This is a genomic window from Alcaligenes sp. SMD-FA (assembly GCF_025960365.1).
Classification (GTDB): Bacteria; Pseudomonadota; Gammaproteobacteria; order Burkholderiales; family Burkholderiaceae_B; genus Alcaligenes; species Alcaligenes aquatilis.
In genome coordinates, this window is the sequence record NZ_CP110108.1 from 1,879,315 (window position 1) to 1,994,657 (window position 115,343).

At 55.0% G+C, this 115,343-nt stretch carries 103 protein-coding genes, 1 tRNA gene and 3 riboswitches (2 of these 107 only partly in view); of the genes, 62 read left to right on the plus strand and 42 right to left on the minus strand.

The window, feature by feature from the left end:
* From OKX01_RS08700 to OKX01_RS08785, 18 genes are all read left to right on the plus strand, one after another.
* Window positions 1–1,072, plus strand: the 3' portion of a protein-coding gene (locus OKX01_RS08700; RefSeq protein ID WP_264672786.1) for a diaminopropionate ammonia-lyase. It extends 176 nt beyond the left edge of the window; the window shows 1,072 of its 1,248 coding nt (coding positions 177–1,248); its start codon lies beyond the left edge, outside the window; its stop codon occupies window positions 1,070–1,072.
* A complete protein-coding gene (locus OKX01_RS08705) occupies window positions 1,069–2,313 on the plus strand; it encodes a Zn-dependent hydrolase (RefSeq protein ID WP_264672787.1) in 1,245 nt (414 codons plus the stop codon). Before OKX01_RS08700 ends, OKX01_RS08705 begins: the two co-directional genes overlap by 4 nt.
* Window positions 2,314–2,392: 79 nt before the next feature.
* Entirely contained in the window at window positions 2,393–3,991 is a 1,599-nt protein-coding gene (locus tag OKX01_RS08710; protein ID WP_249462332.1) for an ABC transporter substrate-binding protein, read from the plus strand.
* The gene (locus OKX01_RS08715) at window positions 3,988–4,929 is read left to right on the plus strand and encodes an ABC transporter permease (RefSeq protein WP_264672788.1); all 942 of its coding nucleotides are present in this window, start codon (window positions 3,988–3,990) and stop codon (window positions 4,927–4,929) included. The genes OKX01_RS08710 and OKX01_RS08715 overlap by 4 nt, the downstream gene beginning before the upstream one ends.
* Before the next feature lie 27 nt (window positions 4,930–4,956).
* On the plus strand, window positions 4,957–5,796 hold the full coding sequence (locus tag OKX01_RS08720) for an ABC transporter permease (protein WP_094196612.1): 840 nt from the start codon (window positions 4,957–4,959) through the stop codon (window positions 5,794–5,796).
* Window positions 5,797–5,820: 24 nt separating this feature from the next.
* On the plus strand, window positions 5,821–7,464 hold the full coding sequence (locus OKX01_RS08725; RefSeq protein ID WP_264672789.1) for a dipeptide ABC transporter ATP-binding protein: 1,644 nt from the start codon (window positions 5,821–5,823) through the stop codon (window positions 7,462–7,464).
* A 119-nt stretch (window positions 7,465–7,583) separates the two neighbouring features.
* Entirely contained in the window at window positions 7,584–8,519 is a 936-nt protein-coding gene (locus OKX01_RS08730; RefSeq protein WP_264672790.1) for an N-carbamoyl-D-amino-acid hydrolase, read from the plus strand.
* Window positions 8,510–9,691 (plus strand): YgeY family selenium metabolism-linked hydrolase, encoded by a 1,182-nt coding sequence (locus OKX01_RS08735; protein ID WP_094196615.1) that lies wholly within the window; start codon window positions 8,510–8,512, stop codon window positions 9,689–9,691. The genes OKX01_RS08730 and OKX01_RS08735 overlap by 10 nt, the downstream gene beginning before the upstream one ends.
* 19 nt (window positions 9,692–9,710) lie before the next feature.
* Window positions 9,711–11,243, plus strand: coding sequence for a M81 family metallopeptidase (locus tag OKX01_RS08740; protein WP_264672791.1), 1,533 nt, complete (start codon window positions 9,711–9,713; stop codon window positions 11,241–11,243).
* A gap of 213 nt (window positions 11,244–11,456) precedes the next feature.
* Window positions 11,457–11,533, plus strand: a tRNA-Pro gene (locus OKX01_RS08745).
* Window positions 11,534–12,155: 622 nt separating this feature from the next.
* Window positions 12,156–12,389: a transcriptional regulator gene (locus OKX01_RS08750; protein WP_264672792.1), complete on the plus strand. Its 234-nt coding sequence runs from the start codon at window positions 12,156–12,158 to the stop codon at window positions 12,387–12,389.
* Between the two features lie 61 nt (window positions 12,390–12,450).
* On the plus strand, window positions 12,451–13,875 hold the full coding sequence (locus tag OKX01_RS08755; protein WP_264672793.1) for an AAA family ATPase: 1,425 nt from the start codon (window positions 12,451–12,453) through the stop codon (window positions 13,873–13,875).
* The gene (locus OKX01_RS08760; protein ID WP_264672794.1) at window positions 13,875–14,465 is read left to right on the plus strand and encodes a hypothetical protein; all 591 of its coding nucleotides are present in this window, start codon (window positions 13,875–13,877) and stop codon (window positions 14,463–14,465) included. The genes OKX01_RS08755 and OKX01_RS08760 overlap by 1 nt, the downstream gene beginning before the upstream one ends.
* A 1,141-nt stretch (window positions 14,466–15,606) precedes the next feature.
* A complete protein-coding gene (locus OKX01_RS08765; protein ID WP_264672795.1) occupies window positions 15,607–17,532 on the plus strand; it encodes a ParB/RepB/Spo0J family partition protein in 1,926 nt (641 codons plus the stop codon).
* A 185-nt stretch (window positions 17,533–17,717) separates the two neighbouring features.
* Window positions 17,718–18,056 (plus strand): type II toxin-antitoxin system RelE/ParE family toxin, encoded by a 339-nt coding sequence (locus OKX01_RS08770; RefSeq protein ID WP_264672796.1) that lies wholly within the window; start codon window positions 17,718–17,720, stop codon window positions 18,054–18,056.
* The gene (locus tag OKX01_RS08775) at window positions 18,053–18,334 is read left to right on the plus strand and encodes a helix-turn-helix domain-containing protein (protein WP_003802962.1); all 282 of its coding nucleotides are present in this window, start codon (window positions 18,053–18,055) and stop codon (window positions 18,332–18,334) included. The genes OKX01_RS08770 and OKX01_RS08775 overlap by 4 nt, the downstream gene beginning before the upstream one ends.
* 173 nt (window positions 18,335–18,507) lie before the next feature.
* Complete coding sequence (locus OKX01_RS08780) at window positions 18,508–19,056, plus strand: DUF1643 domain-containing protein (RefSeq protein WP_264672797.1); 549 nt, start codon at window positions 18,508–18,510, stop codon at window positions 19,054–19,056.
* A 430-nt stretch (window positions 19,057–19,486) separates the two neighbouring features.
* Window positions 19,487–19,663 (plus strand): hypothetical protein, encoded by a 177-nt coding sequence (locus OKX01_RS08785; protein WP_264672798.1) that lies wholly within the window; start codon window positions 19,487–19,489, stop codon window positions 19,661–19,663.
* Window positions 19,664–19,851: 188 nt separating this feature from the next.
* On the opposite strand, the gene OKX01_RS08790 is transcribed toward OKX01_RS08785, so the two are convergent.
* The 4 genes from OKX01_RS08790 to OKX01_RS08805 form a co-directional block, all read right to left on the minus strand.
* A complete protein-coding gene (locus OKX01_RS08790) occupies window positions 19,852–20,448 on the minus strand; it encodes a hypothetical protein (RefSeq protein WP_264672799.1) in 597 nt (198 codons plus the stop codon).
* A 551-nt stretch (window positions 20,449–20,999) separates the two neighbouring features.
* Window positions 21,000–23,672, minus strand: a complete 2,673-nt coding sequence (gene mobF / locus OKX01_RS08795; protein WP_264672800.1) for a MobF family relaxase — start codon at window positions 23,670–23,672, stop codon at window positions 21,000–21,002.
* The gene (locus OKX01_RS08800; protein WP_264672801.1) at window positions 23,617–23,925 is read right to left on the minus strand and encodes a relaxase domain-containing protein; all 309 of its coding nucleotides are present in this window, start codon (window positions 23,923–23,925) and stop codon (window positions 23,617–23,619) included. The genes mobF and OKX01_RS08800 overlap by 56 nt, the downstream gene beginning before the upstream one ends.
* A 62-nt stretch (window positions 23,926–23,987) precedes the next feature.
* On the minus strand, window positions 23,988–24,572 hold the full coding sequence (locus tag OKX01_RS08805; protein WP_395029548.1) for a type IV secretion system DNA-binding domain-containing protein: 585 nt from the start codon (window positions 24,570–24,572) through the stop codon (window positions 23,988–23,990).
* A gap of 65 nt (window positions 24,573–24,637) precedes the next feature.
* Here OKX01_RS08805 and OKX01_RS08810 point away from each other — a divergent pair, with 65 nt between their 5' ends.
* The gene (locus tag OKX01_RS08810) at window positions 24,638–24,886 is read left to right on the plus strand and encodes a hypothetical protein (protein WP_264672802.1); all 249 of its coding nucleotides are present in this window, start codon (window positions 24,638–24,640) and stop codon (window positions 24,884–24,886) included.
* A gap of 81 nt (window positions 24,887–24,967) precedes the next feature.
* On the opposite strand, the gene OKX01_RS08815 is transcribed toward OKX01_RS08810, so the two are convergent.
* The 3 genes from OKX01_RS08815 to OKX01_RS08825 all read right to left on the minus strand — a co-directional run bounded on the left by OKX01_RS08815 (window position 24,968) and on the right by OKX01_RS08825 (window position 27,358).
* Window positions 24,968–25,297, minus strand: coding sequence for a hypothetical protein (locus OKX01_RS08815; RefSeq protein WP_249462378.1), 330 nt, complete (start codon window positions 25,295–25,297; stop codon window positions 24,968–24,970).
* A 174-nt stretch (window positions 25,298–25,471) separates the two neighbouring features.
* Window positions 25,472–25,846 carry a hypothetical protein gene (locus OKX01_RS08820; RefSeq protein ID WP_249462381.1) on the minus strand — a complete coding sequence of 125 codons (375 nt, stop codon included), beginning with the start codon at window positions 25,844–25,846 and terminating at the stop codon, window positions 25,472–25,474.
* A 201-nt stretch (window positions 25,847–26,047) separates the two neighbouring features.
* The gene (locus OKX01_RS08825; protein WP_264672803.1) at window positions 26,048–27,358 is read right to left on the minus strand and encodes a ParB/Srx family N-terminal domain-containing protein; all 1,311 of its coding nucleotides are present in this window, start codon (window positions 27,356–27,358) and stop codon (window positions 26,048–26,050) included.
* A 243-nt stretch (window positions 27,359–27,601) separates the two neighbouring features.
* Here OKX01_RS08825 and OKX01_RS08830 point away from each other — a divergent pair, with 243 nt between their 5' ends.
* Window positions 27,602–27,886, plus strand: coding sequence for a hypothetical protein (locus OKX01_RS08830; protein ID WP_264672804.1), 285 nt, complete (start codon window positions 27,602–27,604; stop codon window positions 27,884–27,886).
* A 78-nt stretch (window positions 27,887–27,964) separates the two neighbouring features.
* Here OKX01_RS08830 and OKX01_RS08835 read toward each other — a convergent pair whose 3' ends face one another.
* The 3 genes from OKX01_RS08835 to OKX01_RS08845 all read right to left on the minus strand — a co-directional run bounded on the left by OKX01_RS08835 (window position 27,965) and on the right by OKX01_RS08845 (window position 31,249).
* Window positions 27,965–28,441, minus strand: coding sequence for a copper uptake system-associated protein (locus OKX01_RS08835; protein WP_264672805.1), 477 nt, complete (start codon window positions 28,439–28,441; stop codon window positions 27,965–27,967).
* Between the two features lie 169 nt (window positions 28,442–28,610).
* On the minus strand, window positions 28,611–30,758 hold the full coding sequence (locus tag OKX01_RS08840) for a TonB-dependent receptor family protein (protein WP_264672806.1): 2,148 nt from the start codon (window positions 30,756–30,758) through the stop codon (window positions 28,611–28,613).
* 62 nt (window positions 30,759–30,820) lie between these two features.
* On the minus strand, window positions 30,821–31,249 hold the full coding sequence (locus OKX01_RS08845) for a DUF2946 family protein (protein ID WP_335641799.1): 429 nt from the start codon (window positions 31,247–31,249) through the stop codon (window positions 30,821–30,823).
* A 276-nt stretch (window positions 31,250–31,525) separates the two neighbouring features.
* Here OKX01_RS08845 and OKX01_RS08850 point away from each other — a divergent pair, with 276 nt between their 5' ends.
* The 3 genes from OKX01_RS08850 to OKX01_RS08860 are packed head-to-tail and all read left to right on the plus strand — an operon-like array spanning window position 31,526 to window position 34,369.
* Complete coding sequence (locus OKX01_RS08850) at window positions 31,526–32,656, plus strand: NAD(P)/FAD-dependent oxidoreductase (protein WP_108727448.1); 1,131 nt, start codon at window positions 31,526–31,528, stop codon at window positions 32,654–32,656.
* 35 nt (window positions 32,657–32,691) lie between these two features.
* A complete protein-coding gene (locus OKX01_RS08855; protein ID WP_108727449.1) occupies window positions 32,692–33,765 on the plus strand; it encodes a hypothetical protein in 1,074 nt (357 codons plus the stop codon).
* Window positions 33,755–34,369: a helix-turn-helix domain-containing protein gene (locus OKX01_RS08860; RefSeq protein WP_094196627.1), complete on the plus strand. Its 615-nt coding sequence runs from the start codon at window positions 33,755–33,757 to the stop codon at window positions 34,367–34,369. The genes OKX01_RS08855 and OKX01_RS08860 overlap by 11 nt, the downstream gene beginning before the upstream one ends.
* Here OKX01_RS08860 and OKX01_RS08865 read toward each other — a convergent pair.
* The 5 genes from OKX01_RS08865 to OKX01_RS08885 all read right to left on the minus strand — a co-directional run bounded on the left by OKX01_RS08865 (window position 34,366) and on the right by OKX01_RS08885 (window position 38,494).
* Entirely contained in the window at window positions 34,366–35,295 is a 930-nt protein-coding gene (locus OKX01_RS08865; protein ID WP_264672807.1) for a formylglycine-generating enzyme family protein, read from the minus strand. The two genes, OKX01_RS08860 and OKX01_RS08865, sit on opposite strands and share 4 nt — an antisense overlap.
* A 153-nt stretch (window positions 35,296–35,448) precedes the next feature.
* Entirely contained in the window at window positions 35,449–35,892 is a 444-nt protein-coding gene (locus OKX01_RS08870) for a hypothetical protein (protein ID WP_230018246.1), read from the minus strand.
* Window positions 35,893–36,136: 244 nt separating this feature from the next.
* Complete coding sequence (locus OKX01_RS08875) at window positions 36,137–36,337, minus strand: hypothetical protein (RefSeq protein ID WP_223254031.1); 201 nt, start codon at window positions 36,335–36,337, stop codon at window positions 36,137–36,139.
* A 132-nt stretch (window positions 36,338–36,469) separates the two neighbouring features.
* Complete coding sequence (locus OKX01_RS08880; protein WP_230018244.1) at window positions 36,470–37,837, minus strand: TrkH family potassium uptake protein; 1,368 nt, start codon at window positions 37,835–37,837, stop codon at window positions 36,470–36,472.
* A gap of 3 nt (window positions 37,838–37,840) precedes the next feature.
* A complete protein-coding gene (locus OKX01_RS08885) occupies window positions 37,841–38,494 on the minus strand; it encodes a potassium channel family protein (protein WP_108727453.1) in 654 nt (217 codons plus the stop codon).
* Window positions 38,495–38,650: 156 nt separating this feature from the next.
* Here OKX01_RS08885 and OKX01_RS08890 point away from each other — a divergent pair, with 156 nt between their 5' ends.
* Window positions 38,651–39,751 (plus strand): alkene reductase, encoded by a 1,101-nt coding sequence (locus tag OKX01_RS08890; RefSeq protein WP_125276871.1) that lies wholly within the window; start codon window positions 38,651–38,653, stop codon window positions 39,749–39,751.
* Window positions 39,752–39,931: 180 nt separating this feature from the next.
* Here OKX01_RS08890 and OKX01_RS08895 read toward each other — a convergent pair whose 3' ends face one another.
* From OKX01_RS08895 to imuA, 5 genes are all read right to left on the minus strand, one after another.
* Complete coding sequence (locus OKX01_RS08895; RefSeq protein WP_264672808.1) at window positions 39,932–40,351, minus strand: PaaI family thioesterase; 420 nt, start codon at window positions 40,349–40,351, stop codon at window positions 39,932–39,934.
* Window positions 40,348–40,809: a GatB/YqeY domain-containing protein gene (locus OKX01_RS08900; RefSeq protein WP_094196634.1), complete on the minus strand. Its 462-nt coding sequence runs from the start codon at window positions 40,807–40,809 to the stop codon at window positions 40,348–40,350. Before OKX01_RS08900 ends, OKX01_RS08895 begins: the two co-directional genes overlap by 4 nt.
* A 64-nt stretch (window positions 40,810–40,873) precedes the next feature.
* Window positions 40,874–44,071 carry an error-prone DNA polymerase gene (locus OKX01_RS08905; protein WP_264672809.1) on the minus strand — a complete coding sequence of 1,066 codons (3,198 nt, stop codon included), beginning with the start codon at window positions 44,069–44,071 and terminating at the stop codon, window positions 40,874–40,876.
* Window positions 44,068–45,351 carry a Y-family DNA polymerase gene (locus tag OKX01_RS08910; protein WP_264672810.1) on the minus strand — a complete coding sequence of 428 codons (1,284 nt, stop codon included), beginning with the start codon at window positions 45,349–45,351 and terminating at the stop codon, window positions 44,068–44,070. Before OKX01_RS08910 ends, OKX01_RS08905 begins: the two co-directional genes overlap by 4 nt.
* Window positions 45,308–46,045 carry a translesion DNA synthesis-associated protein ImuA gene (gene imuA / locus OKX01_RS08915; protein WP_264672811.1) on the minus strand — a complete coding sequence of 246 codons (738 nt, stop codon included), beginning with the start codon at window positions 46,043–46,045 and terminating at the stop codon, window positions 45,308–45,310. The genes OKX01_RS08910 and imuA overlap by 44 nt, the downstream gene beginning before the upstream one ends.
* A gap of 114 nt (window positions 46,046–46,159) precedes the next feature.
* On the opposite strand from imuA, the gene OKX01_RS08920 reads away from it, so the two are divergent.
* Entirely contained in the window at window positions 46,160–46,774 is a 615-nt protein-coding gene (locus tag OKX01_RS08920; protein WP_094196638.1) for a tRNA-uridine aminocarboxypropyltransferase, read from the plus strand.
* Here OKX01_RS08920 and OKX01_RS08925 read toward each other — a convergent pair.
* The 6 genes from OKX01_RS08925 to pbpG form a co-directional block, all read right to left on the minus strand.
* Window positions 46,761–47,180 carry a carboxypeptidase-like regulatory domain-containing protein gene (locus OKX01_RS08925; RefSeq protein ID WP_108727457.1) on the minus strand — a complete coding sequence of 140 codons (420 nt, stop codon included), beginning with the start codon at window positions 47,178–47,180 and terminating at the stop codon, window positions 46,761–46,763. The genes OKX01_RS08920 and OKX01_RS08925 overlap by 14 nt on opposite strands.
* Window positions 47,177–48,070 carry an NRDE family protein gene (locus OKX01_RS08930; RefSeq protein WP_108727458.1) on the minus strand — a complete coding sequence of 298 codons (894 nt, stop codon included), beginning with the start codon at window positions 48,068–48,070 and terminating at the stop codon, window positions 47,177–47,179. Before OKX01_RS08930 ends, OKX01_RS08925 begins: the two co-directional genes overlap by 4 nt.
* 85 nt (window positions 48,071–48,155) lie before the next feature.
* A complete protein-coding gene (locus tag OKX01_RS08935; protein WP_264672812.1) occupies window positions 48,156–49,103 on the minus strand; it encodes a succinylglutamate desuccinylase/aspartoacylase family protein in 948 nt (315 codons plus the stop codon).
* Between the two features lie 45 nt (window positions 49,104–49,148).
* Window positions 49,149–50,138, minus strand: a complete 990-nt coding sequence (locus OKX01_RS08940; protein ID WP_094196642.1) for a Bug family tripartite tricarboxylate transporter substrate binding protein — start codon at window positions 50,136–50,138, stop codon at window positions 49,149–49,151.
* 157 nt (window positions 50,139–50,295) lie between these two features.
* Window positions 50,296–51,210: a LysR family transcriptional regulator gene (locus OKX01_RS08945; RefSeq protein WP_264672813.1), complete on the minus strand. Its 915-nt coding sequence runs from the start codon at window positions 51,208–51,210 to the stop codon at window positions 50,296–50,298.
* An 11-nt stretch (window positions 51,211–51,221) separates the two neighbouring features.
* Complete coding sequence (gene pbpG / locus OKX01_RS08950) at window positions 51,222–52,226, minus strand: D-alanyl-D-alanine endopeptidase (protein ID WP_230018230.1); 1,005 nt, start codon at window positions 52,224–52,226, stop codon at window positions 51,222–51,224.
* A gap of 270 nt (window positions 52,227–52,496) precedes the next feature.
* Between pbpG and OKX01_RS08955 the strand changes: the two genes are divergently transcribed.
* The 3 genes from OKX01_RS08955 to OKX01_RS08965 all read left to right on the plus strand — a co-directional run bounded on the left by OKX01_RS08955 (window position 52,497) and on the right by OKX01_RS08965 (window position 54,660).
* Window positions 52,497–52,853: a flagellar protein FlhE gene (locus tag OKX01_RS08955; RefSeq protein ID WP_230018228.1), complete on the plus strand. Its 357-nt coding sequence runs from the start codon at window positions 52,497–52,499 to the stop codon at window positions 52,851–52,853.
* Between the two features lie 141 nt (window positions 52,854–52,994).
* A complete protein-coding gene (locus OKX01_RS08960; RefSeq protein ID WP_009454185.1) occupies window positions 52,995–53,810 on the plus strand; it encodes a motility protein A in 816 nt (271 codons plus the stop codon).
* 4 nt (window positions 53,811–53,814) lie between these two features.
* On the plus strand, window positions 53,815–54,660 hold the full coding sequence (locus tag OKX01_RS08965) for a flagellar motor protein MotB (protein WP_264672814.1): 846 nt from the start codon (window positions 53,815–53,817) through the stop codon (window positions 54,658–54,660).
* Between the two features lie 77 nt (window positions 54,661–54,737).
* On the opposite strand, the gene OKX01_RS08970 is transcribed toward OKX01_RS08965, so the two are convergent.
* Window positions 54,738–56,177, minus strand: a complete 1,440-nt coding sequence (locus OKX01_RS08970; RefSeq protein ID WP_108728706.1) for a sodium:solute symporter family protein — start codon at window positions 56,175–56,177, stop codon at window positions 54,738–54,740.
* 141 nt (window positions 56,178–56,318) lie between these two features.
* A riboswitch (TPP riboswitch) is annotated at window positions 56,319–56,426 on the minus strand.
* A gap of 66 nt (window positions 56,427–56,492) precedes the next feature.
* Window positions 56,493–56,590, plus strand: a riboswitch (TPP riboswitch).
* Between the two features lie 50 nt (window positions 56,591–56,640).
* Between OKX01_RS08970 and OKX01_RS08975 the strand changes: the two genes are divergently transcribed.
* The 4 genes from OKX01_RS08975 (at window position 56,641) to OKX01_RS08990 (ending at window position 60,614) form a co-directional block, all read left to right on the plus strand.
* Window positions 56,641–57,423, plus strand: a complete 783-nt coding sequence (locus OKX01_RS08975; protein WP_121738899.1) for a 3-oxoacyl-ACP reductase — start codon at window positions 56,641–56,643, stop codon at window positions 57,421–57,423.
* Entirely contained in the window at window positions 57,420–58,712 is a 1,293-nt protein-coding gene (locus OKX01_RS08980) for an LLM class flavin-dependent oxidoreductase (RefSeq protein ID WP_264672815.1), read from the plus strand. The genes OKX01_RS08975 and OKX01_RS08980 overlap by 4 nt, the downstream gene beginning before the upstream one ends.
* Window positions 58,713–58,864: 152 nt before the next feature.
* Window positions 58,865–59,614, plus strand: a complete 750-nt coding sequence (locus OKX01_RS08985; RefSeq protein ID WP_121738901.1) for an SDR family NAD(P)-dependent oxidoreductase — start codon at window positions 58,865–58,867, stop codon at window positions 59,612–59,614.
* 58 nt (window positions 59,615–59,672) lie between these two features.
* A riboswitch (FMN riboswitch) is annotated at window positions 59,673–59,817 on the plus strand.
* A 161-nt stretch (window positions 59,818–59,978) separates the two neighbouring features.
* Window positions 59,979–60,614 carry a riboflavin synthase subunit alpha gene (locus tag OKX01_RS08990; protein ID WP_094196649.1) on the plus strand — a complete coding sequence of 212 codons (636 nt, stop codon included), beginning with the start codon at window positions 59,979–59,981 and terminating at the stop codon, window positions 60,612–60,614.
* Window positions 60,615–60,659: 45 nt separating this feature from the next.
* On the opposite strand, the gene OKX01_RS08995 is transcribed toward OKX01_RS08990, so the two are convergent.
* Complete coding sequence (locus OKX01_RS08995; RefSeq protein WP_094196650.1) at window positions 60,660–61,238, minus strand: AAA family ATPase; 579 nt, start codon at window positions 61,236–61,238, stop codon at window positions 60,660–60,662.
* A gap of 562 nt (window positions 61,239–61,800) precedes the next feature.
* Between OKX01_RS08995 and OKX01_RS09000 the strand changes: the two genes are divergently transcribed.
* From OKX01_RS09000 to OKX01_RS09035, 8 genes are all read left to right on the plus strand, one after another.
* Window positions 61,801–63,240 carry an aspartate ammonia-lyase gene (locus tag OKX01_RS09000; protein ID WP_264672816.1) on the plus strand — a complete coding sequence of 480 codons (1,440 nt, stop codon included), beginning with the start codon at window positions 61,801–61,803 and terminating at the stop codon, window positions 63,238–63,240.
* Window positions 63,241–63,290: 50 nt separating this feature from the next.
* Window positions 63,291–64,613: a dicarboxylate/amino acid:cation symporter gene (locus tag OKX01_RS09005; protein WP_264672817.1), complete on the plus strand. Its 1,323-nt coding sequence runs from the start codon at window positions 63,291–63,293 to the stop codon at window positions 64,611–64,613.
* Window positions 64,614–64,712: 99 nt separating this feature from the next.
* The gene (locus tag OKX01_RS09010; RefSeq protein WP_264672818.1) at window positions 64,713–66,494 is read left to right on the plus strand and encodes an ATP-binding protein; all 1,782 of its coding nucleotides are present in this window, start codon (window positions 64,713–64,715) and stop codon (window positions 66,492–66,494) included.
* Window positions 66,479–67,813 carry a sigma-54-dependent transcriptional regulator gene (locus OKX01_RS09015; protein ID WP_108727467.1) on the plus strand — a complete coding sequence of 445 codons (1,335 nt, stop codon included), beginning with the start codon at window positions 66,479–66,481 and terminating at the stop codon, window positions 67,811–67,813. Before OKX01_RS09010 ends, OKX01_RS09015 begins: the two co-directional genes overlap by 16 nt.
* Window positions 67,814–67,933: 120 nt before the next feature.
* The gene (locus tag OKX01_RS09020) at window positions 67,934–68,857 is read left to right on the plus strand and encodes a LysR family transcriptional regulator (protein ID WP_264672819.1); all 924 of its coding nucleotides are present in this window, start codon (window positions 67,934–67,936) and stop codon (window positions 68,855–68,857) included.
* 266 nt (window positions 68,858–69,123) lie between these two features.
* On the plus strand, window positions 69,124–70,509 hold the full coding sequence (gene tcuA / locus OKX01_RS09025) for an FAD-dependent tricarballylate dehydrogenase TcuA (RefSeq protein WP_264672820.1): 1,386 nt from the start codon (window positions 69,124–69,126) through the stop codon (window positions 70,507–70,509).
* A 32-nt stretch (window positions 70,510–70,541) separates the two neighbouring features.
* Window positions 70,542–71,732, plus strand: coding sequence for a tricarballylate utilization 4Fe-4S protein TcuB (gene tcuB / locus OKX01_RS09030; protein WP_264672821.1), 1,191 nt, complete (start codon window positions 70,542–70,544; stop codon window positions 71,730–71,732).
* Between the two features lie 67 nt (window positions 71,733–71,799).
* Entirely contained in the window at window positions 71,800–72,777 is a 978-nt protein-coding gene (locus OKX01_RS09035) for a Bug family tripartite tricarboxylate transporter substrate binding protein (RefSeq protein WP_264672822.1), read from the plus strand.
* 240 nt (window positions 72,778–73,017) lie between these two features.
* Here OKX01_RS09035 and OKX01_RS09040 read toward each other — a convergent pair whose 3' ends face one another.
* The 6 genes from OKX01_RS09040 to fmdA form a co-directional block, all read right to left on the minus strand.
* Window positions 73,018–76,143 (minus strand): tetrathionate reductase subunit A, encoded by a 3,126-nt coding sequence (locus tag OKX01_RS09040; RefSeq protein ID WP_264672823.1) that lies wholly within the window; start codon window positions 76,141–76,143, stop codon window positions 73,018–73,020.
* A gap of 37 nt (window positions 76,144–76,180) precedes the next feature.
* Entirely contained in the window at window positions 76,181–77,212 is a 1,032-nt protein-coding gene (nrfD, locus tag OKX01_RS09045) for an NrfD/PsrC family molybdoenzyme membrane anchor subunit (RefSeq protein WP_094196659.1), read from the minus strand.
* Window positions 77,213–77,221: 9 nt separating this feature from the next.
* On the minus strand, window positions 77,222–77,980 hold the full coding sequence (dsrO, locus tag OKX01_RS09050) for a sulfate reduction electron transfer complex DsrMKJOP subunit DsrO (RefSeq protein WP_108727470.1): 759 nt from the start codon (window positions 77,978–77,980) through the stop codon (window positions 77,222–77,224).
* 206 nt (window positions 77,981–78,186) lie between these two features.
* Entirely contained in the window at window positions 78,187–80,424 is a 2,238-nt protein-coding gene (locus OKX01_RS09055) for a TonB-dependent siderophore receptor (protein ID WP_319802201.1), read from the minus strand.
* Window positions 80,425–80,666: 242 nt separating this feature from the next.
* Complete coding sequence (locus OKX01_RS09060; protein WP_009453884.1) at window positions 80,667–80,954, minus strand: FmdB family zinc ribbon protein; 288 nt, start codon at window positions 80,952–80,954, stop codon at window positions 80,667–80,669.
* Window positions 80,955–81,011: 57 nt separating this feature from the next.
* On the minus strand, window positions 81,012–82,211 hold the full coding sequence (fmdA, locus tag OKX01_RS09065) for a formamidase (RefSeq protein ID WP_094196662.1): 1,200 nt from the start codon (window positions 82,209–82,211) through the stop codon (window positions 81,012–81,014).
* Between the two features lie 451 nt (window positions 82,212–82,662).
* On the opposite strand from fmdA, the gene OKX01_RS09070 reads away from it, so the two are divergent.
* From OKX01_RS09070 to OKX01_RS09080, 3 genes are all read left to right on the plus strand, one after another.
* Complete coding sequence (locus OKX01_RS09070) at window positions 82,663–84,039, plus strand: 8-oxoguanine deaminase (RefSeq protein WP_249494374.1); 1,377 nt, start codon at window positions 82,663–82,665, stop codon at window positions 84,037–84,039.
* A gap of 55 nt (window positions 84,040–84,094) precedes the next feature.
* Complete coding sequence (locus tag OKX01_RS09075) at window positions 84,095–85,618, plus strand: nucleobase:cation symporter-2 family protein (protein ID WP_108727471.1); 1,524 nt, start codon at window positions 84,095–84,097, stop codon at window positions 85,616–85,618.
* Between the two features lie 191 nt (window positions 85,619–85,809).
* Window positions 85,810–86,259, plus strand: coding sequence for an Hsp20/alpha crystallin family protein (locus OKX01_RS09080; RefSeq protein ID WP_108727472.1), 450 nt, complete (start codon window positions 85,810–85,812; stop codon window positions 86,257–86,259).
* Between the two features lie 76 nt (window positions 86,260–86,335).
* Here the strand turns inward: OKX01_RS09080 and OKX01_RS09085 are convergent, their stop codons facing one another.
* The gene (locus tag OKX01_RS09085) at window positions 86,336–87,649 is read right to left on the minus strand and encodes a M20 metallopeptidase family protein (protein WP_108727473.1); all 1,314 of its coding nucleotides are present in this window, start codon (window positions 87,647–87,649) and stop codon (window positions 86,336–86,338) included.
* 124 nt (window positions 87,650–87,773) lie between these two features.
* Window positions 87,774–88,547 (minus strand): AraC family transcriptional regulator, encoded by a 774-nt coding sequence (locus OKX01_RS09090; RefSeq protein WP_094196667.1) that lies wholly within the window; start codon window positions 88,545–88,547, stop codon window positions 87,774–87,776.
* A gap of 97 nt (window positions 88,548–88,644) precedes the next feature.
* Between OKX01_RS09090 and OKX01_RS09095 the strand changes: the two genes are divergently transcribed.
* The 6 genes from OKX01_RS09095 to OKX01_RS09120 all read left to right on the plus strand — a co-directional run bounded on the left by OKX01_RS09095 (window position 88,645) and on the right by OKX01_RS09120 (window position 94,730).
* Window positions 88,645–89,769: an MFS transporter gene (locus OKX01_RS09095; RefSeq protein WP_264672825.1), complete on the plus strand. Its 1,125-nt coding sequence runs from the start codon at window positions 88,645–88,647 to the stop codon at window positions 89,767–89,769.
* Between the two features lie 170 nt (window positions 89,770–89,939).
* Window positions 89,940–91,178: an MFS transporter gene (locus OKX01_RS09100; protein ID WP_264672826.1), complete on the plus strand. Its 1,239-nt coding sequence runs from the start codon at window positions 89,940–89,942 to the stop codon at window positions 91,176–91,178.
* A 4-nt stretch (window positions 91,179–91,182) separates the two neighbouring features.
* Entirely contained in the window at window positions 91,183–92,046 is an 864-nt protein-coding gene (locus tag OKX01_RS09105; RefSeq protein ID WP_264672827.1) for an alpha/beta hydrolase, read from the plus strand.
* A complete protein-coding gene (locus OKX01_RS09110) occupies window positions 92,043–93,035 on the plus strand; it encodes a VOC family protein (RefSeq protein WP_264672828.1) in 993 nt (330 codons plus the stop codon). Before OKX01_RS09105 ends, OKX01_RS09110 begins: the two co-directional genes overlap by 4 nt.
* A 10-nt stretch (window positions 93,036–93,045) precedes the next feature.
* On the plus strand, window positions 93,046–94,203 hold the full coding sequence (locus OKX01_RS09115; RefSeq protein ID WP_264672829.1) for an FAD-dependent monooxygenase: 1,158 nt from the start codon (window positions 93,046–93,048) through the stop codon (window positions 94,201–94,203).
* 71 nt (window positions 94,204–94,274) lie between these two features.
* On the plus strand, window positions 94,275–94,730 hold the full coding sequence (locus OKX01_RS09120) for a MarR family winged helix-turn-helix transcriptional regulator (RefSeq protein WP_094196673.1): 456 nt from the start codon (window positions 94,275–94,277) through the stop codon (window positions 94,728–94,730).
* Between the two features lie 8 nt (window positions 94,731–94,738).
* Here OKX01_RS09120 and nudC read toward each other — a convergent pair whose 3' ends face one another.
* Together nudC and OKX01_RS09130 are read right to left on the minus strand one after the other, a co-directional pair.
* Entirely contained in the window at window positions 94,739–95,500 is a 762-nt protein-coding gene (gene nudC, locus OKX01_RS09125) for an NAD(+) diphosphatase (RefSeq protein WP_094196674.1), read from the minus strand.
* Window positions 95,501–96,109: 609 nt separating this feature from the next.
* Window positions 96,110–97,042, minus strand: coding sequence for a YicC/YloC family endoribonuclease (locus OKX01_RS09130; RefSeq protein WP_094196675.1), 933 nt, complete (start codon window positions 97,040–97,042; stop codon window positions 96,110–96,112).
* A gap of 146 nt (window positions 97,043–97,188) precedes the next feature.
* Here OKX01_RS09130 and OKX01_RS09135 point away from each other — a divergent pair, with 146 nt between their 5' ends.
* The 7 genes from OKX01_RS09135 to OKX01_RS09165 all read left to right on the plus strand — a co-directional run bounded on the left by OKX01_RS09135 (window position 97,189) and on the right by OKX01_RS09165 (window position 106,007).
* On the plus strand, window positions 97,189–98,307 hold the full coding sequence (locus OKX01_RS09135) for a metallophosphoesterase family protein (protein WP_264672830.1): 1,119 nt from the start codon (window positions 97,189–97,191) through the stop codon (window positions 98,305–98,307).
* Window positions 98,297–100,918: an AAA family ATPase gene (locus OKX01_RS09140; RefSeq protein ID WP_264672831.1), complete on the plus strand. Its 2,622-nt coding sequence runs from the start codon at window positions 98,297–98,299 to the stop codon at window positions 100,916–100,918. The genes OKX01_RS09135 and OKX01_RS09140 overlap by 11 nt, the downstream gene beginning before the upstream one ends.
* A gap of 29 nt (window positions 100,919–100,947) precedes the next feature.
* Window positions 100,948–101,685 (plus strand): ribonuclease PH, encoded by a 738-nt coding sequence (rph, locus tag OKX01_RS09145; RefSeq protein WP_108727480.1) that lies wholly within the window; start codon window positions 100,948–100,950, stop codon window positions 101,683–101,685.
* A gap of 159 nt (window positions 101,686–101,844) precedes the next feature.
* On the plus strand, window positions 101,845–102,456 hold the full coding sequence (gene rdgB / locus OKX01_RS09150) for an RdgB/HAM1 family non-canonical purine NTP pyrophosphatase (protein WP_094196679.1): 612 nt from the start codon (window positions 101,845–101,847) through the stop codon (window positions 102,454–102,456).
* A 4-nt stretch (window positions 102,457–102,460) separates the two neighbouring features.
* Complete coding sequence (gene hemW, locus OKX01_RS09155; RefSeq protein WP_230018195.1) at window positions 102,461–103,675, plus strand: radical SAM family heme chaperone HemW; 1,215 nt, start codon at window positions 102,461–102,463, stop codon at window positions 103,673–103,675.
* Between the two features lie 226 nt (window positions 103,676–103,901).
* Window positions 103,902–105,314 (plus strand): type I glutamate--ammonia ligase, encoded by a 1,413-nt coding sequence (glnA, locus tag OKX01_RS09160; protein WP_094196681.1) that lies wholly within the window; start codon window positions 103,902–103,904, stop codon window positions 105,312–105,314.
* Between the two features lie 231 nt (window positions 105,315–105,545).
* Complete coding sequence (locus OKX01_RS09165) at window positions 105,546–106,007, plus strand: GNAT family N-acetyltransferase (protein ID WP_125276840.1); 462 nt, start codon at window positions 105,546–105,548, stop codon at window positions 106,005–106,007.
* Window positions 106,008–106,236: 229 nt separating this feature from the next.
* Here the strand turns inward: OKX01_RS09165 and OKX01_RS09170 are convergent, their stop codons facing one another.
* A complete protein-coding gene (locus OKX01_RS09170; RefSeq protein ID WP_108727482.1) occupies window positions 106,237–107,166 on the minus strand; it encodes a LysR family transcriptional regulator in 930 nt (309 codons plus the stop codon).
* 101 nt (window positions 107,167–107,267) lie between these two features.
* Between OKX01_RS09170 and OKX01_RS09175 the strand changes: the two genes are divergently transcribed.
* Window positions 107,268–108,464 carry an MFS transporter gene (locus OKX01_RS09175; RefSeq protein ID WP_264672832.1) on the plus strand — a complete coding sequence of 399 codons (1,197 nt, stop codon included), beginning with the start codon at window positions 107,268–107,270 and terminating at the stop codon, window positions 108,462–108,464.
* Window positions 108,465–108,593: 129 nt separating this feature from the next.
* A complete protein-coding gene (locus tag OKX01_RS09180) occupies window positions 108,594–109,355 on the plus strand; it encodes a glutaredoxin (protein WP_257504840.1) in 762 nt (253 codons plus the stop codon).
* Window positions 109,356–109,422: 67 nt separating this feature from the next.
* Here the strand turns inward: OKX01_RS09180 and OKX01_RS09185 are convergent, their stop codons facing one another.
* The 3 genes from OKX01_RS09185 to OKX01_RS09195 form a co-directional block, all read right to left on the minus strand.
* Window positions 109,423–110,211: an ABC transporter ATP-binding protein gene (locus tag OKX01_RS09185; protein WP_094196685.1), complete on the minus strand. Its 789-nt coding sequence runs from the start codon at window positions 110,209–110,211 to the stop codon at window positions 109,423–109,425.
* Window positions 110,208–111,872, minus strand: a complete 1,665-nt coding sequence (locus OKX01_RS09190) for an ABC transporter permease (RefSeq protein ID WP_125276838.1) — start codon at window positions 111,870–111,872, stop codon at window positions 110,208–110,210. The genes OKX01_RS09185 and OKX01_RS09190 overlap by 4 nt, the downstream gene beginning before the upstream one ends.
* A 94-nt stretch (window positions 111,873–111,966) precedes the next feature.
* Window positions 111,967–113,010, minus strand: a complete 1,044-nt coding sequence (locus OKX01_RS09195; protein WP_108727485.1) for a Fe(3+) ABC transporter substrate-binding protein — start codon at window positions 113,008–113,010, stop codon at window positions 111,967–111,969.
* Here OKX01_RS09195 and OKX01_RS09200 point away from each other — a divergent pair.
* The 4 genes from OKX01_RS09200 to recG all read left to right on the plus strand — a co-directional run.
* The gene (locus OKX01_RS09200; protein ID WP_159086121.1) at window positions 113,009–113,284 is read left to right on the plus strand and encodes a hypothetical protein; all 276 of its coding nucleotides are present in this window, start codon (window positions 113,009–113,011) and stop codon (window positions 113,282–113,284) included. The genes OKX01_RS09195 and OKX01_RS09200 overlap by 2 nt on opposite strands.
* A gap of 35 nt (window positions 113,285–113,319) precedes the next feature.
* Entirely contained in the window at window positions 113,320–114,096 is a 777-nt protein-coding gene (locus OKX01_RS09205) for a ferredoxin--NADP reductase (RefSeq protein ID WP_094196688.1), read from the plus strand.
* A 73-nt stretch (window positions 114,097–114,169) separates the two neighbouring features.
* A complete protein-coding gene (locus OKX01_RS09210) occupies window positions 114,170–114,556 on the plus strand; it encodes a Rid family detoxifying hydrolase (protein ID WP_042480596.1) in 387 nt (128 codons plus the stop codon).
* Between the two features lie 12 nt (window positions 114,557–114,568).
* Window positions 114,569–115,343, plus strand: partial view of an ATP-dependent DNA helicase RecG gene (gene recG / locus OKX01_RS09215; protein ID WP_264672833.1) — the 5' end (the start) only. The gene runs 1,307 nt beyond the window's last position; 775 of the gene's 2,082 nt are visible here — the first part of the coding sequence; its start codon is at window positions 114,569–114,571; its stop codon lies beyond the right edge, outside the window.

Below are 115,343 nucleotides of genomic sequence, written 5' to 3' on the forward strand. Positions count from 1 at the left end.
TCATTTGCCTGGTCTGGCCGCGCAGATGAAGGTGGGCGGGGTGTACTACAAGGATGAGGCCGGTCGTTTTGGTTTGGGCAGCTTCAAGGCTTTGGGTGGCGCTTATGCGGTCAACCGTTTGCTGCTGCGCCAGTTGCAAGCCCATACCGGCAATACCAGCCTGACGCTGGATGATCTGAAAAATCCTGCCTACAAGGACTTTATTGCTGGCTTGACCGTAACTTGCGCGACCGATGGCAATCATGGCCGTTCGGTGGCCTGGGGGGCGAAGAATGCCGGTTGCCAGTGCGTGATCTATATCCATGAACATGTCAGTACGGGTCGTGAGCAGGCCATTGCCTCTTACGGGGCCAAGGTGGTGCGCGTGCCCGGTAATTACGATGACTCGGTGCGTCAGGCCGCTGAAGATGCCAAAGAGCATGGTTATTTTGTGGTGTCCGATACGTCCTACCCTGGCTATATGGATGTGCCCAAGGATGTGATGCAGGGCTACACCGTTATGGTGCAGGAAGCCCTGGACCAGATCGGTTCGGGCAAACCTGTCAGCCACGTCTTTATTCAAGGTGGTGTGGGTGGTTTGGCGGCAGCGGTGTGCGCTCATATGTGGGAGCGCCTGGGTGCCCAGCGTCCTCGTCTGATTGTGGTTGAGCCCAACAAGGCCGATTGCCTGTTCCAAAGTGCTGTGCAAGGTAAACCCGTCACGGTCACTGGCGATTTGAATACGGTGATGGCCGGTCTGGCTTGCGGCGAAATCTCCTTGCTGGCCTGGGAAATTCTGGACCCTGGCACCTATGCCTATATGACGCTGGAAGACGATGCCGCCTTGCAAACCATGCGCCGTCTGGCCCGTGCCGATAAAGGGGATGCGCCGATTGTGGCGGGTGAGTCTGCTGTAGCCGGTGTGGCTGCTTGCATGGCTGCGTGCGAGCAAGCGGACTGGCGTCAGGCTTTGGGCATTGATGAAAACAGTCAAATCCTATTTTTTGCCAGCGAAGGCGATACCGATGCAGAGCTGTATCAGCGCATTGTCGGTATGAGCGCCAAAGAAGTGCTGGCTCAGGAGCCGGTATGAAGAGCCCAGCCAGCACATGTTTAGCCATTAATGGCGAACGCCTGCTGCAGCGTATTGCGCAGTTGGCGCAGATTGGCGCGATCGATGGGGGCGGCGTCTGCCGACTGGCCCTGACGGACGAGGACAAGGCAGGCCGCGATCAGGTGGTCAGCTGGATGCGTGATCTGGGCATGAGTGTGGAGATCGATCAGATCGGCAACATTATCGGGACACGCGCTGGCCGTCTGGATGTGGCGCCGGTTATGACGGGCTCGCACATTGATACCGTGCGTACCGGTGGACGCTACGACGGCAATCTGGGTGTGCTGGCTGGATTGGAAGTGGTGGCCAGCTTGAATGATGCCGACGTGCAGCTGGATCGTCCCTTGCAAGTGGTGGCCTTTACCAATGAAGAGGGCGCGCGCTTTGCTCCGGACATGATGGGCAGCCTGGTGTTTCAAGGTGGCTTGTCCTTGCAAGAGGCGCTGGACACCGTGGGCATTGATGGCAGCACCGTGCGCGAGAACCTGGAACGTATTGGCTACGCCGGTTCCGTGCCTTGCGGCCAACCTGATGTGCATGCCTATATGGAACTGCATATTGAGCAAGGTCCGGTTCTGGAGCATGAAAGCATTGATATCGGTGCGGTGACTGGTGTGCAAGGGATTTGCTGGCTGGAGTTCGAGGTGCAAGGTGTCTCCAACCATGCGGGCACCACGCCCATGCACCTGCGTCACGATGCCGGTGTGGTGGCTCAGCAGATTGGCAGTTTTGTGCGTCAGCTGACTGAGCGCTACGGCCCGCCGCAATTGGGCACGGTAGGGCGCTGCGAGCTGTTTCCGAATCTGGTCAATGTGATCCCCAGTAAAGCCGTGTTTACTGTGGATTTGCGTAATGTGGATAAGGCCAGCCTGGATCAGGCCGAGCAGGAGGTGCTGGATTTCGCCCGGCAGGCGGCCGAGCGTGAGGGCGTGCAGATCAAGCATCGCCATCTGGCCCGCTTTGATCCTGTGCAGTTTGATGAACGCTTGATCAGCAAGGTTGAGCAACACGCCAAGGATCTGGGCTGCTCGGTCAAACGCATGCCCAGCGGTGCCGGACACGATGCGCAGATGCTGGCGCGTTCCTGCCCCACAGGCATGATTTTTGTACCGAGTGTGCGTGGCCTGAGCCACAACCCGGCAGAGTTTACCCACGACAAAGACCTGATAGCGGGATGTTCGATTTTGCTATCGACCTTGGTGGAGTTGGCCCGTGAATAAGCAGTAACCCCCCCTGATGACGGGACCGCCGCCACAAGAGCAAAGGCGGACCGCTTTTAACTACCTGGAGAGACAAAACATGAGCAACCTGCTTAAGGACCGCTTGCGTCCTGCCAAAACCTTAACTGCCGTCTGGGCTGCCCTTGCCATCACCGCTATTGCCCCCGTGGCGGTCAGTGCTCAGACCACGCTGACCGCCGTCATGGAGGCGCCTTTGCGCTCCCTGGACCCGGTCATTACGACCTCCTACATTGTGCGCAACTACGGCTATATGGTGTACGACACCTTGCTGGCAGAAGATGCGCAGGGGCAGGTCAAGCCTCAGATGCTGGAAGGCTGGAAAGTGTCCGAGGACGGCCAGACCTACACCATGACCTTGCGTGAAAACCTGCGCTGGCATGATGGCTCGCCCGTCACGGCTGAAGATGCGGTCGAGTCCATCAAGCGCTGGATTCAGTTGGACAAGATGGGCCAGATCATGACGGAGTTTCTGACCAAGATGGAGGTCGTGGATGATCGCTCTTTTGTGATGCAGTTCTCCTTCCCGACCGATATTGCCCTGCGCGCCATGGGCAAGCCCAGCTCCTTGCCGTTGTTCGTCATGCCCAAGGAGGTGGCACGTACGCCAGTCAGCCAGGCGATTACTTCTACCGTGGGTTCGGGCCCATTCCGATTTGTGGAGAAGGAATACCGCCCAGGTGTGCAGGCCGTGTTCGAGAAAAACCCGGACTACGTACCCCGTAATGAGCCTGCCAGCGGCCTGGCCGGTGGCAAGCAGGTCAAGGTAGACCGTGTGCGTTGGGTCGCCATGCCGGATGCCATGACCGGAGTGAACGCGCTGCGCAGTGGCGAGATTGATGTGATCGATCAGGTTCAGCTGGACCTCTTGCCCTTGCTGCAAAACGAGTCGGACATTGTGCTGAATGCTTCCACGGCTCGGGGCGCGCAGACCGAGATGCGCTTTAACTTCCTGCAGCCGCCATTCAATAACAAGCAAGTACGTCAGGCCGCCATGATGGCGCTGAACCAGAAGCCCTTGATGCAGGCGCAGGTCGGCAACCCGGAATACTTTGAAACGTGTGGGGCGGTGTTTGGCTGCCACAGCGTATTCCCGTCACAAGCCGGTTCTGAGGCCTACTTCAAGGGGGATGCCGCCGGTGCGAAAAAACTGCTGGAGCAGGCCGGTTACAAGGGCGAGCCCGTGGTCTTGCTGCATCCCACCGACTTCCTGACTTCGCCCGTGGTGCCGGTGATTGCCCAGCAACTGCGCAATGCCGGGTTCACCGTCAACGTGGAAGCCATGGACTGGCAAACCGTGCAGACCCGCCGCACCTCCAAGCGTCCCGTGCAAGAGGGCGGCTGGAGCATCATCACCACTTATTCGGGGCTGGTGGACGTGAGCAATCCGCTGAGCTTCATGGCGGTGGCCTCCAATGGCGACAAGGCCTGGTTTGGCTGGCCGGATGTTCCTGCCATTGAAAAGATACGCATGGAATTTGCCCGCTCCAGTGGCGAGTCTGAGCTGGGTCGTTTGGCTACGGATCTGCAAAAACACATCATGGATGAAGGTGTGATCGTCCCCCTTGGCGAGTTCAAGATGGTTAGCGCCATGCGCAAGAACCTGAATGGCTTTCTGCAAACCCCGGTTCCGGTCTTCTGGAATGTGGAGAAGCGATGATTGGGCTTATTTTCAAGCGCGTACTGGCCACCATCCCGGTATTGCTGATTGTGGCGCTGGTGATCTTTGTGGTCTTGCGCATGACACATGGCGATGCCGCGGTGCTGGTGGCGGGGGATAACGCGACGGATGCACAGATTGCAGAAATCCGTCATCAGATGGGGCTGGACCAGCCAGTGCCGGTGCAGTTCGTGCAGTGGCTGGGCAGCATGGTGCAAGGGGACTTTGGCACGTCCCTGATCTCCAGCCGCCCGGTCAAGGAGCTGGTGCTGGATCGTCTGGGTCCTACGGTTTCACTGACCTTGTTGACTCTGGCCTACACCCTGGCCATTTCCATTCCGCTGGGGGTGTGCTCGGCCTGGTATAGAGGCAAGTCTCTGGATCGCTTTGTGATGGCAGGGTCGGTGGCGGGCTTTTCCGTGCCGGTATTCATCGTGGCTTACTTGTTGATCCTGCTGTTCTCGCTGGAGCTGCGCTGGTTGCCGGTACAGGGCTACAAGCCCTTGAGTGAGGGTCTTTGGGAGCACTTGCGGCATTTGATTCTGCCGGCTGTGTCCCTGGGCACGGTGTATATCGCCCTGATTACCCGCATTGTGCGCACCAGTGTGATCGACACTTTGAACGAGGACTACATCCGCACCGCCCGTGCCAAGGGCCTGAACGAGCGTCGTGTCCTGACACGTCACGCCCTGGGCAATGCGGCGGTTCCTATCCTGACGATTATCGGCATCAGCATCACCATGTTGATCGGCGGGGTGGTGGTGACGGAATCGGTCTTCAACATTCCGGGGCTGGGACGTTTGGTGCTGGATGCGGTGCTGTCCCGCGACTTTACGGTGATTCAGAGCCTGATCGTGCTGTTTTCGCTGGTGTATGTAGGGGTGAATCTGTTGATTGATATCTCCTACATGCTGGTCGATCCCCGTATCGATTATTGAGCCCTCGCTTTTTACAGGTAGAACAATATGCAAAAGCTCAACAAATTGAAGAAAGTGGTCGCCAGCCATTCGGCCCGTGCCGCCTTGCTGTTCCTGATCCTGATGGCCGCCATGGCGATTTTTGCTCCCTTTCTGGGCACGCAAGATCCCACTCAACTGGACCCCAGCGTTCGTCTGCAACCGCCTTCCGAGCAATTCTGGCTGGGGACGGATGCGTTGGGTCGGGATCTGTATTCCCGTGTGGTGTACGGGGCGCAAGTGTCTTTCATGGTGGGGTTCGGTGTCCTGGCCATCAGCGTGTTCTTTGGCGTGATTCTGGGTTCGCTGGCGGGTTACTTCCGCCGTCTGGATGCCGTCATCATGCGAGTGATGGATGGTGTGATGGCCATCCCTGGCATCTTGCTGGCCATTGCGCTGGTGTCGGTGTCCGGTGCCAGCCTGACCACAGTGCTGATCGCCATTGCCATCCCGGAGATTCCTCGCATGACGCGGCTGGTACGGGGCGTGATTCTTAGCGTGCGTTCCGAGCCGTATGTGGAAGCGGCCATGACGGTAGGGACTTCGGCTTACGTGATCTTGTCGCGCCATATGTTCCCCAACACCTTCGCACCCTTGATTGTGCAGGGCACTTATGTGTTTGCCTCGGCGGTGCTGCTGGAAGCGATCTTGAGTTTTCTGGGGGCGGGCATCCCTCCCGAGATGGCCTCCTGGGGCAACATCATCGCTGAAGGTCGCCTGTATTTTCAGCTGATTCCCGGCATCGTGCTGTACCCCGGCATTGTGCTGTCCATCACCATTCTCAGTATCAACGTCTTGGGCGACGCCTTGCGCGATGCTCTGGATCCCAAGCTAGTCACACGGCTGTAAGTGATGAGGGCAGGAGACATAACAATGAAAACCTCTACGACCAAACCCCAATGTGTTTTGTCAGTGAAGGACTTGTGCATTGAAACCAAAGCGGCTCAACCCCGCCAGTTAGTGAACAAGCTTAGCTTCGATGTGTATGCAGGCGAGACCTTGTGCATTGTGGGCGAATCCGGCTCGGGCAAATCCTTGACTTCCTTTGCCATCATGGGCTTGCTGCCGCCCGATACCTTGCGTGTCAGCCAGGGCAGTATCGAGCTGATGGGCGAGAACCTGTTGACCATGAACAAGGAGCATTTGCTGTCCTTGCGGGCTTCGGCCATGTCCATGGTGTTTCAGGAACCCATGACAGCCTTGAACCCGGTGCAACGGGTGGGCGAGCAGATTGACGAAGTGATCCGTATTCACGAAAAGAACAGCTCCCGGCAGGAGCGTCGCCAACGTGTGATCAATATGCTGGAGCGCGTGCGTTTACCGGAGCCGGAAAAGCTCTTCATGGCCTATCCGCATGAGCTGTCCGGTGGTCAGCGCCAGCGCATCATGATTGCCATGGCCTTGATCTTGCAGCCGCGCTTGTTGATTGCGGATGAACCCACCACGGCACTGGACGTGACCACGCAAAAGCAGATTCTGAGTCTGATCAAGGAACTGCAAAGCGAATGCGGTACCTCGGTGATTTTTGTGACGCATGACTTTGGTGTGGTGGCGGATATTGCCGACCGGATTCTGGTCATGAAGCGTGGCGATAGCGTGGAGATGGGCACGTGTCAGCAGATTCTGTCCAACCCTAAAGAAGCCTATACCCGCTCTCTGATTGCTTCCGTTCCCAATGTGCATCCGCCAGCAAAAGAGGAAGTGCAAAACGAGATCGTGCTCAGCGCCCGTGGTCTGGGCAAGGTTTACGGCTCGGATTGCTGGTTCTCCAAGGGGCGCAAGATGCACGCGCTCAGCGACATCAATCTGGATATACGTCGTGATGAAGTGCTGGGCGTGGTGGGGGAGTCCGGCTCGGGCAAGTCCACCTTGGCCCGCTGCATTATTGGCCTGGTTGAGGCCAGCTCGGGGCAGATCACTCTGAACGGTGAAACCTTGCCTGCCGCCTGCAAGGACCGTAGCCTGGCGCAGCGGCGCAAAGTGCAGATCGTGTTTCAGGACCCGTATCGCTCGCTGAATCCCCGCGTGACGATCGGCCAGTCTTTGACAGAGGGCATGCACAACATTGGTGTCGATCCTAAAGTCGCTATCGAACGCGTGACCGAGGTCTTGTCCATTGTAGGCCTGGACGCGGATGTGCTGGAGCGCTATCCGCATCAGTTTTCGGGCGGCCAACGGCAGCGACTGTGTCTGGCCCGCGCCATTGTGATGGAGCCGGATGTACTGATTGCGGATGAGTCCGTGTCGGCGCTGGATGTGCTGGTTCAAGAACAGGTGCTCAAGTTGCTGGTGGACATCAAGCGCAAAACCGGCGTTGCCATCCTGTTCATTACCCATGACTTGCGTGTTGCCGCGCAGATTTCTGACCGCATTGTGGTGATGCAAAAGGGCCGGATTGTGGAGGCCGGGGACCCAGGGCGTGTCATTAGCCAGCCTAGCCAGGCTTACACCCGTGAACTGGTGGAATCCGCACCCGGCGTGCATTGGGATTTTCAGAATTTTTGTGCTTATGCCTGATTAACACGGCTGTTGGGGTTGTGTTGATTGTGCAGAGCTAAATCCTGCTGCTGGAGTGCGGCAGGGCGTATCGAATCCCGCTTAGGGCGGATCTTAATTGTTGATGGAGTTCAAATCTCATGTCCAGGTTTGTCAATGTAGCAGCGGCTCAGTTGGGTCCTATCGCACGCAGCGAAACTAAAAAACAGGTGGTTGACCGCTTGCTGGCCCATTTGCATCAGGCCAAGAAAATGGATGTTGATGTGGTGGTGTTTCCCGAGCTGGCACTGACCACGTTTTTCCCGCGCTGGTTCAGCGAGGATATTTCCGATTTTGATTGTTTTTATGAAACCCAGATGCCGGGTCCGGACACCCAGCCTTTGTTTGATGCCGCTGCCAAATTGCAGATTGGTTTCTACCTGGGCTATGCCGAGTTGCTCATTGAAAACGGCGTAAAGCGTCGCTTCAACGTATCCATTCTGGTCGATAAAACCGGCACGATCGTAGGCAAATATCGCAAGGTGCATTTGCCCGGTCACGGCCAGGACGAGCCTTGGCGTGCATTCCAACACCTGGAGAAATACTACTTCGAGCCTGGTCACGAGTTCGGTGTGTGGTCGGCCTTCGGGGGCGTGATGGGCATGGCCTTGTGCAACGACCGGCGCTGGTCAGAAACCTACCGCGTCATGGGTTTGAAGGGCGTGGAAATGGTCATGCTGGGCTACAACACCCCGGTACACAACCCGCCCGCACCGGAGCACGACGATTTGTCCATGTTCCATAACCATTTGGTGATGCAGGCCGGGGCCTATCAGAACGGCACCTGGGTGGTGGGGGTGGCCAAGGCGGGGAGTGAAGAGGGCATCGAGATGATTGGCGGCAGTGCCATCATTGCGCCGTCTGGGGAGATTGTCGCGGCTTGCTCGACCAAGGGTGACGAGCTGGCGATTGCCCGTTGCGATCTGGATCTGTGCCATTCCTACAAGAGTACGACCTTCAACTTTGAGCGTCATCGTCGGCCAGAAGCGTATGGCCTGATCAGCTCGCAACGTGGAGCGGTGGTGCCATGGGCGTGAACGAACATACAAAAATGGACCTGGTCTGGGATGCGGTCAGCCTGACGCAAGCCTTTGTGCGTATCCCCAGCTTGTCCGGGCAAGAGCAGGCCATGGCGGACTTTGTGCAGCAAGTCATGCGGGAGTTGGGTTTTGACCAGATTAGTGTGGACGACAAGGGGTCGGTGCTGGGCTTTGTCGGCCCGGCCCAGGCTCCGCTGGCCCTGCTGTTTGATGCCCATATGGATGTGGTGCCTATCGCCGGAACCTGGACGGTTGAGCCTTTTGGGGCGCAGATCAAAGATGGCCGCATGTATGGGCGCGGCACCAGTGATATGAAAGCAGGTTTGGCCGCCGCCCTGTGTGGCGCGGCAGCAGCGGCTCGTCGTGGTGCTTTGAAACAGCGTATTGCCGTGTCTGCCAGCGTGATGGAGGAGGTGATCGAAGGCTATGCCTTGTCCCACGCTCTGGAGCAATGCACGCCGGCTGCTGTGGTGATTTGTGAGCCATCGCGTTTGCGCATCATGGTGGGCCAGAAAGGGCGACAGGAGATTCTGTTGCGCTTGCAAGGCCGTCCAGCCCATGCGGCCTTGCCTCATCTGGGGGTGAATCCCATTCAGGCGGCAGCCAAGGCTATTTCTGCTTTGCAGACGCTGGATTTGCCCAAGGATGCGCAAGTGGGCCAAGCCTTGCTGGTGCCTACTGACATTATTTCCGACCCGCATCCTTCCATTTCCCTGATCCCTTCGTCCGTTACGGTACGTTTTGATCGCCGCACGCTGGTGGGTGAAAGCAGCGAATCGGTGTTGAAACAAATGGAGCAATGCTTGCAGGGTGCCGGTGTGGAGGGCTTTTCGCTGGAACTGGTGGACAGTCAGGTACAAACCTATACAGGTCAGCAGGCCAGCCCGGAGCGGGACTTGCCCGCCTGGCGGCTGGATGAGTCCGCACCGTTGGCCCAAGCCATGGTGCAAGCGGTTCAGCAAGCCGGGCGTGTGGTGGAAATGGATACCTGGTGGTTTTGTACCAATGGTTCCGAGTCTGCCGGACGACGTGGCATTCCTACTATCGGCTTGGGGCCGGGCGAGGAAGCACAGGCACATACGGCTGATGAGTCGGTAGCGATCGACGATGTTCTGGGGGCCAAGGACATTTACGAACAGCTGTGTATCCAACTGGCGGGACAAGCGTAAGAGCAATCGGAGACAAGTGATGCGTATTGCAGTAGCGGGTTTTCAGCACGAGACCAATACCTTTGGCCCAGCCATGGCCACGATGGCGGACTTTGAGCATGGGGGCGGCTGGCCAGGGATGTGCCGAGCCGAGGCCATCGAGCCTGCCTTGCGTGGGGCCAATATTCCGGCAGCCGGGTTTATGGCCGCCGCCGCACAAGCCGGGGTCGAGTGCGTCCCGCTACTGTGGGCCGCCGCCAGTCCCTCCGCGCCCGTCGAGGCAATGACTTACGAGGCAATCGTGGCGGAGATTCTGTACCGCCTGGAGCAAGTTTTGCCCGTGGATGCGGTGTATCTGGATTTACATGGCGCCATGGTGGCCGAGCATCGCGATGATGGGGAAGGGCATTTGCTGGTTCTGGTGCGCGAGATGGTGGGACCGGATGTGCCGGTGGTCGCCAGTCTGGACTTGCACGCGAATGTCAGCGACACCATGCTGGCGCAGGCCGACATGCTGGTGGCTTACAAAACTTACCCGCATGTGGATATGGGACAAACGGGCGAGCGTACTTTTCAGGCGCTGATGCGATGTCTGCAAAGCGCTCATCGCCCGAAGCTGGCCTGGCATCGATTGCCTTTTCTGATCCCGGCGGTCTGGCAAAGCACCGAGATGGAACCGGCGGCCAGCCTGTACCGTCACTTGTCATCGCTGGAAGAAATAGAAGGCGAGGGGAGCGTGTCGTTCGCCATGGGCTTTCCTGCTGCGGACGTGCCCGAATGCGGAGCGGTCTTGTGGGCCTACGCCCAGACACAGGAAGAAGCCGATAGCCGTTTGGCAGACTTTCTGGATGAGGTGCTTGATAAAGCCCAAGGCTTTCAAGGCAAGCTTTATGAACCGGACGAAGCCGTGCAATGGGCGCTGAGTCACCCCGGTAAAGGCCCGGTGATCATTGCCGATGCTCACGACAATCCCGGTGGCGGCGCCAACTCCGATACCTGTGGTCTCTTGCGCGCCTTGCTGAAAGCCAAGGTATCCGATGCCGCTTTAGGCTTGATCGTGGACCCGGAAAGCGCTGCTCTGGTGCACCAGGCAGGGGCCGGTAAAACCATTGAGCTGTCTCTGGGCGGTAAATCCGGTGTCCCCGGCGATATGCCCTTGCATGCACGCTTTTATATCGAGTCCGTATCCGATGGCCAGTTCCGCGCCACCGGCCCGTACTACGCAGGCTGTGCCATGAACCTGGGGCCCAGCGCCTGTTTGCGTATAGAGGGCGTGCGCATCGCTCTGGCCTCCTACAAGTCGCAAATGGCGGATCAAAGCATGTTCCGTTTTGTGGGTATCGAGCCGGAGCAGATGAAGGTACTGGTTCTGAAAAGCGCCGTGCACTTCAGAGCGGACTTTGGCAGCATTAGCGACCGCATCATTGTCGGAGCAGCACCGGGAGGAGTTTCCATGCGCACGACAGACTTGCCATGGGAGCGTTTACCGGCAGAGCGCCTGCTGTATCCCGGTGGCCCCAGCCTGTCCCAATGGCGAATCATGCAATCAGAAGGGCGGGCCTATTCACAATAGCTTTGCATTTTTTACCCAAGTAGGTATACTCCTGCCTTCACGGTTTTGATGCAGATTAGCTCGGTAAAACAAGCTTTGAAAATCAGACCGCCTGTTCAGATAAGTGTGGATTTCAATCGGTGCCGGGATTGACTATCAATAATCTCAAATCGAAAGAAAAAATCTAAAAAACACTTGCAAGAAAGGTAGAGCAGGGTTATAGTTTAATTCTTTCGGGGCGTAGCGCAGCCTGGTAGCGCACTTGCATGGGGTGCAAGGGGTCGAAGGTTCAAATCCTTCCGTTCCGACCAAATATTCCCTAGGTAGTCGTCTGGTTCTTTAACGATTCAGTAACTGCCTTGTAAGGCAAAAAGCTGTGGTAGCGATACCATGGCTTTTTTCCGTTTTAGGTCATGAAAAAAGCAAGGCTTTGCTTAGCTACCTTTGTCCTACAGGTGGCTAAGCAAAGCCTGATGTAAAAGCATCAGGCTTTGAGATACAGCATCCTGGTTAAGCTGCTGTATCGACCTTGGCTCAGGATGAGACCCCTTGTTAGCGCAAGAGACCTCACAAACCACTGATCAAGTTATTGCTGTTTGTCGGGAATTACCCGCCATCCCCGCGATGGTTGTCTCACGACAATGGGCGCCCTCCAGGTGTCACATAGAAATGAGACAGCCCTTCGTAGGGTAGCCAGTCACACCTTCTCTTTGCGCACACTCAACGTGCCTGAGGGCTAACTGGTTTTTCATAGGTTTTACTTCTGCCCCTATGTAATCGGGCAGCCGGCCTTCTCTGCACAATAATAATTCTATGCATGAGCCGGTATTCATCGACCAGGTTGTTAATGAGCATCCACTGGTAGTTAGTGGTCGATGGTATTATTAACCAAAAGATAAAAACCTGCAACTCTTACGCATAGAGTCACAAGAAATGAGCGATTTTCTACCAATCCGACAAGCCTGTGAAATTGCTGGCAGCCTAACAGCTTTGGCTAAACACTTGGGTGTAGCCCCTCCTATAGTCCACAGATGGGCTACTGGAGTTCAAGAGGTGCCTATTATTCGATGCGTTGAAATTGAAAAGATGACTAAAGGTGTAGTGACTCGCCAAATGCTACGTCCTAATGACTGGGATCAGATTTGGCCTGAGTTAAAATTGCGGTAAATAGACAAAAAATTACTTTAAATTAAAATTTAAAATAAAAATCTAGAAGGAGTGAAAATTAATGAAGTTTAAATTTGAAAGGCTTGGGTTGCTAGACTATGCTGAGATAGAGCTAGCTGATTTAACGTTAATTTGTGGCGAAAATAATACTGGAAAAACATATGCGACATATGCAATTTATGGATTTCTTCGTAGTTGGAGGCAAATATTGCATGTGGTTTTGGAGTCGGAAATAGATGATCTTCTAAAAGAGAATGAAAAATATCAATTTAATTTAGAGGTAATGTTCTCAGAAAAAAAACTTGAGAGTTACTTCAGTAAAATGGGTGAGATTTATGTTGCTGGTTTGCATCGGGCTTTTGCTACTGATGAGGCTCTTTTTAATGAAACAAAGTGTCGGATATCTCTGACGCAGAGTTTTGATTTGTTATCTGTAGAATATCAACGTCAAGTAAAAGCAGGTTCATCCGGTAAAGTTATAGCAACAATTACGAAAGAGGCTGAAAGCCCTATTTTGGAAGTTTTAGTTGCTGATGCTGAGTCTTTGCAACGTCGTTTTGGTGGACTCTCAGACTTCATAGTTGATGCTATTGCCGACATTGTTTTTTCGCCTTATTTGCCGGGATTTCATATTTCAAGCGCTGAGCGTACTGGTTCTGCCATATTTCGCAAAGAACTCGATATAGCACGTACAAGAATGTTGAATGCTCTTCATCAAATGGACTCAAAGGAGCTACGCCGCAATCCTTTTCTTCTTTTTAAAGAGATGGATACCGGTTATCCATGGCCCGTGGAAGACAATGTGGATTTTGTACGCCAATTAGAAGAGCTGGACAAACGCACAGGGGAACTTGCTCGAACACATCCGGAAATTCTCAAAGCTTTTGATGACATGTTAGGTGGTTCCTATAAAGTTATTAAAGAGCAGCTTGTTTTTCAAAATAAAGGTGCAGATAAACGCAGGTTTTCGATGAATGAATCATCTAGCTGCATACGGGCATTGTTAGATGTTAGTTTTTATTTGCGTTGTAAAGCGCGAGCTGGTGAGTTTTTTATTATTGATGAGCCTGAGTTAAATCTTCATCCAAAAAACCAAAGGGCTTTTGCGAGAATAGTTGCTCGATTGGTGAATGCCGGGGTTAAGGTATTTATTACTACTCATAGTGATTATCTAATTAAAGAAATAAATACTTTGATTATGCTTAATCAAAAAACAATGCATTCAAAAAAAGTACAAAAAGATTATAAGTATGAGGATGATGAGTTATTGGATTCGGAAAAAATTAGGCTGTACATTACAGATAGGGTATTGCGTGAGAATCCTGCTGGTGGCCGTAGAATCAGAGTAAGAACATTAACTGCGGCAAATATTTATCCGGATCGAGGTATAGAGGTTCCAACCTTTGATGAGACTATCGAGTTAATGAATGAAATACAAGGCGAAATTCTGTATGGAGGGGAGTTTTCATTTGGAGATGAATTCTAATGAGTCTATCTCCAGAACTGAGGAGGCTTCAGCAGTCGCTGTCATGTTGTACTTATAACGGTGCTCAACATTCAGCAGTAATTATTACTGAGAGTGATCCGAGTGCGGTTCTACGTAATGCATTAATTCAGACAGGATCTGGTGACTGGTTCTCTTTTTCTCCAGATCAGGGGCGCGGGCCTACCGCATTAATGTCTCCGCTATTAACTTGCGGAGATCCGCATAAACACCACAGAGCTTGCGACTGTGTCATTATCATGCGCAACGCTGAAAATCAATTAACAGTAGTCTACATAGATTTAAAATCAGGTAATCCAAAAGGCTATGAAGGCCAATTCAAGAGCACAAGACAGTTTGTGCGGTACGCAGTGGAGCTTTTGAAGGAATTCCATGCAAGCCCATTGGAGATCGCTCGAGAGCAGTACGTTATCTTATACGGTGGAAGAGAGCGTACCGCAGTTCGGAAAACTACAACTACGCCCAACGCACACAAAAGCGTTAGAACTAGCCCTGGAGATGCTTTCAAAAAAGAAATTCCCAATGGCGCTTCAGTCTATTTTAAGGAAATCTTAGGTCGTGTTAATGCATGATTGTGCAGTTTCAAAAATATTTTTATCTAAAATGGATTCACGATAAAAATAGCTACGCAAACATTAAATTAAAAAAAGTTGGTTTTTGATAAGTCCCTTTCAGCCTCAAATGTGGGCTGTTTTTTTTGCCTTTTTGTTTTGTAAACTAGTCCAGTAAATAAATCTACCTTGGTTTAGTTTTTGTTGACCCAAGGTCGAGCGGGGTCACTATGCGCTGAGTGTGCCCATTTAGTAGATTAGGTTTTATTGCGACACAGAGCGGGTCTACTGAACTTTATGGGTGGTGAGCCTTCACTCCTCCAGCCTATTTGCCCTGGCGCTTCGCTTGCCGGGACCCCGCTGCGGCCAAGTTGGTGTGCTACGCACATAAGGCGCTCGCCGCGCGGCTGTGTTGCGTCCTCTCATCACTGGGCTACCGCGAATCCGATCTCGTCAGTCCGTCGCCCCAACAACGCCGACCGTACCACTCCAGGCCCGCACTCCAAGGGCTTTCGCGGCATAAACCACTCGCTTCGCTCCCTATTTATTCCACGCTCCCTTTCCGTTTGTCCTTGCATGGTTCGGAACGGCAAGGGCGACGAACTAACGAGACCGGCGGCACACACCGCAAGCCGAAATGTAGAACACAACACATATCTACAGATCGGGCTCGGAATCTTCGATCCCGGTCAGCGGTAAATCCTTGGAATGTTTAAAGGGGGGGATTCATGCAAGCAAAGAAAACTCGGTTTAAGGGCTACATCGTAACCGTGAAAGACGGTGATGAAACATCTGAAACTCACTATGTGGTCAAGCCAAATGGAGCTGTTCTTTTCAGTTCTGGCCATGACCCACTAGGCCCTCGTTTTGGCCCACGAAATAGCGATGATTGGGGCCAGTCATCAACCTTGCCTAAATGCGCGGTGTTCGTTGGGTTTTTCTATATACACATCGCATAAAGAAGCCCCTGTTCGGCGGCAACCGAAACAGGGGCAGGCATCACACAACCTTGAAGGAGTTCACGTAATGCAAGTTGATCTTATCAAATTAGCCCAGGAATGGCGAGAAGCCCATACGACCGCAACACCCTTTCGTTTACCAGCGTTGACCGTTGCCCAGTTGGGACTATTGTCCGCGCTCCTTTCCGAGTCATTGCCTGTGGTTGGCAATTCGACTGTTCATTGATTCAGAGGGAGTACGCATCATGAAACATAAGGCTATTGAACTCGACCCGCGCAAACTGGTTGTCTCGGAGCAATACCAAGCTCGCAAGACCGCAAGTCAGACACCGTTGCCACAACTGGCTGACTCGATTGCGACTGTCGGCTTGCTTCATGCCCTAGCTGTAGTCAAAAGCAAAAAACGTGGTTTCCATGAAGTTATTGCAGGGGGACGGCGTTTGCAGGCAATCCATCATTTGTTGGAGGATGGGCGTTGGCCGGAAGGGCAGTTAGTCGCTGGCAATCTCTATGATGAAGAAGATGCCTTGCTTGTGTCGATCACTGAGAACGTGCAGCGAGAGCAGATGCACCCGGCAGACGAGTTTGAAGCATTCGCTGAGTTGATCGGACAAGGCAAAACCATTGAAGATGTGGCTGCCGCGTTTGGCGTCACCGCAACCGTTGTGCGCCGTCGCTTGCAGTTGGGGCGAGTGGCACCCGCATTGATGCAAGCATATCGTGACAATGAATTGCCACTGGATGCGCTGATGGCGTATGCAATGACGGACAATCAAGAGCGTCAAGTGCAGGTCTATTCCAATCTAAATATGTGGGACCGAAAGAGCCCTCGTGTTATTCGCGGCATGATTGAAGAGGCCATGACAGCGAATCACCGGCTGGTGCATTTCATCGGCCTGGACGCTTATCAAGCGGCTGGCGGCGGGGTGACTCGAGATTTGTTTGCTGATGAAGATGACCTGAACGGTATCTATCTAATTGATAGAGCGTTGGTCGATCGACTGGCGCTAAGCAAGTTGCAAGAAACTGCTGCCAATTTGACGACGCAGGGCTGGGCTTGGGTAGAGGTTACACTTGATTCTGAACCAGTCAGTAATCGCTACGGACGTGTTTATCCTGAGCAGGTTGATTTGATGCCGGAGCAAGAGGCGGCGATTGACCTGTTGCAAATCCAAGAAAAATCGCTGATGCATGACATAGCAATTCTTGAAGACGAGGAAGAAAAGGCTGATGAAGATGAATGGCAAGCATTCAATCAGCGGCTTGACGAACTGCAAGAGCAAATCCGTGTGATTGAAAACCAGTGCGAAGCCTATACCGACAGTCAGAAAAACGTAGCAGGTTGCATTGTCCGTCTGGATTACCAAGGTTTACTGGACATAGTGGAAGGGTTGATTCGCCCGGAAGATCGTGCGCAAGCTCAGGAGCAGCAGCAAGACGCTGAGGGAGTAGGGCGTGTTTCCCTGCCAGCAGTGAAGACCCGTCCAACGCATTCTGAACGCTTAGTTCGCCAATTGACCGCCAATAAAACGGCCATTGTGCAAGCCGCCCTGGCCAACAATCCTAATGTGGCCTTGGCTGTGCTGGTCGCTCAACTGGCGCGTCGTCATTACGGCGCTGGCTATTACCGTCACGGTGGCTTTGGGTTGGGTATTTCGACCAGTTGCGAACCCTTGGCGGCTGACGCGCCAGACTTCCCACAAAGCCGCGCAGGTCAAGAGTTAGCACGTATCGAGCAGCACTGGGGTGATGTGATTACTCCAGGTAGCGATGGTGGCGAGTTGGCCTGGGCGTTGAGCCAAGATACCGAGACCTTGCTTGAGTTATTGGCCTACTTGGTAGCCGTCACTGTACAGGGCATCCAACACCAGGAGTCCAGTCAGTCGAGCACACTTGATCAACTGGCCGGGTTGCTGGACGTACAGATACCCGAGTGGTGGAGCGCTACAGGTGAAACCTACTTAAGCCATGTTTCGAAAGATCGACTGGTGGAAGTGGTTTCTGAAGGGGCTTCGCCTGAACAAGCTGCTCCATTAGTACGGATGAAGAAGACAGAGGCGATTGAAGCGGCAGAACAAGCCCTTGCGGGTACTGGTTGGTTGCCATCAATTATGGTGCTCAAAGACTGATTTTCGGGAGTGCTACCCCCTGTGGGGTAGCTCCTGAATGATAAAAATGTTTATCTCGTGGTTGACTGGACTCCTGCTTATTCGACTTCGTGCGGGTACTAGTATTCTTGAGGCTACCCATATCATTCATCGGTGAGGCTAGAAATAGCCTACACGAAATATATAAAATTTTGTATAATCGAGCCATGCCAAACCTAAAGCCTGTCGAGTTCCGGGGGAACTCACTAGATGATCTTCGTACCTTTCCTCTTGAGGCTAGACGTGACGCAGGCTATCAGCTTGACCAAGTGCAAAACGGTAAAGAGCCGGACGACTGGAAGCCTATGAATACGGTCGGGCAAGGGGTAAGAGAAATTAGGATTAGGGATACCGCAGGGGCGTTTCGGATTATTTATGTTGCCAAATTGGTAGATGCTGTCTATGTGTTGCACTGTTTTCAGAAAAAGACACCGAGAACTAGTAAAGCTGATTTGGACTTGGCTGCGAAGCGTTACCGTGACTTGTTAAAGGAGATACATCAATGAGCAACCAACGATTTACAAGTGTCTGGGATGCCATCGAGGATACCCCGGAAGAAGCGGAAAACATGAAGTTGCGTTCTGCGTTACTGTCTACATTAAAGGATCACCTCACACGAACCGGAATGAGCCAAGCACAAGCTGCCAAACTTTTCGGAGTGACACAGCCACGCATTTCAGACCTGATGCGTGGAAAGATTAATTTGTTTGGTCTTGACGCATTAGTGAATATGGCTTCTGCCGCCGGTTTTCATATTGAAATGCGGGTGATGGAAGTTGCCTGATTTGTAGGAAACCATGCTTAATCTGGCGATTCCTGCCGAGATTGGGTCTCGAATTGAAATTACAGTGTGGGGCGGCGTTCGGCCATAAATACTCATTCCAACATTGACCTTTATTACTCAGCAACGACTGAAATCAAAATTTTTAGGTTTCCCTAAATTCGAAACCAGCAAATTTGCTTATCGAACTGCAAGCATTTATAGTATTAGCAATATTAGATATACCCGTTATGGGACTTATAAATTTATTAGCGCTCATGAAAACCTCAGCCACAATTTCCGCCTGTCAGAAATATCGCTATGAGTTGCGCCGCATTTGGGACGACTCAAAACCGATTGTTTTGTTTATTGGCCTGAATCCATCTACTGCTGATGAGGAAACTGACGACAATACGTCTCGTGTGTGCATCAATTACGCAAAACGCTGGGGTTATGGCGGTCTGCTGCTTGGTAACTTATTTGCTTTTCGCTCTACCGATCAATCGGCTTTGTACACAGCTAAAGACCCAGTCGGGCCTGACAACGACACTTGGCTCCGCAATCTCCAATCAGAGGCGCAATTAGTTGTATGCGCTTGGAGTGCAACTGGTAGCTATCTTGGCAGAGATAATCACGTTCTTAGCTTTATCAAAGCGCCCCATTGCCTCACCAAGCTGAAAAGTGGTCACCCGGGTCATCCTCTTTACAAAAATGCAGCACTTCGACCAGTCTTGTATGAGCGCTAATAATTTATTAGATCCTACGCCGCTTCACGGCGAAGCTTAACTCAAGTGATAGTCCGCTCAGGAGATTCTTATGACAAGCTTGTACCCAACAGTACATGCAGAACGGTACAAATTTGCTCTACCTGCTTTTGAAATCCGAGGGGATCAGATTTATCCAACAGTGCACAACGAGGTTCATGATTTTGGGCTTCCTGCATTCGAGATCAGAGGCACATCTGTATATCCGACGGTACACAACTCAGTCGATGATTTCGGGTTACCCTGTTATGAGATTCGTGGCACGCAGCTATATCCAACCGTGCATAACGACGCTGATGACTATGGTCTTCCCATCTTGGAAATCCGTAGTTGAGGTTGGTCTAGAAATTCATCTAAACCGCCCTCACTTTGAGGGGCTGCTTAATTCAGGCGTTAGAAAGAATCATAATATATGAACGAAATCATCAGTCATACGAAGTGCCAGAAGTGTCAAAAAGTCTTCAATGTCATGGATCTTAAGGAGAACCCAGAGGGCATTGGCCAGATTTGTATTGACGGCGTTACCTGCAGAAAAAGAGAGCAAGAAAAAACTGCGCCATCTAACCAAGCGCTCAAGCCAAGCAACTGAAGAGGTTGCTATATGTTGCATCAATCGGTTGAACCTAAGATCGAACTGCAGCATACATGATCTAACACATTCTGTCGGGTCAAACCTCAACTTATACACATGATTCGTAGATCATCTCAGTTTGATTTTCTACATACGACAAAGGCCACCCATTGGTGGCCTTTGTTGCTTCTATAGCCCGACTGGACTTAGCGGTCTAGTTCTGGCCCGTCTGACTTGATCTCCAAATCTTGCTGTTTCATGTTTAATAGACTTTGCTGGTGAGCTGGTTTCCAGAGCTGTTCAGCACGTTCAATATCGGCATTTGGCACTTGAAACCCATCAATATCTCTTGCAATGTGTAGATCACTTATATGATCCTCAAGTCCTTTGACGTACCCTTCGAGTACATCGGGATCTTTCAGATCCACATCGGTCATTTCTTGAGCATTTAAACCTGCTGCTAAGCCACGTTCATAGGCTTTAAATTCCGCTGTTTCTTCGAGATGGTTAGAAACGGAGGGCTCAAAGTTTCGTTGGTCTTCCCTTGCGTGATCGGCTGACGTCAATTTTTCTAGTGACATACTGGCCTCAAGCATCTTGGTATTGATGTGCTCACGCTCAGCCGACTTTCGTTGGAGTCCCAGCTTGATCATCACGTCACGAAATAATTGGGGACCATTCAAGACACGTGCTCGCTTTTGCTGTTCAGCAGCACGTGACTTTTCAGCTTGTCCCCGCCGCTCAAAATCATCTATTGATTTGTGCTTGGTACCGTCATCCTTGTTGTTGAGTTTCTGTTCCATCGTTGTGAATCTCCTATTACGCGCAGTTTTTGAACTGCATGGTGAAGCCTTCACCAGAGTGATGAAGGCGTGACAATCTGGCCGTGCTGTCTAATAGCAGCGGCTAAATCGGAGTAGGTGGGATAGCGTGAGTTTCCCCGGCGTTGCCGGGGCCCCATCAGGGTGACGCTGCCTGGTCTGAGGACCAGGCAAGAGACCAAAAGTCCCTCAACGAGCTGGCGCTCTTTGTGGCCCTTAAGGTCTCACACAGGACGCACCCCTGCCGGGGTGCTGAAAGCACGCATACATGCGGCTTTCAGAAAGTTGGCAACTTTAGGTTGCGTGGAACAAATAGAGCAACGAAATCATTTGTAAGTCAGTAAGTACGTCATTTTTATGGGGTACGTATGTGGCGTTTTGTACCGTGGACATGGACTAATAACGAGCCAGTGGTCAGTTAATAGACAATTAATTGACCATTAGTGCCCAAGCGCTGGACAAACAATAGACAAGACGTAGACCGCTAATAGACAGATAGCTGACGAATCTTCGACGATAAATTGCCATATACCTCAAATTTCCAGTTCAGCATGCTGTTCCTCGGGTTTGGCGTGTGCCATTTCGTGCGGTTTGGCCTTGCTGCGGATGGTCAGCAAGTCATGAGCCAGCCCCTTGTAGGCCTTTCTATCTACTGCTTTGGGTAGTAGCGTGGCGTTATCTGTGAAGACGGTGACCTCATGCCGTTCACGCGAAATACTCACGTAATAGGTGTCCTGGGCCGTGGTGCGTGAAAAACTTTCCGCGTTGTAAAGCACGCGATCGCAGGTCAGCCCTTGGGCACTATGGGCAGTCGTCGCGTAGGCGTGATCCAGGTGCAGAGGTTGATCAGCGGTCAAGGTGACGGCTCGGCCATTGGCCGCAATGGTCACCGAGTCCTGCGCAATACCGAGTACTTCGTAGCGTTCCCCATTGGCCAGATCGAGCTCGGCATTGTTGCGGGTAACCCGAACCATATCCCCCACGGACACTTCTGCGGTGTGCTGGTGATAGACCGATAGCGTACTCATTGTTTTCGGGATCACTTCAATGGGTTGAGCTTCCTTGCCAGGATCGGGGCGCAGGGGTAAAACGATCAGCCTGTCGGTGGTGCGGTTGCATTCGACCACCTCATAGAGTTGGCCACGTTTCATCCCGTTCTTGTAATCACGCTCGGGCTGGACGATATCACCGACCGTGTAATACTTGGCGCAGCGACGCTCGGCTCGGGTGGTGTCGTGGCGGGTCAGCAAGCGGTATGGCCGTCCTTTGCCATTCAGACCCCGCAGCTCATGTACTCGTTGATTCAAGGCCTGACGAGAGTGGTTGGTCCCGGTGACAATGAGCGTATTAGCTTGTGCGGTATTGGACAGGTTGACGTACTCGCGTGCGATCGCTTCATAGCGTGGACTGCTGTCGCGTTTTTCGGTGCCGTCATCCCATTTTGTGATGCGATCGTCAATCTGGACGACATGATCTTCCAGAATCTTGAGTGAGGCACTTGCTTTGCCGACGGCGGCCAGTTCGACCGCTTGTTTAAGTGTGTCGCTTTTCTGACGCTGTATATCGCCCATGAGAGCAGTTTTCATACCTTGTTCTTGTAGCAATGCAAATGCCCGCCCGGCTTCAACTGCTTTGGTCTGGCCAGTGTCTCCGAGCAATACGATGCGAGCACCGCTAGGCTGCAACCGATGAAGCAACTTTTGCATCTCGCGTACTGGAATAACGCCAGCTTCATCAATGACGACTACCGTTTTTTCGCCCAGCTTGCTGTCCAGGCGTTCGGTCTCGGTAGCGGTTGTCATTGAGGCCACCGTGTTCGTCTCAATGCCGTCCTGGCGCAGATTGGCAACCTGTGAACCGTAGGGGGCAAGGGCGATCATGCGATATCCTCGTGCCTCTAAAAATGCTTTGGTTTCTTGTAGTGCGAATGATTTGCCCGTACCGGCCAATCCTTGTACGCCTACCACCTGGTCTTGGCCTGATAGCATCAGTTCGATGGCACTGCGCTGGCCTGGTGTGAGGGTGGTGTCGGTTAACTCCGTCTGCAATTGATCACGCGCTAGCACCGGCGCTACCTTGTCGCGTCCCGCGTGCATCATGGAGACGACATCGCGTTCACTGCGCAATGCTGTCTGGGTCGCAAAGAGTGGTTCAGTAGGTGTCAACCGACCGACATCGATGGCCTGATCGACTTGCTGCAGGGCCTTGCTTATGGAGATGCCGCGCAGTTGGACTAGCTCTTGCGCCCAGGCCTGCCGTGTGCGCGGTTTAGCTTCATGGTTAGAGCTACTACGGTAATGGAAGGCCCTGGCCACCAACTCGTTTCGTGCAACCAGGCGACTTAGAGACTGTCGTAGTTGCTCTGCGCTGACGGCTCCTTCCCCATGGCGCAGCGCATGACTGAGCAATGCGGATTGGCTCATGACTGTTTCACGTTCAGCCAGGTGCTTGATGGCCCAGATCATCGCGGTATCGGCAATGCGCTGACGGGCCTCGGGTTCAGGCGAGTGGCGATTAAGGCTAGCCAGATTCTTGGCGCGTTCTTTTGAGGCGTGCAGATTACTTTGGAAGTCGATCCCAATGTCCTTTGACTGCGCCGTCCAGTCAGCTTGTAGCTGATCGCGGGTGAACTCCTGTGTTTTAGGCTGACGAGTGGCTAGCACAGCCATTTGGCGTTGCGCATGAGAGGCGGTGGGACCGTCCATGCCCACATCGGCCAAACGCTGGTTCATTTGCGCACTGCGTTTACTAAAGTGCTCGATCTGGTCACGCGTGATATGCGCCAGCTCAACATGGTTCTTTTCAAAGCGCAGATCGTAGCCGATGGCGGTTAACTCTTTGGCTAATTCAGCCATGTAAATCGAGTCCAGGAGCGGACGGGATTGAACCAGTAAATCGTTGTTCAGCGCTGCCCAACTACCGTCCTGGCGCTGGGTCAGATTCATGATGACGGCGTGGGTGTGGAGCTGCGGGTCCGGCGGGGAGTTGTCTGTGGCTCTGGCCGTTTCGTGTCTAAATTTACTGATGATCAGATTGCCGGTGTTTTCCACCTGTGATTTACCACGGATGGTTTGGCGTGACTGTGCAAAATGCTGCTCTGCGTAGGCCAATGCACCTTCAACCGCTCGGTCATGGGCAGTGATGATGCGCTCATCGCCACCGATTAAGGCTTGCAGTGAGACACTTTTGGGTGCTGAGATCGTCAAGATCCAAGCCAGAGCGGGCTTGGGAGTCGTGACGAATGCTGTTGCCGGCATTCACGCCACGGCCGAACTCGCCGCGCAACATGGCATGAAAGCGCTGGGTATCGACCGCGCCAGATGCGCCAAGCATCTCAGCTCCCTTTCCTTGCCAAATGGCGGCCTGACCATCACGGCTGTAGTAGTCGTTGGCCTGGTCACCATAGTAGTGTGAGTGCTTGGCGGCTCCAGAGCGGTGTAAAACCTCTTTAGTAATCATGTGGTATTTCCTACTGGCAAGACGAGGGCAGGCTGTCGCTAAGCTTCAGCCGTGCTTTGTGTTCAGCGGGGAATGCGTTTGAGCTGGCTCGATTCAATGAACGGCTCAATCACTTGAGTAAACGGCTCAAACCGCAGCTTGAAACGTGAGATTGGATACTTACCGGCAAAGGCGACATAGCCTGTTAAATCATCGAAGGCTTGAATTTGTGCGGCGGTCACGACACGCTCGGTGACTGGCGTATTTTGATCATTGGTATTGCGATCACCGACAGAGCGAGAGACGCTGTATTTATGACGCTCTACCTCATGCTCGCCTAGGCTCTTGCTCAGATCCTCAGCGGTTTCATGGTCAGTGCGAGAACCGCCCAGTACCAGCAAGTTACGAAAACTGGCGCGAATCGTTTGAGCTTTCTTCTCACCGTAGATGTAGTCCAGTTGGGACGTGCTTTGCAGGCCCGCTACGATACGTAGGCCTTTTTTACGGCCCTTGGTCAGCCCATCTTCTAACGAGGGCAGGGCGTCCAGACTGGCCAACTCGTCGATGAACAACCACCAGCGCCGTTTTGCATCTTCGGGCAATGACAGGACAGCCGTAATAAACACATCGGCCCAAGATGACACCAATGGCTTCATTGCGGTCACCATGTCTTCCCGCTAGTTGATGAACAAATTCCCACCATTGGGATCGTCAATCCAGTCACGAATCGAGAATGGCCCGGATTTCATTCTGGTATGCTCGGACAGCTTGGCCGACACTCGCCCACGTACCTGGCAAGCTTGATGTGCCTGTCATTTTGTATGCGGGCGAGCTCTGTTTTTTTCGTGATGCGACCAAACAGATGAAGTCTCTTTTCCAAAACAGCCTTTATTGCGAACGACCGGGTCGCAATCATTTCGAGCTGATGATGGAGAGTGACTGGATTTCCAGGAACGTCATTGCATTCTTTCCAGCCTTGTGACGGAGCGTTCAGACGGACGCAAGCTCTCTACCTGGGCGCTTTCAATCACGCGTTGTTAAGTTTGTGGCAGGGGTTGCGTGCTTAAAACTCGAACTTTTGTGGAGAGTTCGATTCCGTCATTTCCATATCAATGCAGCTTTCAAGAAGCGTGTAGCTGCCTCCTGTAGTGCTGGCGAGTCGGTCGCAATAGGAGACGGTTTTCTCGGGTATGGATTCCCACATGTTTTTGAGCTTGTTATACGAGCTTTGCTCCATTTTGATGCACTCGTTCGCGAGCGTTGCGGACCCTCCCGATAGAGAAGAGATTCTTTCGCAGTATTTGTTCGGGTCGTATCGCGGCAGTTCAGCAGCCTGAGCGATGGACATGACACTAAGTGCTGTGATTCCAATGATGATGGTAGTTTTCTTCATTACCCCTCCGGTAACTATTGATATGTAAAAAATAAGGAGCCGAATGGCTCCTTGTCTTTTCTTGTTCAGTGTGTGTCTCGTATGAATAGCGAGTTGATTGCCTCGGTCATTTTCCCTATGCCTCTATCTTGTGTCTGTGCGCATACCTACTGAACGAAGTATGGGATTTGCTTGCTAGTGGTATCCCTCGGGCAAGGATTCAACAATGTTCTTCGCGCCCATATAGATCTCTTGGTCCGGGTTCCGTGTGCAGTAGTTCTGCATCCATTCAGCGACTCGCTCGGGGCTCAGTCGGATTTGACCATTTTGTGGCCGATGAAGGTTTGTCGCAGAAATGAAGCCTTGGACCCAAGACATGTAGGCCAAGCTCATTGTGGCAAAAACTTCTCCATCAGAGGGATCTTTCCACATGGCATTGTGCGCGCGCATGTCTAAAGCTTCAGCCATGGATTTGCATTTGTAATGAGCGCCCAGACCTTGTCCGACGCCTTGCGCATTTGCCGTTGTAATGCCTGTAAAAAGACAAATGGCCAATATCGTTTTTTTCATTCTGCCGCCTCCCGCGCTAAGCGCTCCTATCTGTTGGTATTGGCGAAATATAGCAACGCTACCAGTTCGTGCAACTAGCATAGTTACTGATTGGATTCTGTATCGATATCTTGGAATGAATTTGAGTTTCAGGGTGGAACTGTGCCGGGACAAAAGCCTGTCTCCCAGGCTTTTGTTTAATGATTGTGTTGGCTGGTTCTCTTACCACCCCCAGCAAGTTCCCGCCGCAGGCTTGCCGCAATTGCGGTAGTTCACCGCAAACCACAGTTTTCCTGCACCACGTGGGCTACCGTCAGATTTGACGTCGTTGCGTGGCAGTTCTTCCAGGGTGTCGCGCGCTGTTTTAGTGTCGGAGTCACTGGCAGCGTTGGCTTCCAGGACGATGCGGCCTAGCGCTGCTGCATCACGGTTTTCGAAGACCAGATCCGTGTCTTTCAGCGCTGTCATTTTCAGGGAGGCATCACGCACGGCAGCCGCGTAGCTGTCGTCCGAACCACCGGGCTTCAAGGCCTTGTTCAGCGTGCTGGCGGCCAGAATCTGCACCGGTGTGGCGGGTGGAGCCATCACGTAGTCGTCCAGCTTGGCCAATTGGCCCTTTGAAGCCTGGCGACGTAGCCAGTCACCCCACAGAAATTCGGCGTATTCAGGCAGGTTGCCGTTTTTATAGGCAATGTCGCGGGTGAAGTACACCAGGGAGCGATAGCGATCTTCCTGCATGCCACCGGCTTCTTTTTCGTTGGTCAGGCCAAGGCGAGTGGGCAGTTGTTCGACGGTAATGGTTTGGTTTTTACCATCACGCAGCCAGACCAGTTTTTCTTTGCTCATGCGCTCCCAGAAGGCAGACGCATCGCGGATATCGCTGTAGTTGGCGCTGACTTTGACCCAGACGGGCAGTTTGGGGCCGCCGTCAGGGATCTCGCGCAGGGAGGAGAAGGTGTGGTGGCCATCGGTCAGGTACAGATTGCCGTCCCAGCCTACGACCACGGTTTTAAGGTTTTCTGTTTGCGAGCCCAACGGGTCTTTACACAGATACGTGGTGGGTTGATCCAGGCGGGCCGCTTGCGCCTCAGCGATCGTCAGGAATTTCTGAGCGCGCTCGGTACCGCCCATATCCTCGCAGTAGTCGTCAAATTTCTTGCCGATGGTGCGATTCAGGTAGTCCAGTTGGTGCTTGGAATTGTTAGCCCAGGTAGGGCGGTCCAGATCGCCTTGCCAGCGTCCCAGCTTGTAGTAGACCTGATCGTAGCCAATGGCCGCCTGGGTGGGATGCAGTTCTTCTATGCGGACCTTGATGACATCGCCTGCTTTGCTGTCCAGATAGGCCGTGTTGCGGGGTGGTTCCGGCTCTTCAGTGACAGGTGGCGTGACGACGGGGGCTTCGGGGGACGGATCGCCACCTGTGCTGGAGCCACTGTCGCAGGCTGCCAAGACCAAGGGCAGCAGAGCGATGCCCAGGGCGCGCAAGAGCTGTTGCCGGGCGGGGACAAGAGAATGCAAATAAGCGAGGTTCATGGTCTGTTGGGAGATTTTGTTGGAAGATCCTAGATCATGGGGGATGGGTATTGCCGGAACATTGCATTCAGAAACATTTATCGCTTGTGCTGGAGAGGGGGCTGCTTGTCACGGCCGGGGTGAAATTGTGACCAGCTCGCCTAGTTCCCTCTAAGGCGAACTGAATCCCGTACACTGTCCGCGCTTAAATGAAATCGACAAAGCACTTCCAGACTTGTGGAAGTTGATTTTAAAAGGTTCTTGATGGCGCTCTACAGAAAAGCCTGGCTGTTTACCCTGTTCAATATCTTGCTCCTGGTCGCCCTGTATTTTGGGCTGCCGGTGTTCGACCGTGTGTTGGGGACATTGGGGTTTTTGGTGTTTGGCTTTTACATTCTGGGTCAGGGCCTGGTGGCCATGACGGTTTTTACTTGCCCAAAGTGTGGCCTGTCGCCGTTCATGGGTAGCCAGAGCCTGTTCACCAGCTATTCGCCGTTTCCGCGCAAGAAGTGTGGTCAATGCGGACATGACCACACTCAGACTGAGTAGGGCAAGCTGCGATCCGGCGATCCGGCGCGGTGATCGCTTGTTGACTCAGTCATTGCGCAGCGGGTTTTCCTTCCTGGATTAGTCCGGGTGATGGTTGTGATCCACCACCATATTGTCTCCAAAGGTGGAGAATTTGGCGGTGACCTCGGCAGGCAGTTTGGCTTCAGCCTCGCTGGTGTTCTTGACCAGGCGTTCTGCCGCTTCAGTGCTCATGCCGGCCATGGTCAGGGTCTCGACGTCGTTCAAGCCATCGCCGCCGCACATATGAACATTCCATTCCCCATGGCGACTCTTTAATAACGCACGACCACCACGCGTCAGTTGTGTCCAACCGGCCAGGGCGTAATCACCTTCGATCACGATAGGCTCCACCACCAGAGGCGCTTCGGGGCTGTCCCAAATTGCCTTCATGGCGTGAGAGATGCGATCAGCCTCTGAAGGTGCCGCGCGAGCCACGCCGGTGCTCATGGCGAGCAAGATGAGCAAAGCCACGGCGAAGAAAAGACCATGGCGTGCCACCTTGAAGGTCTGGTGATGTTGTGAAGCTGTTTTCATGAAGACTCCTTGTTTCTCAAGCTAATAAAGGACAGGGTGGGGCTTTCGCCCCGAGCAGAGTGCTCATCTGACTGCTTGGCAGCCTGGGGGCCGTGATCTGGCATGCCAGGATCAACAGCTGTGATGTGACGTGCATGGCAAACCCCTTGAAAAGATGAAAAAAACGGGATCAATACTGGATCTGCACACCGGCAAAGACCGATCGCCCTGTACCCGGCTCGAACAAGGGCGAGGAGGCGGTGGCGTAGTCCGTAATGCTGGCACTGGCGATGTATCGGCGATCCGTCAGGTTGCGGCCATCGATATAGAAGGAGTAGGGGCCGCGCTCCCAGCCAGCTCGCAAGCCCAGCAGGGCATAGGAACTGGTTTTGGTGGTGTTTGCGTTATCGACGTAGTAAGCCTGCGGCACCCATTCCACATTGGGGCCAATGTGAAAGCCTGAAGGGTGTTTGTAGATAAGCTCCGCCCTCAGGTAGTGCTTAGGTACACCGGGCATTTGATTGTTGTTCCAGTCCTGATCATTGTCGAATTTGAAGTTGCTGTAGGTGTAGGCACCCTTGACCTCCAGGCTGTCACTTTGCAGACTTTGTACAAACAAGCCTCGGGCGGCCGTCCATTGCACGCCCAGCTCTATGCCCTGATGGCTTGTGCGATCGGCGTTGACGGTCTTGTCGCAGATGTTCCAGGGGGCGCTGATGCATTGCAGCTCATTTTTGACGCGCGCATGGTACAGGGAGACGTCCCAAGCCACGTCTCCGCTTTCTCCTCGGGTGCCTATCTCGAAGGTGGTGGCACGTTGAGCTTGCAGACGATCCAGATCATTGCCGGTCGAGAACGTCATATCGTCAAACGTAGGCGGCTCGGCGCTGCGAGAAATATTGCCGTAGATTTGCCACTGCGGACCCGCATTCCACAGCAGGCCCAACTTGGGATTGAAGAAGTTGTAGCTCTTGTCCCCGGATCGCGTGGTGGGCAGGCCGCCGTTGTACCGATCCTGGCGCTTGCGCTGAGCGTGCAGGTATTGCAGGCCGGTGATCAGGGACAAGTCCGAGCCCAGACTCCAGGCGTTTTCAGCATAGATGCTCAGGTTGTTGGACCTGTCTTTGCTAGCAGACAGTTTTTCCAGTCGTTTACCTCCCACGTTTACCGAGTTTTGGGCATCAATCTTGCCGGCCGACCAGGTCAGGCCCAGCGTGAAGCGATTGTCTCTGCCCGCAAGCGGGCTGGTGTTGACCAACCGGCCGTAGGCGCCGTAGCTGCTCGTGTCCCTATCAACAAATTGATAAATAGGGTGTCGCAACGAACTTTGTTCAAACCAGCCACCTAGTTCGTACTGCGTCTCGCCCATGACCAGCACTGTGCGGTTGGCAATGCGACCGCCGTCCAGGTTGAGCTGCCAGTCGTTTTGCTTATTTTCTTTGGCGGCTTGTCGTGGATTATTCAGAGCCTGATCGCGGCTGACCGAGCCGGGAATATCCTGGTGAATCTGGTAGCCGCTCAGGTAAAAACGGGTTTCTGCCCGGTCTGACAAACGCCAGCCCAGGTTTGCATTCGCACGTAGGGAATGGCCGGCGCTTTGTTCTCTATAACCATCTTGAGTTTGCCAGGAGCCGGAGATCACACCATCCAGTTTTTCGCCCGCAAAGCCGCTGCTCAGTTGCACGCGTCGCCAGCCAAAACTACCGGCATCCAGACGTCCTTGAAAGGCGTCGGCATCATGGCCGGTAGGGGTGACGAAGTTGATGGCCCCGCCCAATGTGGCGGCTCCGTATTGCAAGGCATTGGCACCTTTATAGACCTCGGTATAGCGATAGGCCGTAGGGTCGATACGATGGAAGTTGCTGCTGCCGTCCGGGTCGTTCAAGGGGATGCCGTCCTGATACAGGCTGATGCCCCGTAGATGGTAATAACGCGACAGCCCTGAACCCCGTATGGATAGGCGCGCATCATCACCCCATTTGGGCTGCGCAAACACCCCCGGTGTGTAGTCCAGCATGTCTTTGACGGTAGCGGCTTTGGTATCACGCCAGGCGCTTTCGGGCACCAGAGCGACGCCGCCCGCGGTTTGTTCAATATTTTTTTGAGCAGTTTGCAGGCCCGGCACAGTCAAACTTTTGCCACGGTCTGGAGTGACGACGACGGGGGCCAGTGTTGGCGTTTGTGCATGAGCAAGGCTTGCCCAGGAACTGGAGAACAGCAAGGTCAGAGCCAGGACGCTGATTCGTGTGCGCGGTGATCCTGGCGCTAATTGGACAGAGGGCAGAAAGGGGGCGGCCTGCACAGCGCATGCCTGTGCAGAAATACAAAAAATAGACATAAAAAAACCTTGAATGACTTCGCTGAAAAGCGACTGCACATATGGCAGTCGGCCACGAGAGATCAAACAAGGTTGGCAGGCGGAGCGCGTGACCCGAGTGGTGGCCCCAGCGCGGGTAAGGGGGGCAAGGTCTGATTGCGGTGCACCAGCAGCAAAGGCGGGTGATCCATCGGTACATCCAGGCTTGCCATGTCGGCACTGGGCAAGGCCACTTGGGATAGAACCAGGGCGTAAGGGCACTTCTGGATATCCGCGTGTTCATTGGATAGTGGCGGATCGGCCTGTCCTGTAAGGCTCATCCAGATCGTGCTGGGCGTGCCACCGGGGGCACACAGCGTGACGGAAAAGAAGCCGTTTTGCTCGTCAGCCTTGTCCGGCATGTATCCTGCCGGCACCAGCGAACGGCACAAAAATGACAGGATCGCCAGGCAAAAAAGAATTTGCCAGGCTATGCCATTTTTTGCGGGAGAGCGGTGCCGTTGGACAGACATGGCGCAATTGTATTCCAACTGCTTCTCAATTAGATTTGATTTACGTAATCTGCGGACTCTTTAGTAAGTGGCGGATTACGATTTTGCCAAAGCGATGGCGCTGTTGCCGAGGTAAACGTTGCCCAATCGTTTGTTTTGAAGGCGAAATAATCCGAAAGTAGGGCTCAAGCAAGACTGTCCGAGGCAGACCAAGGTGTCCGCCTAGTAAAAACCCGCTTGGATGTTTTTCCGGGAAAGGCCTACTATTAGCCCTCAATTATCGGATATGAGAATTTTATGGTGTATGACTACGTCATTGTGGGTGCCGGGATGGCCGGTGTGTCTTTGGCCTACCGTTTACCGGAAAGCGCCCACGTGCTTGTTCTGGAAAGAGAGTCCCATGCTGCGTATCACTCGACGGGGCGCTCGGCCGCTATGTTTGTTGAAACCTACGGTACTGAAACGATTCGTGCCCTGACCGTCGCGGGTAACGATTTTTTCAGTCATCCGCCAGATGGTTTTAGCGATCAGCCAATTTTGCTGCCGCGTGGCGTGCTGTATGTGGGCACAGCCGAACAACAGGATTTGCTGGACAGTCAATATGAGGATTGGCATGAGCAAGGGCTGGATGTCAGCCGCATGACGGCCGAGCAGGCACTGACGTTGGTGCCATGCCTGGATCCGGCGCAATTGGCGGGCGCCTTGTATGACGGGCAGGGCCAAGATATGGATGTGCATGCCTTGCATCAGGGGTTCCTGAAAGGGGCACAAGCAAAAGGCGTAACGCTGCGTCTGGATACAGAAGTCCTGTCCGCGCAATGGGATGGCGAGTGTTGGGACGTTCAGCTCAGCTCTGAGCCCGGTACTGTGCGCACACGTGTTCTGGTCAATGCAGCCGGTGCCTGGGCCGATACCCTGGCCGAGCGTTGTGGCCTCAAAGCCTTGGGGATTCAGCCCAAGCGCCGTTCAGCGTTTTTGTTCTCGCCACCCGAAGGGATGGATCACCGGGATTGGCCGGCAGTGATTGATATTGGCGAAGAGTTCTACTTCAAGCCCGATGCAGGCATGTTGTTGGGGTCGCCGGCCAATGCAGATGATGTGGACGCGCATGATGTCGTGGCCGAAGAGCTGGATGTGGCCACCGGCATTTACCGCATTGAAGAGCGCACCCAGCTTCGTATCCGTCGTCCTAGCCACACGTGGGCAGGACTGCGTAGTTTTGCTCCTGATGGGGAGCTGGTCATTGGTCACGATACACAATGTCCCGGCTTTTTCTGGCTGGCGGGGCAAGGCGGCTATGGGATTCAAACCGCAGCAGGTGCGTCCTTGCTGGCGGCCAGTTTGTTGCAAAAGCAGGATTTGCCCGAGTCCTTGAAGGCCTTGGAGATTGATCCGGCTGTGGTGTCACCGGCTCGTTTCAGAACATAAAAACAGCAGCACTTTGATCTCCTGGAGGAGAAAGCATGTCGAATATAAGAAATATCCTGGGCATTGCGATGGCCTTTGTCGGTGTGGTGGTGGGGGCCGGCTTTGCATCAGGACAGGAGGTGTTGCAGTTTTTCAGCAGCTTCGGGTATTGGGGATTGCTTGGAGGGGTGGTCAGTGGTCTGTGCTTCACGATACTGGGTATGGCGGTGGGGGAGCTGAGCCAGGTTTCAGTATCGCATTCGTTTAAAGAAGGGTTGTATTTGATTTGTGGGCCGCGTCTGGGCGTGGTGGTCGACATCATGATTACCTTCTTCATGTATGCCATTGCGGTGGTGATGTTTGCCGGTGGCGGCTCGCTGATGGAGCAACAGTGGGGCGTACCGGCGCAGTACGGCAGTGTCGCCGTCATGCTGATTACCGTGCTGATCGTGTTCTTGCGCGTGGATAGGGTGATGGCCTTTATTGGCAGCGTCACGCCCATTCTGGTTCTGATGATGGTTTTCCTGTGCATTTACAGCTGGAATACCCGGGACTTGCCATTGGAGGAGTTGGATGTCATCGCGCATACCAAACCTCAGGGTGCAGGACATTGGTTAGTCGGCGCGTTGCTGTACGTGTCCTACAACATGGTGGTGGGGGCGCCGTTTCTGATGATCGCAGGGGCGCAGGCCACATCGCGCCGCAATGCGCTGTTGGGTGGACTGGTCGGTGGTTTGCTGCTGGGTTTTTTGATCGTGCTCATCAGTGCCGGTGTGTTTGGCCGTATTGATACCATTGGCTCGGCCGCCTTGCCTATGCTGATGCTGGCGACCGAGCAATCCAGACTGCTGGGTACCATTATGTCCGTGGTGGTTTTCGCCATGATTCTAACGACGTCGGTCGGTGTGCTGTATTCCTTCTCAGCCCGAATTTTTACCCCTAACACGCGTAAATTCAATATTGGTACGGCCATTGCCGGAGTGCTGGGACTGGTGGGGGCCAAGATTGGTTTCATCAATCTGGTCGGTACGGTCTACCCGTTTTTTGGTTATCTGGGCTTTGTGTTGATGGCCTGGATTCTGATTGCCTGGTTTCGTTTGCGCCGCTTACAATCCAGGAATGCGACGTAATGAATTGCTCAGCAAGGAACAGGTAGGATCTCGCCTGCGTCAAGCCCGACATAATCAAAAACAGACACTCAAGCAGGTGTCTGAAAAAACGGGCTTGGCGCTTTCTACCATTTCCAAAGCAGAACTAGGGCAGGTCTCCTTAAGCTATGAAAAATTTGTGGTTCTGGCCCGCGCCCTGAATATTGAGGTGGGTTCCTTGTTTGCCATACCGGATGAGGAAAACACGCAACGCTTGCCCACCACTGAAGTGGGCATTTCCAGCCATAAGTCCACCGCCACCCCGGGCTATGCGACGCGTAATTATGAATACGGCCTGTTGTTTGGCGAACTGAGCGGCAAACACATGAACCCGATTCTGGCCGTCATTGACTCACGCGATGCCAGCGAATTTGACGACTATATCCGTCATGCGGGGCAGGAGTTTGTGATCGTCCTATCCGGCGCTATTGCTATTCAGTTTGAAACCGGCGAGACCTTGTTTCTGAACACACACGAGTCTGCGTATTTTGACAGCGGCATCGGACATATTTACTTGTCGACCAGCGAAGACGACGCGAAGGTTGTCGCCGTCTGTACCAGCGGTTTGCCACCGGGACTGGTTTAGGATGGGGCCGATACCGATACGTCGTTAAAAACCGGCGGCACGGTGCTGTCTGGCTTGGCTGATACAGGAGGGGTGCCATTGGACTTTAACGGCGCCACACAACGCGCGGTGGCGTTTTGAAAATAGACGGTGCCTGCGGGGCGGCCTTTCAGACGAGCCAGTTCGGGTTTGGCTTGGATGGTCGCGTCGGACAAGGGAAAGACGATGCCCCGTGTGGGGATGGTGTCGCGTGAGCTTGTCCCCGTATTGCTGCCGCCTTTGAAAATCCGTACATGGGCAGGGTCGCGATTGGGGTCGGAGATAACCCATTCGTGCAGACCGTTGGCCATGTCCTGTATGCCCAAGGGGTTGGGCGGAAATGCACCCGTCTTGTGTTTGTTCGCGCCACTATCTGGTTCCGGCAGATTTCGACCTGCTTGCCATTGGCCGTTGTCGGTAGCCCAAGGAATCGCTTGCCCGCGGCCGCGGGCCGCGTACTCCCATTCGGCCTCGGTGGGCAAACGCATGTCCAGGCCACTGTTTTTTCCCAACCAGGTGCAAAAGGCTTCGGCTTCGTCATAAGGCATATTGGCGGCCTGTTCATCATCGCCTTTCACGGGCTGCCAACGGGCAGGGCGCTGGGTTTGCTTCAGGAAGCGGTCATACAGGGCGTTAGTCGCCTCTTTTTTCATGATGGAAAACGCGCTGACCTCTACCGGGTACGGATCCAGAGCACCCTGATCGGCTTGTGCTACCCATTGCACGGACTGCTCGCCGTCGGGAGCACGCATGGGCACCTGGAAATTGCCGGCCATAAATGAGCCGCCTTCTACCGGGATCAATTCAGGACCGGGCTCAGGGCGCGTAGGCAAAGACCTCAGTACCAGTAAAAGTAAGATGCTGGCAATGATGAGGGTGACGCTGAGCCGCACAGGGGTATGACGCAATCTTGTTTCCTTGCTCTTGACGACTCGCGACGCGAGAGCTTTGTCGATTAATTTTGCTTATATGGCCCCGTATTATTCCATGTCTGCTTATAAGACGGGTCTGTCTGTGCGCAGAGTTTAATGATTTATTGGAATAGAAGGGGAGTATTGTGCTTATTCAGCGTTGTTGGGGGATTTTTCAGGAATAATCGACAAGGGAATATGGATGGCCTGGCCTTCCTGAACCACAACGCTCCAGCGGCTTGGATCAAACAAGGCGGGGCTGACTTCAAATACCGCGACATCCGAGATGCTCACCAGAGGATTGATTTTGTCCGGGCCCACCGTATCCAGATCGTGTGCGTAGCGATAGTCCTGTGTCGCTCGCTGATTGGGTGCTAGTTTTTGGCCCGACGCATCTGCCAGAAACAGGCGTGGTCGATGGATCTGCGGGTTCAGGGGGCGTGGGCTGGTGTTGGTATAGCGGTAGCGCAAAACAATAAACAGATTATTCTGACGCGCCGGTGTAGCCAGATTCCCGGCGTCCAACTGAGTCTGGCTGTGCCATTGCTCCAGGTAGATATGCAGGCGTGCACCTTGATACTCGGGTGTGAGCAAGCTTGCCCCCTTGTTCAAAATAGGGGCCGCAGGCGGGATAGGGGGGATGCTGGGAAGGATGCCAGGCTGCGTTTGGGTAGACAGAACCCTGTCGTTTTGACTGTAGGCGGTGGCAGAGCACAGGGCTAGAAGGGCGCACAGCCAAAAACGGGGCGAAGTAACAAGCATGGGTGTGAACAAGAGGGGCAATCAGTGTGGGTAAGGATGACAGGCTGGATTAAAGGGCAGGCAAAAAATAAACGGCTCATGAGCCGTTTTTCTTAACCACTTTTTTCAGATCGTCCAGCTCTTTGCGCAGGGCGACCACTTCGTCACTGAGTAAACCGATGACAGCCATTTGACTTTGGTACATCTCTACCAAGGGGTGGTAACTGATACCACGACTGGTCAGTTCTCGACAAAGCGCGCTAAGACCGGTTCCAGCGCGCTTGGTTAAGGTAGCCATCTTCCTGTGATCCATAAGCCTGCATCCTGATCAGTAGTTGTTCGATGTTTACATCTGTTAACCATACCAAAAAACGATGACAATAGTCGTTTTTATTAAAACTTCTTGTATATCTGTGGTTTAGCGACTGAATTAGCCCACTTGGAAGTTGCCTTCCGGATAGCGTATGCGGCTGCGTTTGCGCGTGGCCAAGGAGTAAATCAGGGTCAGAGGGCCGAGTCGACCCGCAAACATCAGCACCATGATCAGGATCTGGCTGGGCATGGAAAGTTTGTGAGTGATGCCGTGGCTCATGCCGGTGGTGCTTAAGGCCGAGGCTGCTTCAAACAGAAGGCTGGTAATGGGCATGTCCTCAAACAAGGTCAGTAGCAAGACGCTGATGAAGTACAGAGCGCCGGTAATCAGAAACAGAGCCAGCGCTTTCTGGACGGTGTCAGGCGCGACGCTGCGGCCCATCAAGACCACTTCTTCACGTTGGCGGATATATGAGCGTACGGCGGCCATTAATACAATCAGCGTTCCGATTTTGATACCACTGGCGGTGCTGAGCGAGCCACCGCCAATGAGCATCAGCACGATCAGCATCAACTGGGTGCTGTCGCGCAGGCTGGCAATATCCATGGTGGTAAAGCCGGCGGTGCGTGTGGCGGCATTTTGCATCCAGGCGGCCAGTGCCTGATCACCCACCCCAAGCATGCCCAGGGTTTTGGGGTTACTAAACTCCAGTGCCCAGAGGCTAAAAAAACCAATCAGGTTCAGAATCAGTGTGCCCAGCAAGATCACTTTGGTATAGGGCAGCAGGGTTTGCCAGCGTTTCTTTTGCCCAACATCGGCCAGCACGGTAAAGCCAATCCCGCCCAGGATAATCAGGCCCGACATGGTCATGACTGAAATAACATCCCCCGAAATCGGGATCAGGGAGTTATGGAACAAGGAAAAACCGGCGTTATTGAAGGCAGTGACGGCATGGAACAGGGCGCGGTACAAGGCCGTGGTCCACGGTAAATCAATGGTCCACCGCAGAAACAAAATGGCAGCGGCGATCAATTCAATCAAGACGGCAATTTTGAATACTTGCAAAGCCGTGCTGCGAATACGAGACACACTGGTTTGATTAAAGGCTTCCAATGCCAGCGCTTGCTGGCTGACACTGATGCGCTTGTGCATGGTGATGGCGGCAATGACGGCAAAGGTCACAAAGCCCATGCCGCCAACTTGCACCAGCAGTGCCAAAACAATCTGCCCAAAGTGCGTTAAGTCTGTGGCAGGATCAATGACCGCCAAACCCGTGACGGTGACCGCCGAGGTCGCCATGAACAAGGCCTGGAAAACGCCCAGACGGTGTTCGGCCGCTTGTGGCAGGCTAAGCAAAATAGCGCCTAGGATAATCAGGGCCATAAAGCCCAGAGCCAGTACCAGCGGCGGGCTGGCGCTGAGAGTGCGGGTCTGAGGATTGACCTCAAGACGGCGAGTCAGACTATTGGGTAGCCAGTTGCGCATACATCAAACCAGTTTGGGGGCGGCAGTACGAAGAGCTTGCAACTGTCCAAGCAAGATCAGCAGGTCTTTGGCATGCAGGGCAAAATCAGCATCGGGTTGGGTCGTGGTTTGACCACGACGTTTGACCAGCAAAACCTGCACATCGTCCATTTGCTCGCGCAGCACATCTTTGATGGTCTGCCCATTCATATTCTCGCTGGCTGTTACTTCCACAATGTAATCGCCATTACCCAGGGTGATGTAATCGTTGACCATCGGGTAGCTGAGCATTTGGGCAACCCGTATGCCCATTTCTTCTTCGGGGTGAATAATGCGGTTAACCCCGATTTTGGCCAAAATCAAATGCTGGGCATGAGAAGTCGCTTTGGCCCAGATCGTGGGAACACCAAAACTTTTCAGATGAACCACACAAACCAGGCAGGCTTCAATATCGGCCCCAATTGCAACCAGAACTACGTCATAATTGTCCAGCCCCAGCTCTTCCAGGGCCTGGCGGTCAGTGACATCGGCAATGACGGCACGGCTTAACTGGTCCGCATATTTGTTGACCAATTTGGGGTTTGTGTCCACTCCCAGCACGGAGTGTCCTGTTTTCATGAGTTCCAAGGCGCAGGCCGAACCGAAGCGGCCTAATCCTATGACGGCGAACTGTGCCATAGCTTAGTTGATCCGTTTGATGCTTGAAACAATTTCAAGCCAAATTAAGCGTTGATGGTATAAAGGCATATCTGGTAAAAACCCTTATCGGGTATTCCCTTGGGCGCGTGTCGTTGAAGCCCCAGCGGAAACATCAATAGTGGACAGTGTAAAACAATGGTTAGTTTGTTTGATCCAATAAAATTGGGTGATATTGAACTCCTGAACCGCATCATCATGGCGCCCATGACACGCGCGCGCGCCTCGGAGGGCCGTATGCCCAATGATTTGATGCGTATGTACTATTGTCAGCGAGCTAGTGCGGGGCTGATTGTAGCCGAAGCGACCTCGGTATCGCCGCAGGGCGTGGGCTATGCCCACACGCCGGGCATCTGGAGTCGTGCTCAGGTCGATGCATGGCGCACGATTACAGAGGCGGTACATGCCAAGGGTGGTCGAATTGTTCTGCAATTATGGCATGTGGGGCGTGTCTCTGATCCAGAGTTTCTAAATGGTCAAATACCGGTTGCGCCCAGCGCGATTGCCTGCGAGGGTATGGTCAGCCACTTAAGTCCTGAGCGTCCTTTTGTAGTGCCTCGCGCTTTGCGTAGCGAAGAAATCGCCGACATCGTGGATGATTTTTCCGTTGCTGCACAGAACGCGCTCAGTGCCGGTTTCGATGGGGTTGAGATACATGGTGCCAATGGCTATCTGATCGATCAGTTCCTGCACGACGGCTCTAACACCCGTACGGACGCTTACGGTGGTTCTATTGAAAACCGGGCGCGCTTTCTGTTGGAAGTTGTGGATGCCTGTGTGGCCATTTGGGGTGCCGGTCGAGTCGGTGTGCATTTATCCCCGCGCGGTGGTTTGCACGGCATGAAGGATTCTGATCCAGCCCGTTTGTTCTCTTATGTGGCGTGTGAGCTGGATCGACGTGATATTGCCTTCTTGTTTCTGCGTGAAAGCCCGGCTTCGGACAGCTTATTGCCCATGATCAAATGTCAGTTTGGCGGCGCGATCATCGCCAACGAACATTTTGATTTGCCCACTGCACAGACCACTTTATCCAAAGGCATGGCAGATGCCGTGTCGTTCGGTAAGGCTTTTTTGTCTAACCCGGACTTGCCCTTGCGTTTGCAGTTGCGTGCTCCCTTGAATGGCTGGGACCCGGGCTCTTTTTATACCCAGGGGCCCAAAGGTTATACGGATTATCCGTTTTTGAAATCCAGCCCTGAATGGGATCAGCCTGTCGATGAGGATTTGCAGACACATTAAGCCTGTCTGCGAGGACATCGCCAGAAATAAAAAAGCCCGTATCAAACGGGCTTTTTTAGTGCGCTTCTTTTCAATCCGATAGCCGTTTGGGAACCAGCTACCGTCTTTGAATGGCTGAGTGCTTTACGTGAAGAAAGCTCGTGGCGGCCCATTCATGCCAAGCCGTATTGCCCTTGGCGTTTAGCTGCCGCGTACTACCCGAAATGTGGCTGCTGCTTTAACCAGCACGCGTTGCTTTTCATCGTACCCGCCCCCTTCGCAGTAAGCGGTATCGCCTTCCAGATACAGGCATTGGGCCTTGAACCAGACATCGCCCCGCGCTGGTAATAGAAACTGCGAGTTCATGTCTATGGTAGCCATGCCCGAGCCAGGGCGTTGAGCCCGTGCTGCGGCGCTAAGGGTGAAGTCCAGAATCGCCATCAACGTCCCCCCGTGCACATCAGCACGGGAGTTGGCATTACAGGCTTGCCAGGGCAGGAAGGTGATCACCTCCTGCTCGGTGCTGCTGACCGTTTGCAGGCCCAGGTGCTGCATGAGGGGGATGTGAGTGCCGAAAAAATCCTGTTTGGGCTGCGCCCGTTCGGCCTGCCAATGCTTCATGGGTTCAGTTTTTGCTTCACTTGAGCGGAAACCTGGGACATATCAGCACGGCCTGCCAGCTTGGCTTTGACCAAACCCATGACCTTGCCCATCAGTGCGGGACCTTGGGCGCCTTCGGACTGGGCCTGGGTAATGGCGTCGGCAATGACAGCATCAACTTCAGCACTGTCGGCTTGCTGAGGCAGGTATTCTTGCAGAATCAGCAATTCGGATTTTTCTTTCTCGGCGCTTTCGGTACGACCCGCAGACTCAAAAGCCTGAATGGATTCGCGGCGCTGTTTCACCTGCTTTTCAATGATGCTGGTTACTTCGGTATCGCCCAGCTCGGTACGTTCGTCCACTTCGCGTTGTTTGATCGCGGCTTGCAGAAAACGCAAGGTCTCCAGACGTCCGCTATCGCGAGCGCGCATCGCCGTTTTGATATCTTCAGCTAAACGGGTTTTGAGTGTTTGACTCATGGTGGTTCCTGGTTGAACGGGCAAAGCCATAGTTTAACGCAGGGTGAGGTGGGGAAAAATCCGATTATTGAAAATCTCGACTACGTGCAAGCAGATGACCAATCAGATGATTCATGGATACCAAACGGCGGGCAATCAAATGGCAAACGCTGCCATCGCGCTGCCAGATACCATAGACCCCCAGCAGACGAGATTGAAGCAAGGCCTGGGATTGCTCCTGGGCCAGTTCTTCGCGCACGATGACATTGACACTGCCGGTTTCATCTTCCAGCGTCACAAACACGGTGCCTTTCGCGGTGCCGGGGCGTTGACGAGTGGTGACCAACCCACAAGCCCGTGCCAGACGCCGATCCGGGCAGGTTTGATTAAGCTGTTCTGCCGTTGAGAATCGCAAGGGGGCCAACTGTGTGCGTAGCAGGGACAAAGGGTGGTGGTTCAGGCTCAAGCCCACGGCTTGATAGTCGCTTAATACCTCCAGTCCCGCAGTGGCACGCGGTAGATCCGGGGTGTGATCCGGCGTTTCAGCATGGCTCAGCAATCCTGCCTGGCTGGGACGTCGGGCATCCCAAACGCTGTGGCGGCGTTGACTATAGGCACTGCGCAAGGCATGGGCCTGGGCCAACGCTTGTTGATCGTGGGCTGACAGAGCCAGCTCCTGACGCAAGCAGGCCAGATTCAGCAGACGTTCCGGGTGGCTTTGCCGGTAACTGACGATGGCATGCGCCCCTTGTTCGCTCAAACCCTTGACCATGTGCAAGCCCAGACGTACCTGGCGTGGGCTGCCAGGCTTGGAGCAGACATGGCTGTCGTACAGGCTGTATTGCACATCAATGGGCAAGACCTGTACGCCGTGACGACGCGCGTCCTGGACTAACTGGCTGGGGCCGTAAAAGCCCATGGGTTGGGAGTTCAGCAAGGCAGCCAGAAAGTGATCCGGGTAACGTGCTTTCAGATAGGCGCTAAACCAGGCCAGTTTGGCGAAGCTGGCTGAGTGGCTTTCCGGAAAGCCGTATTCCCCAAAACCGCTGATCTGGTCGAACAGGCGCTGGGAAAATTCGGGATCATAGCCTTTGGCGGCCATGCCATCGAGCAGTTCCTGCTCAAAAGGCCCCAGGCCACCACGACGACGCCAGGCGGCCATGGCTCGTCGCAAAGCATCGGCCTTATCTGCCGAGAAACCTGCCGCCTCCATGGCCAGCTCCATAGCCTGTTCCTGAAAAATAGGTACGCCTAAGGTACGTGCCAGCACATGGCGAATTTCGGGGGCGGGGTAGTCGACTTTGCGGTGGTCGCGGCGACGCTCCAGATAAGGATGCACCATGCCACCCTGAATGGGGCCGGGGCGCACAATGGCCACTTGCACGACCAAGTCGTAAAAACACGTGGGCCGCAGACGCGGCAACATGCTCATCTGGGCGCGGGACTCGATCTGGAACACGCCGATGGTGTCGGCCCGTCGTATCATGCGAAAGGTTTTGGCGCTTTGCAAAGGAATGTCCTGCAAGTGGAACGGTTTGCCTTTTTGTTGGCTGATACTGTCCAGGCAACGGCGCAAGGCGCTCAACATGCCCAAAGCCAGAATGTCGACTTTCAGCAGGCCCAGCACATCCAGATCGTCCTTGTCCCATTGCACAACGCTGCGCCCCGGCATGGCTGCGTTTTGAATCGGCACCAGCCTGTGCAAGGGCGTTTGTGAAATCACAAACCCGCCTGGATGCTGGGACAGATGACGCGGAAAGCCCATGAGCTGGCGGGTCAAGGACAGCCATTGATGTGCTTGTTCGGGTGGGCATTGAGGAAAGCGCGCAAAGACCTCATCTTGAATGCGGGTGTCGTTAAGCCAGGCGCGGTCACATTGAATCAAGGCCTCGACCAGGGGTTGAGGAATGCTCAGTGCCTTGCCGGTATCGCGCAAGGCACTACGGCGTCTATAGGTGGTGATGACTGCGGTTAAGGCGGCCCGTTGTCGGCCATATTTGCGGTAAATGTACTGAATGACTTCTTCGCGGCGCTGGTGCTCGAAGTCCACATCAATATCGGGCGGTTCCGCTCGCGCCCGGCTAATGAAGCGAGCAAATAAGGTGTGGCTGCTGGCAGGGTCGACTTCGGTAATGCCCAGGCAATAGCATACGGCCGAGTTGGCGGCCGAGCCTCGGCCCTGGCACAAGATTCCCTGGCTGCGCGCATAGCTGACGATGTCGTGCAAGGTCAGAAAGTAGGACTCGTAGCCCAGGTCTGCAATCAGGCTCAGCTCTTGCTCCAGACGCATGCGCAAATGGTCGCTGATCCCTTTGGGATAGCGTCTTTGGACACCACGCTCGGTTTCCTGTCGCAGATATTCAATGCCACTGAGGCCAGGAGGCACAATCTCGACCGGGTACTCGTACTTGATTTCGCTTAAACAGAACTGACACAGCGCCTGGATGTGATCGGTGGTCTCACGCAGTTCGGCGGGGTAGAGATTGGCCAGTTGGAAGCGACTGCGTAAATGATGCTCGGCATTACCGGCCAAGGACCAACCGCATTCCTGCACGGGCGTTTTCAGGCGTATGGCAGCCAAGGTATCGTGCAATGGTTGGCGAGAGCGCACATGCATATGAACGCCTCCCAAAGCGGCACAAGGTACGCCAGACTCCTGCGCTGCCAGCCTGACGGCACGTAAGTGCTGCATGTCCTGATCGCGTCTATGCAGACTGATGCCTAAAAACAGGCGGCCTGCAAACAGCTCCAACAGCCGCTGTGTGTGAAGGTGGATGTGCTCGCTATCCAAGCCATAAGCGGGTTTGTAAATGACCAGACAGTCCGGCAAAACGTGTTGTTGTGAGCCTTGACGGGCTTGCTGCAAAAAAGACCAGTCAATCGAGGCTTGCTGTTTTAAGTCCAGAGACTGGTGCACGTGTGAGATGAATTGGCAGAGATTGCCATAGCCCTCTTTGTTGCGCGGCAAAATCAGCAGCTCATGGGCCTGAGTAGCGTCGCCAGTCATGCTTGTGGAATGGGTGTTTGGTGGGTTCGCCGGTTCCCACACGCCTGTAAAGCAGAATCGGCTTCCCACCAGCAGGCGAATTTCCGGATGCAGCTTGGCCTGCGCATAGGCGCGTACCACACCGGCCATGGAGGCGTAATCGCATAAGGCCAGCGCCTTGTAACCTAGCTCGGCGGCTCGGCTGACCAGCTCTTCGGGGTGGGACGCACCATTCAGAAAGCTGTAATTGGACAGGCAGTCCAGCTCTGAGTACAGCAGGTTTATATGGGATTTCATCCAAAGACTCCGTGCAGGTACCAGGCATGTTCCTGGCTCAAGTCCCGATAAACCCAATACAAGCGTCCTTGCGGACACAAGGCGATAAAGTAGTCCCGTTGCTGATGTCCGGAGCCGCTCCACCAGCCTGTCTGTACCCGTTCCGGGCCTTGAACCAGGCGTAGGCGCTGATTATCCAGAAGCGGGGATTGCTGATCGTGTTGTAAAGGCTGAGCCGGGTCCAGCATCCAGCAAGGACGTTGCAAAGTTGGATGACTGGTCTTGGGGGGCTGACTGCTGGACAAGGACAGCCATTGATTCGCTTGTTCAGGCAAATAGCTGGCTTGGGCGGCAGGCATCAAAATCTGTTCAGCCCCTAACCTGGCTTGTAAACGCTCCAGAAGTTGCTGGTCTTGCTCTTGCCAATGGCGTGCATCGGGAAACAAGCCGCTGGCATGAGTTTGGCGAGGATGCAGTTGTTGAGCCTGCAGCACCAGGCTTTGCACAGCCGCCTGCAATTGCAGTGGCTGGAACTGTTCTTGCCATACTGGCAGAAAGTCCTGGCTGCGCCAGCAGGAGCGGGCCATCTGTAATTCCAGGCGGGTGGCGGTGGGGTAGTCCTTGTATCGTTCCGTATGCAGTACCAGTTCCAGACGTCCGCAGGCCAGTTGATATTGATTCAGCCAGGCCTCCAGTTGGATCAACAGGCGGTTTAACGCCCGCAAGATGGTGGGTTTGTGATTGGACGGGGCATCCATCTCCTGTTTGCGTGTAAATTGCGGGGCCGTATGCACCCATTCCAAGGCCCAGCTTTGTGTGCCGTAGGCTTGGTCCAATTGCAAAAGTAGGGCGCGCAACCCACGCTGGGACAGTCCATCACGGGGCAGTTGATGTAACTGGCCCAGGGTATGGCAGCCCAGACTATGCAGCCACTGCAACTGGTCAGCGGGCGGGGCCAGCAAGTGGATAGGAAGCGGGTTCAAGCAGGCTGGTAAACGGCGGACGCAACGGCGCTGCTTGTGGTTGGACAAAGCCAGCAAGCAGGCGGCGCGGGCAGTCGGCGCCAGGGCCAGACAGGGCTGGGGGACAAGAGGGGACAAATCAGCCTGAACCTGTTGATACAGACGGCGTAAGCCACCAAACAGCCGGATGCTGGCACGGATATTCAATACCCATAAATGGGTTTGAACCTGTGCCAGTTGAGGGCTGTAGCGCAGCAAAACCGCTTGGATACCGTCCTGCTGCTCGGGATTGGCCTCAGGCGTAAGCAGGCTCTGGGGCAGTCGCAGGCATAGGTACATGAGACGGAATGGCCGTTGGCGGTATCAAGATGTGGTGGGGCGCTAAGGCAATGCTGTCCTTGCAAGGTGGGCCCCGACGTTTGCGAATATGGACATCCAACCAAGGCTGTCCTTGTTGGTCTTGTCGGGTCTGAAGATCCAGACGTAAAAGGGCTGGGCTGTTGGCCTGACTGTGTGCCGGACGCAAACAAAAAAACAGGCTGTCGCTTTGGTTGGCTAAGAGTTGCAACTGGCGCAAGGAGGCGAAAGGCACGTGAGCAGGCAACCAACTTAATACGGCAGCGCAATGGCCGTGACGTAAGGCCTGGGCGCTGGCCCACAAGGTGTCGTTCAGGTGTTGGCTGCGTATCCAGATCAAGCGGGCGGCTAACGCGTTTTCTGATGTAGCGCTTTGTCCCGTCGTGGCAGAGGTGCCGCGCCATCGTTGTTGCATGGGCTGATAGGGCGGCGCAACTAAAATACGCAATCGTTCTGCAGGCAGGGTGTTCAAGGCTGGCAGTAATAAGGATAAGGCACTGCTGTCCTGTGGTGCTTGCAGCTCGATCAGGCTGCCGATAGGCCAGCCTCCTCCTGGTAATTCAGCATCCAGAGCGTCAAAGCCGCTGGACAGGCAAGAATCTGCGGCATGCGCATAATGCTTGCCCGTCCACAGGGAGGGATGGAGGTCTAAAAGGGAACGAAGTGCGCTTGCCATAGGTGTGCTCCTGATTGCTGTATAAATATACAGTAAATTTGTTTGTCAGCAAACCAGGAGTCGGTTTCAAGGCAGAACTTTTATATACTGTGACCTTCTGTTTGACTCTCTCGCATGAACGCTTCCCTTCTCTCCCGCCCAGGCCGTTGCGCACAGTGCCAGCGGCCATTGGCTCGCTGCTTGTGTCCCTTGATTCCCTCGCTAGAAGCGGCGTGCCCGGTTCTGATTTTGCAGCATCCGTCCGAAGCGCGGCATGCGCTCAATACCGCACGTCTGGCGTATTTGGGATTGAAAGGGACAGAGTTATGGGTGGGGGAGCAGTTTGAAGAGCTGGGGGCGCGTCTGGCACAGGCGCATCGCCCTGTCTTGCTGTTTCCGGGGCCGCAAGCCAAGGTAGCGGGTTCAACAGGCCCAGAAGAAAAACCGGATTTGATCGTGGTGCCCGATGGCACCTGGCGCAAGGCGCGCTTGATTTTGCATCGTAATCCGGTCTTGCAAACCCTGCCGTATTGGATGCTGCCTGACGGGGAAGCGTCACGCTACAGGCTGCGTAAAGCGCCCGACCCTCAGGCCGTGTCTACCTTGGAAGCGATTGTCCGGTTGATGCAGATTATGGAGCCAGAGCGAGATTTCAGGCCTTTGTTACGGCCTTTCGAGCAGTTGATCGAAGAGCAGATCCAGGCCATGGGCCTGGATACCTATCAGCGTAACTATCCTACTTCCAGATGAAGTTCAGCTCACGGGACTGACCGTCCACAATGCTGGCCTGGCGCTCCTGGGTTTGACCCTGGTACGTGGCAAACACCTTGTAATTGCCGGGCGCAAGGCGAATCAGGCAGTAGGGGCCATCGATCAGACTGTTCAGCACAGTTTGGTCGCCGCTGTTGCGGATGACCAGTTGTACGTCGGAAATATAGCCGACGCGCTCGCCCTGATGCGCCGAGAAGTTGACGGATAAGGGGAAGGTGCCGCGCACCATGCGGAATAACTGGGCTTCATCGCTGCCTATTCCGCCGCTAATGTATTCGGTTGATCCGTAGTACTGGCTGGGCGGCAGTTCCTGGGAATGCGCGATGGGACTGCTCAATAAGGCCAGCGACATGGCAATGCCGATCAAAGAAAGACGAGGACTCATGAGATTTCCTTGCTTGAAGTGGGAAGACTAAGCGGGCCATTAGTGGCTCTGTTGCTGTTATGAGAGGGGGCAGGCTGGCTGTCAGGATGAAAGCTGGGCCATAAAAAAGGCCAGTCATGCTGACGGATGGGTTCAGCGAGCGAGTTGAAACTGCGTTCACGTAGCATCCCGTGCCCATGCTGATGAATAGTAATGACGGTGGTGCAGCGGGTGCCGTAATCGGGGCTGACAATAAACGGGCTGCTTAACAAGCGTTCGTGCTCAAGGCTCAGACCGGTTTGGGGCAAGTCACTGTCGGCGGCCACTTCTTGATTGCGCAAGCCCTGGAACAAACCTTCTACCGCTTGCGGCGAGCCATCAAAATGCTGCGCCTGCAGAGTTTCTTTCAGGAACAGGCTTTTGGGCCAAGGCGTATTGAGCCAGGCATTGCTTAGAATATGCACGCCCGGTTCCAGCCGATGCGGACGGCCGCTGGGGTGGCGATTGCTGTAATAGCCCAGACGTAACGGTTGTTGTGTGTCAGGCCACTCCAGAACAAAGAGATTGAAGCCTGCGTAGTCAGCCCCTTCCCGGGCTAACTGTTCCAGATACTCGGCGGGACTGCGCTCATCGACCAGGAACTGAGGAATCAGCTCGCCACGCGAACGGTGCTTGCGGTTTTTGCTGCCCGGCACTTCGCGGTAATTGGTTAGCAGGGCCAGACGTCCACGGCTTTGCGTCAGGCCCAGCCAAGTACCTCCGGCTTGCAGGTCTCGACCCGCCAGAATCTGGGACTCGTTTTGCCAGGGCTGAGCCGGCTGGCTGGGGCGAGCATGATATTCGTCGCGATTGGTGGCAATAATCAGCGGCCAATCCGCATTCACTCCGACGGCGATATAAGCGATGCACATGTGCCGATTGTAGGATGGCTATGCAGGCTTTGGTAGCCAAAGTACCGCCAAGTTTCGCTTTTCTTCTCGGTATTTGAAAGGGCCGTCAAGAGGGTGCGTAGTCTTGTGCCAGGCGCACGACGGTGACACCGGGGCGTAGCTGGCGTAGTGACGGCATGACCAGCGTGCAATGATCGTAAGGCGTCAGCAAGGGCTGGTCATCGGCTTGCCCAAACTGGGTGCCTGCTTTGGCCAAGGTTTCCAGGCCTTGCCAGTTTTGGCTGAAACTGACGTTCATGGAAGGGGCGACAACGGCATGGGTAACTTGCAAAATGCGCTGCTGATCGGGCGAGGCTCGACGCCAGTCCGCAGGCAAATCCTCTTCTTGCACAATCTCGGAGGCGATCAGAAAGCGGGCAATCAGGTCCAATGCGATAGCAGGTGTATCTGGATCACCATGAAAGCCGCACTCCAATAATAAGGAGCGGGTCTCATCGGCATTTGGGTCAGAAAAACGGCCGTAATCGCGCATGCGTACGCCGTCCTTGTGGCCCGTATCCACAATGACATGCTCGGGGGCGCTCAGGGTTTGCGCCAGCTCGATATTGCGCGCCAAGGTGCCGGTCAATAACAAGGGGGCACTGGGTTCATGCATGGAGTGCAGATCCAGCAACCAGTCGGCTTGTTCCAGCCAAGGCAAGATGGCCCGTGCGCGTCGTTGTTCTTGTGTCTGTGTTTGCGACAGCTTTTGATCGCTCCAAACGCGGTTCATGTCTTCGTCCACGTAGCGGCTGGCGTCGTGCTGCGCAGGGTCAAAGCGATCAAAGGCGTCCAGATTGCAAAAGGCCAGAATCAGTTTGCCGCGACGTGGCTGCATGCCGCTGGCTAGCACGGCTTTCAAGGCCCAGGCGCCGCACAGCTCGTTGCCATGGATCAGGGCGCTGATCATGACGGTACGGCCTGCCTTGCCCGAATCCAGACACCACAGGCCAGGAACACCGGTATTGCCCTGACGCTCTTTTTGAATGTCAGGCAAAGAAAGAGAAAATTGCATGGTGAAGACTCCAGCGCCCCGGCTGTCAGCCAGGGCGCATGTGTTTTATTCGGCCTGCAGTTTGGCCAACTCGACCAGACGGGCGTATTTGTCGACCTCTTTGGCCTGAAACTCGGCCGCGTTCATGCCGGGGGCGTAGAGCGTGGCTCCATTTGACTGCATCTTCTCTTGCAAGGTGGGCGATTGCAGACTGCTGTCCAGGGCTTGACGCAAGGTGCTGGTGACGGACTCGGGCAAATCCTTGGGGCCATACAAGCCAAACCAGACGTTGATATCGACCTTTTCAAAGCCGGGGGTATCGGCCAGCGGCGGGATTTCCGGGGCGGCTGGAGAAGCTTTGGTTTCGGTAATGCCCAAAGGCACAATGGCACCGGCGCGAGCTTGTTGCAAACCTGATGACAGTACAAGGTAAGCCGTATCCAATTGCCCGCTCATCAAATCCGATACCAGAGGAGGTACGCCGCGATAGGGCACGTGCATGGCGGTGGTGCCGGTCGAAGCGTTCACCATTTCACCGGCCAGGTGCAAGGTCGTACCGACGCCCGAGGAGCCAAAACTGAAGGCTTCCGGTTCGGCAGCGCGCAGCTTTTGGGCATAATCTGCGGCAGAACGAATGCCGGATTTTGTGGAGGCAGCCAGCAACAAGGGTTGGGACGCAATCATGCCAATAGGCGTGAAATCTTGTTGTCCGTTGTAACGTACGGCTTTATTGATCATGCCCGCAATGATCATCTCGTTGGTGGAACCGAGCAGCAAGGTATAGCCGTCGGCAGCGGCCCGTTGTACGCGCTGGGCACCAATGGTGCCGCCGGCACCGCCCGCATTTTCCACGACGACACTTTGACCCAGGCGGCTGCTGAGTTCTTCAGCCAGCAGGCGCGCGGTCAAGTCCACACTGCCGCCAGCGGGGTAGCCCACGACCAGAGTCAGGGGGCGCGCAGGATAAGTGTCGGCATGGCTGACCGAGGCTTGCAGCAGGCTGCAGGCGCCCAGAATGCCAAGAACCAAGCTGCGCTTGGAAAAGGAAAAAGACATGATGTGCTCCCCGTTCGATGGATAGGTTTCCGAGCAGCGGCCAGGGCGGCGCTGCGGGCCTGTATATCCTTAGTTATGAACGGCTATTGTGTTCGTTGCTGTTATTTGTGATGTGCTATTAAGGCACATGACCGTGCTTTTTCGATTGGCTGAAAGATCAACGACCCTGCTGGGTAAAAGCCCAGACAGACTCGGCCAGCGCCGAGAGCGGAGCCCGGGAGCGGTACAGGCGCACCTCAAAGGTAATTTCATCGCCTTTGCCGCCCAATTGCACCAAGGTGCCGCGACGACATTCATTGGCAATCATGGACAAGGGCAACCAGGCGACCCCCATGCCTTTGAGCACCGAACCCATTGCGGTATCCAGCGAGTCGCAACGTACCGTGCTGACCAAGGGGTAGGCAAAATGATGCAGCTTGTCACCCAGAATACGGGCCATGGCCAAGCCGCCCGAATACGAGATCAATGGGATGCTGCGCCCGCTATCGGCATTGAGGTCATACAAAGGCATGCCGTTTTTGCGTCGCTGACAGGTGGGCACGAGCTTGTCAGTGGCAATGGTCATGTAGGTCACTTGCTCGGCCAGTAGCTCAATCGATAAGGCCGGGTGTTCATAACAACACAGGAAGTCTGTTTTGCCTTGGGCGAGCAGCTTGGCCATATCGGCCATCATGCCGGTGCTGATGTCGATGGGCACATGGGCCGACAAAGGCGCATGGCTACCTTTTTGCAGGCGGCTGACCCAGTCGGTGACCAGGGTACGCGCCAGGCTGCGGCCAGTGGCAATTCGTAAACTGCCATGCTCGGCCTGATCCGACGCCTGCAATTGCCGACGGACACGGTTTAATTGTTCCAGCACTTGGTTGGCGGTGTTGTAGAACACCTGTCCTTCCGGTGTCAGCGTAACGGGCAAGCTGCTGCGCTCGACCAAAGGCGTTCCTACCCATGCTTCCAAGGCCCGAATGCGGCGCCCAAATGCCGGATGCGTGACGTGGCGCTGTTCTGCCGCTCGAACAAAACTGCCCGCACGAGCCAGGGTCACGAAGTCTTCAAGCAGTTTGAGTTGGGACACGAAGAGCCGTCTTAAAGCATGGCCAGTCCGTTGGACTTTTCAACCAGATTGCGGATCCGTACGGCGTCACCAATACGCGAGTAACGACCCGTGGAATTCAGCAGCACAATAGCCACTTCACGATCTTCGATCTTGGTCAGCATGACCAGACATTCCCCCGCTTCGTTGATGAAGCCGGTTTTGGAAACTTGAATATCCCAGTTGGCGTTCTTCACCAAACGATTGGTGTTGTTGAATACCAGTTGGCGGCCGCGCACAGGCTGGACGGAATACTGATCGTTCGTGGTGTACTGCTGGATACGGTCATGTTGACTGGTGGCGGTCAGTAATTTGACCAGGTCACGCGGGCTGGCCACGTTGTCGCTGGATAAGCCGGTAGGTTCCACAAAACGTGTGTTGCGCATACCCAAAGCGCGTGCCTTGTCATTCATGGCGCGCACAAAAGCAGGCAGACCGCCAGGGTAGCTGCGGCCCAAGGCATGGGCAGCCCGGTTTTCCGAGGACATCAATGCCAAGTGCATCATGTCGGCCCGGTTCAGTTTGGAGCCAACGCGAAGACGCGAGCTGGAGTGTTTGACGCGGTCCACATCTTCGTCGATGATCTCCAGCATTTCATCCATAGGCAGACCGGATTCAGCCACGACCAGGGCCGTCATCAGCTTGGTAATGGACGCAATGGGCCGAACAGCGTCGCTGTTTTTTTGATACAGCACGGTGGACGACTCCAGATCTTGTACAAAGGCAATCTCCGAACGCAGGGCGGCGTGCTGGATGAGAGCGTCGTGTTTGAGGGCATTGAGCGCACGGCGGCTATCATTTTCGCTATAGCTGATGGGTTGCAGGTTTTTTTCAAAAACCAGATGCGGTACGTTGTAGCTGATGGCCGTGCTGGCGTCATTCAATGCGGATGGTTCGGCCAGCGCCAGCGTCTGCGCGACAGACAACATCGAAAATGGCGCTAACAATAAAGCGCATAATGCAGGTCGAATGAGTTTTTTTGTTCTGGTTTGAGGCATTTTTCAGTTCCCGGTCGGCGAGAAACAGAAGGGCGGATAGAATTTGTGCGTTTATGCTACCAGAAAAAATCTTCTTTATATTAGTATCTTACGACCCAAAGTTAAAAAAAATTTAAGATGTTTGCGCCGTATCATTAAGAAACTTATTTTATCTGTATAAAAAAACAGTCCATGTCTTTATTGAAATCCCCAAACGCCCAAAAACCTGTTTTTATAAACAGGTTTTATAAGTTTTGTCTTATTTTTTTAATCGTAGGAAGTACTCCCGCAATGGGGCACAAGGCGTCGCTAGCCTGGGATGGGGAGCAACTTAGCGAGGCCATCACAACCAGCTCTCCCCGTACTCAGCAACACTTTATGCCTCCAGAGTCCATACGTTCGCAGGCCCGTGCGCTTGGCAAGGTGGAGCTCAGCTACGACCATAACGGCCGGGCCATTCTGAAAAGTCGCCTGTGTTTGCAAGGTGGAGCCTGTGTGGACATGAACGGTTCGGTTCTTAGCACCAGAGCCTTTGCTGGTCAGGATGCGCGTCATGGCTTTGTGTTGGAGCATGAAGTCTGGAGTTGGGCGGGCAGCACCGAGGCGGTTCGAGTGCGGGCATCGATTCGGGTGAATTACCAGCGCTAGCTTTACGCGCCCGCGCCGCTTCCCAATAAACGATTTAATTTCATTTGGGTTTGATCTATCTCAAGGTGCGAGCCTAAAGAAACCCGCGGTACTGCCGATATGTAGTTCTGATGCCCATCGGGCCATAACCAGGACTTGTGCATGAACCCCTCTACTCTGATCGGCATCGTAGCCAGCGTGCTGCTGTTTGCCGTGATCTTGTTTTTTACGGCAGAAAACCCCGCCTTGTTTGTGGACCTGCCCAGCTTAGCTGTTGTGCTGGTAGGTACGTTGGCGGCGACGTTTATCAGCTACCCGTTAAGCGAAGTTGTCCGTATTTTTGGCCTGATCGGGACGGTGCTGCGTAACGAACGCCTGTACACCCAACAGGATATGGATGAGCTGATCAATATTTCCCGTTTGTGGATGATGGGTGATATTCGTGCCGTTGAAGAGGCGCTGGAAAAAGTAGCCAATCCGTTTTTGAAAACCGGTGTTCAACTGGTCATTGACCGAGCTCCCCAAGAAGATATTGAAGATCTTTTGCAATGGCGCATCAGCCGTTTGCGTGCCCGTGAGCATGCAGAAGCGCAACTGTTCCGTTTGATGGCCAGCTTCGCGCCTGCTTTCGGCATGGTCGGTACGCTGATTGGTCTGGTTAATTTGATGTTCTTGCTGGGCGATGGCGACATTACCTCTATTGGTCAGCAAATGGCCCTGGCCTTGATGACCACGTTTTACGGTGTGCTGCTCTCCAATCTGGTGTTCAAGCCTGTGGCCGTGAAGCTGGAGCGTCGTACCGAGCAGCGCGTGGTTTTGATGAACATGATCATGCAAGGGGTATCCATGATGAGCCAGCGCCGTGGCCCGGCTTTGATGCGCGAAACACTCAATTCCTTCATGGCCCAGTATCAGGACGAGATCAATGACCGGGGTGGCCGCGACGATGACGCGGACCCGGCTCCGGAGCGAGGTTGATCCCATGGGAAACATGGAGCAGGACCTGACCCTGGGTGAACTGGCTGACCGTCAGAAAGCCTTGCAAAAAGAGCTGGAGCAAGCCCGGGGAGCCAAGATCGAACAGCAACTGGCCGGCAATCTGGGCAGCCGCCGTCGCAGCCGCCCCTGGAATGATCCGGGGCTGGCCGTACCCGAGGAGGAAGAGGCCTGGCTGACCACTTATCTGGACATGATGACCTTGTTGCTGGTCTTGATGATTGTGATGCTGTCCTTTGCAGGCAAGCGGGTACAAACGGCGGCGCAGGGGCAAGGGCAGGGAGGTGCGACGGTCGTTGCACAAGCAGGCAAAGACGGAGCCGGTTTGTTGCCCGCAGGCGCGGGCCTGTTTCCCGAGTCCGGCCTGGGTGAGGGGCAAGGCAAAGGCAATCACGGTCTGGATCTGGATGGCTTGGGTGACAACATTGATGTGGTCATGAACGATCAGTCTGTGAGCTTCCGTATCAACAGCGAGATTCTGTTCAACTCGGGCGGTGCGGATCTGGGCTTGGAGGGCTTGACGGTGCTACGTCAATTGGCTGAAGTATTGCAAAAATCCACCCACCCGATTGTGATTGAAGGCCATACGGATTCGGTGCCCATTCGCAGCTATCGCTACCCTTCCAACTGGGAACTGTCCGGTGCACGTGCGGGCAGTGTGGTGCGTTACATGGAAGCCAATGGCATTGGCAGCCAGCGCCTGAGCGCGGTCGGTTATGCCGATACACGCCCCTTGGGGGACAATGCGACACAGCAAGGACGCGCAACGAATCGACGGGTTGAAATCATTGTGCAAACTCCTCAAATACAGCCTGAAAGTCCCGTCCAATAAGCCTTTACAACAAAACCCCGGTTTGCGACTGACAAACCGGGGTTTTTGTTTTGAACTTGAATCCAGTGTGTTCGGATTTAGTCCAGAACACGTGTGGAGGAGGCCAGGGTGCCCAAATCGAACTTGGGCAGATGGCGACGCAGAGGCATGATTAACACGCTGATCAGCACCGGCACAATGGCGGCCAGCAAGAAGGATTCCAGCAAGTAATCCATCGGGCCATTGGGGCGTGGGAACACGGCCAGACCGGCCACCAGGCCGCCCAGGGTGCTAAGGGTGGCGGTAAAGCCATCGTAGCGGCGGCTATACAAACCAAAGAACACGGGGAAAGCGGCTGCCGAACACAGCAAGTCTGCCAGCAGGAACAGGTACAGCACACTGAAACCTTGCGAGGACGCGTACAGCACAGGGATGGAGCAAACCCAGATCAGGGACCGCGCCAGACTCATCATTTGAGCGGTATTGCGATGGGGCATGATCCGGCCCAGATCCACCGCAATCAGGCTGGAAACAGCACTGATGGCGGTATCGGCACTGCTCATGACCAAGGACAGGCCCAAAGGAATCAGCAGTACCAGAAACCAGACCGGTACGTGCGGCAAAATAACGTTGAACAAGGCGACGGAGCTGTCACCGGTGGAGCCCAGGCCCACAAAGGCCAGACCAAATAAACCCATCAAAAAGATGAAAGGGGCGACAAACAGGCCACCGAGCAAAAAACCGCGACGCATGGACTGCGTGTCTTTGGCGGCATAGATGCGCTGCCAGTTGCCCTGGTGAAACAGGCCGGTCAGCAAGATGGCCACAAAGAAGGTCAGCCCGGCCTTGATACCGACCGGGTCGCCAAGCTCGATCAGGCGCGGCGCCTCCAGCTTCACGCTGTCAAACAATTGCACCGGTCCCCCTACGGCTTGCCAGCCAAACATGATGATCAGAAACAGCATGGGCAGGATTACAAGCATCTGTACCTTGTCGGTAAAGATGGACGCGCGCAGTCCGCCATAAGACGTGTAGATCAGCGTGGCCAGCAGCACAATACTGGCGGTGACCCACAGGGGGATAGGGGCGATCAAGGTAATCATCTTGGACATGGCGGTGATTTCAGCCGTCATGGAGATGAACATGTAAAACAACATGATGAGCAGGGTCAGCGCATACATAGGGCGACCGTAGCGGGCAATGACAAACTCGCTCAGGCTGTGGCCGCGTGGCAGCAGTTCGCGCATGCGTTTGCCCAGCGGAATCATGGCCAGGCGGGGCGACATGGAACCGAGGGCATAGCCGATGACGGCGCTCAATCCTCCCCAGGTGGCAGCCTGCGCGGGTGAGAACAGGATCCATGCGCCCAGCGAAGAAGCCAATAAAGTCAGAATGGTAGCGACGGAACTTTGACTATTGCGAGCCACCACAAAGTCTTCAAGAGAATTTTTGTAGTGGCGGGCGTATAGCACCCCGGCCAGAGCAAAAGCCGCAGAAAAAACGATCAGCCACAGGAGGGTGGCGGTTTGGTCCAGCATGAGATCTCCCCAAAAACCTGTTTGAACAGGCACAAACCGGCCAAGCTGGCGGGATGCCAGGGCAGGGCGCAGAAAAATGGAGGGATTGAAATGGGGCGTGTGAGCTGATGAATGCACCGCACAGACAAGAGCGGGCAGGCTGCCAGGCCGCGTTTCCTTTCCCTTCGCCGGCATGATCCGGATCAGGTTCTAAGGGTTACCGCTTGAATGCGGAGTCTCAGCCCGTTAAGGACTCCCCCAGGAACAGGTTCAAAGAGTAGGAGAGCTTCTTTCAAATGTCAATGATACGGTCTAGGCCAATTTATGCTATGGTCTGGCTGCGGCACGGGGTGTCCTTCTTGGAAAGGGCTGAGATAAAACCCGTCGAACCTGATCCAGCTCATACTGGCGAAGGGATGTCCGAATCCATAGACCTGCGTCTGAACCGGGCCGACATCCTCGCCGAATTCTTGCAAGGAGTCTCATGTCTGTGGAACACGTCTCGGAACTCTCCCAACAACTTGTTCTGGTCACCGGCGGCGCACGCGGCCTGGGGGCTTGCCTGGTACGTGCGTTTGCGCGTCAGGGCGCGAAAGTTGTCATCAATTACCTGAAAAGTGAAGCAGCCGCTCAGGCGCTGGCGGATGAGTTCCCGCAGCAATGTCTGGCCGTGCAAGCGGACGTGACGGATGCGACGGCGGTGCAAGCTTTGTTTGCCAAGGCCCAGGCGCATTTTGGCCAGCCTATCACTACGGTCGTCAATAACGCTTTGCCTGAATTTTCTTTCAACGGCGATGCTCGTCCCCATGCCGATACGCTGACGTGGTCGCAACTGAACCAGCAACTGGAAGGCATTGTGGGCGGTGCCTTGAACACCACACAGGCGGCATTGCCTGGTATGAAGCAAGCGGGCTTTGGTCGCATCATCAATATCGGTACGAACCTGTTCCAGAACCCTGTTGTGCCCTATCACGATTACACGGCCGCCAAGGCGGCGTTGTTGTCCATGACGCGTACCTTGTCGCACGATCTGGGGCCCGATCAGATTACTGTGAACATGATTTCTGGCGGTTTGCTGCGTACAACCGATGCGTCCGCGGCTACGCCCGAGGCCGTGTTTGACTTGATTGCGGCCAGCACACCGTTGCGCCGTGTGACTACGCCTGAGGAGTTCGCCGATGCCGCTTTGTTCTTTGCCGGTCCGTGGGCTCGGGCAGTCACTGGGCAGAATTTGGTGGTGGACGGTGGATTGGTGAAAAACGGATGAGGCAGCTGCACTTCAATTTATTCATTATGGGCTGCGGGCATCACAAAGCAGCCTGGCGTCATCCCGATTCGCAGGTAGAACGCCTCGGCGATGTCCGGTTTTACGAAGAACTGACCCAGATCGCCGAGCGTGGCAAGCTGGACGCCATATTCTTTGCCGATGGCCAATCCAGCGATAACGTGTCTGACGGTCCGCGCTGGTTTTTGGAACCCTTGACCATGATGGCCGCCCTGGCGCGAGCCACCGAGCGTATCGGCCTGATCAGCACCGTTTCCAGCACTTTCTACACGCCTTTTGTGGCAGCGCGCATGTTGTGCTCCCTGGATCATGTGTCCAAGGGACGGATGGGCTGGAACGTGGTGACATCCATGTTTGATTCGGAAGCACGTAATCACGGCTACGAAGCCATGCCCGACCATGCCTGGCGCTATGCACGGGCTGAAGAGTTTGTTGAGACTTCGCTGAAGCTGTTCGACTCCTGGAGCGACAGTGCCTTGGTGATGGACAGGCAGGGCGATTATGCCAAGGTAGATCAGGTGCGTCAGATCCTGCATAAGGGCGATCACTTCCTGGTCGATGGGCCCTTGACCTTGCCGCGCTCACCACAAGGACAGCCTGTTCTGTTTCAGGCCGGTGCCTCTGAGCAGGGCCGGGATTTGGCCGCGCGCAAAGCTGAAGCGATTTATGCCGTGGCGTATGACTTGCCCTCGGCCCAATCCTATTACCGCGACATCAAACGACGCGTGCGGGAAACGGGGCGGGGCGTGGATGTGCCCGTGATGCCAGGCCTGGTGACCTATGTGGGCTCTACCATGGAAGAGGCGCGTCGCAAACAGCAGGAACTGGATGAGCTCTTGCCCGCCGAGACGTCCTTGCGCCAGTTGGGTATGTTCGTCGGTCAGGATTGCATGGGCTGGGAACTGGATGCGCCGGTACCGCCACTGCCTCCTTTGGAGAGCTTCAAGGGCCCCAAAGGGCGTTATGCCACCATGCTGCGCATTGTTGAAATAGAAAAACCAACGGTTCGTCAATTGCTGGGTCGTATTGCTGCCGGTGGTGGTCATTGCACCATGGTCGGAACGCCAGAATCCATTGCTGATCAGATTGAGCAATGGTGGCGCAATGAAGGCGCGGATGGTTTTAACCTGATGCCGCCTTCCTTGCCCAATGGTATTCGAGACTTTGTTGAGCAGGTGATACCTGTTCTGCAAAAACGCGGCCTGTTCCGCCATGATTATGAGCACAGCACTTTGCGTGGACACCTGGGGCTGGAGCGTCCTGCAGCCTGACCTTGGGATGAGAAAAAAGCGGGCATTTCCATCGCTGGATTTGTCCGCTTTTTCCCTAGGGGGAAGGGGCTACGAAGCTCCTGAAGTTTGCTATCCTTAATGCTTTAATTGTCGCCTGCTTAACGAGCAGCGAGCTGTATAGGGATCGCACTATGAAAACCGCCGTTGTCACCGGGGCCTCCTCAGGGTTTGGGGCCGCTCTTGCTCGTAAATTGGTGTCTGAAGGGCACACCGTGCTGGGTCTGGCGCGCCGTCAGGACAAGCTGGATGCCCTGGCCGCCGAGCTGGGCGAGCGGTTTGTACCGGTCAGCGTGGATTTGACCGATCGTGCGCGTGCTGAGGCAGTGTTGGCGGATCTGACGGCTCGTTATCCCCATATCGACGTGCTGATCAATAACGCCGGTTTGGCGCTAGGCGTGGACAAGGCGCAAGACGCCAAGATGGATCAGTGGGATACCATGGTGGCTACCAATATCAGCGCGTTGCTGCATATTACGCACGCTTTGCTGCCAGGTATGGTCAAGCAGAACAAGGGCCATATCATCAATCTGGGCTCGACGGCGGGCGAATACGCTTACGCCGGCGGCAATGTGTACGGCGCTACCAAGGCATTTGTGCATCATCTGGGCCTGAATCTGCGTGCCGACCTGTCGGGTACGGCAGTGCGTGTCTCTACTGTGGCTCCTGGCCTGTGTTCCGGCACGGACTTCTCCGCCGTGCGTTTGGGCGATAAAGACAAAGCCGCTGCGCTTTACCAGAACGTGGATGCGCTGACGCCTGAGGATATCGCCAACACCATTACCTGGATCATGAATGCGCCTGCCCATATGAACGTCAACTACATCGAGTTGATGCCTGTGGCGCAAAGTTTTGCCGGCTTAAGTGTGCATCGCCAGGCTTGAGCTTGGCGACTGGGCTTGGGTCTGGCTTGATTAGACTTGGGCTCCGGTCTTACACTGCACACGTCTTCAGGGCGGGGTGAAATTCCCCACCGGCGGTAAGGGATTCGTTCCCCAGCCCGCGAGCGATCTCCCCCTGGGAAAGATCAGCAGATCAGGTGCAAAGCCTGGGCCGACGGTCAGAGTCCGGATGAAAGAAGATGAAGCCTCGCTGCCTTGTGATCAAGGGTGATCAAGGCAGCGAGGTGTTTTATTGCTGCCCGGAGGACGCATTGTTTAATCAAGGATGCGTTCAAATGAAAAATCTGAAAATCTCCCCTGCATTAGCCACTGGTCTTTTGCATGAATGTTGCGAAGGAGTGTGCTGATGTATACCGGAATTGTTAAAGCGGTTCGTCCTCTTACCGCGGTCAAGGCCGAGCTGGGCCGTACCGAGTTTGAAATCGATTTCACCGATGAGCTGCTGGTGGATCTGCAACTGGGTGCCAGTGTCAGCGTGGAAGGCACCTGCCTGAGCGTAACCAGTATCAGCGGCCCTAAAGTCACTTTTGATGCGATTCCTGTCACGCTGGAGCGCACGAATCTGGGCACGCTTAAAACAGGTGATCTGGTCAATATCGAGCGATCGGCCAAGCTGAACGAGGAAATAGGCGGCCATGTGATGGCTGGCCATATCGCAACGACCGCAGAGGTGCTTGAATTGAGCATTACCGAGGCGGGTAACCGTCTGCGTTTCCGTGTACCAGAAGAGTGGGCGAAGTACGTGTTCCCACGCGGTTTTCTGGGCGTTAATGGCTGCAGCTTGACCGTGGCGGATGTGGAGGATGGCATTGTGACCATCAACCTGATCCCCGAAACCTTGCGCCAGACAACGTTCTCCCGCTACAAGGTGGGCGATCGCCTTAATATCGAGGTGGACCAACAGACGGTGGTATTAGTCGATGTGCTGGAGCGTACGGTGGCCGGTACCTTGTCGCGTGTGATGCCTGGTTTGAAAAACTGAACAAGGCTCGAGACCATATCAGTAAAAAGAAGGGCTGCTGGCCGATTAAGGCTGACAGCCCTTTTTTACTGCCTTGCGCTCCTTGTATGGAGCGGTCGTGCCTAGGGTATTGAGCACAAAATCAGCGCGCTTTTGGACTGTTGTCTTGGGAAGAATGCTCACTTGGTAGCCCAACAAAGGGTAGATACGCGTCAAGCGTTCGTACTCATGCAAAGCCGCGTTGATATCATGCCGGCGTTCCGGGTCCTGCTTATAAATCTGTGGCCAGGGCGGCGTTAAAAACACCCGAGGATGGTAGGGGTAAGCGCGACTGACCGCCTCCAGCAAGGGATGGCCTCTTAATTCTTGTAACGCGGCTGCCGCATCAATCAGGCCACGATCAAAAAACACCCACGAACCATCTTGAGCTGCGGTCACGTAGTCTGTTTGGGCAATCTTGAGCGCCTCTTGCAGAAAGGCCTCCAGATCCAGCCAGGGTAGAGCAGAGCCTTGGATGGCCAACTGTTCCTGAACAATACGTCGCCCAGGCTCTTGAATCACGGTATGCCCACGTTTTTGGAGCTCGGCTAACAAAGTGGACTTACCACCGCCGGAGCAACCTGAAATAAGGACGAAAGAATGCATAAAGAAATGCAGATCAATAAAAGAAAATAAGAACCTGGAAAAGCTGGGGCGAACCCCGAAACTACGAAGAAGGGAAGAAGGGAAGAAGGGAAGAAGGGAAGAAGGGAAGAAGGGAAGAAGGCTTAGTTTAAGGCAGGGATGGGAAATGATGAACCCCGATCCCCTTGTGGGTGTACACAAACATCTAACCCGCCTATCTTCAAGGCATCCAACAAAGAAGATAAAATGCAATTAACGGAAAAGAATTCCAAACATTGAAAAAAAGTATCCAACAAAAAGAGGGGCGATTTTGGGAGAAAACCGCATGGTAATACAGCCGGATAAAACCCACAGCCGCACAGTCTGATGACTTCTGTTCGGGTTTCCGTCTTTTTTGGTCTTGCCGTGTTCGGAAATCCGAACAGAAGGGAGCGTATTGTCAGTGTCTCTACAATCAGTGCACAAAAAATGACTTGTTTTTCAATAGGCTAGTGCAATCCGCTGTTGTTGGCACAGTTGTTGCTTTTAACTCCGGTACAACAACCCCAATTTTTGGGGCCCTACATAAAAACGGAGAGATGACATGACTGATTGCACCGCAACGGCTCACACGCGCCTGGAAAAAGACTTGCTAGGAACTCGGCCCGTACCTGACTCGGTGTATTTTGGCGTTCACACCCTGCGAGCCGTTGAAAACTTCGATATTACGGCGACACCTATTTCAAACTATCCCGATTTGATTCGTGCCCTGGCACAGATCAAAGCATCCGCCGCGCAGGCCAACCACGCGCTGGGAGCATTGGATGCCGTCAAGAAAGAAGCGATTGTGCAGGCATGCCGAGAAATTGAGTCCGGCCAGCATCACGACCATTTTGTGGTGGATGTGATCCAAGGTGGTGCGGGAACCTCTACCAATATGAATGCGAACGAGGTGATCGCTAACCGTGCGCTGGAGATTTTGGGTCATGAGCGAGGGCAATACGCTTTTCTTCACCCCAATGAGGATGTCAATCTGGGGCAGTCGACCAATGATGTATACCCCACCGCCTTGAAGCTAGCTGCCTATCAGGGCGCTGCCCGTTTATTGACCGCCTTGGAGTACTTGCAGCAAGCGTTCGAGAGCAAAGCTCACGCTTTCAAAGAGCTATTGAAAATGGGGCGAACACAACTGCAAGAAGCGGTCCCTATGACCCTGGGGCAAGAGTTTGCAGTTTACGCCGGCATGATTGCCAAAGATCGCCATTGCCTGACCGAGGCCATGCAAGAGCTGTGTGAAATCAATCTGGGTGCGACCGCGATTGGCACGGGTATCAATACCCATCCTCGCTATGCCAAACTGGTCACGCGTCAATTGTCCTCAAACACGGGGATCAGCCTGCGCAGCGCCCCCAATCTGATCTTGGCCACCCAGGACTGCAGCGCTTTTGTGCAATTGTCCAGCGCGTTGAAACGGATTGCCGTCACACTGTCCAAGACCTGCAACGACCTGCGTCTACTATCGAGCGGCCCACGCGCTGGCATTGGCGAGATCAATTTGCCACCACGCCAAGCGGGCTCCTCCATCATGCCGGGTAAAGTCAATCCCGTCATTCCGGAAGCGGTCAGCCAGATTGCCTTTGAAGTCTTTGGCAATGATGTGACTGTCTCCTTTGCGGCCGAAGCAGGACAGCTTCAGCTCAACGCGTTTGAACCCATTATTGCGCACAGCCTCTACAAGAGCCTGCGTCACCTGCAACGCGGATGCATGATTCTGGCCGACTACTGCGTGGAAGCGATCACCGCCAATCCTCAGCGCCTGGCAGACAGTGTCAGCCAATCTATCGGATTGGTTACGGCGCTTAATCCGTTCATTGGCTACGCCGCAGCCACCGACATTGCCAAGCAGGCGCATGAAATCGGCAAAGGGGTGGCCGAGCTGATTCTGGAGCAGGGCTTGTTAAGTGCGAACGAGCTGGCTCAGGCCTTGCGGCCTGAACTGCTGATCGCGCCACGCACCTTGAACGAATTTGAGCAAACTCTTTAATTAAAAAAAACTGACAGGCCCGCGCACGGACCGACAAGGGAGATAAACATATGAAGCTGAATAAGCAAACCACATGGATTCTGATTGCCATGGCATTGGGTGTGGTGGTGGGGTATATCTGCCACAAAATGGCCGATACCCCTGAACAGGCTCATGCTATTGCCAGCTACTTTGGCATGGTGACGGATATGTTTTTGCGCTTGATCAAAATGATCATTGCGCCGCTGATTTTCGCCACGCTGGTTGCCGGTATGGCCAGCATGGATGATGCAGCGACTGTTGGCCGTATCGGTGGCCGTGCCGTGGGCTGGTTCCTGTTGGCGTCGCTGGTATCGCTGACGGTAGGGCTGATTTTTGCCAATATTTTTCAGCCTGGCGCTAATGTCGGCATTCCCTTGCCGGCTGAATCCGCGCACTTGGGAGTGGATACCTCGGCACTGAACCTGAAAACGTTTTTGACTCACGTTGTGCCACGTAACTTTTTTGAGTCCATGTCCAAGAACGAGATTTTGCAAATCCTGGTGTTCTCGGTATTTTTTGGACTGGCCTTGGGGAAAGTGCGTGGCAATCCCCAGGCAAACACCCTCGCACAAACTATCGAGGGCGCTGTGCCGGTGATGCTGACGGTAACCAACTGCGTCATGTACTTTGCGCCACTGGGGGTGTTTGCAGCCGTGGCCAATATCATCACGACGGAAGGGCTGGGTATTTTGGCGGTCTATGGCAAGTTTCTGGGCAGTTTTTATGCCACCTTGGTGGTGTTGTGGTTGATTTTGCTTGCTGCCGGATTTCTGGTGCTCAAGGGTCGGGTATTCACGCTGTTCAAAGAAATCCGTCAACCCATGTTGCTGGGTTTTTCCACCGCCTCCAGTGAAGCGGCCTATCCGCGTCTGATGGAAAAGCTGGAAGTGTTTGGTGTACGCAAGCGCGTTATCGGCTTTGTCCTGCCGCTGGGCTACTCCTTTAACCTGGATGGCTCCATGATCTACACCGCTTTTGCCGCTTTGTTTATCTCACAGGCGTATGACGTGCCGCTGACCTTGCAACAGCAGATTATTATGCTGCTGGTGTTGATGATCTCCAGCAAAGGTATCGCCGGTGTGCCACGCTCCGCGCTAGTCGTGGTGGCCGCGGTTTTACCGATGTTTGGTCTGCCTGAGGCTGGTGTACTATTGATCATGGGCATTGATCACTTTCTGGACATGGGCCGCACCGCGACAAATGTATTGGGTAACGGCATTGCCACAGCCGTTGTCGCTAAATGGGAAGGTGCCATCGATGCGCCCGACGAGGCGGACAGCAGGGCGGCAGGCTCATCGCAGCCCCGGCCCGAGGAGGCAGCCCCGGCAAGCTCAGCGCCTGTCATTGCCTGACACCCCTCCTGTCTGGGTAGCGGCTGTTTACTACAATCCCGTGTCAGTGGCCGCTACGTTTTTATGCATTTGCTCCGATTTTTTCGTCTTCAGAAAGTCTTGCTGTTGCTGACATTGATTGTGTCACTGGCTGCCATAGCGGGCATGGTGGCTTACCGTGTTGGCGAAGCGCTTGGACTGGCCAGTTTGCAGGACTCAGCGCGACAGCGTCTGAATTTGTATGCGTTGACATTGCGTCACGAAGTCGAGAAGTACGAGTATTTACCCAAGATGCTGGAGCTGGATCAAGCGGTGGTGGGGCTGCTGGAGCGTGGCACCCAGTCCTCGCTTGAGGTCAGCCGTCATCTGGAGCGCTTGAACGAGCGCGCCAAGACCCGCGTGATTTACATCCTTGGACGCCAGGGGCACGTTCTGGCGACCAGCAACTGGCAACAGGCCGACAGTTATCTGGGGGAAGACCTCTCTTATCGCCATTATTTTTCCGAGGCACGCCAAGGGCGGCCCGGTTTCTTCTTTGGCGTTGGAACCACTCGGGGCGAGGCAGGCTATTACATCTCCGCACCCATCTCGCTGGCAGGGCATGTCATGGGGGTGGCCGTCATCAAGGTGGACCTGGATCGTTTACAGGATTCCTGGACCCATGCACAAGCGCCGGTGATCGTTTCCGATCACTATGGTGTGGCGATCTTGTCCTCCGTACCCGCCTGGAAATTTACGGCAAATCAGCCCCTGACTGAAGATGTGCAGCAGTACCTGCGCGAGACTCGCCAGTACAACGGTTTACCGATTGCGCCACTGGATCTGCTGACCCAAAAAGTGCTGAGCCGAGATGCGCAATTAGTGTCTTGGTCTGGGACCGGGACAGAGTCGGAGACAGAGGATCAGGTTCGCGGACTTTTTCTGGCTCAGACACTTCCGTTTGGTGCTAACGGCTGGATTTTGACGCTGTTTTTGCCCACCGATCTGGTCTATTCCATGGCTCGCCTGTACGCAGGCCTGGCCGCCTTGGGGATCATGTCCTTTTTTGTGATGTTGATCAGTTGGTATTTGCGCCGGCAGCAACAGCGTGATCGGGCTCTTGCACGCTTGCAACTGGAGCGGGCCCATGCTCAGCTTGAACGCAAAGTGGAGGAGCGTACCCGCACGTTGGAAGAGACTCAGGCCGGCTTGATTCACGCAGGCAAACTGGCCGTCATTGGACAATTGTCTACTGGCCTGGCCCACGAGCTCAATCAACCCTTGACTGCGCTGCGTACCTTATCAGGGAACACCATCCGCTTCATGGAGCGCGGCGACCTGGATACGGTGCGCGCCAATTTGAAGCGCATCAATGATTTGGTGGACAGCATGGGCGCACTGACCTCACAACTCAAGCAATTTGCTCGCAAATCGCCCGGTCATTCGGGGCTGGCAGATTTGAACGCCATCATCGATCATGCCTTGCTGATCCTGGAACCCTCTATTCACCAACACCGCGCAACGATACATGTGCAATTGGCTGACGATGCGGGCAGGGTGCTGTGCAATCCCAACCGCCTTGAACAAGTCATTGTTAATTTACTGAGCAATGCGATTGATGCCGCGTCTACGCAAAACGCTCATCCCGTCGTTCAGATCAGCAGCCAGCGGCAAGGCCAGCAGGTGGCGATCCGGGTTCATGATAATGGCCCGGGATTAAGCGAGGAGGTGCGTTTGCATTTATTCGAGCCGTTTTTCACCACCAAAGACAGTGGTACCGGACTGGGCCTGGGTTTGGCCATTTCGATGAGTATCATCCAACATTGTGGGGGTCGCTTGACGGCAGATAACTTGCCAAGCGGTGGCGCCGTATTCACGATTGTGCTTCCCTTTCCTGGAGCAGAAAAATGTACGACGCACTGACGGTTCTTATCGTTGAAGACGATGCCAATGTACGTCTGGGTTGTAGCCAAACCTTGCAGCTTGAAGGCATTCGGGTGGAGCAGGCCGAGAGCGCAGAACAGGCCTTGCGCCTGCTGCACAATGGCTGGCCAGGCATTGTCGTGTCCGATGTACGTTTGCCGGGCGCCGATGGCATGAGCTTGTTGCAGCAATTGCAACATGTAGACAGCGATTTGCCTGTGGTGCTGATTACCGGCCATGGCGATGTATCAATGGCCGTTCAGGCCATGAAAATGGGGGCCTATGATTTCATCGAAAAGCCCTTTTCGCCCGAACATTTTGTACAAGTCGTATCGCGCGCCTTGGATAGGCGCCAAATGAGCTTTGAAATCAAAACCTTGCAGTGTCGATTGCAAGACAAGCAATCCATTGAAGCCCGTGTGCTGGGCAACTCTTCGGTCATGTCCAAGGTGCGTGAACTGATCTGCAATCTGGGCAATAGTGCTGCCGATGTACTCATTTTTGGCGAAACCGGCACCGGAAAAGAGCTGGTGGCGCGCTGTCTTCACGAGGTGGGACACACCAGTGAGGGCAATTTTGTGGCCGTCAACTGCGGCGCACTGTCCGACAGTCTGTTTGACAGTCAAATGTTTGGTCATGAAGCAGGCGCTTTTACGGGCGCCGGCAAGCGGGTAATCGGCAAAATCGAACATGCACATCAGGGTACGCTGTTTCTGGATGAAATAGAGAGCATGCCGATGGCCATGCAGGTCAAACTATTGCGCGTCTTACAGGAACGAACGCTGGAGCGACTGGGTTCGAATCAATCCATCGCCATCAATTGCCGGGTGATTGCGGCCACGAAAGTCGATTTGCTGGCGCAGGCTGATCAAGGCCAGTTCCGTCACGACTTGTATTACCGCCTGAATATGGCCACCTTGCCCTTGCCCCCCTTGCGTGAACGGCGCGAGGATATTGGCCTGTTGTTTGAACATTTTGCTTTGTTGGCGGCGGCCCGACATGGCCGCCCGGCTCTGGAGCCGGACTCCGAGCGCCTGCAGGCCATGCTGGCCTGGCATTGGCCAGGCAATGTGCGCGAGCTGCGCAATTTTGCGGACCGTTGCGTGCTGGGAGTCAACAGCGCCTTGCCCGGTCAGCAAGCTGCGCCAGGAATGGTGCCGACCTCCCTGGTTCAAACGGTGGAAGCGGTCGAGCGTGCCTTGATCGTCGAGGCACTGAGACGACATCAACATAATTTGACCCGTGCCGGACAGGAGTTGGGCATCGCCAAAAGCACGCTGCACGATAAGATCCGTAAGTATGGTTTGTCAGCGTCCTAATGTCTTTCTCTTCGAGTTCCTGTTTGTGCCGATGGGGCCTGTCATTGTCAGGATAAGCAGCTCTTTGTCTGATTGATCTATGATCAGAGCTTTCGTCCTACTTTTTTATGGCGTTCTATCATGGAGCTGCGTCAGCTGCGGTATTTCTTGCGTGTAGTGGAGTTGGGCAGCATGGGTAAGGCCGCCCAGGACCTGGGTATTGTCACTTCGGCGCTCAGCCAGCAAATCAGCCGCCTGGAAGGGGAGTTATCGGTACGCCTGTTACAGCGCACATCGACAGGTGTGGTCCCTACCGCCGCCGGCTTGGCTTTTCGTCAAGAAGCTCAATTGGCGTTGAGACACACCGATAATGCCGTCCTGGCGGCGCAGGCCGCTCGGCTGTCTGGGCAGGTCACGGTAGGTCTGGCTCCGACCACCGGTTCGGTCCTGGCGGTCCCTTTTCTCAGTGCCATGAAGCAGCGCTATCCCGATGTGCGGGTGCATCTGATCGAAAGCTTATCGGGCAATCTGTCTCAAATGCTCAATCGACGCCAGATTGACTTAGGGGTGGTGTTCCATACGGCAGGGCATCACTCCTGGAGTGCGCAAGCTATTTTGGATGAACGCCTGTTTCTTATCATCCACCCCAATCAACGTCACTTGTTGCCTGAGGGGCACTCATTGACGCTGGGTGATATTGCCCATCTGCCACTTGTCATGCCCAGTGCCTCCCACGGCTTGCGTGCTTTGCTGAATGCCGAATTTTTCCGCGAAGGCACTGAGGCCAGTGTGGTGGTGGAGATTGACGGCCTGGCTTTGTTAATGGATGTGGTGTGCTCTGGCCACGCCGCAACGGTTCAACCTGGCGCGGCAGTAGTCCGTAATCACAATCAACGTTTGGTGAGCTTGCCTTTAGCGCATGAAACCCTCAAACGCCGCAACCTGATCGCCAGCTTATCCGACGAAGAATTAGCACCAGCGGGGCTGGCGGCCCGGATCGTGCTGGCCGATGTCATGCGCTCACTGGTGCAGCAATCACGCTGGCCAGGAGCCACGCTACTGTGAAACAGATACGTTTCCTCATAAAGCGGTAGCCCTTCACTCCGTTTGTTGCCCACCCGTTTTAGCCGTGCCCACGCCCATTTACGCTGGAGCGTGTTGTCGCGTTGCTTACTAGACGAGGTCGTCCTGTGCGCTTGGCCTTCACTTTTAGTGAACACCTATAGCCTTGGTCATACTGGCGTCGACAAGACCACATCCCTAAAGTAGACCCCGTTCCATATCGTGGCGAAACGCTTAAGCCACGAATAGCACACAGGAAACGGACAACAATGGTTGATGTACTTGTTATTGGAGGCGGCAACGCCGCATTGTGCGCAGCCCTCTCAGCCCGAGAGGCAGGGACACGTGTTCTTTTGCTGGAAGCTTCTCCCCGTGAGTGGCGAGGAGGCAATTCGCAACACACCCGTAATTTGCGTTGTATGCATGATGCGCCGCAAGATGTCCTGGTCGATGCTTATCCAGAGGAGGAATTCTGGCAAGACTTGCTCAAAGTGACAGCCGGAAAAACGAATGAGCATCTGGCCCGCTTAGTCATTCGCACGACGAGCACCTGTCGCAACTGGATGCGCAAGCACGGTGTCAACTTTCAGCCTCCGCTCTCAGGCGCCTTGCATGTGGCGCGCACCAATGCTTTTTTCATGGGTGGCGGTAAAGCCCTGATAAATGCCTATTACCGCAGTGCTCAAGCCCTGGGGGTGGACATTCGCTATAACGCACCTGTTGATCGGCTGGAAATAAAGGACGGTCAATTTGTAGCAGCGTGGTGCGGCGAACAACGTATCCAGGCACGAGTCTGCGTATTAGCGGCGGGCGGCTTTGAATCCAACCGTCAATGGTTACGGGAGGCCTGGGGACAAAACGAGCTTGGAGAGTGGCCTTCGGATAACTTCCTGATTCGTGGCACACGTTTTAATCAAGGCGTGTTATTGCGCCATATGATCGACGATCACAAAGCAGACCATATCGGCGACCCAACCCAGGCGCATATGGTGGCAATTGACGCACGAGCCCCGTTGTATGACGGGGGTATCTGCACCCGCATTGACTGCGTATCCCTAGGGGTCGTGGTTAACCGTCAAGCCAAGCGATTCTATGACGAAGGTGAAGATTTCTGGCCTAAACGTTACGCGATTTGGGGACGTTTGGTCGCCCAACAAGCGGGCCAAATTGCGTATTCGATCATAGACAGTAAGGCGATTGGTCGATTCATGCCCCCGGTTTTTCCTGGCCAAAAGGCTGAAACATTGCCCGAGCTGGCCCGCAAACTGGGTCTGGACGAGGTGGCGTTCCAGAAAACCCTGAATGATTACAACAAAGCCTGCCAGGTCGGGAAGTTTGATCACACATCGCTGGACGACTGTCACACCCAAGGTATTGCGCCTGCCAAAACGCACTGGGCCTTGCCGATTGATACCCCCCCGTTTTATGGCTATGCCTTGCGCCCAGGCGTGACATTTACCTACCTGAGCCTGCTCACCGACGAAACAGCTGCCGTACGTTTTGACAACAAACCTAGCCGCAATCTGTTTGTTGCCGGCGAGATGATGGCGGGCAATGTGTTGGGGCAAGGCTATACAGCAGGAGTGGGAATGTCGATTGGTACAACCTTTGGCTGCATTGCAGGCACACAGGCTGCACAGGCGGCCAGACAATGAAAACGCTGTTGCGCCCTGATCCCGAGACTCCCATGAAATCACTTCAAGCATTAATAAATGATGCATGCAACACCGAGTTGCACGCACACTCGCCCAGTCCCACGGTGCACCACACAAGGAATGAACAGGAGGTCGATCGCATCATGACGATCTGTAATGCCTGTCGTTACTGTGAGGGCTTTTGCGCGGTCTTTCCCGCGATGACACGCCGTTTGATGTTCGAGCCAGCGGACGTGCATTACCTGGCAAATTTATGCCATAACTGCGGGGCGTGCCTGCATGCTTGCCAATACGCACCGCCTCACGAATTTGCGGTCAATGTTCCGCAAGCGATGGCCAAGGTTCGTGCCCAAACCTATACCCAGTATGCCTGGCCAAAGAGGCTGGGCAAGCTCTACGAGCGCAACGGCTTGGTGATGTCGATTGCGTTGACCTTGGGGTTGGCCTTGTTCCTGATTTTGGCGTTGGCGCTCAACGGTACGCTCTGGGACGCAGCATTGGCTGGAGATTTTTACAATCTATTCCCGCATAACCTGTTGGTAGGCATGTTTGCGCCCGTGTTCCTGTTTGCGGTCTTTGCGTTAGGCAAAGGGGTGCATGGTTTTTGGGTAGAAATCACTCCGGTCACCAGTGGCGCACCTGTCAGCAGGACGGCTGCCGCCGAGGCGACCCATTCGGTGCTCAAGCTCAAGTACCTGGATGGGGGGCATGGGAAGGGATGCCATAACGAGGATGACGCCTACACCTTGTCGCGCCGCCGATTTCATCACCTGACCTTTTATGGCTTCATGCTGTGCTTTGCTGCAACCAGCCTGGGCACGATCTACCACTATCTATTCGATATGGTGGCTCCGTACGATTTCCCCAGTCTGCCCAAACTGCTGGGATCGGTGGGAGGGGTGAGCCTATGTATCGGCACGGCCGGCTTGGGCTATCTGAACGTGCGTCGCGACCCGGCACAGGGCGATCAGCAACAAAAGCCGATGGATCTGGGTTTTATTGCCTTGCTGTTTTTGATTAGCGCCAGCGGACTGGCCCTATGGCTGGCCCGTAGCACACCCGCGATGGGTTTGTTGTTGTGCTTGCATCTCGGAGCAGTGATGGCGCTTTTTGCCACCTTGCCTTATGGCAAGTTTGCACACGGTATTTTCCGCAGCGCATCGCTATTGCGCCATGCCATAGAGAAGCGGCAGCCAAACCCCATTCGTGCCGGTGGCGACTGACCCTGTCGGGTTTGAAGCCTCCCTTTTTTCATCGCAACCATACTTATAACGACCCAAGAGGAGCATCATGCGTTTTCGTCCCTTTTCCTGTTTTGCCAGTGCCGCCTTATCAATCGGTTTGCTTGCCTCATCGGTGCAAGCACAGACATTTCCACCCCAAAAGTCGATTTCTTTAGTTGTCGGCTTCGCAGCCGGTGGCGCAGCCGATGCCGCCGCCCGCATGATTGCCAAAAAACTTGGGGACAACATCGGTCAGACTGTTGTTGTACAGAACAAAGCAGGCGCTGGCGGTATTTTGGCGCATCAGCAAGTGGCTAATGCTGATAATGATGGCTCGGTGTTGCTCTTGGGCTCCGTGGGGCCAATGACTATTTCTCCACACCTGATGAAAGTGCCTTACGACCCGTTCAAAGACCTGGCTCCTTTGTCGGGAGGTGTACATTTTCCCAACGTACTGGTTGTGCATAAAGGTATAGGTGCAAAAACCTTGAGCGAGTTTATTGAGCTTGCCAAGAGTGAGCCTGGTCTTATCGACTTTGCTTCTTCCGGATCAGGTTCTGCCTCACACTTGGCCGGAGAACTCCTTAACCAGCGCGCTGGAGTTGAAATGGTGCACGTCCCTTATCGTGGCGGCGGTCAAGCTTTGCAAGATCTTATCGGGGAACGGGTGGCTTCATACTTTGCGGCTCCACCGACAGCAGCCCCGCACATTAAGGTCGGTACCTTGATTCCATTAGCGACAACCGGTTTGGAGCGCTCTGCTGATATGCCAACGATTCCAACGGTGGCAGAGGCCGGCTACCCTGGTTTTATTGCACTAAATTGGTATGCATTCTTAGGGCCGGGAACGATGCCAGAGGACATTCAGGAGCGTTGGAATCAGGAGCTGGTCAAGGTATTGAACGATCCTGAAATACGTCAGTCCTTGCTGGACTATGGCTTAACTCCTCAGCCAACAAGCCGTGCCGAATTAACCCAGTTCATGGAACAGAAGTCAGCTCAGTGGCGAAAGACCATTCAAGAGCGTGGACTAAAAGGGGAGTAACAGTCCCTGTATCCATGAAGCTGAATGTGCGAATGCGGCTACGTTTGCGGCCGCACTCTTGAAAGCACAAACCATCCAGTTCATGAAATAGGTTCTTGGGGTAGAGGGCATCGCCTTGAAGACTGGCCTTTGCCATTGGGGGCACTCAAACTTGGGCCACTAAAGAAAGAGGCCGATTATCCCAAGGAATAATCGGCATCCTTATCCTTTAACAACGGTTTGATGCAGGTGTGGCTTTTTTTAAGCCGACAACTTCTCTACTCTGGCTGGCAGGCCCTGTCGCACAGCAGCGCCAGAGACCCAGTCAATCCACACGTTGTCCTGGCCATCGCCACGGGTTGGATCGGCAAACCCCAATTCGTTCAGATTCACGCCTGCTGCCAGATCGTTCAGGTGGGGCATAGCCTCGCCATCGATCTGGTGCGAACGGGCCCCCAGCTCGGTATGACCAAAACCGTGCTCGATAGCGATGGCACCGCGCATGATACCGCCACGCACCAAAGCAACACCTTCAACCGCGCCGCCAGGTGTGCTGACACGAATACGGTCGCCGTTACGAATACCCATGTTTTTCGCATCATCCAGATTCAAGGAAATCGGGTTATGCGGGTGTACCTGGCGCAAACGTGACATGCCGATGGACATGGAGCTCATCAAATTGGATTTGTAGGAGCTCATCAGCAGCGGCCACTCTTGCTCAGAAAAGTGTTCGCGCATCGGGCTGCCGTCGGCTAGACGGGTTGGGTACCATGTGGGGCAGCCGCTCAAACGTTCACCCGTCATGGTGTGACGCATCTTGGCCAAGTCCTCATTCCAGATCTGCAAGGCGTTGTCGTAACGTTTTTTCAGTTGATTCCCTTTCCAGGCGTTTTCAACTCGGTCGAAGCGACCTCCGCGAGTCAGCAACATGGCCACTTTGCGCTGCTCTTCAGGATGCAGGCGCGCTTGCAGATCCGGGAAGAGGCGATCCACGCCTGTCATGCGCATATCGTCGTCGGATGCGTCGCCAACCGGGCGGCCAGCACCAAAAGCGATATTGGCCATGCCGCGCAGATAGAAATCCTCGGCGCGCAACAAGTCATGGGCATTGCCCGCCTTGTCTTTCAGAACGCCTTTACCAAAACCAGGTAACTCCAGACGCAAAGCCACGGCAAACAGGAAACTTTCCAGGTTGATGGGCTGGCCATCGGCCGTGCGATCCACACGTGGCTGCACCACTGGCCAACGTAGGGTGGAGGATTTGGCAATCACGTCGGCCCAAGGTGCCGACACCCCCCAGCTTTCGTACGTCACCGTGTCTGGCACGATGTAATCTGCATACGCGTTGGTCTCGTTGATGAACGGGTTTATCGAAATTGATAAAGGCAAAGCAGCAGGGTCTTTCAGTTTGTGCAGCAAGGCATTTTTAAAACCTGCAATGGCGTAGACCGGATTACTCATGTGATTAATCCAGACCTTGGCTGAATAGGGGTAGCCATTCAGACCTGAAGCAATCATTTCACTGCTCAAAGCCCCCACGGCGGGGTACCAGGGAGCAGGAGCCGGGTACAAGGCTTCACCATTCGCCTGACGACGCTTGAATTCGCTGGATTTTTCGTAAGCGAAGCGATGACGCGACAAGGACACGCCTTTGGCCGTCACTTTGCCAGGAAATTGTGCGAAGTTGTAGCGCGGGCCGGGGCCAAAAGGACCAAATGGGCCGGCATCCAGCACCAAACCACCTTTCAGATTCAGGTTGCCCACCAAGGTGTTCAACATGGCAATAGCGTAAGCCGTGTAGAAACCAGAACCGTTCATGGTGCCACCGTGAGCGTCAGCCACGGCTTGGCGACCGTAGCTGGTAAATTCACGGGCCAGCTCGATCAGGGTTGCTTCTTCCATGCCGCAGCCTTTGGCGTACTCGGCAATGGATTTTTCCTGACTGCGCTCGCGCAGCATGGTCAACGCAGTACAGACGCGTACATCCTGGCCTTCCAGCTCAACACTACGGTCGACAAATAACGTGGCGCGATCCAGATCAGTATGGGCGCGCAGCTCACCTTGTTCATCCTGAACGATAAAGGGCGATTCAGTGCCTTCGGCCACTTCCCAACCCAGATCTGTGCCGCGCAAATAACGTCCAAAGCCAGGATGCTTAGGATCTGCAATCAATAAATGGCTGGCGTTAGTCCAGGAAGCCGTATTTTCGTCCTGCTCGGCAGGTGCGTGGGGCAAGGACAAGTGTTCTGCATCAAACCGCTCTTGTTCCAGAATCCAGCGCAACATGCCCATGACCAAAGACAAGTCGGTGCCGGGCAGAACAGGCTGCCAGCGGTTGCCACTGCCCGAGGCCAGACTGGACGAGGTGGGCAGAATCGGGGAAACAACCACGTACTTGAAGGTATTTTCAGGACGCGAACGGGCTTCGGCCAATTCACGGCCCTGACGCTGGAACGGGTTACCGGATTGAGCCGGTGCAGCGCCAATAAACAGGCCAAATCGGGCATTTTTCCAGTCAGGCTTGCCGTGAGGCAGCCCTTTAATGTCGTTCATGGCAGCCCCCGTTCCCACACGGAAACTTTGACCGCAATATGAACCGTGGTTACTGACGTTGACCGTGCCAAAGGATTGCTCGGCAAAGCGTTTGAGCAGTGGTGTACGGCCTTCGTTCGCGGCATCGGTGAACAATAACTGGTTGGCCAGTGGGCCAAACTCGGGATTCTGTGGGTCAATCAAGGTTTCATGATCCCAAATGGCACGCAAACCGTCGACATGTCCTTCTTTGAACAGATCGCCACCTTCACAGACTTCTTCAATCAATTGCTCAAAGCTGATGCGCTCCCATTGGCCTGAACCACGGGGGCCGACACGCTTCAAAGGCGATAAAACACGGTAAGGACTGCTGTGCTGCTCCAGCATGGAAGCGCCACGGGCACAGGCACTGGCACGGCCTTCCAGGCCGTTTTCTCCGCCCAGCATGGCGTAAACCTCGCGTACGGGCTGCTCCATAGGAGCGGACTGCGTGGTTGCCAAAGGATGGTAAGGGTTGCCAGCGATACGCAGAATCTTGTTGTTCTCCGTATCAATACGTACGCGCACACCACACTGTGTCCAGCACCCCAAACAGCTGGAAGGGCTCACAATCTGGCCGGGTTGCGTATCAAGCAGGCCGGTAATTGGGTCAATACGGAACTCGGCCTGCAAGGAGTTGCCACGGGTGGCGTGGGCAGTTGGCGCTCCGGCTGTACCTTGGCCCAGACCTTGCACCGCCTTGACCACGGTGTCGCTATAACCTGCCGCAAACGCAGCCAGACCACCCACAGCGGCACCGCCGCGGGTCAATACCTGCCGACGCGACAGGTTAGGGGTTTCTTTTTTCTTGCTCATGACGATAAGTACCTGAAAGCTAGTGAGTCTGTGGGGCCTAGGCCGTCAACGTTGAACGGCGGGCCGGGAACAGAGAGAGCAGGGTGGTGCTGGCGGCGAGCAAGGCAATACACAAGCCCAGCACACCCAGCATTCCCAGCAGGCCATCGCTGCCTAAGGGCATGGTGTAGAGGTACAAACCAGCGCCGTATTTGGGCACACCTTGTACCGCCATGAAAATAATCCAGCGAAATACCCAGGCAGAGCCAAGCATGAAAGCAGCGCAGACCAAGCTGTACAGATTGCCTTGCAAGGTGCTGATCGGACGGCTGAGCATATACAGAAGCAGCAGACCGAAGGCAGAAGACCCCAGGAAACCCAAACGCCATACGGGGTAACTCTGGAATAGCTCCCAGGCAGTACCGAAAGAATGGCTGTAGCCCAACAGACCCGAACCCACCCAGAACAGAGCGACCACGATCAAGGTCAGAACCACGCCCAGAGACCAGCGGCGTACGTATTCCAGCGGTAAATTGGCTACGCCACCGGGCAAGAGACGAGCAACCAGCAAGATGGCTCCCAGACTGGCCAGAGCGGCCGTCAAGGCGAAGTTGATGGGCAGAAAGGCGGTGTTCCACAAGGGGCGCGAGCGCAGCACCATCACTTCAAAACCGCTGTAAACCAGAATCGACAAGGCCGACACCAGCAAAGCCAAGCTCAACCAGCGCCACAGAGCACGTTTGTTCAACCACCAGGCCAGCACATTGGCCACGGACAGACCGACGAACAGGGGCAGCAGGACGGCACCCAGAGACATCCAGGACCAGGGAGTGAAGTAGGCGTAGAAATGCCAGAAACGACCCGGTTGGTGCAGGTCAGCCAGCAAGGACACAGGAGCGGCAATGCTGCTGCACAGCAGCACAATCATCAGCGCGGGTTCCAGACGGCGTAAGGCGCTGTCGCTGGACCAGGCGCAACGCCATACCCATACGGTGCTGGTGGCGGCCATACCGACCAGAAAAAAGTATTGAACTGCCCAAGGGAGCCAGGCAACCTCGTAGGCGGGGGTCAGAATTTCAATAATAGACATAGCGGCCTCTTAGAACTGATGGGTCAAGCGCACACTGGCCTGACCATCCACACCGTCGACGAACTCATCTGGCAAGCCGATATAAAACACATGCGGGCTGGTATTCATGCCGGGTTTGAGAACGCGGATTTCCTCTTTGTGCTCCTTGAGCAATTGGGAAATCGTGCTGGTTTCATCGTTCATATCACCAATGACACGGGCACCTCCGACGCAGCTTTCCACACAGGCGGGCAACAGTCCCACTTCCAAGCGGTGCTCACAGAAGGTGCACTTGTCGGCGGTTTGCGTTTCATGGTTAATGAAACGGGCGTCGTAAGGACAGGCTTGAACACAGTAGGCACAGCCGACACATCGCTCGTTGTCAACCAACACCACACCGTCCTCGCGCTGGAATGTGGCCTGTACAGGACAGACTGGTACACAGGGCGGGTTGTCGCAGTGGTTGCAGAGACGGGGCAGGCTCAGCATCGCCGCCTGTTGCTGTTCATCAAGCACCTCGTATTGCAGAACCGTGGTGCGGAACTGGCCGATAGGCGGCGCGTTTTCGATAGAACAGCTAACCGTACAGGCCTGGCAACCGATACATTTTCTTAGATCAACCACCATGCCGTAGCGGGCCCCATCTTTCCCACCGCTACGTCGTGGAGGCTGGCTGTTCATCGCTGCTTGAACAGGTTGAATAGGAATAATCGTGGCCCCGGCACTCAGGCCTAGCAATTCCTTAAGAAAACGTCGCTTGCCCTTTTTGGGCTCGGCGCTTGGAGTCATGTGTTTTCCTTTACATGCTTGGGTTGAACCCATTTACATTATTTGTAGTTATAAGCATATGAAGAATCCAAGCCTCCAGTCTTGATGAAGGTCAAAAAGAACATTTAAAGGTTGAAATGTTGACGCGCGGCTGTACTTTCCAGGCACAAAAAAGCGCCCCTCCGTTTTGGGAGGGGCGATAGGTATCTTGATACAGATGAAAACGCTTAGAACGTCCCGCTCAATCCCAGGAAGAAAGTGCGGCCTGGCTGATTAAAGGTATGTGCCCCGGCGCCATAAATATAGTTCGGTGTCCCCAGGTTCACACCGATGGCATTACCGCGACGGAACAGGCGTTTGTCAAAGAGGTTATCGACCCCTGCGTTGACGCGGAAATGCTTGTTGATCTTGTACTGCGTGCTCAGACCAAACAAGGCGTAAGGCGAGACCTTGTCGGTTGCAGAACCCGTCAAAGGCTGACCGTAGTAATCGTATTTCGGTGGCTTTTGCTCGCCGTAGAAGGTTGCCTTGGCGCGCAGCGACCAGTCGGCATTCACGTCCCAGTCCAGCGTGGTGTTAATGGTGTACTTGGGAATAGTGGACAAGGCTTCGCCGGTGGTCTTGTTCTTGGACTCGATCATGTAGGTGAAGTTGGTAGACCACATCCAGTTTTCAGCCAGGGGCAGGGTCAAGTTACCTTCCAGGCCGGAGACGACAGCTTTGGGGATGTTTTCCCATTGCAGAATCAATTGCTGATTGTTCAAGGCCGTGAAGCTATCCACGGCAAAACGACCCGCTTCCACTTTGTTGCGGTAATCGTTGTGGAAATAGGTCAGGCTGGCACCCAGGCCATTGTCACCCACGTACTCCACACCCAGCTCTTTATTGATGCTGGTTTCAGCCTTCAAGTCCGAATTACCTTGCAGGAAACAACCCGTACTGCTGCCCGTGGTATTGCCCCAGCAGCCGTTACCCAGGCTGTACAAGGTGTAGCCATCATTGCTTTGATACAGGTTAGGAGCCTTGTAGGCGCGGGCAATACCGGCTTTCAGCAACCAGTTGTCCGTCACCGCATGAGTCAGGTTCAGCGAAGGACTCCAGTTGCTGCCATGCTTGTCGTGATAGTCAAAGCGCAGACCGGGTGTCACCGTGGTCTTGTCAGTGGCGTAGATGTTGTTTTCTGCAAAAACGGAGTAAATATTGGCTCGTGACTTGGGTTTGTATTTGTTGGGAACGCCAGGGATACGGGTCGGGTTACGTTGTGCCAAGTCCGAGGACTTGTCGTTCAGCTCCTGACCCACCCACTCCATACCGAAAGTGGCGTATTGCTCAACGCTGCCGGTTTTGAATTGATGGCTGGCCTCGGCGTGGGCCGTCAGTGTAGTCAGATCAACCGTTCCAAAGCCACCGTCTTTAACCCGAGATGGGTCATTGAAGGCGCCTTCAGTACCACCGGCCAAACCCTCCAGCAAACGATAGTTGCGTGTTTTTTCGTACTGAAAGTAGGCCAGAGAGTTCGTCTTGTCGTTCCAGTCACCACGATGCGTCAAGGAATAGCTTTGGCGATACATCTTGTTGGTCTCGTCGCCCAACTGACGTTTGACCTCGTCATTGGTATTCGTGTTCTGGGTATCGCCCGCGTAAATATTGCCTTGACGGCTATAGGAAGCCTCCAGATCCACAGTTTGGCGGCTATCAGGACGCCAGGACAGTAAACCATTGATGTCCTTGTTACGCACACCCTCACGGCCAGCAGGCAAACTGTTCGCGTTGGCACCGCCACGCTCGGTTTGATGTCCTTTATTGATCTCCGGATCGTCCGAATCTGTCTTGTTCAGGTTCCCATACAAACGGAAGGACAGGGATTCACTGATCGGGCCGCTCAAGCCAAAGCTCATGCGACGTGTGGCGCCTTCATCGCTATGCTCGGGCAGGTTGCCGTATAGGGAGTAGGTGCCCTGGAAGGTGTCTGTCGTCGGCTTTGTGATGATGTTGACCACGCCACCCGCCGCACCGTTACCGTAACGGGCGGCTGCCGGGCCGCGCAATACTTCCACACGTTCGATCTGTTCAGCAGGCACCCAGTTCGTGTCGCCACGCGAATCGCGCTCGCCACGCCAGCCAAAACGCACGGCAGAGCGGGAGCTGACGGGTTTGCCGTCAATCAGGATCATGGTGTTTTCCGGCCCCATGCCGCGAATATCGATCTGTCGATTATTACCGCGCTGGCCGCTGGCCGAGTTACCAGTCAGATTTACGCCCGGCATGGTACGCAAAACGTCGGAAATATCGTTGGCGGGAGGGGACTTCTGGATGTCTTCGGCGGTGATGATGGAAGAACCCAAGGTCTGCTTGAGTTCCTGCTCGGCCTTGACCACAATGCGCTCCAGCTCCTCGACCTCTTGCGCTTGCGTCTGATAGGGGAAGGCCAACAATAAAGCCACTGCCAGACTGCTTAAAGACATAAAAGATACGCCGCTAGGCACCTGGCGCTTAGCGGCGAAAGACGAGGACACCGACATAATGAACACCCAGTAATAATGAGATTGATTCGTGATTATAAGCAGGGTGGGCAATGTTACGGATTGTTGATCTCGTAAAAGCAACACATCAGACCGGACAAATACAGCCAGGGCTACGCCCCGTCACCGTCACAGCAGCGGCCTGTCAAGGCTGACAGCTTGCGTAGCAACGGGGCTGATTGTATTTAGGCGCAAACGCTGCAGCCAGGGCCCATACACGTGTGGATGACTGAATTTCGGGTGCTGGATCGGGTACCGGGCCCGGTTACATTATTGCCTGCCAGGGCTTGCTGGGGCGTCAGGCCACGCGTGGGGCTGGCCTTGCTGAACAAGCGTCGTGGTGCGCTCAATTGCAGCAAGAGGCTGCCTTTTTCGCAAGCAGGGCAGGTTTGAGGGTCATTACGGGTGGCAATACTGCGCAAATGGCTGCTGCGCTGCAGGCAGTGATTGCAAAGATAGTCGTACAAAGGCATGGCGAATCCGAGTAAAGCAAGCCCTGACTTCGATAAGAAGCCAGGGCCAGAGACCGATCAGGTCAAGTTACAGCGTGTGCCTGGACGGCCAAAACGGGCCGCGTCATTCAAGGCACCTTTAGGCAGGATATCGGTATCAAAAATACCGGTAGGCAATGCCAGGGAAGCGGAACTGTTGGGCAGATCCACCACGCCGCCGTAACGGCCTTCAACCGGAGCCGCTGTCAGCAGCATGTACGCCTGCGCGCGCGACAGGTCGGTGGTGCGGCTGATGTAGTCAATGGCTGCCAGACAAGCCTGACGGTACGCAACCGTGGAATCCAGATAGTAGTTGACGCCTTCTTCCACGCTGATGCCGGTAAAGTGCATCCACTGATCGTACTTGGGATCGTGACGGCCCGGGACGTAAATAGGCGCAGTCAGGTTGTATTGGGCCATGCCGCCTTTGATCAGATCAAAGCCAAGATGGGCCGCGCCGTCCATCTCAATGGCGCCACAGAAGGAGATCTCGCCATCGCCCTGGGAGAAGTGCAGGTCGCCCATGGACAGGCCAGCGCCCTTCACATAGACGGGGAAGTAAATCCGCGAGCCAATGGTCAGATTCTTGATGTCCAGATTGCCGCCGTGCTCACGCGGAGGCACGGTACGAGCTGCTTCGGCTGCCATGCGGTCAAACTCGGCGCCTTTCACGCCGCGCAATACGGCGGTTTTGGCATCGGGCGGATTGGCATGGCCCTTGGGCACCAGCAGGGCTTCACGGCGATTCCACTCACGCAGCAGCTCGTGCGAGGGCAGGGTGCCGATCAGGCCGGGGTGCATCATGGCCGCAATGCGCACGCCAGGAATGTGACGGGAGGTGGCGTAAACGCCATGCAGGTCCCAGATGGCCTTGTCGGCTTCGGGGAAATGCTCGGCCAAAAAGCCGCCGCCATTTTCCTTGGCGAAAATGCCCGAGAAACCCACGGGGGTAATGCAACGAATATCCAGCAGGTCCACCACCAGGATATCGCCAGGTTCGGCACCTTCAACGTGGATAGGGCCGGTCAATGGGTGGGCACGGGTCAGATCCACATCACGTACGTCGTTGGCGCTGTCCGTGTTTTGAATCTGAGCATCCAGAAAGTCCATACATTCCAGAATCATCTCCTCCCCAGGTTTGACGCTGGTCAGGTCTGGAATATCGGGGTGCCATCGGTTGTGTCCGATTTCAGCTTGTTCGGCCAAGGGTGCGCCGGGTTTGATTTTTATATGCTGCATGTGTTCTCCGAATAATGTGTGCGGGTTCGCACAACGGCGCTTTTAATGCGCTTGGCGACACAATTAACATGACTGAACAGAGCGGGTCAAAGTGCAGGAAGATGACTGTTTTATATGCTTTTTTTTGCCGATAAATAAATCTTAAGCAGACCAATGGTTTAGGCATTAAGTGATTAAAGGACAACACTACGAGGCGTTTGTCCAGAGGATAAATCCTGATATTGAACAAATTTTTATGTCGCGGCATGCCGTAAAAACAGCGGGCATCGCTATATGGCGATCCATATACAAGGCATAAGAGTTTCTCGATGGCATAAGCAGACCCAAGGCTGGCGGTGCACATAAGCATTGCTATCGATCGGCTCCCTATAACCCTTATCACGTTGGATATATAAGTCGGCAAGTCGAACTGACAACAATAAAAAACAAATAGAACGCAGGAGACACACTCATGACTCGCCGTACCCCCATCCTGTGGATTCGCAATCCACTGGCCTGTTCAGATACGCAAGCTGCCGGCGGCGTACTGGTGCAAGACAGCCGCATTATCGAAAAAGTGGCCGCCGGTCAGCAGCCCAAGCAGGCTTACGATCAAAGCTGGGATGCTTCCCGGCACGTTTTGTTGCCCGGTTTGGTCAATACCCATCATCACTTTTACCAAACCCTGACACGGGCCTATACCCCAGCGCTGAACAAGCCCTTGTTCCCCTGGCTGACCACGCTGTATGACGTATGGGCCGGTCTGGATGACGAGCAAATGCAGGTGGCCAGCGAACTGGCCATGGTGGAACTGCTGCAGTCCGGTTGTACGACGGTGGCCGATCACCACTATGTGTTTTCGGGCGCCTTGCAACATGCCATTGATTGTCAGGCAGAAACCGCTCAGCGCCTGGGCGTACGCGCCGCCTTGACTCGCGGTTCCATGAGCGTGGGCCGTGATCAGGGGGGCTTGCCCCCACAAAACGTCGTTCAGGACGAGCAAACCATTCTGGACGACAGCCTGCGCCTGATTCGCCACTATCACCAGCGCGCAGATGGCGCGATGATTACGCTGGCTCTGGCCCCGTGTTCACCGTTTTCTGTCAGTCGTGAGTTGATGAGCGAAAGCGCCAAGCTGGCAGAACGCGAAGACGTACGCCTGCACACGCACCTGGCTGAAACTGAGGACGAAACCGCCTACTGCGAGCGCCTCTTTGGCATGCGTCCCCTGGACTATCTGGATCAGCAAGGCTGGCTAAGCAATCGCACCTGGCTGGCGCACGGCATTCACTTCAACGACGAAGAAATCCAGCGCCTGGGCCGGGCTGGCACGGGGATTGCCCATTGCCCCTCGTCCAATATGGTGCTGGGCAGCGGCCTGTGCCGCACCATCGAGCTGGAAGCGGCCGGTGCCCCCGTCGGTCTGGCCGTGGACGGCTCGGCTTCCAACGACCACTCCAATCTAGCCCAAGAGATGCGACAGGCACTCTTGCTGGGCCGCCTGCGCTATGAGCCGGGCCAGGTCACTCATCAAGCGGTTATTCGTTGGGCTACTCAAGGCTCGGCCCGTTGCTTGGGGCGCGAGGACATTGGTGGCCTGAACGTCGGACAGCAGGCCGACCTGGCTTTGTTCACCCTGGATGAATTGCGCTTTTCCGGCGCAGAAAACCCCTTGGCTGCCTTGCTGCTCTGCGGCGCAGACCGGGCCGACCGTGTGATGGTCGCCGGACAGTGGCGCGTGATTGACGGCCAAGTCTGCGGCATTGATGTGCAAGACCTGATGCAACGCCATCAAGCCGCTGCTCGCCGTTTGCGCGACAAGGTACTGGATACCGCAGCGATAGCTTGAGTTTTGTAGTGACAGGGCCGACAGAGCTCTGCCTATTTCTTATTCGGAGACATTCATGACAACAGCTAAAAGGGCAGCGGATACAGCTCGCCCCGAAGACGAGAATCTGGGCCTGGGCGCGAATCTGGCCTATGGCTTTCAACACGTATTGACCATGTACGGCGGCATTATCGCCGTGCCGCTGATTATTGGTGAAGCAGCGGGTTTACCTGCCAATGAAACCGGCTTGCTGATTACCGCCTGCTTGTTCATGGGCGGTCTGGCCACCTTGCTGCAAACACTGGGTGTGCCATTTTTTGGCTGCCGTCTGCCGCTGGTTCAAGGGGTGTCGTTTTCCGGCGTCGCCACCATGATTGCTATTTTGGGCACGGGAGGCGGCTTGCCGGCCGTATTTGGCGCGGTCATTGTGGCGTCCTTGATAGGGCTGCTGATTACGCCGGTCTTTTCACGGGTGATCCGGTTCTTCCCGCCCTTGGTGACCGGCTGCGTGATTACAACGATTGGCCTGACCCTGATGCCGGTGGCCGCATTCTGGGCCATGGGTGGCAACCCGTCAGCTCCGGACTTTGGCAGCGTCGGCAATATCTCCCTGGCCGCCATGACCTTGCTGATCGTGCTCCTGCTCAGCAAGCTGGGCAGCGCCACGATCTCCCGCCTGTCCATTTTGCTGGCCATCATCATCGGTACTGTTATTGCGGTTGCCATGGGCCATGCGGATTTCTCTGCCGTCAGCCAAGGCGAGGTCTTTGCCTTGCCCAGTCTGTTTCACTTTGGCATGCCCACTTTTCAGACTGCCGCGATTATCTCCATGTTCATTGTGATCATCGTGACGCTGGTGGAAACATCGGCAGACATTCTTGCCGTAGGTGACATTATCGAGACCAAAGTTGATGCGCGTCGTCTGGGCGATGGTCTGCGTGCCGATATGCTCTCCAGCCTGATCGCACCGATTTTTGGCTCCTTCACACAAAGCGCCTTTGCCCAGAACGTCGGCTTGGTGGCGGTAACGGGCGTGAAAAGCCGCTACGTCGTGGCTTTTGGTGGTTTGATTCTGATCGCGTTGGGTCTACTGCCCATCATGGGCCGCCTGGTTGCCGCTGTTCCTCCAGCCGTACTGGGTGGCGCGGGCATGGTCCTGTTTGGCACCGTCGCGGCCAGCGGTATTCGTACGCTGGCCAAGGTCAATTATGAAAACAATATGAACCTGATCATCGTGGCCACCGCGATCGGCGCAGGCATGATTCCGATCGTGGCTCCCAAGTTCTACGAGCACTTCCCGGTCTGGTTTGCGACGATTTTCCACTCCGGCATCAGTTCGGCTGCCCTGGTTGCGATTGTGCTGAATCTTTTGTTCAACCACTTCACCTTGGGCAATTCCGATCAACCTTCTGTTTTTGCTGCTGGTGGGGGCCGCTACCTGCGGGTCTCGGACGTGGCCAACCTTAATGAAGGTGATTACGTTGAAAACGGCAAGATCATAGACAAGAATGGCAAGGAAGTTCCCATTATTGCCGATGAACACCCTGCACCGGAACAGCCCCCGGTACTGCATACAAAACCGGGTTTAAGCAGCACCTGAGCAATGGGATCCGTTGCTAAAAGAACATAAGATCGTACCTTTAGCCACCTTGTCTCTCTAGGGAGCAAGGTGGTTTTTTTTATCCAAGCCCTTGAAATATAAGCGACTAGCCTCATCTTTCTTTAGGTAGGCGATCGAGCCCACGCCTTCCATTGCAGTAGGGCTCAGCAAAGGAAAAATGGAGATCAAGCATGGCAAACAATTTGACACGTTTTAATCCGTTTGGGGATCTGACCGGTACAGAGACATGGCGGGATTTTGAGGATATTTTCCGGCGCGTGCCAGTCGTGGGCTCTTTGGCTGGCAATACGCCACCCAGCATTCGTCTGGATGTGAACGAAAACGAACAAGCCTATCAAGTCAGTGCAGAAGTGCCTGGCATCAAAAAAGAAGATGTGCATGTCAGTGTTGAAGGCAATGTCGTCACTATCCGTGTTGAAAGCCGGCGTGAACAGGAAGAAAAGGACGGTGATACGCTCTTGCGCAGCGAACGCTACTACGGAGTGCAAACCCGTCGCTTTAGCCTGGCGCAGGACATTGACGAATCCCAGGCCAGTGCCAAATGCGAAAACGGCATTTTGGAACTGATTCTGCCCAAGAAAAAGGGCGGAGCAGGGGCCAAAAAGCTGGAAGTTCGCTAAATCAGCTTGTTAAATTGAAAACCGCGCCCTAAGTGGCGCGGTTTTTTTTGGCTTTCTAACTGAAATCACCAAGAGGTTAGGGCTTTTTGTTCTCCATCATATAAGTCAAGGAGCTGGCCACTAACGCACGCGTGCCGATGCGCAACGCCTTTTCATCAATCATGAATTCAGGCGAATGATTCGGTGCGCCCATTTTGTCGGAATGCGGCGAAGCGTTCAGACGCCAGAAAACCACGGGCACATTCTTGCCAAACGCACCGAAGTCCTCGGAGCCCATGCCAGGAGCCACTTCCTTGGCTCCTATCCCGTCAGTGGCCAGATCCAGAGCGGGAATCACGGTTTGGGTGGCTTTAGGATCGCTGACCAGGACTTCATAGCCCGTGTCGATACGCACAGTGGCCTTCAAATCGTGGTTCGCAGCAATGTTTTGTGCGTAGCGCTGAATCAGCTCATGCGCAGTTGCCTGGTTGTGCTTGGACAGAGAACGCACGGTGCCACTGATGTCGGCGCTTTCCGGCAGCACATTGGGGCGGTTACCGCTGTGCAGCGAGCCTACCGTTACGACAGTGGTGCCGTCCTGGGGATTGGTGCGCTGGGCAATGATGTTATTCAAAGCCACAACAGTTTCAGCGGCCGCAACAACGGGCGAGGCAGCATTCCAGGGCGAGGAGCCATGGCCGCCTTTACCTGCCAAAGAGATGGAGAACACATCACCACTGGCCATCAGGCTGCCTTGGCGGTAGCCGATACTGCCTGCGGGGTAGGAGGGGCCGATATGCTGGCCCATCACCACATCCACTTTAGGCTGGTCCAGCACGCCTTCGGCCATCATGGCGTTAGCCCCACTTAACGGTTTGCCCGGGCCTTGTTCTTCCGCCGGTTGGAATAGCAGCACAATCGTGCCGGGCAGTTCGTCGCGCATATCCGAAAACACCTTGGCCGCCCCTAGCAGCATGGCAACGTGGGTGTCGTGGCCGCAAGCGTGCGAGACCGACACTTCCTTGCCTTGCCAGGTGCTTTTGGCGACGGACTTGAAGGGTAGATCATTACGTTCCTGTACGGGCAGGGCGTCCATATCGGCTCGCAGGGCCACGACCGGACCCGGTTTTCCACCTTTCAATACCGCCTTGACGCCAGTTTGTGCAATGCCAGTCTGGATCTGATAACCGGGCATCGTTTCCAAGGCCGCCTTGATATAGGCCGCCGTGTTGTGCTCTTGATAAGACAGCTCAGGATTTTGGTGAATATGACGACGCCACTCAATAACCTGCTGTTCCAAGGCATCGGCCTTGCTCATGGCAGTATCCATCATGGGATTACTGGCTTGCGCCGCCGTACCAGCCATTAAACACGTCGCTGCCAACAGGCTCAGGCAGAATGGATTCTTCATATAGTCTCCTGTCTTTTTGTAGTCGTAATAGCAACTGATCATAGCACTGGTATAGGCAGTAATCGGGCTGATTAATTGACACCTATAGTAGTTAGGAGCCCTTAGTGCATTCGTCCACTATTGCCTAATCGAAATAGCGTTTTTGACGGCTGAAATGACCAGGAGTCAGGCCCGTCTGTTCCTTGAAAAACGCAATAAACGCGCTGTCGCTGGCAAAGCCCAGATCCGAGGCCAACTGAGTGACACGGCCACCCGTGGAAAGCTGCTCAATCGCTTTAAGTAGACGCCATTGTTGTCGCCATTGCTGATAATTCAAGCCGGTATCGCGTTTGAAAAGGCGGCTGATGGTTTTCTCGCTGGCACCCAAATAGCGAGCTACTTCGTTCAGCGCGGGGGGCAGGGTATTCAAGCGGATTTGCTGTAAGCGGCTGTCTTTCGGCAAGGGCAGAAACAAGGCCTGATCGGGTGCCCGTTGCAATTCATCCAGCAAGACCAGCATCACATGGCGGCCCGGTGGCTGATCCCAGTTCTCATCCAGATCGGCTTGGGCGATACGGTCCAGTGCGGCAATCAGCAAATCGTTTGCCGCCAACAGTTGGACCTGCGAAGGCAAATCAGGGTAATGAGTCGGATCCAGGTACACCGACCGGTAATCCACCTGCTCGCTCATTTGCGCCTGATGGGGCAAAAGGGCAGGAATCCAGATCAAGCGCTTGGGCGGCAGCAAACACAATTGCTGATCCAGGGTGACAGTAATGCAGCCGCTGTGCGTGTACAGAATCTGGCCCCAGGGATGCTGATGCAGGCCGGAATCATGTTGTGCCAAACGGGCTGCAATCCCCAGCGCATGGCGGCCTCTCAGGTCGGGGAATGGGTCATTCGCGTGTAGGCAAGGCATGATTGTCTGATTTTATGGGTTTTTGATCAGAATAGATGTAATAGAAAAAATTGACCAGCGCTACGCTCATTCTTTTCAAATTGATGTGTGAATGGGCATGACTCGTTTTCTTCTATTAATGATCGTCTTGATCATGTTTCCGCAGGTGGTCGAGACCGCCTATAGCCCCGCTTTACCCCTTATCGCTCATACCTACGCAGTATCGGCCAGTGAAGCGGGCCAAACCTTGTCCGCCTACTTTATTGCCTTTGCGCTCGGTGTGCTGTTCTGGGGCTGGCTGTGCGACCGGGCTGGGCGCAGACCGGCTGTTTTGGCGGGTTTGACGGTGTATGGCCTGGGTTGTCTGCTCGCCCTGTTCAGCCCGAACTTCATAGTGCTCTTGCTGGCTCGCATGATTAGCGCATTTGGTGCGGCGGTCGGCTCCATTGGCGTGCAAACCATGCTGCGGGACCGTTATCAGGCCGAAGAACTGGCCAAGATTTTCGGCACTATCGGGGCAGCTCTGGCGCTGAGCCCTTTGCTGGGTTTGGCCCTGGGTGTGGCTTTGTCCTCGGGTGCTCAAGTGATGCCGGTTTTTATCGGCTTATTGGTTCTGGCCTTACTTCTGTTGGCTGCTTGTCTGTTGTACCTGCCTGAAACCCGCCCCGGTCAAAACCCGCACAGCAGCTTGTTGCACGTTCTGATTCGCCTGCTGCAAGATCCCGCAATCTGGCAGTCCGCCTTGCTGGTGGCCCTGTTCAACATCACGATTTTTGCGTTTTATCAGTGGGCTCCTTTCTTGCTGCAAGGCTTGGGTTCGGACACACAACCCATGATGATTGCCGGTGTCTTGCTAGCTGGGGGTACGTTCATGGGTGCGTTTTTAAACCGCCGCTGGCTGGCTGCGGGGCAGTCGTCCCGTAGGCTGATTTGGCGGGGCATTGCGCTGTTGGCGGTATCGGCCATCGGCCTGGAGTTCGCAGGGGAACATCTGATTTTCCTGCTCCCTGCCATGCTGCTTGCGCTGGCCTACGCAGTGGCCATTCCCAACCTTTTGTCTGGTGCCCTGCAGCACTATCGCTCGGTAGCGGGTATGGCAGGTGCGGTCTTTGGCCTAATGTACAGCTTGCTGCTGGGTCTGGGCTTGGCCTTGTCAGCCTGGTGGGGGGATCTGGCTGATGTGACCCTTATTTGTGCCGTTCTGGCCGCTATTTGCCTGGCTTTACCCCTGAATAGGACTTGAGAAAAACCCTGACATGCCCTTCGTAAGGCACCTCACTATAGGGTATATGCTAATACATATGTATTGACATAGATTAAGTCGAATCACCATAATCCTTCATGTTTAAAGCAATTGAAGAGTGTGTCTGACAAACACTCAGCTTGAACATTTATCCAAAAGGAGAGGATGACATGGTGGAACAGGGGGTTATCGGAAATCCGCTCGACAAGGCCAAGCCACGCGGCGCAGTGGCCTTGCTCATGCTGTTAATGGCTGTGCTGGGTGAGATGTGCCTGGCAGCCGACTTTTATGGGTTTGCAGCCGTTATCAAAATTGTGTCGGCAGACCTGTCACTCAGCCCCGCACAAGCTGGCTTGGTGCAGGGCGCTTTCGGTGTTTCGTTCGCGCTGGGCATGCTGTTCTGGGCACCACGTGGTCGTTCCATGAGCTCGGCCCATTTGTACCTGATTGGCTTGGGTGGCAGCGGCTTGCTCATGCTGCTGCAGACCCAGGCGCAGGATTTCACGCAGCTCTTTCTGCTGCGTCTGGTGGTGGGCTTTTTTGATTCCGCCGTCTGGGTCGGGTCCATGAAAATCGTCATGCAATGGTTTGCGCCACGCCGCCAGGGTCTGGTACTGGGCATTATTCTGGCCGCCTATTCGTTGGCCATTACCCTGGATTTTGCCTTGGGTCTGCCTTACGCCATGGCGCATGGCTGGCGTGCTTTCTTTCTGGTCCTGGGCGGGCTGACATTAAGCGCCTGCTTGATCACACAATTGGTGGTACGCGCCGGCCCTTATCAGGATCCTCACGACAAGATCAAAACCGACGCCGGTGTATTGCGCTCCATTGCCGCACGCCCCTGGATCTGGGTGGGCATTCTGGCCATTTTTGGTGCCTTGTTCTCGGTTGCCGCAACGGCGACCTGGCTGATTCCTGCCTTGATTGATGTGCAGAAAATGGCCCCCGAACAAGCCCCCTTGTTCGGCACCATCATGGGTTTGTCCCAGGTCTTTTTCCTGATTTTGGGCGGTTACGTCAGCGACCGCTTCACCCGTGTTGGCGTGATGCGTGTGGGCATGTGGCTCACCATTCTGGCGGCCAGCGCCTGTGTTCTGGTTGCCTGGCAGGCATTGCCCTACAGCGGCTTGCTGATCGTGGCCATTCTTTGTGGCGTAGGGGTCTTTCATGGTGGCGCTATTTTCAGTTACGTGGGTGAACGCTATGGCGTGAACCTGGGCCCCTGTGCTGCTGGCTACGCCGAGATGGGCGGTGTGTTTGCCACCTTTGTCGCGCCGTCCTTGCTGGGCCTGCTGCTGAGTCTGACCGGCTCCTACGTCTGGGCCTTTGGCAGTTTCCTGGCGGTAGAAGTGCTGGTTTTTATCGGTTTCCTCCTATTGAACCGCTTGCCGTCAGCACAGCCGGACTAAAGAAATGAACAAACTTATTTTTGATCCGGCAGACCTGGAGCAATACCGGCTCCAGGCCTCGGTGGCTGATTTTGACGCTGAAATGGCCGCCTACAAGCACGCCAGTGAACGGGCCCGCGCTGCCTTGAGCACTTGTTTCAGCACGCACGCCTATGGCGATGACCCGGCAGAAAAACTGGATGTCTATGCAGCCCGCCACGCCGGTGCCCCGGTTTATTTGTTCATTCATGGTGGCTACTGGCGCATGTTGTCCAAGGACGACTCGGCCATGATGGCGCAAAGCCTGCATGCCGCCGGTGCCACAGTGATTTGCCTGGACTACGGCCTGGCTCCCGCTTACCGCCTGCCGCAGATCGTGGCGCAATGCGAACGCGCTTTGCAGTGGGTTCACGCGCATGCTAGGCAATTCAATGGCGACCCACAGCGTATTCATATTAGTGGCAGCTCGGCAGGAGGGCACTTAAGCGGCATGTTGCTGGCGGCCGATGCCCAACGCGAACAGCGCCTGATCCACAGCGCCAGCATTCTCAGCGGCGTGATGGATTTGCATCCCATCTTGCAGACCGCCGTGAATGACTGGCTGCAGTTGGACGACGAACAAGCCCAACGCTATAGCCCGGCTTTGCACCCACCAGCGCAAGGAACCCCCGTGCTCGTGGCCTGGGGCGCACTGGAACCGGCCGTCATGCACGAACAAAGCCGTCACTACGCCCGGCAATGCGAGCTGGCGGGCTGCCTGGTGCAGAGCATGTCCGTGCCAAACCGACATCATTTCAACGTCTTGATGGATCTGGAGCAGAGCGACAGCGCATTGACGCTGGCCGTGTTGCAGACCATGAATCGTCATACCCAGGAGGAGAGACTATGACACAAGCAACTTCCCACTCCACCCTAACCGCGTGCTTTGAGCCCCGCCGTCTGGGCCACGTCAACCTGTGGGTTGATGAGCTGCAACGCGGTGAAGATTTTTACAGCCAGGTCTGTGGCCTGAAAGTGGAATTTACCGAACCTGATCTGGTGGCCACCTTTTTGGGCACCGGCCACACTCCCCATGACCTGGGCATGATGGAAACGACCAAAGGCGTGAATCGCTATGGCCGTGACGGTCTGCTGCAACTGCCCGGCACGATCGGCCTGAATCCCGGCCTGAATCACCTGGCCTGGGAATTGGAGAACGAGGCTGAACTGGTGGCTGGCTGGAGGCGTGCAAAAGAACAGGGGTGCGACATTGACATGACGGTGGACCACCAGGTCGCTCATAGCGTCTATATGTTTGACCCCGATGGCAACTACAACGAGTTCTACTGCGACACCATTAAAGACTGGCGCAGCGTGCTAGGTGGCCCCATGGAATTGCTGACCAGCCGCTGGGATCCCGAAGGGCAGGAGCCATTTTCCGAAGGCCGCTACGATGCTGACCCGGTTCTGGAAACAGTGCCTGACGCCCCGGTCCAACCCCGTCGTGTCACCCACGCCGTGCTGCGTACCGCTCAGTTGGACGCCATGCGCCACTTCTATACCGACGTCGCTGGTCTGGACGTGGTCTATGAAAACGATCGAGTCGTCTATTTACGTGCCGGCCTGGCCAATTATGATTACAGCCTGATTCTGGTACGTGACAAACAAGCTTCCTTCTCTCATGGTAGTTTCGAGCTGGCCAGCGTTCAGGATCTGGAACAAACGCTGGAGCGCCTGAAAGCCCAGAACATCATCCCCGTTTACGATGTGAACCTGCCCTGGAAGCGCGCTTTCTTCTTGCGTGATCCGGACGGTCTGCTCAGCGAGTGGCATGTGACGCAGGCAGGCGAGCGCGCTCTGGATCGCCATCACTCTTTGCCTTTGTGGGCGCAAGTTTAAGGAAACCAGCATGTCCGATAAAAAACGAAGTGCCTTGGTCGCAGGCGGTGGCCTGGGTGGCTTGGCAACCGCTGCCGCCTTGGCTCAGCGCGGCTGGGATGTCACCGTGCTGGAGCGCCAGTCTGAATTGCGCGCCAATGGCTCCGGTATTTATATCTGGGAAAATGGCCTGCGCGTTCTGAAGGCCTTAGGGGCTTACGAGCAAGCCATTGAAGGTGCCTTTTACGGTAGCCATTTTGAACAGCGTGACCTGAATAACGAAGTCATCGATTGCGGCCCCACACCAGCCGACCGTCGGCTGATTACCGTCATGCGCTCGCAACTGCTGAAATCCCTGGAGCAAGCAGGCAAGCGCGCCGGCGTGAAGGTTCGCACGAATGTAGAAGTCATCGCCGCTAACGCACGCGGGGAAGTTCAATTGGCCTCGGGCGAGCGCTTGCGTGCTGATCTGGTGATAGGCGCCGATGGCATCTGGTCACGTATCCGCCAGGCTCTGGGGCTGGAGCTGGTACACGAGCAAACTCGCGAAGGGGCCTTACGCACCATGATCGAGCGCAGGCCGGGCGACACCCAAGAGCAAGATGCTCAAAAATACATCGAGAACTGGAACGGCCTGCATCGTTTGTTGATTACGCCAGTCAGTGAAACCCAAACCTATCTGGCCCTGACTTGTCCACACGACGATGTGCGCGCCAGCAATACCCAGATCGACAAGGAATACTGGTCCGCTTTGTTCCCGCATTGGGCACACCTGATTGCGCGTGCCGATGGCCCAGTCAGTTGGGGTCGTTACAGTGTGACACGCTGCAAAACCTGGTCCAGCGGTCGTACGGCGATTTTAGGTGACGCCGCTCATGCTCAACCTCCGAATCTGGGGCAGGGCGGGGGCATGGCCATGCAAAATGGTCTGGCTCTGGCCACCTTCCTGGAAAAGGTCCAGGATGTGCGCGATATACCCGACGCCTTGGAGGCCTGGGAGAACAATGAGCGCGAGATTGTTGAGCACTGCCAGAAGTGGTCCTGTTTATATGGCGAGATCAGTGCCTTGCCCGATGCCGTGCGTACGCAAGTTGTGCGTTCTGCCATGTCCAATCCCTGGAGCTACGCGCAGATTTTCCGCGCTGCCAGTCATACGCCGACGGGCACTGTCCAAGCAGAGCGCTGCTAGTATACTGACGGTCCGCTTGTCGCTCCGGTTTCATGGGGCGTCAAGCGCAGGACTGACTCCTCCAAGGCACCATGAGCAAAACTTCCGTTTCCATCCCTGATAGCTGTGTAGAAACCAATCTGGCCTTCCAGATGGCAAGCATTATCTACAAGTTGGACCAAACGCTAAGATCGACCACCTTGCGTGAGCACAATATGACTTATGTGCATTTTCGGGTCTTGCAATATCTGTGGGATGAAGACGGGCGCAGCATCGGTGAAATTGCCAAGGCCATTGTCGTGCATCAGCCGGTCTTGAGCCGGGTAATTGATCAAATGCAAGAGCGTGAATTGGTTCAGCGTCGCGCAGACGAAAACGACAGTCGCTATATGCGTGTGTACCTGAGCGAAACGGGCCGCGAACGCTATGCGCAAGTCTGGCCCGCCGCCAAGGCAATGATTGATAACGCCCTGTCCGTGCTCAGTCCTGATGAGCGCGAAGACTTTGGCCGCATGCTGCGCCATGTTGCCGCGCATCTGGCGACCTGAGGCAAGGGTTAACGCTGGGCCTGGCCCGGTAGATTGGCCCGAATCAAACGACCCGCAATGGAATCGGTATGGGGCAGATCCGGCAAGGCATCACCCGGGCCAAACCAGCGCGCGTCATTGATCTCGTCAGCCTGGATACGCAAATCACCGCCCGCATATTCGGCGGTATAAGCCACCATCAAAGAATGTGGAAAAGGCCAGGACTGACTGCCGAAATACTGGATACGGTCCACGCGCAGTCCCACCTCCTCCATCACCTCGCGGTGAATGGCTTCTTCCAGATTCTCACCAGCTTCCACGAAACCAGCCAAGGCGGTGTAACGCGCCGTGGCATACGTAGAGTGGCAGGCCAACAAGATACGGTCCTTGTCGCGGATCAGCACCATCATGGCCGGGGAGATTCGGGGGTAGGCCGAGAAGCCACAGGAAGTGCAGCGAAAACACAGCTCATGCTTGACGCGTTCCATGGCGGAGCCGCACACCCCACAGTAACGATGACTACGTGCCCATTCTGAGACTTGAAAAGCCCGGTTCACCAGACTGGCTTGATCGCCCAACTGCGAGAGCACGCCGCGCAAGGGACGAAAGATAAAGCCATCTGGAGCCGGGGTCTGGACGGCGACGTGGCAGGCAAAATCCTGACAATCCTCGCCCGGAAAAAGAGCATGCCATTGCGCCGGAGCTAAATCCAGAGCGGGTTTGGCGGGAATCAAGGCTTGCCCTTCCTGGCTGCTGACCAATATTTCATTTCCACGAAAAATGAAATTCATGTGTTTCCTGTCCTTTAATAAGCCGCCTAAGTGCAGCGCAACGCTGGCTATTGTACGGGAAGGCCAAAGGTGAAAAAAAAGCGGAAAAATACAGCAGGCCAAGCAAGGTATCAAGGTCAGGGACAGAGAAAACGGCTGTTTTAAAACCAGAAACACAGTTGTCAAAGAGATGACGTTTGTCATGACTTTATTTGCCATACCCCAGGACAAAACGTGCAAGCCAACTAATTAGCAGGCAGATAATTAAGCATGTATTTATTTAAACTTAATGACTTGTTTTTAAATTTTTAAAAGTGAATTCATTATTTATAAAAATCATTTCTTATTTTTGTTTTATTTTTTATTTTAAAAATTTCTGTTTTATTTTTATATATTAAGTCGGCTTATAAAGTGTTGATGTTTTTTACTCATTCAACCAGACCACTTTTAAAAAAAATGCTGCCGGGAGTTTGGCACTCATCCGGAAAGGCCCACAAAAAAACCGCCAGATCTGAACCAGACGGTTTTCTGAAAAAAACCGCATAAACCTTGGGGGTTAATGCGGTTTAAGCAGACAGCACCTGCAGAAAAAGAACTGTGGGAAGGGAAAAAAAAGAGGCTGACTTGGTTTTACTCGATGTTTTGGGTTTGTTCGCGCAGTTGCTCAATACACAGCTTCAGGTCGATAGAGGCACGTGTCACGTCCATGCTGCCAGCCTTGGAGCCCAAGGTATTGGCCTCACGGTTCATCTCCTGGAACAAGAAGTCCAAACGCTTACCGGTGCTGCCTTGGCGGGTACTTTTCTTGTTGGACGCCACACTGGTATCGCCGTTCAGAATCAGCTCCAGCTCGGTCAAATGCGAACGCAGGCGGGCGATTTCCTCGGCCACATCAATACGCAGAGAGAAGACAGCCGCTTCCTGGGCAACGCGGGCAGACAGCTCTTGGCCCGAAATCAAGGCAAAGCCGTCTGGGCTGGCTTGCAGCAAGGCGTCATGCAGGCGAGTAGCAATCTTGTTCTTTTGCTCTGTCAGGATTGCGGGCAGGTGCTGCTCGACCTCGTCCACAATGGCGCTTATGTCTTGACGAATAGCCAGCATAGCTTGTGCCAGACGCTGGCCTTCACGTTCTCGGGTGGCCTGAAAATCCAGCAAGGCAGCCTCAAACGCCTCACTGACCATGGGTAGCCAGACTTGCGGGTCCATGCCCGAATTATTGCCGCTTTGATTGCTCAACAAGGTATGCAACTCGGGCGCAGGCAGGTCCGGAATGGCAACACGTGCTACTTGCAGCATCTGCGCCGTGCGCTCGACCGCTTCCATGTCCAGGTTTCGTTGCTGATCCGTGCCACTACGGGCAAAGTTGACCCGCAATTCCAGCTTGCCGCGCTGCACGCCCTTTGCAGCCAGCTCGCGCAGCAGATTCTCCGCAAAGCGCAGCTCTTCGGGCAGACGCAGATTCAGGTCCAGAAAGCGGTTATTAACGCTGCGCATCTCGATATTGAGGGTGCCTGCTTCGGACTCGGCCTTGGCACTGCCAAACGCGGTCATGCTACGGATCATGGGTGGGTCGCTTTAAGAATGGAATAAAGCCGCCAATTGTACTCTCAGGTCCCGGCTTTGGCCGCTCCTCTCGCTGCTACAAAGCTCTATACTTTAGGCATTCAAGGCCTGTGAGGGCCAATTTTTTTTCATCACGAAGGGCAGTCATGCTACGAATCCTGCATACAGCCGATTGGCAAATAGGTCGCCAGTACTCGCGTTTTGAGCTGGAGGACGCAGCCGCCCTGGCCGAGGCGCGTTTCAAGGCCATCGAGAAGCTGGCCGCACTGGCGACGGAACATCGGGCTGATCTGCTGGTAGTCGCAGGCGACGTCTTTGACTCGCAAACCCTGAGCGATCGCAATCTACGCCGCAGCTTCAATGCCATGGCGGGATTCACCGGCCCCTGGCTACTCCTGCCCGGTAACCATGACGCTGCCTTGAGCGAAAGCGTCTGGACGCGCGCGCGCCGCTTGAACTGCATTCCCAACTACGTGCATGTGCTTGATAAACCAGAGACGTTTCTGCTGGCGAGCCTGAAACTTGCGGTCTTGCCAGCACCGTTGACACAACGCCAGACTTACCAGGACTTGAGCGAGTGGTTCGATCGGGCTGAAAGCCCAGCAGGCTACTGGCGTCTGGGTTTGGCGCACGGCAGCGTCAGCGGGGTGCTGGAACACCTGGACAGCCACAATCTCATTGATCAAAACCGCGTACAACGAGCCAATCTGGACTATCTGGCGCTGGGCGATTGGCATGGCACCGTTAAAATCAACGATCGCTGTTACTACAGCGGCACCCCCGAGCCAGACCGCTTTCGGGATAATGACGCCGGCCAAGCCTTGCTGGTCGATATCAGCGAACCCGGCGCAACACCTGCGGTTCAAGCCTTGCCGGTTGCCCAGCACCCTTGGCGCAGCATTCAGCAGCATTTGAATGACGACACGGACCTGGATCTGCTAGAGCGGGAACTCAGTGCGTTGACCGATCAAAGCGTGGTGGAGCTGGAACTATCTGGCCAACTAAGCCTAGGCGGTTTTGAGCGTCTGGAGAGCATTCTGGGGCAGGCCCAGGCCCGTTGTCGCGCCTGGGATTGCCAGCGCGATGCCTTGCGTCTGGCCCCGTCCGAGGAAGATCTGAACGCCTTACAAGCCGATGGCTATCTGCAGGCGGCATTGAAACAATTGCAGGAGCTGCGTCACGGCAATCAACAGCAAGCCGCCGAAGATGCCTTGTTGATTCTGGCCGGTTTGCTGCGCGATAAGGAAGGCGGTCATGCACATTAAGTCCCTGCGCGTCGAGCAATTCAAGCGCTTTCGTCAGCCCGTCTCACTGGACAAGCTGGAGCTGGGCCTGAATATCATTAGCGCCCCGAATGAGGCCGGTAAAAGCACCTTGGCTGAAGCCCTGCGCACGGTGTTTTTCGAGCGCTATGGCACGGGCAGCCTGACAAAAATCCTGCCTTGGGGCGACTCCTCGGCCGCGCCAGAAATCGAGTTGAATTTCAGCCTGAACGGCCAGGACATGCGCCTGAGCAAGCGTTTTCTGAAGCGCAAGCGCTGCGATCTGTACATAGGCAATCAGCATTTGGACAATGATGAAGCCGAGCAGTACCTGGCCCAGCAAATGGGCTTTGAGTACGCCGCCAAAGGCAGCAGCCAGGCTCGTAACTGGGGTGTGCCGGGCCTGTTGTGGATCGAGCAAGGGCAGGGGCAGGATCTGCGCAGCTCGGTCGAACACGCCAGCGGCACCTTACAGCAGGCTTTAGGTAGTGAAATCGCCGATCTGACCAGTGCCGACGGGGATTATCTGATCGAACAGGCCCAGCAACAGTTGGACCAATATGTGACCCAGGCTCAAGGACAGCCGCGTGGCGTCTGGTTGGCAGCGCAGAAAGAGGCCAAGGAGCTGGAAGAGCAGTTACAAAGCCAGCAGTCCGCCTTGCAGCAGTATCAACAGTGGGTGAACGAACTGGCGCAGGCCCGCAAGCAAATTGCCCATGCCGAGACAAACCGCCCTTGGGAACAACTGCGCGAACAAGCCAAACACGTGCAAGTTCAGCTGCGTCAAGCCCGCCAATTACAGGAGCGCGCCAAGGAAATACAACAGGCACTGACCATGCTGGCAGAGCGCGAAAAGCTCTATCAGCAAGCCGGGGAGCGCGATCAGGAATCGGCCAGCCAACGTAGCCAGCGCGCCGAACAGGTGAAATCCTTAGGCGCCAAGCTAGAGCAAGAGCAGGGCACGCTCAACACCCTCAGCCAGCGTCTGGAGCAGGCTCGCAGCCATGCAGACGCCAGCCGGCAGGAGCAGGAGCGCGCCCGTACCTGGCAACAATGGTTTCAAGCGCAGGCCAATTTTGAAGACACCCAGCAGCAATTGTTGCAGGTGCAAGGACAACTGGAGGAGTTGGGCAAGCTGGAAACCCAGCTGGCTCAATGCGGTGCCGCCTTGGTGCAGTTGAAAATAAGCGATGAGGCATTGGACCAAGTGCGCCAGCAGCATCAGCTTATCCAGCGCTTACAACACCAGCTTGAGACGATTTCCACCGAAGTGCAGATCGAACTGCAAGACGGAGCCAGCCTGCTATTGGATGGCGAGTCCATTCAAGGCCAACACCGCGCTCACCTGAGCACCAGCACCCTGATTGAGCTGCCCGGAATGGGCCAGCTACGCATCATTCCGGGTGGTCGCGATCTGGGTAAGGTGCAGCAACAATTGGCGCAAACCCGGCAAGAATACACACAGGCGCTTAGCCAACTGGGCGCGCAAAGCCTGGAAGAATTAGAGCGTCGCCGCGAGCAATATCGGGAACAAGAGCAGCAAGACCGATTGTTACGCAGCGCCATGAAAGCGCTTGCCCCGCAGGGTAAGGCGCATTTGCAGGGCCTGGTTCAGGCGGCTCAGCAGCGCGTAGCCCCGCAGCGCCCACAAGGCGAGGCGATTGAGGCCTCGGAACGGGACCGTATCGCCCAAGCAACGGTCCTGGCCGAGCAACAGTACCGTGCGCTGGAAAGCGATTGGCACGACGCCCGTGAAGCCGTCGCCCGCACCCAGGCCCACCTGGAGCAGGCACGCGCCGAAGCCAACAGCCTGGAGCAGCAATGGGCTGACCCGCAACGCCAGCAAGCCCAGCAGGAGCGCGAACAGCAATGGAGACAGTTGCGCCTGCAACGCGAACAACAATTGACCGATCAAAAGACGCTGGCCACCGAACTGGCCGCCTTGCCTGTCTCGGTTCTGGAGCAGGACCTGCAACGTCTGGAGCGCAGCGCCCTGCAGCAGGAGCAAAGCTATAACGAGGCCTGTCTGGCCGCCCAACTGGTGCAAACCAAGCTGGAAACTCACGGAGCACAAGGCCTGGAAGAGCAAATCGACCAGACTTTACTGCGTCTGCACGACTGCCAGCGTCGGTGCGCCACTTACGAGCGCCGTGTTGCAGCCTTGCGCCTGCTGCTGTCTGTGCTGCGCGAACAGCGCAACGCCTTGACCCAGCAATTACACGAACCTTTGCAAAAGCACATCAACCACTATCTGCGCCTGCTTTTGGGCAAGGCTCAGGTGGAGCTGGACGAGCATCTGGCCCCACGCTGGTTGCAACGCGACAGTGGGCAAGGGCTGGCGGACGATATCGACGGTTTGAGCTTTGGCGCACGCGAGCAAATTGGTCTGATTGCGCGCCTGGCCTATGCGGATCTATTGCAGCAAGCCGGACGTCCTACCTTGCTGATTCTGGATGACGTGCTGGTCCACAGCGACAACGATCGGCTGGGTGCCATGAAGCGCATTATTCACGATGCCGCCCAACGCCATCAGATCCTGCTTTTCACCTGTCAGGCCGATAAGTGGATGGACATGGGTGTGGCGCTACGGCCTGTCCCGCAAGGCGTACAATAAGCGTTTTGAATGTTATCCGGAGCCTAGCCTTGTCTGAAAACGCTACGATTGCACGCCCCTCGGGTCGATCTGCTGCACAATGCCGTCCTATCGAACTGGTGACCGGTTTTACCCGTCACGCCGAAGGCTCGGTACTGATCCGTCTGGGTGAAACCCATGTTTTGTGCAATGCCAGCGTGCTCGACAAAGTCCCCCCCTTTCTGAAAGGCAAGGAGCAGGGCTGGGTAACGGCAGAATACGGCATGCTGCCTCGCTCCACGCACACCCGCTCGGACCGTGAAGCCGCCCGTGGCAAGCAAAATGGCCGCACCCAGGAAATCCAGCGTCTGATCGGCCGCAGCCTGCGCGCCGTCTTCGATCTGAAAGCCCTGGGCGAGCGCACCATTCACATTGACTGCGACGTTTTGCAAGCCGACGGCGGCACCCGCTGCGCCAGCATTACCGGTGCCTGGGTGGCTGCCAGTCTGGCCGTACGCGGTCTGCAAGAGCAGGGCAAGCTACAAGCCTCGCCCATTCAGGATCAGTTGGCGGCCGTCTCGGTCGGTGTCTTCGAATCCAATCCCGTACTGGATCTGGACTATCTGGAAGACTCCGCCTGCGGCGTGGACATGAATATCGTCATGACAGGCAGCGGCAATCTGGTGGAAGTGCAGGGCACTGCCGAAGGCCAGACCTTTGCACGACCCACCTTGAACCGCTTGCTGGATCTGGCCGAGCAGGGCATTGCCGAACTGATGCAAGCTCAGAAACAAGCTTTGCAGGGCTGATTGTTATGAATTGGGTTTGTTCTGCCACCTACGCCACACGGCTAGGCGGCGGGACAAACCTGCTATTGGGACGCCGTGCCGTTCCGCGCAGCATCCACTGCCTGGCACGGCGCCTTGCCATTTTTACTGAACAGGGCGCTTTGCCGCCTGCAGCGACTTATGAACACTGAATCCAAGCGTGTTGTCCTGGCCTCCAACAATGCCGGCAAGCTCAAGGAGTTTTCCGCCATCCTGGCCCAGGCCGGTATCAGCATGGTCCCGCAAGGCCAATTGGACATTCCTGAGGCCGAGGAACCCTTTGCTACTTTTATCGAGAATGCGCTGGCCAAGGCTCGCCATGCCAGCCAGTTAAGCGGCTTACCCGCCTTGGCCGACGACTCCGGCCTGTGTGTGCGCGCCCTGGACCAAGCTCCCGGCGTGTACTCCGCTCGTTTTGCCGCCCGCGAACTGGGTGGTGAAAAGTCCGATGCTGCCAATAACGCTTTGCTGGTCCAACGTCTGCAAGGACAACGCGACCGCCGCGCCTGTTATGTGGCCGTTCTGGTGTATGTGCGCCATGCCCAGGACCCACGGCCTATCGTGATTGAAGGCGTCTGGGAAGGGGAGATTCAGGATCAGCCCGTTGGCGAGAATGGCTTTGGCTACGATCCGCATTTTTACCTGCCTGAATTCAAGCAAACCGCGGCGCAGCTCTCGCCGGAAGTGAAGAACCAATACAGCCACCGGGCGCAAGCCATGCAAGCACTGCTGGCCCGTCTGGCCGCCGAGTAAAAACATGACTGTTTTTTCTCCCGAAGTGCGCATTCGGCCTGGCTCCGGCCCTGCCACTTTGCTTCCCAGTCTGCCTCCCTTGTCTGTGTACGTTCACGTGCCCTGGTGCGTGCGCAAATGCCCATACTGTGACTTCAACTCACACGAAGCACCGGCTGAGCTACCCGAAAACGAGTATCTGGACGCCTTGCAAGCCGATCTGGAGCAAACCTTGCCACTGGTCTGGGGCAGACAGGTGATTTCCGTGTTTATCGGTGGCGGCACGCCCAGCCTGCTGTCGGCCCAGGCGCTGGACCGCATGTTGGCCTTGCTGCGTTCCCATCTGAACCTGCTGCCCGACGCAGAAATCACCCTGGAAGCCAATCCCGGTGCCTCGGAAGCCTCGCGCTTCATGGACTTTGCGCAAAGCGGTGTAAACCGGATTTCCTTGGGTATTCAGAGCTTTAACGATCAAGCCCTGAAGGCACTGGGTCGTATTCATGACAGCCAGCAAGCACGGCAGGCCATTGAAGCCGCCATGAAGGCTGTGGAGCGCGTCAATCTGGACATCATGTACGCCTTGCCGGGCCAGACCCCAACGCAATCCGAGCAGGACATTGTGCAAGCCATGTCGTATGAGACCGAGCACTTGTCGCTTTACCATTTGACGCTGGAACCCAATACCGTCTTTGCCAAATACCCGCCCGCCTTGCCCGATGACGACGATAGCGCCGCCATGCAGGACAGGTTGATCGAGTTAACTGCCAGCCGTGGATGGAACCAGTACGAGATTTCAGCCTACAGCAAGCGGGGTGGCCATAGCCGCCACAATCTGAATTACTGGGAATTTGGCGACTATATCGGCATCGGCCCAGGGGCCCACGGCAAGCTGTCCTTTCACGACCGTATTATCCGTACGGCGACCACCCGCAGCCCGACGCAGTGGATGCAGAACGCCATCAAGCGCGACGGCAGCCACTATGCGCATAACGCCCGCGTCATGCCCAAAGAACTGCCTTTCGAGTTCATGCTGAACGTGCTGCGTCTGAAAGAGGGTGTACCTGCCCAGTACTTCCAGGAGCGTACAGGCATACCACTTGCGCAGATCCTTCCCGTCATCAAGCGCAATATCGAGAAAGGTTTGCTGGCTGCCGACCCGGTTCGCGTTCGTACCACCGATTTAGGCTGGCGATTCTTAAATGATTTACAGGAATCATTCCTGCCAGATGAAGGCTCCTGACATTTAATTGTTTATTTAAGACATTTTTTATTGTGCATCCGCACAATTGCTCTACAATTAATTTCTGGTAAGTCCTATGCCATAACGAATTTATCGATGCCGGTCTGTTTGCATCAATTCAGCCCCGATTTTGATAAGCGTGTTGAAGACCTGCCTTAGTGGGTTACACAATGATCCGCGCCACTCCTCCTCACTTTTTGTTAACGTCATTGACGCTGGAGTAATCATGTCCTCCCCCGAAGATGTTCTGAAGATCATTGCCGAACGCGAAATCACGTTTGTCGATTTCCGCTTTACCGATACTCTGGGCCGCGAGCACCACTTGACCACCCCCGCACACGCGGTGGACGAGGATCGCTTTGAGTCTGGTGTCGCTTTTGACGGCTCTTCCTTGCCTGGCTGGAAAGGAATTGAAGCCTCGGACATGTTGCTCATTCCGGACGCCAAAACCGCCCGTATGGACCCGTTCCGTGAAGAGCCCACCCTGATTCTGACCTGCGATGTGGTCGAGCCTTCCGATTTGAAAGGCTACGACCGCGACCCTCGTTCGCTGGCCAAACGTGCTGAAGCCTACTTGCGCTCCAGTGGTTTGGGCGATACCGCGTACTTTGGTCCCGAGCCGGAATTCTTCGTGTTCGACGGTATTACCTGGAACGACGACATGTCGGGCAGCTTCGTGAAGATTCGTTCCGAAGAAGCCCCCTGGTCGCGCGGTCTGGAACTCAATGGCAACAACCTGGGGCATCGTCCTGGTGTCAAAGGCGGTTACGTTCCTGTTTCACCCACGGATTCGTTTGCCGACTTGCGCTCCGAAATGTGTTTGTTGCTGGAACAGCAGGGCGTTCCTGTTGAAATCCATCACCACGAAGTGGCGGCCCCCGGTCAACTGGAAATCGGCACTCGCTTCTCGACTCTGGTCGAGCGTGCTGACTGGAACCAGATCCTGAAATACACCGTCCACAACGTGGCGCATGTTTATGGCAAAACAGCCACTTTCATGCCCAAGCCTGTCGTTGGTGATAACGGCTCTGGCATGCACGTACACCAGTCCATCTGGAAAGACGGCCAGAACTTGTTTGCCGGTAACGAATACGCCGGTCTGTCCGAGTTCGCCTTGTTCTACATTGGCGGCATCATCAAGCACGCCCGTGCCCTGAACGCCATCACCAACCCTTCAACCAACTCCTACAAGCGTCTGGTTCCGCACTTTGAAGCCCCGGTCAAGCTGGCGTACTCCGCCCGTAACCGTTCGGCCTCGATCCGCATTCCTTACGTCAGCAACCCCAAGGCACGTCGTGTTGAAGCCCGCTTCCCCGATCCAATGGCCAACCCTTACCTGGCTTTCTCGGCCTTGATGATGGCCGGCCTGGACGGTGTGCAAAACAAGATTCACCCCGGCGATGCCGCCGACAAGAACTTGTACGATCTGCCACCCGAAGAGGATGCAAAAATCCCAACCGTTTGTGTGTCGCTGGAACAGGCTATCGAGTCCCTGGACAAAGATCGCGAATTCCTGACCCGTGGCGGTGTGTTCAGCAATGAAATGCTGGACGCCTACATTGAGCTGAAACAAGCCGAAATCACTCGTTTGCGCATGGTGCCGCATCCGGTTGAGTTCGACATGTACTACGGCCTGTAAGATGAAAGGCACTGGCTTTGGCCAGTACGAACAAAAAGAGCGGCTTTCGGGCCGCTCTTTTTATAGGCTTACCAACCGTCGTCGTGCCTATACGTAGCAATCCAGAAGCCAGACCTTCACGGTATGTTATTTCTCTGTAGCCGCAAGGACACTGCCGGCTTGTACTTGCAATTCATGCTTAGACAATCAACCAGACACAGTCTATAAATCACTATTGTTATGGAAGTAGAGATGGATTTGGTTTTCCAATGGAAACGGCTGGACGATCTGTCCACGCGGGAAATGTACGCGATCATCCAGGCGCGCGAAGCTGTGTTTGTGGTCGAGCAACAGTGCGCCTATCAGGACGTGGACGGCCTGGATTTGCATTCCTGGCATTTGTCCGTGCTCAAAGGTAATGAGCTGGTTGCCTATGCCCGTGTCGTCGCGCCCGGTTTGAAATATGCCGAGCCTTCGATTGGCCGCGTCCTGACCTTGGCCCAGTTTCGCAGTCTGAAAATTGGCTATGCACTGGTGGCCGAAGCCATCCGCTTTACCGAAGCCCATTATCCTGGCGCGGGCATACGCATTGGCGCACAGGCGCATTTGCAAAAGTTCTACGGTTCTTTAGGGTTTGAACCTGTGGGCGAGGTCTACGACGAAGACGGCATTCCTCATATTGATATGCTCAAACCGAGTGTCCTTGCTCGATAGCCTCATTAAGTAGCGTGGCGATAGAAACGCAACGTTGCACGACGGTAACAACTGCCTCTGCCCGGTTTTGCTCCGTATAAAGCTCAGATCCTGGCTCTTGGCACGCCAGACATGACAAAGGCCGGAGAGAATCCTCAACCAGCCCCAAAAAATTTGACTTGCAAGGACAAGTATCAAAGCATTCGATACCCGGCAACAAGCGATAAATAAGAAGCGTCAGCCTCCAAATCTAATTCGTGTCTAATCCAGGCAAAGTACCGCTCTCGCCTTGCTCCTTTAGATACTCAATCAAGGCCCGCGCCGAGTTCGACAGGTGCCGTCGATGCGTATAAGCCAGCACCAAACGCAAAGGAGCAGGCGACAAGGGTAGGGGGACTGGAACCAAACGTCCTTGAGCAATGTCGGTTTCACATCCTTGGCGTGCCAAGATCGCAAAACCCAAACCTTTGACGGCACCAGCCCCAGCCAGCAAACCGCTATTGACGCGAAAACGGCTGGAAACATTCAGAACGTGAAAACGACCATCAGGCAAAACAAACTGCCAGGCCTGACCATCCAAGGCTGTATCGGTCGTAATGCAGGGTAAATGCTCCAATTCTTCCAGGCTGCTCGGCATGCCGTATTGCTCGATCAACGCAGGCGCAGCCACAACCTGGCAATCGAAAGAACATAGCGGCTGCACCACGAGGCTGCTGTCTGGCAGAGCACCCCGGCACATCAACAAAGCCAGATCAAAATCCTGCATCAGCACGCCAGGGCCTTCCAAATTGGTCTGACAATGTAGCTCCAGATCAGGGTGCTGGGACGCGAAATCGGCCAGAGCACCGGCGAATAAAACCGGCCCCACCTCCGATGGAATACAAATTCTTAAGCGGCCTGACAAACGGGTGCGTTGATCCAGCAAATCCTGCTCAGCCTGCCTCAAGGCTCCCCACCAAGGCTGGAGCGTGTCAAACAGGCCTTGGCCAACGCTGGTGAGACGCAGTTGCCGGGAACTGCGCTCCAGCAAACGCTGCCCAATCTGCCGCTCCAGTTGCGCTACATAGCGACTGACATTCGAGGTTGGTAAATCCAAGGCCTGTGCTGCAGCGGTAAAACTACCGCTCTCAGCAACTTGTACAAAAACCCGCAAGGCATTTAGATTCAGTTGGGAACTCATGGATTATCCCGGTTTTGATAAATAAACATTCAAATTATAGAGACTGCATATCAAAACCGAGAGCAGTTAGGCTAAAGCCTTTCTTGTTGGTATCTATCACCATGTCTGATTCTGACGTATGTCACCCCCGGCTTTGTGCCCATGCTGTGTCGTTCATCCAGTTTGTTCATGCCCTGGAGTTTATGGCCTTAACGCCTTTGTTTGTCTGGATGGCAGTGGATTTTGATGTCCCTGCGACCTACGCCGGTTATGTCGCCTCCATCTGCATGGGGGCTGCCGCCTTGTCTGGCATATTGGCGGCACGCTGGATGCATCGAGTGGCTTTAAAGCCCTTGTTGCTACTGGCCTTGGTTCTGTTGGCCGTGCTCACAGCCTGGGGCGCGAACAGTTCTGCATTTGGACTATTTCTGATACTGCGCCTGGGCGCCGGTTTGCTCGGCGGTTTTCTGATGAGTGCAGCCATGGCTTTGCTGCTGACTGACCTGAATGCCGAGCAACGGACCGACGCGATTGCGATTGTCGTCAGCGCATTTGCCCTGGTCAGCATTGTCGGAATGCCCGCCACCTTGCTCATCGCTGTGGAGCTGGGTTGGCGTATCGCCTTGCTGGTTCTGGCCGGACTTTGCTTGCTGGCTGCCGCGCTGGCCTATCGCTACCTGCCTTCACGCACTCCCACATCCGCCCAGCAAGTACCTCAACTGTGTTTGGGAAAAGAGGCGTGGCGCTGGTTATGCTTGCCGGCTGTTGCACAAGCAGGGTCACTGCTGCTCATCCCGGTTCTGATCCCTGTTTTAACCTTGTGCTACGGCTCTGAGCTCAAACACATGCCAGCGACGTTCATTCTGGGTGGCGTTGCGGCTTGGCTGGCCTCACGTCTGTCCGCCATAGCTATCAAGAAATGGGGGCAGGTCCGAACATCTGAGCTGGGCACACTGCTTCTGATCCTGTCCTTGATCATGCTGGCCTTGAAATGGGGCACAGCCCAAGGATTCATGATTTTGTTCATGGCAGGCAGCTACATCCGTCTTGTGTGTGCCAGCGCTTGCAGTGCGAGCTATCCCAATCACGTGCAGCGAGGTCGTTTCATGGCGCTACAAACTACAACGAACCATCTTGGCAGCTTTATTGCCTTGGCCCTTCCATCCACGATCTTGAGTGGTCAGGACCTGTCTCTATCAGCGCTCTATACCTTGCTGTGTCTGATGGCACTTGTTGCTGTAGCCTTGCCTATTTTCCTGCGCAGCACTGTCGCCAGACTGAATCCCCATCACGATCAGACACAGGCGGTGGATCACTAACACGCCTAACGCTCTACATCTGCTTACTGATCCCCAAAAGCACCTGGTTTAGGGTGGCAGATTAACGCTTGCATAAGCGTCTAAGGGAGGTCAATTACCGAACGGCATCACGTCAAAGGAGAGTCGCATATGGCTACGCACACCGCCAAACGCGCCAAGCTTTACCGCATGGTGACGGCAGAACATATCTGCCCCTTCGGGCTGAAAGCGCGCGCACTGCTCAAACGTAAAGGCTACGAAGTGGAAGATCACTGGCTTGAAAGTCGGGAAGAGATCGATGCTTTCAAGGCCCAACATCACGTCCGCACCACACCGCAAACTTTTATCGATGCAAAGCGGATAGGGGGCTACGACGAACTGGTCGAGCACTTCGGCGGGACAGTCAAAGACAAGGATGCTGTCAGCTACACACCTGTAATCGCCTTATTGATGATGGCTGCCTTGATGGCTCTGGCCGTTTCCTGGGCGACCTTTGAGCAAATCGTGCGCCTTCAGACACTAGAGTGGTTTATTGCCATTGCCATGTGTTTGTTGGCCGTGCAAAAACTCAAAGATGTGGATGGCTTTGCCACCATGTTTCTTAACTACGACTTGCTCGCCCAGCGATGGGTGCGCTACGCCTACCTGTATCCTTTTGGCGAAGCCTTGGCAGGCGTGTTGATGTTGGCTGGTGCCATGCTGTGGCTGTCGGTGCCCATTGCCTTAGTGATTGGCAGCATTGGGGCCTGGTCTGTGTTCAAGGCCGTTTATATCGACAAACGTGAACTGAAATGCGCCTGCGTAGGTGGCGACAGCAAGGTTCCTCTGGGCTTTGTATCCCTGACTGAAAACCTGATGATGGTTGCGATGGCGGTATGGATGATGATCAAGCCATTCTTGCTGGGCACGTAAACAACCGGCACCTCATCGCCCCGCAGCAGAAAACGGCGTCTAGCGGGCTACGACGGTACTGTGGTTTTTACAGCTCCGCAGGTTCCCCACGCAAAAAGGCCTGGGCCCGCTGCGCCATGATGGCTTCACGGCGAACAAAATCCGCCACAAAGTCATTCACGGGGTGGTGGTGCAAGCTGTAAGGGGAGTCCCACTGGACAATTTTGCCAGCCTGCATCACGCCAATACGATCAGCAATCGCAAACGCTTCAGCCTGATTATGGGTCACTAAAATCGCAGTCATACCTGCGCCTTTCAGAATGTCGCGCACCTCGAACGCAAGACGCTCACGGGTATCTACATCCAGATTAGAAAAAGGTTCATCGAGCAATAGCAGGGAAGGCTTGGGGGCCAAGGCCCGTGCCAAAGCCACGCGCTGCTGCTGCCCCCCCGACAACTCATGCGGATAGCGCTGCGCCAAGCGGGCCAGATCCACCAGTTCCAGCATCTCCAGTACTCGGGCCTGACGCTGAGCTTTATCCCATTTACGCAGGCCAAAGGCCACGTTCTTTTCTACCGTCAAGTGAGGAAAAAGGGCGTAATCCTGGAACATCATGCCCACATGGCGGTCTTCTGGTGGCACTTGATGGGAAACAGCCGACAAGACATGGCCATTTAACAGAATATGTCCGGCACGCAAAGGCTCGAAACCGGCAATGGCTCGCAAGACCGTGGTTTTGCCGCAGCCCGATGCACCTAGCAGACAGCCAATCTCCCCTTGGGGCAGGTGCAGGCTGAGCTGATCAACAACCGGTCGAAAGCCTTCAGACGTTTCATAAGACAGGGTAATTGCCTGCAAATCCAGAAAATCATTCATGATGCGCGTGGGCCAGAGGCCATCAATTGAGTACGTGCCAATAAAATAACGGGGATCAAACCAGCCAAAACAATGGCCAAGGCGGCAACGGCGCCTTCCTCGTAAGTCCCACGAGCCGCTTCCGCATACAGCCAGGTTGCCAATGTCTCGAAATTCATCGGACGCAGCAACAAGGTAGCGGGTAGCTCCTTCATGGCATCAACAAAAATAAGCAGGGCAGCGGCGCCCATCGCGGGGCGCAGCAAGGGCAAATGTACGCGTTTTAACGTACCTGCCGGAGACTCCCCCAATAAACGGGAAGCCTGTTCCAGGGAAGCTGGAATACGAGCCAGTCCGGCTTCAATACCGCCAATCGAAATCGCCAGAAAGCGCAAGGTATAGGCCAAGACCAAAGCCAGGGTCGAGCCCATCAACAACAAGCCTGTGGCGGAGACGCCAAACCAGGACATGATTTGATTGTAGAAAGAGTCAAACAGGACCAAGGGAGTCAACAGTCCAATTGCCAGTACAGTCCCTGGAATGGCGTAACCTAGGCTGCTGACACCGGCCAGAAAACGGGCCAGACGTGGTTTGCGTCCCGAACGTACCGCACGAGCTGCCCAGGCGACGACCAGACCACAGGTCAAAGTCGCCACGGTTGCCAGCGCGGCGATATACAAGGTGTTCCAGGCACTGCTCAGTAATTGCGCCGACACGCCACCTGCCAAAGTCACATGTTTGATCGTCTCATTTAACAAATACAGGGACGGCGCAATAAAACCCACCAGCACAGGCGCCAACCCCAAAGCAATAGCGATACACGCTGCCGAGCCTTTCAGCCTGGTGGGTCGGATAGGTTCAGAGCGCTGATTACTGGAGTAAGCCTGGCGACGGCGACCATAGCGCTCGATGCTGATCAGCGCCGCAACCAGACAGAGCATGGAAACAGCAATTTGTGCCGCACCTGCCAAATCAGAACGTGTCACCCACGTGGTGTAGATAGACACCGTCAAGGTCTGTACGCCCAGGAACTCGGAAGCACCGATATCATTCAGCGTTTCCAGCAAGGCCAGACTGACGCCCACTGCGATGGCCGGTCGAGCCATGGGCAAAACAACACGGAAAAACACACTGCGGCCCGACTCCCCCATAATGCGTGCCGCCTCCAGCAAACTGGCCGATTGGGTGGCAAACATAGCCCGTGTACTTAGATAGACGTAGGGATAAAGTACCGAACCCAACAGAAAGATCGCACCACCCAAAGAGCGCAAATCCGGCAAACGAAACTCACGCGGGCTGCTATAGCCCAAAACATAACGAATGGCCGATTGAATCGGACCGATCGGATGTAACAAATCCAGGTAGGCAAAGGCCACGATATAGGTTGGCACCGCCAGCGGCAGCAATAATGCCCATTGCAAAACCCGCCGTCCGGGAAACTCGTAGGCGGTAATCAGCCAGGCGGATCCCACTCCCAAACAGCTTACTACTACCCCCACGCCCAACAGCAGCAGCAAGGTATTACTCATTGCATGGGGGAGAACAAACTGGAACAGGTGCGACCAGTGCTCGGTCGAGCCGCCTAAGGCGTGGGTCAGCAAAGTAATCACAGGCGCTGCCACAATCAGGGCAATCACAGCGGCAGCCAGGGACCAAAGGGGCAGACGACGAAAAAAAGGCATTATGAAAGGCTAGGTATTACAGGCGCTTAAATGCGCGACGACCGCCGCTCTGATTTCTCAAAGCTGGCGGTCGTAGAAAAAGAGTAGGGCGATTTTAATTGTCGAAGCCAACTTTATCCACCAACTCGCTGGCTTGCTTGCGGTGTTTGGCAATTTCAGTCAGAGGCAAAGGATCAATCGTCATGGGGCCGAAGCTGGCAACAACAGGATCCAGCTCAACGCCAGCGCGTACCGGGTATTCGTAATTGGCCTTGGCGTACAGGCTCTGGGCTTTTTCGGAAACCAGGTACTCCAGCAGTTTGACGGCATTGTCTTTATTAGGAGAATGCTTGGCCACGGCGGCACCGGAGATGTTCACGTGTGTGCCACCGCCTTTGGTATCGGCAAAAGTTGGGCGGACCACATTGATCGCTTCACCCCATTTGTAGGAGTCGCTACCGGGTTCAGCATTTTTCATGCGGCCCACGTAGTAAGCATTGGCGATACCGATATCACAAATGCCGCCCAGAATATCGCGGGCTACATCGCGGTCACCACCGGCTGCCTTGCGGCCCAGATTGTCTTTCACACCGCGCAGCCACTGCTCGGTTGCTGGTGCACCGTTATGGGCAATCATGGCAGCGACCAAAGCCGTGTTGTAAGGGTGCTGACCGGAACGGATACACACTTTGCCTTTCCATTTAGGATCGGCGAAATCCTCGTAGTGAATGCTTTTTACATCCACATCCTTGGCCACATACGCCACACGATCGCGCAGAGACAGGGAATACCACTGCTTATCTGCACCACGCAAATTGGCAGGAATCGCACTGTCCAAGGTGGCGGACTCAACAGGCTGGGTAATACCAGCCTCGACCAGATCGAGCAGATTACCAATATCTACCGTCATCAAAATATCAGCAGGGGACTTGTCGCCTTCGGTTTTCACGCGCTCGATCAAACCGTCTTTGACAAACACGGTATTGACCTTCACGCCCGTGTCCTTGCTGAAGGTTTCCAGTAGGGGAGTGATCAAGCCAGGTTCACGTGTGGTGTAGAGGTTGACTTCGCCAGAGGCAAAAGCGGCCATCGACATGGTGCCCATCGCGGACAGAAGCAAGGCTTGGGTCAGGGCACGACTACGAAGAGTAAAGCGCATGATCAACACTCCAAAAACAGACGGAAATAACGTTAAAACCGATACGAGGCCGGAAAATGTGAATGATTATCAAACGTATGCAGAAACTAGGCAAGAGCTATTTGACATACAAGCCCACTCACCAGCTAAAAATCGCCGTGTCATCCACGCCAAAGCAGAAAAAAGCAGATCCCAGAACTTAATGGTAAGTCCTGATTGCGATCAAATCGTATCGGTGAATGAGCATGGATTTACCGAGGGAACTCGGTACAATGGGCAAATATTTGCTTACTGATCCGGGCGATATTGCCCCTTTAGACGATACCTACCATGGCAGCTTTCAATACCGAACAAGTGCTCAGCGTCCACCACTGGAATGACACCCTGTTCTCATTTACCACCACCCGCGACGCCGCCCTGCGTTTTCATAATGGGCACTTTGTAATGATCGGTCTGGAAGTTGATGGCAAGCCGCTGATGCGCGCTTACAGTATTGCCAGCGCCAACTACGAAGAAAATCTGGAGTTTCTCAGCATCAAGGTACAGGACGGCCCCTTGACCTCGCGCCTGCAGCACTTGAAGGAAGGCGATACCATTCTGGTCAGCCGCAAACCCGTTGGCACTCTGGTTATTGACGACCTGCGCGCAGGTCGCAATCTGTTCTTGTTTGGTACCGGCACCGGTCTGGCTCCCTTCATGAGCATCATCAAGGACCCCGACACCTACGAGCGTTTTGAAAAAGTCGTATTGGTTCACGGCGTACGTTTCGTCAGCGAATTGGCCTACTCCGATTTCATCCAGAACGAATTGCCACAGAACGAATACTTTGGTGAAGTGGTACGCGAAAAACTGCTGTATTACCCCACCGTTACCCGCGAAGCGTTTCGCAATACCGGCCGAATTACCGATCTGATCGAAACGGGCAAGCTGTGTGAAGACCTGGGCATTCCTCAACTGGATCCCGCTCAGGATCGCGCCATGCTGTGCGGTAGCCCAGCTATGTTGGCCGACATTAGCGCCATGCTCGATAAACGCGGTTTTGAAGTGTCGCCCGGTGTTGGTCAGCCCGGTGACTACGTAATTGAACGCGCCTTCGTGGAAAAATAATCCCGCCAAGATCTGTTAATTTTAGCTATAGGCGCTTAAACTCTGATAGTACAACACTCATCAGAGGTTTCTTATGACTAAGCAAGTTGTCTTCACCGATGCCGCTCCGGCAGCTGTAGGCCCATACTCTCAGGCCATTATCGCTTCGGGCGGCAAGACAGTATTCCTGTCTGGCCAAATCGGTCTGGAGCCTGCCACTGGCGAACTGGTATCTGAAAATTTTGAAGGTCAGGTACGCCAGGCATTTGCCAACCTGGAAGCTGTGGTCAAAGAAGCTGGCGCTAATCTGGGTGACATCGTCAAACTGACTTTGTTTTTGACCGATCTGTCCCGCTTTGCCAGCGCGAACGCCATCATGGCCGAACTGATTCCCCAGCCTTTCCCTGCACGCTCCACCATCGGTGTGGCCAGCCTGCCCAAAGGCGCTCAGTTCGAGGTCGAGGCTATCCTCAATTTCTAAAGACGTATTGCCATGACCGCAGGTCGGCCTGCGCCTCAGGCCAAACGGGCTGCGCCACGCAAAGCGCTCAGCCTGGATCAGAAGTTTGAAAAGCTCGGCCTACGAGAGCCTGCCGACTTCGTGGTCCATCTTCCTTTGCGCTACGAGGACGAGACTCAGGTTGAGCCTATCGCCCATCTTTACCCTGGCAAGATGGCGCAAATTGAAGGGCGTATCCTGAGTACAGACGTCCAGGCTCGTCCCCGTGCGCAGTTGCATGCACGTATTGCCGATGAAAGTGGCGAGCTGGCCTTGCGCTGGCTGCACTTTTACCCCAGCCAGCTCAAGCAGTTGCAAGGGGATTTGCCGCTGCGAGTGCGCGGCGAAGTGCGCCAGGGCTTTCATGGCCTGGAAATGGTGCATCCCAAAGTCACCAAAGCCGGTCAGCCCCTGGCCCGCGCCTTGACCCCTGTGTATCCCACGACTGATGGCTTGAGTCAGGTGCAGTTGCGCAAAGCCATTGCCGATGCGCTCAATAACGCAGACCTGCGCGACACGCTACCTGAAGCAGTGCGTAACGAATACGGTCTGATGCCTTTTAACGAGGCCATCCGGCTTTTGCATTACCCACCACCAGAGCTCAGCTACGACGATTTGTTCGAGCATGGCCATCCAGCCTGGAGCCGCATCAAATTTGATGAGTTGCTGGCTCAGCAACTATCCCTGGCGCAGGCACGCGCTGCCCGTCAGGCTCAGCGCGCCAAGCCCATGCGTGCAGGCAATAGTGATCTGGCCAAAGCCTTGCTGG

Coding starts and splice junctions, on each gene's coding strand:
- OKX01_RS08885 (WP_108727453.1), bottom strand. CDS start 38,494: ATGGCACAGTTCGCCGTCATAGGATTAGGCCGCTTCGGTTCGGCCTGC.
- OKX01_RS08845 (WP_335641799.1), bottom strand. CDS start 31,249: ATGTCTGTCCAACGGCACCGCTCTCCCGCAAAAAATGGCATAGCCTGG.
- nrfD (WP_094196659.1), bottom strand. CDS start 77,212: ATGTCTATTATTGAAATTCTGACCCCCGCCTACGAGGTTGCCTGGCTC.
- OKX01_RS09095 (WP_264672825.1), top strand. CDS start 88,645: ATGACTCGTTTTCTTCTATTAATGATCGTCTTGATCATGTTTCCGCAG.
- nudC (WP_094196674.1), bottom strand. CDS start 95,500: ATGAATTTCATTTTTCGTGGAAATGAAATATTGGTCAGCAGCCAGGAA.
- OKX01_RS09100 (WP_264672826.1), top strand. CDS start 89,940: ATGGTGGAACAGGGGGTTATCGGAAATCCGCTCGACAAGGCCAAGCCA.
- imuA (WP_264672811.1), bottom strand. CDS start 46,045: ATGGCAAGCGCACTTCGTTCCCTTTTAGACCTCCATCCCTCCCTGTGG.
- OKX01_RS08705 (WP_264672787.1), top strand. CDS start 1,069: ATGAAGAGCCCAGCCAGCACATGTTTAGCCATTAATGGCGAACGCCTG.
- OKX01_RS09165 (WP_125276840.1), top strand. CDS start 105,546: ATGGATTTGGTTTTCCAATGGAAACGGCTGGACGATCTGTCCACGCGG.
- OKX01_RS08925 (WP_108727457.1), bottom strand. CDS start 47,180: ATGAGTCCTCGTCTTTCTTTGATCGGCATTGCCATGTCGCTGGCCTTA.
- OKX01_RS08755 (WP_264672793.1), top strand. CDS start 12,451: ATGAAGTTTAAATTTGAAAGGCTTGGGTTGCTAGACTATGCTGAGATA.
- OKX01_RS09115 (WP_264672829.1), top strand. CDS start 93,046: ATGTCCGATAAAAAACGAAGTGCCTTGGTCGCAGGCGGTGGCCTGGGT.
- glnA (WP_094196681.1), top strand. CDS start 103,902: ATGTCCTCCCCCGAAGATGTTCTGAAGATCATTGCCGAACGCGAAATC.
- OKX01_RS09035 (WP_264672822.1), top strand. CDS start 71,800: ATGCGTTTTCGTCCCTTTTCCTGTTTTGCCAGTGCCGCCTTATCAATC.
- OKX01_RS08920 (WP_094196638.1), top strand. CDS start 46,160: ATGAACGCTTCCCTTCTCTCCCGCCCAGGCCGTTGCGCACAGTGCCAG.
- fmdA (WP_094196662.1), bottom strand. CDS start 82,211: ATGCAGCATATAAAAATCAAACCCGGCGCACCCTTGGCCGAACAAGCT.
- OKX01_RS08935 (WP_264672812.1), bottom strand. CDS start 49,103: ATGCAATTTTCTCTTTCTTTGCCTGACATTCAAAAAGAGCGTCAGGGC.
- OKX01_RS08930 (WP_108727458.1), bottom strand. CDS start 48,070: ATGTGCATCGCTTATATCGCCGTCGGAGTGAATGCGGATTGGCCGCTG.
- OKX01_RS09140 (WP_264672831.1), top strand. CDS start 98,297: ATGCACATTAAGTCCCTGCGCGTCGAGCAATTCAAGCGCTTTCGTCAG.
- OKX01_RS08725 (WP_264672789.1), top strand. CDS start 5,821: ATGAAAACCTCTACGACCAAACCCCAATGTGTTTTGTCAGTGAAGGAC.
- OKX01_RS09085 (WP_108727473.1), bottom strand. CDS start 87,649: ATGAAGAATCCATTCTGCCTGAGCCTGTTGGCAGCGACGTGTTTAATG.
- OKX01_RS08825 (WP_264672803.1), bottom strand. CDS start 27,358: ATGAACCTCGCTTATTTGCATTCTCTTGTCCCCGCCCGGCAACAGCTC.
- OKX01_RS09185 (WP_094196685.1), bottom strand. CDS start 110,211: ATGAATGATTTTCTGGATTTGCAGGCAATTACCCTGTCTTATGAAACG.
- OKX01_RS08815 (WP_249462378.1), bottom strand. CDS start 25,297: ATGAAGAAAACTACCATCATCATTGGAATCACAGCACTTAGTGTCATG.
- OKX01_RS08835 (WP_264672805.1), bottom strand. CDS start 28,441: ATGAAAACAGCTTCACAACATCACCAGACCTTCAAGGTGGCACGCCAT.
- OKX01_RS09135 (WP_264672830.1), top strand. CDS start 97,189: ATGCTACGAATCCTGCATACAGCCGATTGGCAAATAGGTCGCCAGTAC.
- OKX01_RS09070 (WP_249494374.1), top strand. CDS start 82,663: ATGACTCGCCGTACCCCCATCCTGTGGATTCGCAATCCACTGGCCTGT.
- OKX01_RS09090 (WP_094196667.1), bottom strand. CDS start 88,547: ATGCCTTGCCTACACGCGAATGACCCATTCCCCGACCTGAGAGGCCGC.
- OKX01_RS08905 (WP_264672809.1), bottom strand. CDS start 44,071: ATGAAATCCCATATAAACCTGCTGTACTCAGAGCTGGACTGCCTGTCC.
- OKX01_RS08875 (WP_223254031.1), bottom strand. CDS start 36,337: ATGGCTACCTTAACCAAGCGCGCTGGAACCGGTCTTAGCGCGCTTTGT.
- OKX01_RS08790 (WP_264672799.1), bottom strand. CDS start 20,448: ATGGAACAGAAACTCAACAACAAGGATGACGGTACCAAGCACAAATCA.
- OKX01_RS08985 (WP_121738901.1), top strand. CDS start 58,865: ATGAAAACCGCCGTTGTCACCGGGGCCTCCTCAGGGTTTGGGGCCGCT.
- OKX01_RS08750 (WP_264672792.1), top strand. CDS start 12,156: ATGAGCGATTTTCTACCAATCCGACAAGCCTGTGAAATTGCTGGCAGC.
- OKX01_RS08855 (WP_108727449.1), top strand. CDS start 32,692: ATGTCGAATATAAGAAATATCCTGGGCATTGCGATGGCCTTTGTCGGT.
- OKX01_RS08900 (WP_094196634.1), bottom strand. CDS start 40,809: ATGAGTCAAACACTCAAAACCCGTTTAGCTGAAGATATCAAAACGGCG.
- OKX01_RS08895 (WP_264672808.1), bottom strand. CDS start 40,351: ATGAAGCATTGGCAGGCCGAACGGGCGCAGCCCAAACAGGATTTTTTC.
- OKX01_RS09180 (WP_257504840.1), top strand. CDS start 108,594: ATGGCTACGCACACCGCCAAACGCGCCAAGCTTTACCGCATGGTGACG.
- OKX01_RS08860 (WP_094196627.1), top strand. CDS start 33,755: ATGCGACGTAATGAATTGCTCAGCAAGGAACAGGTAGGATCTCGCCTG.
- OKX01_RS09060 (WP_009453884.1), bottom strand. CDS start 80,954: ATGCCTTTGTACGACTATCTTTGCAATCACTGCCTGCAGCGCAGCAGC.
- OKX01_RS08990 (WP_094196649.1), top strand. CDS start 59,979: ATGTATACCGGAATTGTTAAAGCGGTTCGTCCTCTTACCGCGGTCAAG.
- OKX01_RS08980 (WP_264672815.1), top strand. CDS start 57,420: ATGAGGCAGCTGCACTTCAATTTATTCATTATGGGCTGCGGGCATCAC.
- OKX01_RS09200 (WP_159086121.1), top strand. CDS start 113,009: ATGATCAACACTCCAAAAACAGACGGAAATAACGTTAAAACCGATACG.
- OKX01_RS09055 (WP_319802201.1), bottom strand. CDS start 80,424: ATGTCTTTAAGCAGTCTGGCAGTGGCTTTATTGTTGGCCTTCCCCTAT.
- OKX01_RS08730 (WP_264672790.1), top strand. CDS start 7,584: ATGTCCAGGTTTGTCAATGTAGCAGCGGCTCAGTTGGGTCCTATCGCA.
- OKX01_RS09000 (WP_264672816.1), top strand. CDS start 61,801: ATGACTGATTGCACCGCAACGGCTCACACGCGCCTGGAAAAAGACTTG.
- OKX01_RS08955 (WP_230018228.1), top strand. CDS start 52,497: ATGGGGCACAAGGCGTCGCTAGCCTGGGATGGGGAGCAACTTAGCGAG.
- OKX01_RS09015 (WP_108727467.1), top strand. CDS start 66,479: ATGTACGACGCACTGACGGTTCTTATCGTTGAAGACGATGCCAATGTA.
- OKX01_RS08970 (WP_108728706.1), bottom strand. CDS start 56,177: ATGCTGGACCAAACCGCCACCCTCCTGTGGCTGATCGTTTTTTCTGCG.
- OKX01_RS08840 (WP_264672806.1), bottom strand. CDS start 30,758: ATGTCTATTTTTTGTATTTCTGCACAGGCATGCGCTGTGCAGGCCGCC.
- OKX01_RS09210 (WP_042480596.1), top strand. CDS start 114,170: ATGACTAAGCAAGTTGTCTTCACCGATGCCGCTCCGGCAGCTGTAGGC.
- OKX01_RS08880 (WP_230018244.1), bottom strand. CDS start 37,837: ATGCGCAACTGGCTACCCAATAGTCTGACTCGCCGTCTTGAGGTCAAT.
- OKX01_RS09205 (WP_094196688.1), top strand. CDS start 113,320: ATGGCAGCTTTCAATACCGAACAAGTGCTCAGCGTCCACCACTGGAAT.
- OKX01_RS09175 (WP_264672832.1), top strand. CDS start 107,268: ATGTCTGATTCTGACGTATGTCACCCCCGGCTTTGTGCCCATGCTGTG.
- OKX01_RS09110 (WP_264672828.1), top strand. CDS start 92,043: ATGACACAAGCAACTTCCCACTCCACCCTAACCGCGTGCTTTGAGCCC.
- OKX01_RS08785 (WP_264672798.1), top strand. CDS start 19,487: ATGAACGAAATCATCAGTCATACGAAGTGCCAGAAGTGTCAAAAAGTC.
- OKX01_RS08910 (WP_264672810.1), bottom strand. CDS start 45,351: ATGTACCTATGCCTGCGACTGCCCCAGAGCCTGCTTACGCCTGAGGCC.
- OKX01_RS08770 (WP_264672796.1), top strand. CDS start 17,718: ATGCCAAACCTAAAGCCTGTCGAGTTCCGGGGGAACTCACTAGATGAT.
- OKX01_RS08805 (WP_395029548.1), bottom strand. CDS start 24,572: ATGGTGACCGCAATGAAGCCATTGGTGTCATCTTGGGCCGATGTGTTT.
- pbpG (WP_230018230.1), bottom strand. CDS start 52,226: ATGCCTCAAACCAGAACAAAAAAACTCATTCGACCTGCATTATGCGCT.
- OKX01_RS08740 (WP_264672791.1), top strand. CDS start 9,711: ATGCGTATTGCAGTAGCGGGTTTTCAGCACGAGACCAATACCTTTGGC.
- OKX01_RS08735 (WP_094196615.1), top strand. CDS start 8,510: ATGGGCGTGAACGAACATACAAAAATGGACCTGGTCTGGGATGCGGTC.
- OKX01_RS09040 (WP_264672823.1), bottom strand. CDS start 76,143: ATGAGCAAGAAAAAAGAAACCCCTAACCTGTCGCGTCGGCAGGTATTG.
- OKX01_RS08720 (WP_094196612.1), top strand. CDS start 4,957: ATGCAAAAGCTCAACAAATTGAAGAAAGTGGTCGCCAGCCATTCGGCC.
- OKX01_RS08850 (WP_108727448.1), top strand. CDS start 31,526: ATGGTGTATGACTACGTCATTGTGGGTGCCGGGATGGCCGGTGTGTCT.
- hemW (WP_230018195.1), top strand. CDS start 102,461: ATGACTGTTTTTTCTCCCGAAGTGCGCATTCGGCCTGGCTCCGGCCCT.
- OKX01_RS08715 (WP_264672788.1), top strand. CDS start 3,988: ATGATTGGGCTTATTTTCAAGCGCGTACTGGCCACCATCCCGGTATTG.
- OKX01_RS08760 (WP_264672794.1), top strand. CDS start 13,875: ATGAGTCTATCTCCAGAACTGAGGAGGCTTCAGCAGTCGCTGTCATGT.
- tcuA (WP_264672820.1), top strand. CDS start 69,124: ATGGTTGATGTACTTGTTATTGGAGGCGGCAACGCCGCATTGTGCGCA.
- OKX01_RS08710 (WP_249462332.1), top strand. CDS start 2,393: ATGAGCAACCTGCTTAAGGACCGCTTGCGTCCTGCCAAAACCTTAACT.
- OKX01_RS09005 (WP_264672817.1), top strand. CDS start 63,291: ATGAAGCTGAATAAGCAAACCACATGGATTCTGATTGCCATGGCATTG.
- OKX01_RS09170 (WP_108727482.1), bottom strand. CDS start 107,166: ATGAGTTCCCAACTGAATCTAAATGCCTTGCGGGTTTTTGTACAAGTT.
- OKX01_RS09190 (WP_125276838.1), bottom strand. CDS start 111,872: ATGCCTTTTTTTCGTCGTCTGCCCCTTTGGTCCCTGGCTGCCGCTGTG.
- OKX01_RS09075 (WP_108727471.1), top strand. CDS start 84,095: ATGACAACAGCTAAAAGGGCAGCGGATACAGCTCGCCCCGAAGACGAG.
- OKX01_RS08810 (WP_264672802.1), top strand. CDS start 24,638: ATGGCCCGGATTTCATTCTGGTATGCTCGGACAGCTTGGCCGACACTC.
- OKX01_RS08975 (WP_121738899.1), top strand. CDS start 56,641: ATGTCTGTGGAACACGTCTCGGAACTCTCCCAACAACTTGTTCTGGTC.
- OKX01_RS08995 (WP_094196650.1), bottom strand. CDS start 61,238: ATGCATTCTTTCGTCCTTATTTCAGGTTGCTCCGGCGGTGGTAAGTCC.
- OKX01_RS09195 (WP_108727485.1), bottom strand. CDS start 113,010: ATGCGCTTTACTCTTCGTAGTCGTGCCCTGACCCAAGCCTTGCTTCTG.
- OKX01_RS09105 (WP_264672827.1), top strand. CDS start 91,183: ATGAACAAACTTATTTTTGATCCGGCAGACCTGGAGCAATACCGGCTC.
- OKX01_RS08830 (WP_264672804.1), top strand. CDS start 27,602: ATGGCGCTCTACAGAAAAGCCTGGCTGTTTACCCTGTTCAATATCTTG.
- OKX01_RS09020 (WP_264672819.1), top strand. CDS start 67,934: ATGGAGCTGCGTCAGCTGCGGTATTTCTTGCGTGTAGTGGAGTTGGGC.
- OKX01_RS08940 (WP_094196642.1), bottom strand. CDS start 50,138: ATGTCTTTTTCCTTTTCCAAGCGCAGCTTGGTTCTTGGCATTCTGGGC.
- OKX01_RS08800 (WP_264672801.1), bottom strand. CDS start 23,925: ATGATTACTAAAGAGGTTTTACACCGCTCTGGAGCCGCCAAGCACTCA.
- OKX01_RS08820 (WP_249462381.1), bottom strand. CDS start 25,846: ATGAAAAAAACGATATTGGCCATTTGTCTTTTTACAGGCATTACAACG.
- OKX01_RS09120 (WP_094196673.1), top strand. CDS start 94,275: ATGAGCAAAACTTCCGTTTCCATCCCTGATAGCTGTGTAGAAACCAAT.
- OKX01_RS08890 (WP_125276871.1), top strand. CDS start 38,651: ATGGTTAGTTTGTTTGATCCAATAAAATTGGGTGATATTGAACTCCTG.
- OKX01_RS08965 (WP_264672814.1), top strand. CDS start 53,815: ATGGGAAACATGGAGCAGGACCTGACCCTGGGTGAACTGGCTGACCGT.
- rdgB (WP_094196679.1), top strand. CDS start 101,845: ATGAACACTGAATCCAAGCGTGTTGTCCTGGCCTCCAACAATGCCGGC.
- OKX01_RS09080 (WP_108727472.1), top strand. CDS start 85,810: ATGGCAAACAATTTGACACGTTTTAATCCGTTTGGGGATCTGACCGGT.
- OKX01_RS09130 (WP_094196675.1), bottom strand. CDS start 97,042: ATGATCCGTAGCATGACCGCGTTTGGCAGTGCCAAGGCCGAGTCCGAA.
- dsrO (WP_108727470.1), bottom strand. CDS start 77,980: ATGACTCCAAGCGCCGAGCCCAAAAAGGGCAAGCGACGTTTTCTTAAG.
- OKX01_RS08775 (WP_003802962.1), top strand. CDS start 18,053: ATGAGCAACCAACGATTTACAAGTGTCTGGGATGCCATCGAGGATACC.
- OKX01_RS08960 (WP_009454185.1), top strand. CDS start 52,995: ATGAACCCCTCTACTCTGATCGGCATCGTAGCCAGCGTGCTGCTGTTT.
- tcuB (WP_264672821.1), top strand. CDS start 70,542: ATGAAATCACTTCAAGCATTAATAAATGATGCATGCAACACCGAGTTG.